General features: G+C 65.5%; 121 protein-coding genes, 1 tRNA gene and 1 pseudogene (1 of these 123 cut by a window edge). 84 read left to right on the top strand and 39 right to left on the bottom strand.

Going from position 1 to position 108,712, the window contains the following annotated elements:
- Positions 1-119 carry the beginning of a dienelactone hydrolase family protein gene (locus tag AC1RRP_RS16845; RefSeq protein WP_493038200.1) on the bottom strand. The gene continues 535 nt to the left of window position 1, outside the view, so the window shows 119 of its 654 coding nt (coding positions 1-119); it begins with the start codon at positions 117-119; its stop codon lies off the left edge, out of view.
- A 164-nt stretch (positions 120-283) separates the two neighbouring features.
- On the opposite strand from AC1RRP_RS16845, the gene AC1RRP_RS16840 reads away from it, so the two are divergent.
- Positions 284-2,260, top strand: a complete 1,977-nt coding sequence (locus AC1RRP_RS16840) for a methyl-accepting chemotaxis protein (RefSeq protein WP_493038198.1) — start codon at positions 284-286, stop codon at positions 2,258-2,260.
- Between the two features lie 39 nt (positions 2,261-2,299).
- Here the strand turns inward: AC1RRP_RS16840 and AC1RRP_RS16835 are convergent, their stop codons facing one another.
- From AC1RRP_RS16835 to AC1RRP_RS16820, 4 genes are all read right to left on the bottom strand, one after another.
- Complete coding sequence (locus tag AC1RRP_RS16835; protein WP_493038196.1) at positions 2,300-3,271, bottom strand: Bug family tripartite tricarboxylate transporter substrate binding protein; 972 nt, start codon at positions 3,269-3,271, stop codon at positions 2,300-2,302.
- A gap of 65 nt (positions 3,272-3,336) precedes the next feature.
- Positions 3,337-4,062: an LrgB family protein gene (locus AC1RRP_RS16830; RefSeq protein ID WP_493038194.1), complete on the bottom strand. Its 726-nt coding sequence runs from the start codon at positions 4,060-4,062 to the stop codon at positions 3,337-3,339.
- Between the two features lie 4 nt (positions 4,063-4,066).
- Positions 4,067-4,420, bottom strand: a complete 354-nt coding sequence (locus tag AC1RRP_RS16825; RefSeq protein WP_493038192.1) for a CidA/LrgA family protein — start codon at positions 4,418-4,420, stop codon at positions 4,067-4,069.
- A 13-nt stretch (positions 4,421-4,433) separates the two neighbouring features.
- On the bottom strand, positions 4,434-5,936 hold the full coding sequence (locus AC1RRP_RS16820; RefSeq protein WP_493038190.1) for an FAD-linked oxidase C-terminal domain-containing protein: 1,503 nt from the start codon (positions 5,934-5,936) through the stop codon (positions 4,434-4,436).
- Between the two features lie 65 nt (positions 5,937-6,001).
- Between AC1RRP_RS16820 and asd the strand changes: the two genes are divergently transcribed.
- The 4 genes from asd (at position 6,002) to AC1RRP_RS16800 (ending at position 9,606) form a co-directional block, all read left to right on the top strand.
- Positions 6,002-6,850, top strand: coding sequence for an archaetidylserine decarboxylase (gene asd, locus AC1RRP_RS16815; RefSeq protein ID WP_493038189.1), 849 nt, complete (start codon positions 6,002-6,004; stop codon positions 6,848-6,850).
- Between the two features lie 16 nt (positions 6,851-6,866).
- Positions 6,867-8,021: an aminotransferase class V-fold PLP-dependent enzyme gene (locus AC1RRP_RS16810; RefSeq protein ID WP_493038187.1), complete on the top strand. Its 1,155-nt coding sequence runs from the start codon at positions 6,867-6,869 to the stop codon at positions 8,019-8,021.
- A gap of 277 nt (positions 8,022-8,298) precedes the next feature.
- Positions 8,299-8,961: a hypothetical protein gene (locus AC1RRP_RS16805; protein ID WP_493038185.1), complete on the top strand. Its 663-nt coding sequence runs from the start codon at positions 8,299-8,301 to the stop codon at positions 8,959-8,961.
- A gap of 3 nt (positions 8,962-8,964) precedes the next feature.
- Positions 8,965-9,606: a hypothetical protein gene (locus AC1RRP_RS16800; RefSeq protein WP_493038183.1), complete on the top strand. Its 642-nt coding sequence runs from the start codon at positions 8,965-8,967 to the stop codon at positions 9,604-9,606.
- 535 nt (positions 9,607-10,141) lie between these two features.
- Here the strand turns inward: AC1RRP_RS16800 and purU are convergent.
- A complete protein-coding gene (purU, locus tag AC1RRP_RS16795) occupies positions 10,142-10,990 on the bottom strand; it encodes a formyltetrahydrofolate deformylase (RefSeq protein ID WP_493038181.1) in 849 nt (282 codons plus the stop codon).
- Positions 10,991-11,094: 104 nt separating this feature from the next.
- On the bottom strand, positions 11,095-11,421 hold the full coding sequence (gene cutA, locus AC1RRP_RS16790; protein ID WP_493038179.1) for a divalent-cation tolerance protein CutA: 327 nt from the start codon (positions 11,419-11,421) through the stop codon (positions 11,095-11,097).
- 48 nt (positions 11,422-11,469) lie between these two features.
- Between cutA and AC1RRP_RS16785 the strand changes: the two genes are divergently transcribed.
- Positions 11,470-12,519 carry an AbrB family transcriptional regulator gene (locus AC1RRP_RS16785; RefSeq protein ID WP_493038177.1) on the top strand — a complete coding sequence of 350 codons (1,050 nt, stop codon included), beginning with the start codon at positions 11,470-11,472 and terminating at the stop codon, positions 12,517-12,519.
- On the opposite strand, the gene AC1RRP_RS16780 is transcribed toward AC1RRP_RS16785, so the two are convergent.
- From AC1RRP_RS16780 to AC1RRP_RS16765, 4 genes are all read right to left on the bottom strand, one after another.
- Positions 12,516-13,670, bottom strand: coding sequence for an ABC transporter substrate-binding protein (locus AC1RRP_RS16780; protein WP_493038175.1), 1,155 nt, complete (start codon positions 13,668-13,670; stop codon positions 12,516-12,518). The genes AC1RRP_RS16785 and AC1RRP_RS16780 overlap by 4 nt on opposite strands.
- Before the next feature lie 135 nt (positions 13,671-13,805).
- Positions 13,806-14,096: a BTH_I0359 family protein gene (locus AC1RRP_RS16775; protein ID WP_493038173.1), complete on the bottom strand. Its 291-nt coding sequence runs from the start codon at positions 14,094-14,096 to the stop codon at positions 13,806-13,808.
- 64 nt (positions 14,097-14,160) lie between these two features.
- On the bottom strand, positions 14,161-15,183 hold the full coding sequence (locus AC1RRP_RS16770; protein WP_493038171.1) for a DUF3108 domain-containing protein: 1,023 nt from the start codon (positions 15,181-15,183) through the stop codon (positions 14,161-14,163).
- A gap of 2 nt (positions 15,184-15,185) precedes the next feature.
- The gene (locus tag AC1RRP_RS16765) at positions 15,186-15,965 is read right to left on the bottom strand and encodes an IclR family transcriptional regulator (protein ID WP_493038169.1); all 780 of its coding nucleotides are present in this window, start codon (positions 15,963-15,965) and stop codon (positions 15,186-15,188) included.
- Between the two features lie 63 nt (positions 15,966-16,028).
- Here AC1RRP_RS16765 and AC1RRP_RS16760 point away from each other — a divergent pair, with 63 nt between their 5' ends.
- Complete coding sequence (locus AC1RRP_RS16760; protein WP_493038167.1) at positions 16,029-17,039, top strand: fumarylacetoacetate hydrolase family protein; 1,011 nt, start codon at positions 16,029-16,031, stop codon at positions 17,037-17,039.
- A gap of 62 nt (positions 17,040-17,101) precedes the next feature.
- Here AC1RRP_RS16760 and AC1RRP_RS16755 read toward each other — a convergent pair whose 3' ends face one another.
- On the bottom strand, positions 17,102-17,539 hold the full coding sequence (locus AC1RRP_RS16755) for a hypothetical protein (protein ID WP_493038165.1): 438 nt from the start codon (positions 17,537-17,539) through the stop codon (positions 17,102-17,104).
- Positions 17,540-17,587: 48 nt separating this feature from the next.
- A complete protein-coding gene (locus AC1RRP_RS16750) occupies positions 17,588-17,959 on the bottom strand; it encodes a TraR/DksA family transcriptional regulator (RefSeq protein ID WP_493038163.1) in 372 nt (123 codons plus the stop codon).
- A gap of 107 nt (positions 17,960-18,066) precedes the next feature.
- Between AC1RRP_RS16750 and AC1RRP_RS16745 the strand changes: the two genes are divergently transcribed.
- From AC1RRP_RS16745 to AC1RRP_RS16730, 4 genes are all read left to right on the top strand, one after another.
- Positions 18,067-18,432 (top strand): DUF2946 family protein, encoded by a 366-nt coding sequence (locus tag AC1RRP_RS16745; protein ID WP_493038162.1) that lies wholly within the window; start codon positions 18,067-18,069, stop codon positions 18,430-18,432.
- A 77-nt stretch (positions 18,433-18,509) separates the two neighbouring features.
- Positions 18,510-20,807, top strand: a complete 2,298-nt coding sequence (locus AC1RRP_RS16740) for a TonB-dependent receptor (RefSeq protein WP_493038160.1) — start codon at positions 18,510-18,512, stop codon at positions 20,805-20,807.
- An 11-nt stretch (positions 20,808-20,818) separates the two neighbouring features.
- The gene (locus tag AC1RRP_RS16735; RefSeq protein WP_493038158.1) at positions 20,819-21,361 is read left to right on the top strand and encodes a YcnI family copper-binding membrane protein; all 543 of its coding nucleotides are present in this window, start codon (positions 20,819-20,821) and stop codon (positions 21,359-21,361) included.
- A 40-nt stretch (positions 21,362-21,401) separates the two neighbouring features.
- Positions 21,402-21,875: a copper chaperone PCu(A)C gene (locus AC1RRP_RS16730; RefSeq protein WP_493038156.1), complete on the top strand. Its 474-nt coding sequence runs from the start codon at positions 21,402-21,404 to the stop codon at positions 21,873-21,875.
- A 93-nt stretch (positions 21,876-21,968) separates the two neighbouring features.
- Here the strand turns inward: AC1RRP_RS16730 and AC1RRP_RS16725 are convergent, their stop codons facing one another.
- Entirely contained in the window at positions 21,969-22,637 is a 669-nt protein-coding gene (locus AC1RRP_RS16725; RefSeq protein ID WP_493038155.1) for a FadR/GntR family transcriptional regulator, read from the bottom strand.
- 178 nt (positions 22,638-22,815) lie between these two features.
- Here AC1RRP_RS16725 and AC1RRP_RS16720 point away from each other — a divergent pair, with 178 nt between their 5' ends.
- The 5 genes from AC1RRP_RS16720 to AC1RRP_RS16700 all read left to right on the top strand — a co-directional run bounded on the left by AC1RRP_RS16720 (position 22,816) and on the right by AC1RRP_RS16700 (position 29,245).
- Complete coding sequence (locus AC1RRP_RS16720; RefSeq protein ID WP_493038153.1) at positions 22,816-23,697, top strand: fumarylacetoacetate hydrolase family protein; 882 nt, start codon at positions 22,816-22,818, stop codon at positions 23,695-23,697.
- 46 nt (positions 23,698-23,743) lie between these two features.
- Positions 23,744-24,721 (top strand): tripartite tricarboxylate transporter substrate binding protein, encoded by a 978-nt coding sequence (locus AC1RRP_RS16715; RefSeq protein ID WP_493038151.1) that lies wholly within the window; start codon positions 23,744-23,746, stop codon positions 24,719-24,721.
- An 80-nt stretch (positions 24,722-24,801) separates the two neighbouring features.
- Positions 24,802-27,399 (top strand): EAL domain-containing protein, encoded by a 2,598-nt coding sequence (locus AC1RRP_RS16710; protein ID WP_493038149.1) that lies wholly within the window; start codon positions 24,802-24,804, stop codon positions 27,397-27,399.
- A 33-nt stretch (positions 27,400-27,432) separates the two neighbouring features.
- Positions 27,433-27,990, top strand: a complete 558-nt coding sequence (locus AC1RRP_RS16705; RefSeq protein WP_493038147.1) for a PhaM family polyhydroxyalkanoate granule multifunctional regulatory protein — start codon at positions 27,433-27,435, stop codon at positions 27,988-27,990.
- A 7-nt stretch (positions 27,991-27,997) separates the two neighbouring features.
- Positions 27,998-29,245: an FIST signal transduction protein gene (locus AC1RRP_RS16700; RefSeq protein WP_493038145.1), complete on the top strand. Its 1,248-nt coding sequence runs from the start codon at positions 27,998-28,000 to the stop codon at positions 29,243-29,245.
- Between the two features lie 277 nt (positions 29,246-29,522).
- On the opposite strand, the gene AC1RRP_RS16695 is transcribed toward AC1RRP_RS16700, so the two are convergent.
- The 3 genes from AC1RRP_RS16695 to AC1RRP_RS16685 all read right to left on the bottom strand — a co-directional run bounded on the left by AC1RRP_RS16695 (position 29,523) and on the right by AC1RRP_RS16685 (position 32,091).
- Positions 29,523-29,957 (bottom strand): hypothetical protein, encoded by a 435-nt coding sequence (locus tag AC1RRP_RS16695; protein ID WP_493038143.1) that lies wholly within the window; start codon positions 29,955-29,957, stop codon positions 29,523-29,525.
- Positions 29,958-29,973: 16 nt separating this feature from the next.
- A complete protein-coding gene (locus AC1RRP_RS16690) occupies positions 29,974-31,248 on the bottom strand; it encodes an NAD(P)/FAD-dependent oxidoreductase (protein ID WP_493038141.1) in 1,275 nt (424 codons plus the stop codon).
- 111 nt (positions 31,249-31,359) lie between these two features.
- Positions 31,360-32,091: a helix-turn-helix domain-containing protein gene (locus AC1RRP_RS16685; RefSeq protein WP_493038139.1), complete on the bottom strand. Its 732-nt coding sequence runs from the start codon at positions 32,089-32,091 to the stop codon at positions 31,360-31,362.
- 129 nt (positions 32,092-32,220) lie between these two features.
- On the opposite strand from AC1RRP_RS16685, the gene AC1RRP_RS16680 reads away from it, so the two are divergent.
- The 3 genes from AC1RRP_RS16680 to AC1RRP_RS16670 are packed head-to-tail and all read left to right on the top strand — an operon-like array spanning position 32,221 to position 35,239.
- Positions 32,221-32,985, top strand: a complete 765-nt coding sequence (locus AC1RRP_RS16680) for a hypothetical protein (protein ID WP_493038136.1) — start codon at positions 32,221-32,223, stop codon at positions 32,983-32,985.
- A gap of 13 nt (positions 32,986-32,998) precedes the next feature.
- The gene (locus AC1RRP_RS16675; protein WP_493038134.1) at positions 32,999-34,930 is read left to right on the top strand and encodes an MFS transporter; all 1,932 of its coding nucleotides are present in this window, start codon (positions 32,999-33,001) and stop codon (positions 34,928-34,930) included.
- A gap of 12 nt (positions 34,931-34,942) precedes the next feature.
- Positions 34,943-35,239: a hypothetical protein gene (locus tag AC1RRP_RS16670; protein ID WP_493038132.1), complete on the top strand. Its 297-nt coding sequence runs from the start codon at positions 34,943-34,945 to the stop codon at positions 35,237-35,239.
- Between the two features lie 247 nt (positions 35,240-35,486).
- On the opposite strand, the gene AC1RRP_RS16665 is transcribed toward AC1RRP_RS16670, so the two are convergent.
- Entirely contained in the window at positions 35,487-36,329 is an 843-nt protein-coding gene (locus AC1RRP_RS16665) for a TIR domain-containing protein (protein WP_493038130.1), read from the bottom strand.
- Between the two features lie 64 nt (positions 36,330-36,393).
- On the opposite strand from AC1RRP_RS16665, the gene AC1RRP_RS16660 reads away from it, so the two are divergent.
- Entirely contained in the window at positions 36,394-36,936 is a 543-nt protein-coding gene (locus AC1RRP_RS16660; RefSeq protein WP_493038128.1) for a flavin reductase family protein, read from the top strand.
- Positions 36,937-36,952: 16 nt separating this feature from the next.
- Here AC1RRP_RS16660 and AC1RRP_RS16655 read toward each other — a convergent pair whose 3' ends face one another.
- From AC1RRP_RS16655 to phnF, 4 genes are all read right to left on the bottom strand, one after another.
- Positions 36,953-37,759 (bottom strand): cytochrome P460 family protein, encoded by an 807-nt coding sequence (locus AC1RRP_RS16655; RefSeq protein WP_493038126.1) that lies wholly within the window; start codon positions 37,757-37,759, stop codon positions 36,953-36,955.
- 322 nt (positions 37,760-38,081) lie between these two features.
- Positions 38,082-38,645, bottom strand: a complete 564-nt coding sequence (phnN, locus tag AC1RRP_RS16650) for a phosphonate metabolism protein/1,5-bisphosphokinase (PRPP-forming) PhnN (RefSeq protein WP_493038124.1) — start codon at positions 38,643-38,645, stop codon at positions 38,082-38,084.
- Positions 38,642-39,361, bottom strand: a complete 720-nt coding sequence (locus tag AC1RRP_RS16645) for a DUF1045 domain-containing protein (RefSeq protein ID WP_493038122.1) — start codon at positions 39,359-39,361, stop codon at positions 38,642-38,644. The genes phnN and AC1RRP_RS16645 overlap by 4 nt, the downstream gene beginning before the upstream one ends.
- Complete coding sequence (gene phnF, locus AC1RRP_RS16640; protein WP_493038120.1) at positions 39,351-40,112, bottom strand: phosphonate metabolism transcriptional regulator PhnF; 762 nt, start codon at positions 40,110-40,112, stop codon at positions 39,351-39,353. The genes AC1RRP_RS16645 and phnF overlap by 11 nt, the downstream gene beginning before the upstream one ends.
- A 74-nt stretch (positions 40,113-40,186) precedes the next feature.
- Here phnF and phnG point away from each other — a divergent pair, with 74 nt between their 5' ends.
- The 16 genes from phnG (at position 40,187) to AC1RRP_RS16560 (ending at position 53,023) form a co-directional block, all read left to right on the top strand.
- Complete coding sequence (phnG, locus tag AC1RRP_RS16635; protein WP_493038118.1) at positions 40,187-40,699, top strand: phosphonate C-P lyase system protein PhnG; 513 nt, start codon at positions 40,187-40,189, stop codon at positions 40,697-40,699.
- Positions 40,696-41,316 carry a phosphonate C-P lyase system protein PhnH gene (gene phnH, locus AC1RRP_RS16630; RefSeq protein WP_493038116.1) on the top strand — a complete coding sequence of 207 codons (621 nt, stop codon included), beginning with the start codon at positions 40,696-40,698 and terminating at the stop codon, positions 41,314-41,316. The genes phnG and phnH overlap by 4 nt, the downstream gene beginning before the upstream one ends.
- Position 41,317: 1 nt before the next feature.
- On the top strand, positions 41,318-42,442 hold the full coding sequence (locus AC1RRP_RS16625) for a carbon-phosphorus lyase complex subunit (protein WP_493038114.1): 1,125 nt from the start codon (positions 41,318-41,320) through the stop codon (positions 42,440-42,442).
- On the top strand, positions 42,439-43,314 hold the full coding sequence (locus AC1RRP_RS16620; protein ID WP_493038112.1) for an alpha-D-ribose 1-methylphosphonate 5-phosphate C-P-lyase PhnJ: 876 nt from the start codon (positions 42,439-42,441) through the stop codon (positions 43,312-43,314). Before AC1RRP_RS16625 ends, AC1RRP_RS16620 begins: the two co-directional genes overlap by 4 nt.
- On the top strand, positions 43,311-43,760 hold the full coding sequence (locus AC1RRP_RS16615) for a GNAT family N-acetyltransferase (protein ID WP_493038110.1): 450 nt from the start codon (positions 43,311-43,313) through the stop codon (positions 43,758-43,760). Before AC1RRP_RS16620 ends, AC1RRP_RS16615 begins: the two co-directional genes overlap by 4 nt.
- A 141-nt stretch (positions 43,761-43,901) precedes the next feature.
- The gene (phnK, locus tag AC1RRP_RS16610; protein ID WP_493038108.1) at positions 43,902-44,684 is read left to right on the top strand and encodes a phosphonate C-P lyase system protein PhnK; all 783 of its coding nucleotides are present in this window, start codon (positions 43,902-43,904) and stop codon (positions 44,682-44,684) included.
- Positions 44,681-45,397, top strand: coding sequence for a phosphonate C-P lyase system protein PhnL (gene phnL, locus AC1RRP_RS16605; protein WP_493038106.1), 717 nt, complete (start codon positions 44,681-44,683; stop codon positions 45,395-45,397). The genes phnK and phnL overlap by 4 nt, the downstream gene beginning before the upstream one ends.
- Complete coding sequence (locus tag AC1RRP_RS16600; protein ID WP_493038104.1) at positions 45,394-46,551, top strand: alpha-D-ribose 1-methylphosphonate 5-triphosphate diphosphatase; 1,158 nt, start codon at positions 45,394-45,396, stop codon at positions 46,549-46,551. The genes phnL and AC1RRP_RS16600 overlap by 4 nt, the downstream gene beginning before the upstream one ends.
- 106 nt (positions 46,552-46,657) lie before the next feature.
- Complete coding sequence (gene phnC, locus AC1RRP_RS16595; RefSeq protein WP_493038102.1) at positions 46,658-47,512, top strand: phosphonate ABC transporter ATP-binding protein; 855 nt, start codon at positions 46,658-46,660, stop codon at positions 47,510-47,512.
- A gap of 31 nt (positions 47,513-47,543) precedes the next feature.
- Complete coding sequence (gene phnD, locus AC1RRP_RS16590) at positions 47,544-48,500, top strand: phosphonate ABC transporter substrate-binding protein (RefSeq protein ID WP_493038100.1); 957 nt, start codon at positions 47,544-47,546, stop codon at positions 48,498-48,500.
- Complete coding sequence (gene phnE / locus AC1RRP_RS16585) at positions 48,497-49,288, top strand: phosphonate ABC transporter, permease protein PhnE (RefSeq protein WP_493038098.1); 792 nt, start codon at positions 48,497-48,499, stop codon at positions 49,286-49,288. Before phnD ends, phnE begins: the two co-directional genes overlap by 4 nt.
- Before the next feature lie 12 nt (positions 49,289-49,300).
- Positions 49,301-49,861: a phosphonate degradation HD-domain oxygenase gene (locus AC1RRP_RS16580; RefSeq protein ID WP_493038096.1), complete on the top strand. Its 561-nt coding sequence runs from the start codon at positions 49,301-49,303 to the stop codon at positions 49,859-49,861.
- 196 nt (positions 49,862-50,057) lie between these two features.
- A complete protein-coding gene (locus AC1RRP_RS16575) occupies positions 50,058-50,519 on the top strand; it encodes a YiaA/YiaB family inner membrane protein (protein WP_493038094.1) in 462 nt (153 codons plus the stop codon).
- Between the two features lie 26 nt (positions 50,520-50,545).
- Positions 50,546-51,001: a hypothetical protein gene (locus AC1RRP_RS16570; protein WP_493038092.1), complete on the top strand. Its 456-nt coding sequence runs from the start codon at positions 50,546-50,548 to the stop codon at positions 50,999-51,001.
- A 62-nt stretch (positions 51,002-51,063) separates the two neighbouring features.
- Positions 51,064-51,864, top strand: a complete 801-nt coding sequence (locus AC1RRP_RS16565; protein ID WP_493038305.1) for a DUF2145 domain-containing protein — start codon at positions 51,064-51,066, stop codon at positions 51,862-51,864.
- A gap of 118 nt (positions 51,865-51,982) precedes the next feature.
- A complete protein-coding gene (locus tag AC1RRP_RS16560; RefSeq protein WP_493038090.1) occupies positions 51,983-53,023 on the top strand; it encodes an HD-GYP domain-containing protein in 1,041 nt (346 codons plus the stop codon).
- 10 nt (positions 53,024-53,033) lie between these two features.
- Here the strand turns inward: AC1RRP_RS16560 and AC1RRP_RS16555 are convergent, their stop codons facing one another.
- Positions 53,034-55,490, bottom strand: coding sequence for a hybrid sensor histidine kinase/response regulator (locus tag AC1RRP_RS16555; RefSeq protein ID WP_493038088.1), 2,457 nt, complete (start codon positions 55,488-55,490; stop codon positions 53,034-53,036).
- 2 nt (positions 55,491-55,492) lie between these two features.
- Complete coding sequence (locus AC1RRP_RS16550; RefSeq protein ID WP_493038086.1) at positions 55,493-56,335, bottom strand: phosphate/phosphite/phosphonate ABC transporter substrate-binding protein; 843 nt, start codon at positions 56,333-56,335, stop codon at positions 55,493-55,495.
- A gap of 145 nt (positions 56,336-56,480) precedes the next feature.
- Here AC1RRP_RS16550 and AC1RRP_RS16545 point away from each other — a divergent pair, with 145 nt between their 5' ends.
- Positions 56,481-58,202: a cation:proton antiporter domain-containing protein gene (locus AC1RRP_RS16545; protein ID WP_493038303.1), complete on the top strand. Its 1,722-nt coding sequence runs from the start codon at positions 56,481-56,483 to the stop codon at positions 58,200-58,202.
- Between the two features lie 60 nt (positions 58,203-58,262).
- A complete protein-coding gene (locus AC1RRP_RS16540) occupies positions 58,263-60,128 on the top strand; it encodes a hypothetical protein (RefSeq protein ID WP_493038084.1) in 1,866 nt (621 codons plus the stop codon).
- Between the two features lie 3 nt (positions 60,129-60,131).
- Here the strand turns inward: AC1RRP_RS16540 and AC1RRP_RS16535 are convergent, their stop codons facing one another.
- From AC1RRP_RS16535 to AC1RRP_RS16520, 4 genes are read right to left on the bottom strand one after another with little or no spacing between them, the layout of a single operon-like run.
- On the bottom strand, positions 60,132-60,326 hold the full coding sequence (locus AC1RRP_RS16535; protein ID WP_493038082.1) for a zf-HC2 domain-containing protein: 195 nt from the start codon (positions 60,324-60,326) through the stop codon (positions 60,132-60,134).
- Complete coding sequence (locus AC1RRP_RS16530; protein WP_493038080.1) at positions 60,320-60,934, bottom strand: sigma-70 family RNA polymerase sigma factor; 615 nt, start codon at positions 60,932-60,934, stop codon at positions 60,320-60,322. Before AC1RRP_RS16530 ends, AC1RRP_RS16535 begins: the two co-directional genes overlap by 7 nt.
- 33 nt (positions 60,935-60,967) lie before the next feature.
- Entirely contained in the window at positions 60,968-62,149 is a 1,182-nt protein-coding gene (tgt, locus tag AC1RRP_RS16525) for a tRNA guanosine(34) transglycosylase Tgt (RefSeq protein WP_493038078.1), read from the bottom strand.
- Positions 62,150-62,188: 39 nt separating this feature from the next.
- Positions 62,189-62,908: a class II aldolase/adducin family protein gene (locus AC1RRP_RS16520; RefSeq protein WP_493038076.1), complete on the bottom strand. Its 720-nt coding sequence runs from the start codon at positions 62,906-62,908 to the stop codon at positions 62,189-62,191.
- A 101-nt stretch (positions 62,909-63,009) separates the two neighbouring features.
- Between AC1RRP_RS16520 and AC1RRP_RS16515 the strand changes: the two genes are divergently transcribed.
- The 3 genes from AC1RRP_RS16515 to fghA all read left to right on the top strand — a co-directional run bounded on the left by AC1RRP_RS16515 (position 63,010) and on the right by fghA (position 66,104).
- Complete coding sequence (locus tag AC1RRP_RS16515; protein WP_493038074.1) at positions 63,010-63,978, top strand: Bug family tripartite tricarboxylate transporter substrate binding protein; 969 nt, start codon at positions 63,010-63,012, stop codon at positions 63,976-63,978.
- Positions 63,979-64,146: 168 nt separating this feature from the next.
- Complete coding sequence (locus AC1RRP_RS16510) at positions 64,147-65,256, top strand: S-(hydroxymethyl)glutathione dehydrogenase/class III alcohol dehydrogenase (RefSeq protein ID WP_493038072.1); 1,110 nt, start codon at positions 64,147-64,149, stop codon at positions 65,254-65,256.
- Between the two features lie 20 nt (positions 65,257-65,276).
- A complete protein-coding gene (fghA, locus tag AC1RRP_RS16505) occupies positions 65,277-66,104 on the top strand; it encodes an S-formylglutathione hydrolase (RefSeq protein WP_493038070.1) in 828 nt (275 codons plus the stop codon).
- Between the two features lie 83 nt (positions 66,105-66,187).
- Here fghA and AC1RRP_RS16500 read toward each other — a convergent pair whose 3' ends face one another.
- The 5 genes and pseudogenes from AC1RRP_RS16500 to queA all read right to left on the bottom strand — a co-directional run bounded on the left by AC1RRP_RS16500 (position 66,188) and on the right by queA (position 69,965).
- Positions 66,188-67,123 carry a hypothetical protein gene (locus tag AC1RRP_RS16500; RefSeq protein ID WP_493038068.1) on the bottom strand — a complete coding sequence of 312 codons (936 nt, stop codon included), beginning with the start codon at positions 67,121-67,123 and terminating at the stop codon, positions 66,188-66,190.
- Positions 67,071-67,781 carry a hypothetical protein gene (locus tag AC1RRP_RS16495; protein ID WP_493038066.1) on the bottom strand — a complete coding sequence of 237 codons (711 nt, stop codon included), beginning with the start codon at positions 67,779-67,781 and terminating at the stop codon, positions 67,071-67,073. Before AC1RRP_RS16495 ends, AC1RRP_RS16500 begins: the two co-directional genes overlap by 53 nt.
- A gap of 263 nt (positions 67,782-68,044) precedes the next feature.
- Positions 68,045-68,257 (bottom strand): annotated as a pseudogene (locus AC1RRP_RS16490) (S-adenosylmethionine:tRNA ribosyltransferase-isomerase); the annotation flags it as partial.
- Positions 68,258-68,327: 70 nt separating this feature from the next.
- Entirely contained in the window at positions 68,328-68,822 is a 495-nt protein-coding gene (locus AC1RRP_RS16485) for a hypothetical protein (RefSeq protein ID WP_493038064.1), read from the bottom strand.
- Between the two features lie 93 nt (positions 68,823-68,915).
- Complete coding sequence (queA, locus tag AC1RRP_RS16480) at positions 68,916-69,965, bottom strand: tRNA preQ1(34) S-adenosylmethionine ribosyltransferase-isomerase QueA (protein WP_493038062.1); 1,050 nt, start codon at positions 69,963-69,965, stop codon at positions 68,916-68,918.
- Positions 69,966-70,079: 114 nt separating this feature from the next.
- Between queA and recG the strand changes: the two genes are divergently transcribed.
- Complete coding sequence (recG, locus tag AC1RRP_RS16475) at positions 70,080-72,284, top strand: ATP-dependent DNA helicase RecG (RefSeq protein WP_493038060.1); 2,205 nt, start codon at positions 70,080-70,082, stop codon at positions 72,282-72,284.
- Between the two features lie 356 nt (positions 72,285-72,640).
- A complete protein-coding gene (locus AC1RRP_RS16470) occupies positions 72,641-73,852 on the top strand; it encodes an SPOR domain-containing protein (protein ID WP_493038058.1) in 1,212 nt (403 codons plus the stop codon).
- 16 nt (positions 73,853-73,868) lie between these two features.
- Here AC1RRP_RS16470 and AC1RRP_RS16465 read toward each other — a convergent pair whose 3' ends face one another.
- Positions 73,869-74,990 carry an NADH:flavin oxidoreductase/NADH oxidase gene (locus AC1RRP_RS16465; RefSeq protein WP_493038056.1) on the bottom strand — a complete coding sequence of 374 codons (1,122 nt, stop codon included), beginning with the start codon at positions 74,988-74,990 and terminating at the stop codon, positions 73,869-73,871.
- A gap of 112 nt (positions 74,991-75,102) precedes the next feature.
- On the opposite strand from AC1RRP_RS16465, the gene AC1RRP_RS16460 reads away from it, so the two are divergent.
- The 6 genes from AC1RRP_RS16460 (at position 75,103) to ubiA (ending at position 79,579) form a co-directional block, all read left to right on the top strand.
- Complete coding sequence (locus AC1RRP_RS16460; protein ID WP_493038054.1) at positions 75,103-75,759, top strand: Crp/Fnr family transcriptional regulator; 657 nt, start codon at positions 75,103-75,105, stop codon at positions 75,757-75,759.
- 96 nt (positions 75,760-75,855) lie between these two features.
- Positions 75,856-76,047: a YgaP family membrane protein gene (locus AC1RRP_RS16455; RefSeq protein ID WP_493038052.1), complete on the top strand. Its 192-nt coding sequence runs from the start codon at positions 75,856-75,858 to the stop codon at positions 76,045-76,047.
- A 188-nt stretch (positions 76,048-76,235) separates the two neighbouring features.
- Positions 76,236-76,799, top strand: a complete 564-nt coding sequence (locus AC1RRP_RS16450) for a hypothetical protein (RefSeq protein ID WP_493038050.1) — start codon at positions 76,236-76,238, stop codon at positions 76,797-76,799.
- Positions 76,800-76,841: 42 nt separating this feature from the next.
- Positions 76,842-77,801, top strand: a complete 960-nt coding sequence (locus tag AC1RRP_RS16445) for a LysR substrate-binding domain-containing protein (RefSeq protein WP_493038048.1) — start codon at positions 76,842-76,844, stop codon at positions 77,799-77,801.
- A 21-nt stretch (positions 77,802-77,822) separates the two neighbouring features.
- Positions 77,823-78,719 (top strand): Dyp-type peroxidase, encoded by an 897-nt coding sequence (locus AC1RRP_RS16440; RefSeq protein ID WP_493038046.1) that lies wholly within the window; start codon positions 77,823-77,825, stop codon positions 78,717-78,719.
- A complete protein-coding gene (gene ubiA / locus AC1RRP_RS16435; RefSeq protein WP_493038044.1) occupies positions 78,719-79,579 on the top strand; it encodes a 4-hydroxybenzoate octaprenyltransferase in 861 nt (286 codons plus the stop codon). Before AC1RRP_RS16440 ends, ubiA begins: the two co-directional genes overlap by 1 nt.
- A 6-nt stretch (positions 79,580-79,585) precedes the next feature.
- On the opposite strand, the gene proC is transcribed toward ubiA, so the two are convergent.
- From proC to AC1RRP_RS16420, 3 genes are all read right to left on the bottom strand, one after another.
- Entirely contained in the window at positions 79,586-80,401 is an 816-nt protein-coding gene (gene proC / locus AC1RRP_RS16430) for a pyrroline-5-carboxylate reductase (RefSeq protein ID WP_493038042.1), read from the bottom strand.
- Between the two features lie 91 nt (positions 80,402-80,492).
- The gene (gene glpK, locus AC1RRP_RS16425; protein WP_493038040.1) at positions 80,493-81,986 is read right to left on the bottom strand and encodes a glycerol kinase GlpK; all 1,494 of its coding nucleotides are present in this window, start codon (positions 81,984-81,986) and stop codon (positions 80,493-80,495) included.
- Between the two features lie 38 nt (positions 81,987-82,024).
- A complete protein-coding gene (locus tag AC1RRP_RS16420) occupies positions 82,025-82,789 on the bottom strand; it encodes a DeoR/GlpR family DNA-binding transcription regulator (protein WP_493038038.1) in 765 nt (254 codons plus the stop codon).
- Positions 82,790-82,983: 194 nt separating this feature from the next.
- On the opposite strand from AC1RRP_RS16420, the gene AC1RRP_RS16415 reads away from it, so the two are divergent.
- The 27 genes from AC1RRP_RS16415 (at position 82,984) to AC1RRP_RS16285 (ending at position 100,977) form a co-directional block, all read left to right on the top strand.
- Positions 82,984-84,057, top strand: a complete 1,074-nt coding sequence (locus AC1RRP_RS16415) for an ABC transporter ATP-binding protein (protein ID WP_493038036.1) — start codon at positions 82,984-82,986, stop codon at positions 84,055-84,057.
- Positions 84,057-85,100 carry an ABC transporter ATP-binding protein gene (locus AC1RRP_RS16410; protein ID WP_493038034.1) on the top strand — a complete coding sequence of 348 codons (1,044 nt, stop codon included), beginning with the start codon at positions 84,057-84,059 and terminating at the stop codon, positions 85,098-85,100. The genes AC1RRP_RS16415 and AC1RRP_RS16410 overlap by 1 nt, the downstream gene beginning before the upstream one ends.
- Positions 85,097-85,978, top strand: coding sequence for a carbohydrate ABC transporter permease (locus AC1RRP_RS16405; protein WP_493038032.1), 882 nt, complete (start codon positions 85,097-85,099; stop codon positions 85,976-85,978). Before AC1RRP_RS16410 ends, AC1RRP_RS16405 begins: the two co-directional genes overlap by 4 nt.
- 75 nt (positions 85,979-86,053) lie before the next feature.
- The gene (locus tag AC1RRP_RS16400; protein ID WP_493038030.1) at positions 86,054-86,866 is read left to right on the top strand and encodes a carbohydrate ABC transporter permease; all 813 of its coding nucleotides are present in this window, start codon (positions 86,054-86,056) and stop codon (positions 86,864-86,866) included.
- A complete protein-coding gene (locus AC1RRP_RS16395) occupies positions 86,866-87,174 on the top strand; it encodes a DUF2160 domain-containing protein (protein ID WP_493038028.1) in 309 nt (102 codons plus the stop codon). The genes AC1RRP_RS16400 and AC1RRP_RS16395 overlap by 1 nt, the downstream gene beginning before the upstream one ends.
- Before the next feature lie 120 nt (positions 87,175-87,294).
- The gene (locus tag AC1RRP_RS16390; protein ID WP_493038026.1) at positions 87,295-89,028 is read left to right on the top strand and encodes an ABC transporter substrate-binding protein; all 1,734 of its coding nucleotides are present in this window, start codon (positions 87,295-87,297) and stop codon (positions 89,026-89,028) included.
- A gap of 83 nt (positions 89,029-89,111) precedes the next feature.
- Positions 89,112-90,695, top strand: a complete 1,584-nt coding sequence (locus AC1RRP_RS16385; protein WP_493038024.1) for a glycerol-3-phosphate dehydrogenase/oxidase — start codon at positions 89,112-89,114, stop codon at positions 90,693-90,695.
- 164 nt (positions 90,696-90,859) lie between these two features.
- Positions 90,860-91,228: a 50S ribosomal protein L14 gene (gene rplN / locus AC1RRP_RS16380; protein WP_174253436.1), complete on the top strand. Its 369-nt coding sequence runs from the start codon at positions 90,860-90,862 to the stop codon at positions 91,226-91,228.
- A 10-nt stretch (positions 91,229-91,238) separates the two neighbouring features.
- The gene (rplX, locus tag AC1RRP_RS16375) at positions 91,239-91,559 is read left to right on the top strand and encodes a 50S ribosomal protein L24 (RefSeq protein WP_493038021.1); all 321 of its coding nucleotides are present in this window, start codon (positions 91,239-91,241) and stop codon (positions 91,557-91,559) included.
- Between the two features lie 2 nt (positions 91,560-91,561).
- Positions 91,562-92,101, top strand: coding sequence for a 50S ribosomal protein L5 (gene rplE, locus AC1RRP_RS16370; protein ID WP_057674012.1), 540 nt, complete (start codon positions 91,562-91,564; stop codon positions 92,099-92,101).
- An 8-nt stretch (positions 92,102-92,109) separates the two neighbouring features.
- Positions 92,110-92,415, top strand: a complete 306-nt coding sequence (gene rpsN / locus AC1RRP_RS16365) for a 30S ribosomal protein S14 (RefSeq protein ID WP_322273726.1) — start codon at positions 92,110-92,112, stop codon at positions 92,413-92,415.
- 14 nt (positions 92,416-92,429) lie between these two features.
- Positions 92,430-92,825 carry a 30S ribosomal protein S8 gene (gene rpsH / locus AC1RRP_RS16360; RefSeq protein ID WP_057674010.1) on the top strand — a complete coding sequence of 132 codons (396 nt, stop codon included), beginning with the start codon at positions 92,430-92,432 and terminating at the stop codon, positions 92,823-92,825.
- A 20-nt stretch (positions 92,826-92,845) separates the two neighbouring features.
- On the top strand, positions 92,846-93,379 hold the full coding sequence (rplF, locus tag AC1RRP_RS16355) for a 50S ribosomal protein L6 (protein ID WP_322273724.1): 534 nt from the start codon (positions 92,846-92,848) through the stop codon (positions 93,377-93,379).
- An 11-nt stretch (positions 93,380-93,390) separates the two neighbouring features.
- Positions 93,391-93,756, top strand: coding sequence for a 50S ribosomal protein L18 (gene rplR, locus AC1RRP_RS16350; protein ID WP_493038018.1), 366 nt, complete (start codon positions 93,391-93,393; stop codon positions 93,754-93,756).
- 17 nt (positions 93,757-93,773) lie between these two features.
- Positions 93,774-94,301, top strand: coding sequence for a 30S ribosomal protein S5 (rpsE, locus tag AC1RRP_RS16345; RefSeq protein ID WP_057674007.1), 528 nt, complete (start codon positions 93,774-93,776; stop codon positions 94,299-94,301).
- 15 nt (positions 94,302-94,316) lie between these two features.
- Entirely contained in the window at positions 94,317-94,499 is a 183-nt protein-coding gene (rpmD, locus tag AC1RRP_RS16340) for a 50S ribosomal protein L30 (RefSeq protein WP_322273723.1), read from the top strand.
- Positions 94,500-94,509: 10 nt separating this feature from the next.
- Positions 94,510-94,941 (top strand): 50S ribosomal protein L15, encoded by a 432-nt coding sequence (rplO, locus tag AC1RRP_RS16335; protein WP_057677136.1) that lies wholly within the window; start codon positions 94,510-94,512, stop codon positions 94,939-94,941.
- Between the two features lie 24 nt (positions 94,942-94,965).
- The gene (gene secY / locus AC1RRP_RS16330) at positions 94,966-96,285 is read left to right on the top strand and encodes a preprotein translocase subunit SecY (protein ID WP_057674005.1); all 1,320 of its coding nucleotides are present in this window, start codon (positions 94,966-94,968) and stop codon (positions 96,283-96,285) included.
- Between the two features lie 5 nt (positions 96,286-96,290).
- A complete protein-coding gene (gene infA / locus AC1RRP_RS16325; protein ID WP_006297869.1) occupies positions 96,291-96,509 on the top strand; it encodes a translation initiation factor IF-1 in 219 nt (72 codons plus the stop codon).
- Between the two features lie 55 nt (positions 96,510-96,564).
- Positions 96,565-96,678, top strand: a complete 114-nt coding sequence (gene rpmJ / locus AC1RRP_RS16320) for a 50S ribosomal protein L36 (RefSeq protein ID WP_011481465.1) — start codon at positions 96,565-96,567, stop codon at positions 96,676-96,678.
- A gap of 24 nt (positions 96,679-96,702) precedes the next feature.
- Positions 96,703-97,068, top strand: coding sequence for a 30S ribosomal protein S13 (gene rpsM / locus AC1RRP_RS16315; RefSeq protein ID WP_057674004.1), 366 nt, complete (start codon positions 96,703-96,705; stop codon positions 97,066-97,068).
- Positions 97,069-97,088: 20 nt separating this feature from the next.
- Complete coding sequence (gene rpsK / locus AC1RRP_RS16310; RefSeq protein ID WP_057674003.1) at positions 97,089-97,493, top strand: 30S ribosomal protein S11; 405 nt, start codon at positions 97,089-97,091, stop codon at positions 97,491-97,493.
- A 94-nt stretch (positions 97,494-97,587) separates the two neighbouring features.
- Positions 97,588-98,211: a 30S ribosomal protein S4 gene (gene rpsD / locus AC1RRP_RS16305; RefSeq protein WP_174253426.1), complete on the top strand. Its 624-nt coding sequence runs from the start codon at positions 97,588-97,590 to the stop codon at positions 98,209-98,211.
- A 128-nt stretch (positions 98,212-98,339) separates the two neighbouring features.
- A complete protein-coding gene (locus AC1RRP_RS16300) occupies positions 98,340-99,329 on the top strand; it encodes a DNA-directed RNA polymerase subunit alpha (protein ID WP_493038011.1) in 990 nt (329 codons plus the stop codon).
- A gap of 112 nt (positions 99,330-99,441) precedes the next feature.
- The gene (rplQ, locus tag AC1RRP_RS16295) at positions 99,442-99,831 is read left to right on the top strand and encodes a 50S ribosomal protein L17 (protein ID WP_493038009.1); all 390 of its coding nucleotides are present in this window, start codon (positions 99,442-99,444) and stop codon (positions 99,829-99,831) included.
- Positions 99,832-99,849: 18 nt separating this feature from the next.
- A tRNA-Met gene (locus AC1RRP_RS16290) sits at positions 99,850-99,926 on the top strand.
- A 310-nt stretch (positions 99,927-100,236) separates the two neighbouring features.
- Complete coding sequence (locus AC1RRP_RS16285) at positions 100,237-100,977, top strand: MBL fold metallo-hydrolase (protein WP_322273707.1); 741 nt, start codon at positions 100,237-100,239, stop codon at positions 100,975-100,977.
- Between the two features lie 241 nt (positions 100,978-101,218).
- On the opposite strand, the gene AC1RRP_RS16280 is transcribed toward AC1RRP_RS16285, so the two are convergent.
- Positions 101,219-101,425 carry a helix-turn-helix domain-containing protein gene (locus AC1RRP_RS16280; protein WP_493038007.1) on the bottom strand — a complete coding sequence of 69 codons (207 nt, stop codon included), beginning with the start codon at positions 101,423-101,425 and terminating at the stop codon, positions 101,219-101,221.
- Between the two features lie 153 nt (positions 101,426-101,578).
- Here AC1RRP_RS16280 and AC1RRP_RS16275 point away from each other — a divergent pair, with 153 nt between their 5' ends.
- From AC1RRP_RS16275 to AC1RRP_RS16240, 8 genes are all read left to right on the top strand, one after another.
- Complete coding sequence (locus AC1RRP_RS16275) at positions 101,579-101,827, top strand: hypothetical protein (RefSeq protein WP_322273703.1); 249 nt, start codon at positions 101,579-101,581, stop codon at positions 101,825-101,827.
- Positions 101,820-103,292 (top strand): Arm DNA-binding domain-containing protein, encoded by a 1,473-nt coding sequence (locus AC1RRP_RS16270; protein ID WP_322273701.1) that lies wholly within the window; start codon positions 101,820-101,822, stop codon positions 103,290-103,292. The genes AC1RRP_RS16275 and AC1RRP_RS16270 overlap by 8 nt, the downstream gene beginning before the upstream one ends.
- A 115-nt stretch (positions 103,293-103,407) precedes the next feature.
- Positions 103,408-104,082: a hypothetical protein gene (locus tag AC1RRP_RS16265; protein ID WP_493038004.1), complete on the top strand. Its 675-nt coding sequence runs from the start codon at positions 103,408-103,410 to the stop codon at positions 104,080-104,082.
- A 17-nt stretch (positions 104,083-104,099) separates the two neighbouring features.
- Positions 104,100-104,402, top strand: coding sequence for a hypothetical protein (locus AC1RRP_RS16260; protein WP_493038002.1), 303 nt, complete (start codon positions 104,100-104,102; stop codon positions 104,400-104,402).
- A gap of 298 nt (positions 104,403-104,700) precedes the next feature.
- A complete protein-coding gene (locus tag AC1RRP_RS16255; protein WP_322273696.1) occupies positions 104,701-105,114 on the top strand; it encodes a hypothetical protein in 414 nt (137 codons plus the stop codon).
- A 70-nt stretch (positions 105,115-105,184) separates the two neighbouring features.
- On the top strand, positions 105,185-105,565 hold the full coding sequence (locus AC1RRP_RS16250; RefSeq protein WP_322273695.1) for a hypothetical protein: 381 nt from the start codon (positions 105,185-105,187) through the stop codon (positions 105,563-105,565).
- A gap of 57 nt (positions 105,566-105,622) precedes the next feature.
- On the top strand, positions 105,623-106,042 hold the full coding sequence (locus AC1RRP_RS16245; RefSeq protein WP_322273694.1) for a hypothetical protein: 420 nt from the start codon (positions 105,623-105,625) through the stop codon (positions 106,040-106,042).
- A 1-nt stretch (position 106,043) separates the two neighbouring features.
- The gene (locus AC1RRP_RS16240) at positions 106,044-106,457 is read left to right on the top strand and encodes an MbcA/ParS/Xre antitoxin family protein (RefSeq protein WP_322273692.1); all 414 of its coding nucleotides are present in this window, start codon (positions 106,044-106,046) and stop codon (positions 106,455-106,457) included.
- Positions 106,458-107,030: 573 nt separating this feature from the next.
- On the opposite strand, the gene AC1RRP_RS16235 is transcribed toward AC1RRP_RS16240, so the two are convergent.
- The gene (locus AC1RRP_RS16235) at positions 107,031-108,395 is read right to left on the bottom strand and encodes a sensor histidine kinase (protein WP_322273691.1); all 1,365 of its coding nucleotides are present in this window, start codon (positions 108,393-108,395) and stop codon (positions 107,031-107,033) included.
- Between the last annotated feature and the right edge of the window lie 317 nt (positions 108,396-108,712).

The following is a 108,712-nucleotide window of genomic DNA, read 5'->3' as shown; positions in this document are numbered from 1 at the left end:
CTGCCGTGCGCGAACAGCACCAGACCGCGCGCACCGGCCGGCAGTTCCAGCAGGCCCTCGATGTGCACGTCGTCGGCCGGAATGCGTAGCAATTCCTGCATGTCGATGCTCCGATCCATGAACGGTACTGCGCCGCGGGGGGCGCGTCAACCGTGGCGGGGTGGGCGCGCGGCCCTCTTCCGGTGCAACTTGCTGCAAATAGGGCCCTTTTCCACTTTGCGCGGGACGCTTCCTTATGCAGAATGGCACCTAGGGTCTTGTCGCCCGGATACCGGTGAGCCGCATGAGCACTCCGAAATTGACAGGCTGGCGTGATCTGAGCCTGGCCACCAAACTTCCCCTCAGCCTGTTTGCGGTGATGGGGGTGGTCTTTCTGGCCTTTGTCCTGGGCATCGGTTACGCGCTGATGAATTCGGTCGAGCAACGCGCCAGCGAGGACGTGGCGATCAAGACGCAGCTCATCGTCGACCTGATGGACGCTTCCGACAAGGACTTGCGGGTGCGCGCAGCGGCGCTGGCCAAGGCCTTGCAGGTCCGCCTGGCCGGGCGTTTCGAACTCGACCCCGCGATCACCGAAGTCAACGGCAAGCCGGCGCCGACACTCAAGCTCGATGGCAAGGTGCTGAACATGGACTTCAGCGTGGCCGACCAGTTCACCCAGGCCACCGGCGCGGTGGCCACCGTGTTCGCCAAGACCGGTGATGATTTCATCCGGGTCACCACTTCGCTCAAGACCGACAAGGGCGCACGCGCCATCGGCACCCTGCTGGACCGCGCCCACCCCGGCTACAAGGCCACGCTGGAAGGCAAGACCTACAACGGCCCTGCCGTGCTCTTCGGCAAGCCCTACATCACCCAGTACGACCCGATCGTGGACGCGCAGGGCAAGGTCGTCGGCCTGTCCTTCATCGGGCTCGATTACAGCGACTACCTGACCCAGCTCAAGAACACCATCCGCGGCATGAAGATCGGCGAGTCCGGCTACTTCTACGTGATGGATGCGCGCCCGGGTGCGAACTACGGCAACCTGCTGGTGCACCCGGTGGCCGAAGGCAAGAATCTGCTCGATGCCAAGGATGCGGACGGCCGCGAGTTCCTCAAGGAGATCCTGGAGCGCAAGAACGGTGTGATCCACTACCCCTGGGTCAACAAGGAGCGCGGGGAGGCCCGTGCGCGTGACAAAGTGGCGGCCTTCTCTCACTTCCCCGGCTGGCAGTGGGTCGTCGTGGGCGGCACCTATGTCGACGAATTCACGGGCGACGTGCGCCGCCTGCGCAACCTGTTCGGACTGATGGGTGGGGCGGGGGTGCTGCTGATGGCCGGCATCGTGTACCTGCTGATCCGGCGCATGGTGATCACGCCGCTGGCGCAGGTGGGGCAGGCCGCGCAGGCACTTGCCGAGGGTGACCTGACGGTGCAGATGCAGGTGGGGCGGCACGACGAGGTGGGCCGTCTCATGGCGCAGATGAACCTGATCGGCGCCGGCCTGGCCAAGGTGGTGTCACGCGTGCGCCAGGGCAGCGAATCGGTTTCCACCGCCAGCGCCCAGATCGCCCAGGGCAACCAGGACCTGTCGGCACGCACCGAAAGCCAGGCCAGTTCGCTGGAGGAAACGGCGGCGTCCATGGAGCAGCTCGGCTCCACGGTACGCCAGAACGCCGACAACGCCCGGCAGGCCAACCAGCTGGCACAAAGCGCCAGCACCGTGGCGGTCAAGGGCGGCGAAGTCGTGGCCGAGGTGGTGGGCACCATGAAGGGCATCAACGACAGCGCGCGCAAGATCCACGACATCATCAGCGTGATCGACGGCATCGCCTTCCAGACCAATATCCTGGCGCTCAATGCCGCGGTGGAAGCGGCGCGGGCCGGCGAGCAGGGCCGCGGGTTTGCGGTGGTGGCGTCTGAGGTGCGTTCGCTGGCCGGGCGCAGTGCCGAAGCCGCCAAGGAAATCAAGAACCTGATCACCGACAGCGTGCAGCGGGTGGAGCAGGGCAGTGCCCAGGTCGACCAGGCCGGCGCCACCATGAACGAGGTGGTGGCGGCCATCCGGCGCGTGACCGACATCATGGCCGAGATCAGTGCGGCCAGCGGCGAGCAGAGCGCCGGCGTCTCTCAGGTCGGCGAGGCGGTGACGAACATGGACCAGGCCACGCAGCAGAACGCCGCGCTGGTGGAAGAGATGGCCGCCGCGGCCGGCAGCCTGCGCGCCCAGGCGCAGGACCTGGTGCAGACCGTGGCGATTTTCAGGCTGAACGCCTGAGTACGGGGCGAGGGCCGGCCCGTGCGGGCCGGCGTCACGTTACTGCGCCTGGAAGCCGCTGGCCTTGATGATGCGCGCCCAGCTCTCGCTGTAGGCGCGCTCGCGCTGGCCCAGCTGCTCGCCGCTCATGTGGCCCACCGTCAGGCCCATGGCGGTGAGGCGCTCATGCACCTCGGGCAGGGCGATGACCTTGGCCAGTGCGGCCGAGTAGCGCTCCAGGGTGGCCTTGGGCGTGCCCTTGGGCGCGAAGATGCCGTAGTAGGGCAGGTCCTCGAAGCCGCTCAGCCCCAGTTCGGCGAAGGTCGGCACCTCGGGCAGGATGGCCTGGCGTTTGCTGCCGATCACGGCCACCATGCGGATCTTGCCGGCCTTGTGGTTCTCGATGAAGTCCGGCACCGAGCCCACGCCGGCGGCGATCTGGTTGCCCAGCATGTCGCCCATCATGGGCGCGCTGCCACGGTAGGGTGCGGCCTGCAGGTCCAGGCCGTTCTTCTGGCCCATCACCTTGACCAGGAACTCGGGCACCGAGGCCGGGGCCGGCACACCCACCGTGCCCTTGCCCTTGCCGTTCTCACGCACCCAGGCCAGGTACTCCTTATAGCTTTTCGCCGGCGTGCCGCTCGACAGGGCCAGGCCGTTGACGAAGGTGGCGAAGCCGGCCACCGGCACGAAGTCCTGCGCCGGGTCGAAACCCGGGTTCTTCATCGTGAGCGGGATCACGGTGATGCTGTGGTCGTGCGACAGGAAGAGCACCGAGCCGTCGGCTGGCGCAGCCTTGAGCGCCTGGGCGGCGAGCTGGCCGCCGGCGCCGGCCTTGTTCTCGACGATGACGTTGGCGCCCAGCGGGTCCTTGAGCTTCTCGGCCAGCACGCGCGCGATGGCGTCGGTGCCGCCGCCGGGCGGGAAGCCCACCATGATCTTGATGGTGGCGGGTTCGGCCAGGGCCTGGCCGGCGAAGAGCAGGGCCGCCGCGGTCAGGCCCAGGGCGCGGCGCTTGAGGTTCAGGAACATGGTGTCACTCCAACGTTGAGAAAAAGAATCGGCCAAATTTTGCACCAGCGCGTCCCCGGCCTGGCTTACAACCAGCGGAACACCAGCGGGATCAGCAGCGAGGCCAGCACCACCTGCAGGCCCATGGCCAGGCCTGCGTAGGCGCCGGCGTCGGCGTTGACCTGCAGCGCGCGCGCCGCGCCCAGGCCGTGCGAGGTGGTGCCGAGTGCAAAACCGCGTGCCATCCAGCCGGGCTGGGTGGTGGAGATGCGCAGCAGATCGAACAGGTACTTGCCGCTCAGGGCGCCGATGATGCCGGTCAGCACGGCAAACACCGCCGCCAGCGCAGGGATGCCGCCGATCTTTTCGGCCACGCCCATGGCCACGGGCGCCGTGACCGATTTGGTCGTCATGGACAGCACCACGTCGGTGGGCAGGCCGAAGGCCAGGCCCAGCACCCAGGCCGAGCCGGCCGCAGCCGCACCGCCGATGAGGGCCGCCAGCAGCAGCGGCGCCCAGCGCGCGCGCAACTCCACGCGGCGCTGCCACAGCGGCCAGGCCAGCGCGACCACGGCGGGGCCCAGCAGGAAGTGGATGAACTGCGCGCCCGAGAAGTAGGTGGGGTAGGGGATGCCGGTGAGCAGCAGGACACCGGCGATCACCAGCACCGTCCACAGCACCGGGTTGGCCCAGGGTGCCTGCTGGCGTGCGGTGTAGAAGGCATGCGCCAGCACGTAGACCGCGATGGTGGCCGTCAGGCCGAACAGCGGCGTGCTGGAAAGGTAGACCCAGAGCTGGACGAAGTTCTGCATGGGCCTACTTCTGCTGCGCCTGCTGTTTCATCAGCGCGCGCAGCGCCAGCGCCGTGACGGCCAGGCCGATCCAGGTGGACAGCACGATGACGGCGAGCATGCGCCCGCCGTATTCGCCGATCAGGCCCAGGTGGGTCATCACGCCCACACCCACCGGCACGAAGAGCAGCGAGAGATGGGCCAGCAGGAAGTCGGCACAGGCCGCCACCGGGGTGCGCACGGCTTCGAAGTACAGGGCGGCGAGCAGCAGCACCAGGCCCACGACCGGGCCGGGAAAGGGCAGGCGCAGCGCGTGCGCGAGCAGTTCCCCCGCGGATTGCAGCACCAGCAGCCAGGCGAATCCGCGCAGGGCGTTCATCGAGCGGTCGGGCTTAGAAGCGCGGCAGGTCCGGGTGGCTGATCTTGCCGCCGCGCACCAGCATCTTGCCGTATTCGGCGCAGCGGTTGTGCGTGGGGATGACCTTGCCGGGGTTGAGCAGGCTGCCCGGATCGAAGGCGCGCTTCAGGCTCAGCATCTGCTCGTTCTCCTCGCGGCTGAACTGCACGCACATGGAGTTGAGCTTTTCCACGCCCACGCCGTGCTCGCCGGTCACCGTGCCGCCCATGGCCACGCTGGTCTCCAGGATGTCGGCGCCGAAGAGTTCGCAGCGGTGCAGCTGGTCCGGGTCATTGGCATCGAAGAGGATCAGCGGGTGCAGGTTGCCGTCGCCGGCGTGGAAGACGTTGAGGCAGCGCAGGGCGTACTTCTTTTCCATCTCCTGGATGGCCAGCAGGATGTCGGCCAGGCGCTTGCGCGGGATGGTCGAGTCCATGCACATATAGTCCGGTGCCAGGCGGCCGCTGGCCGGGAAGGCGTTCTTGCGCCCGCTCCAGTAGCGCAGGCGTTCGGCCTCGTCGCGGCTGACCGCAATCGCCGTGGCGCCCGCGCGGCGCAGCACTTCGCTCATGCGGCCGATCTCTTCCTCCACCTCTTCGGGCGTGCCGTCGCTCTCGCACAGCAGGATGGCGGCGGCGTTCAGGTCATAACCCGCGTGCACGAAATCTTCCACCGCGGCCGTCATGGGCTGGTCCATCATCTCCAGCCCGGCCGGGATGATGCCGGCGGCAATCACCGCCGCCACCGCGTCGCCGGCCTTGCGCACGTCGTCGAAGCTGGCCATGATGCAGCGCGCCAGCTGCGGCTTGGGCACCAGCTTGACGGTCACCTCCACCGTCACGGCCAACATGCCCTCGGAGCCGATGAAGACGCTCAGCAGGTCATAACCCGGCACGTCCAGCGCCTCCGAGCCGAACTCGACCGGCTCGCCTGCCACCGTGTAGCCACGCACTTTCAGCACGTTGTGCACCGTCAGCCCGTATTTGAGGCAGTGCACGCCACCCGAGTTCTCGGCCACGTTGCCGCCGATGGTGCAGGCGATCTGGCTGGACGGATCGGGCGCGTAATAGAGCTTGTAGGGCGCGGCGGCCTCGCTGATGGCCAGGTTGCGCACGCCGGCCTGGACCACGGCCGTGCGGCTCACCGGGTCGATCTTCAGGATCTGGTTGAACTTGGCCAGCGAGAGCGTCACGCCCATGGCGTTGGGCATGGCGCCACCCGAGAGGCCGGTGCCGGCGCCGCGCGCCACCACGGGCACGCCCAGGGCGTGGCAGGCCTTGAGCACACCCTGCACCTGGGCCTCGGTCTCGGGCAGGGCCACGACCAGGGGGCGCTGGCGGTAGGCCGTGAGGCCGTCGCATTCGTAAGGGGTGGTGTCCTCGGCTTGCCAGAGCAGGGCGTGGGCCGGCAGCACAGAGCCCAGGGCCTGCACGACCTGCGACTGGCGCTGGGCACGCTGCAGGGCGTCGATCTGCGGGGGGGAGGCGGGAGCGTTCATGCCGGTCATTCTAGACCCCGCTCCCTATAATTTGGACCTTTCAACCATCTGTCCAAGGCAGTACCGTGTCCGATCGTCTTGCCGTGCTGCCGCAGTACCTGCTGCCCAAAAAAGCCATCACCTCGTTTGCGGGCCTGGTCGCCGGCTCCGCCATGGGGGGCGTGACCACGGCCATCATCCGCCGCTTCATCCGCCGCTACGACGTGAACATGGCCGAGGCCGCCAACCCCGATCCGGCCAGCTACCCCACGTTCAACGCCTTCTTCACGCGCGCCCTGAAAGACGGCGCCCGCCCGCTGGCGGCGGCCGACTGGGTCTGCCCCGTGGACGGCGCCATCAGCCAGTTCGGCGCCATCGAGCGCGACCAGATCTTTCAGGCCAAGGGCCACCGCTACAGCACGCAGGCCCTGGTGGGCGGCGACGCGGCACTGGCGGCCCGGTTCGAGAACGGCCACTTCGCCACCCTGTACCTGAGCCCGCGCGACTATCACCGCATCCACATGCCCTGCGAGGGCACGCTCACGCGCATGGTCTACGTGCCGGGCGAGCTGTTCTCGGTCAACCCGACCACGGCGCGCGGTGTGCCGGGCCTGTTCGCCCGCAACGAGCGGGTGGTCTGCATCTTCGACACGGCCCACGGCCCCCTGGCCCTGGTGCTGGTGGGCGCCACCATCGTGGGCAGCATGGCCACGGTCTGGCATGGCCAGGTCAACCCGCCGCGCCGGCCCCGGGTGACCGAATGGCACTATGACGGTCAGGGGATTGCCCTGGCCAAGGGGGCCGAGATGGGCCGTTTCTTGCTGGGCTCCACCGTCGTGATGCTCTGGCCGGAAGGCCCCACGCAATTCAACCCGGACTGGGCGCCCGCCCGCCCGATCCGGCTTGGTGAGAAAATGGCCAATTCAGTGTCCTGAAACAACGGAGTTATATATGCCAGGTCTTCTGCCCAACGTGGATCCCGATGGACTGCTCGAGTTCTCGGTGGTCTACACCGACCGTGCCCTCAACCACATGTCCAAGCGCTTCCAGGGCGTGATGAAGGACATCTCCGGCATCCTCAAGGAAGTCTACAAAGCCAAGTCTTCCGTGCTGGTGCCCGGCAGCGGTACCTTCGGCATGGAAGCCGTGGCGCGCCAGTTCGCCACCGGCAAGAAGGCCCTGGTCATCCGCAACGGCTGGTTCAGCTACCGCTGGACCCAGATCTTCGACATGGGCGGCATCCCGGCCAGTTCCACCGTGCTCAAGGCCCGCCGCGTGGGCACCGGTTCCCAGGCCGCCTGGATTCCCTGCCCGGTCGAGGAAGTGGTCGCCACCATCAAGGCCCAGAAGCCCGACGTGGTGTTCGCCCCGCACGTGGAAACCGCCGCCGGCATGATGCTGCCTGACGACTACCTGCGCAAGGTCACCGACGCCGTCCATGAAGTGGGCGGCCTCTTTGTGCTGGACTGCATCGCCTCCGGCTGCATGTGGGTCGACATGCAGGCCACCGGCGTGGACATCCTGGTCAGCGCCCCGCAAAAGGGCTGGAGCGGCTCGCCCGCCTGCGCCATGGTCATGCTCAGCGAGCGCGCCCGTGCGGCCATCGACGGCACCACCAGCACCAGCTTCGCGGCCGACCTCAAGAAGTGGCTGCAGATCATGGAAGCCTATGAAAACGGCGGCCACATGTACCACACCACCATGCCCACCGACGCCCTGGGGCGCCTGGACGAGGTGATGCGTGAGACCAAGGCCTACGGTTTCGAGAAGGTCAAGCAGGAACAGATCAATCTGGGCAACAAGGTGCGTGCCCTGCTCGAAACCCGCGGTTTCGTCAGCGTGGCCGCCGAAGGCTTCAAGGCCCCGGGTGTGGTCGTGAGCTACACCACCGACGCCGAAATCCAGAATGGCAAGAAATTCCTGGCCCTGGGCCTGCAGACGGCCGGTGGCGTGCCCCTGCAGTGCGACGAGCCGGCCGACTTCAGCACCTTCCGCGTCGGCCTCTTTGGCCTGGACAAGCTGCACAACCCGGACCGCAGCGTGGCGCAACTCGCCGGCGCGCTGGACAAGCTGGGGTTCAAGGAAAAGGCGACGGCCGCGGCCTGACGTTTTCCGCTTCAGTCAAAAAGCCCCGGGTCGTAAGGCCCGGGGCTTTTTATTTGTATTGGGAATGCGCAGAAGGACTCGCGAACGGGTGTCAATTAGAAACAGGAGTTTAAGTGTTGCTCCGAAAGACCATGGCCGTGATCACTGGGCTAGCTTGAGCTATTTCCCCCTTAAGCATCGATCGTTGCACAAGCTGACCTTGGGACAGTAAGATTGCTCAAGCACGAACAACAGGGATACCCCGATGGCTTGCTCTAGAGGCGCTGCATCGCCTGATATGCATACGCAACGCCGACTCTTCGCTGCATCGGCTGGATACTGTCAAAACCCAGGATGTGCCAACCATCTGTTTGTTGACGCGGCGGGCGAGGCCATCCACATCGCTGAGATGGCTCATGTGTTTGCGGCAAATGATGGTGGACCTCGAGGTAACCCAGATCTCAGCAAGGACGAGCGCGGGGCTTTTGAGAATCTTGTCTTGCTCTGCGCGAACTGCCATACGCTGGTAGACAAGGCTCCGGGCGCCTTTTCGGACAAGGTGATTCTGGGATGGAAGCGTGAGCACGCGAATAGATTGCAAGGGCTCTTTGGTGCTGTGAAATTCGATGACCGCGTTGCTGCTCGGTGCGCTGTGAGACCTCTCCTGGCAGAGAATCATGCGATCTTCAACCAATACGGCCCGCATGTCGAAGCTGCTCGCAATCCGGAGAGTGGAGCCGCTGAGCAGTGGAAGCGAAAAATGCTGACGCGCATTCTTCCCAATAGCAGGCGAATACTCGCGATCCTCGATGCCAATCGTCATCTGCTGGGTAATGATGAGAAGGCGACACTGGAAAAGTTTCGGCAACACATTGATGACTTGGAAGCCTTTCATATCGAAAATATTAAAGAGGATGCCTCTCGTTTTCCTAATGAGCTAGCCAAGATTTTGGAGTGCTGAAAAATGAATGATGGCGTGACGAATTGGGTGGCCGAAAAACTGAAGGAAAACGAGAGGCTTGAGATCGTTGGACGCACGCCCGAGGGCTTCCTGATTGTTGGCTCTAAGGATGCCCCCAATTTCCCCGTTGCTGTTCTGGGGGTAAAGGGTGTGATTGGCCAGGCGGATGTTGAGCCTCTTTTTGCTGGTGCGACTAAGCCGCAGTTTGTGGTTAACGTTCCTTCTAAGACATTGTGGAGTGGGGTCGCTATTGACCGAATTCATGCAGCCTCCGCTGCGTTTGGAACGCTGGGTGATGTGTCGAGGGCTGTGGCCACAGGGAATGTGGGTTCATTTCGGGATAAAGATATGGGCTTTTTCATCAAGGCGATGAAGCAGCACACCAACGTGTCTAGTGTTTCGTATGTCTACGACAAGGTTTTTAAAGTTGATCGCAAAGTTGGCGAAAGCCTCACTGTCGCGGTTATCGATTCCTACAACATGAGCGCCGAGGATGTACGTAATGCCAAGAGTCTATTTGGTCATTTTGATGTAGTCGTCAAGTCATCGAGCCACGGCTCAATTACTGATCAGGCTGAAGCGGCCGCTAAAACGATGGGGGCGCAGGCGTTGACATTCAAGGGGCTTATGGGGTGGTTAGCTTAGTGACTCGTCAGAGCGTAGTCGCTAGCCTCCGCGAGCTTGCAGTCTCACTCGGGCCGAAGGCTGTTGGAACTGAGTGGCATCTTTTTGGTTCGGTCGACCGTGATGAGCCGCACGCGACGGATATTGACTTGATGATTCTTTGCATAAGTGACGATCAATCTGACGCGCTGCGACGGGCTATTGATCCTGATGCGTTAGCGTTACCGCTACATTTGGCTCTGATGACTTTTGACGAGGCGGCGCAGGTCGACGCGGTTCGTGCGCAGCGCAGTCGGGCCATCTTCCCATGAACGTGATGCTATCTAACAACTGAGCGCTAGAGTCGATAAACATCCAATGCCAAACAGCCGTGCGGACTGTTTATGTGGTGATGCTAGTGAGAGTGAGACAGCGAGGATGCCTCGTCGAGAGGCATGGCAGCGGTCTATGCAGCGCTCGAGATGATGAAGTATATCTGCGGTCAAGATTCAATGCCCCAAAAATAAAAGCCCCGAGTCTCACGACTCGTGGCTTTTGCTTGTGAGGTCAGGCTGGCTTACTTGAAGATCACCGTCTTGTGCCCGTTGAGCAGCACGCGGTGTTCGCTGTGCCACTTCACGGCGCGGGCCAGCACCTGGCTCTCGGTGTCGCGGCCGATGGCGGTCAGGTCTTCCACCGTCTTGCTGTGGTCCACGCGGGCCACGTCCTGTTCGATGATGGGGCCTTCGTCGAGGTCGGCTGTCACGTAGTGGGCGGTGGCGCCAATGAGTTTCACGCCGCGGTCGTGCGCCTGGTAATAGGGCTTGGCGCCCTTGAAGCTGGGCAGGAAGCTGTGGTGGATGTTGATGGCCTTGCCCGAGAGCTTGCGGCACAGGTCGTCGCTCAGCACCTGCATGTAGCGCGCCAGCACCACCAGCTCGGCGCCCTCGGCCTGCACCACCTCGAACTGCTTGGCCTCGGCCTGCGCCTTGGTGGCGGCCGTCACCGGGATGTGGTGGAAGGGCACGTTGTAGCTGGCGGCCAGCTGGTAGAACTCGCGGTGGTTGGAGACGATGGCGCGGATGTCGATGGGCAGCAGACCGATCTTCCAGCGGAACAGCAGGTCGTTCAGGCAATGGCCTTCCTTGCTGACGAAGATGACGGCGCGCATGGCCGTGGCCGCCGCGTGCAGGCTCCACTGCATGCTGAAGGGCTCGGCGAAGAGCTTGAGCTGGACCTGCAGGTCCTCGTAGCTCACCTGGCCGCAGGAGAACTGCACACGCATGAAGAACAGGCCGGTGGCGGGGTCGTTGTACTGGGCGGCTTCTTCGATGTTGCCGCCGCGCTCGAGCAGGAAACCGGAGACGGCGTGGACGAGGCCCAGGCGGTCCGGGCAGGAGAAGGTGAGGATGTAGGTCTGGCTCATAAAACCCTGGTGGCAGGTGTGTGGATTGATACCTGCGGCCCGCTTTTGACGGGCGCAGGGATCAATTGTCTCAATTTTCCGGACCGGCCCCGGGCCCCGGGGTCTCAGCCGGTGTGCTGGTCCACCCAGGCCAGGTAAGCGGCGCTGCCCGCGGTGATGGGCAGCTGGATGATCTCGGGCGTCTCGTAGGGATGGCGCTCCCGGATCCAGGCTTCCAGCGCGGGGTAAAGCGCGCTGCGGGTCTTGACGCTCAGCAGCCACTCGGCCTCGTCGTGCGCGCGTTCCTGCCAGACGTAGAAACTGCGGATGGCCTGCACCTGCACGCAGGCGCCCAGGCGGGCCTGCACGATGGCGCGGGCCAGCTCGGCCGCCTGGGCTTCGCTGGACAGCGCGGTCTGCACCACGCAGTGTGAGGATGCTTCGGTACGCATGGGGGCTCCTTGGCTTGCGGCGATACTACGCCGATCCCCTTTGTCCGTATGCGCTCCATTTCCCCCGCACGTATTGCGGCCACGCTGTTGCTGGCCTTGCTCGCCGCCCTGTTCTGCGTCTGGCTCAAGATCCCCTTGCCCTGGATGATCGGCCCGCTGCTGGCCACGGCCACGGCCTCGATGCTGCGCGCGCGCACCGAAAGCTGGGCGCCGCTGCGCAATGCCGGGCAGTGCACCATCGGCATCGCACTGGGCCTGTATTTCACGCCCCAGGTCACGGCCCTGGTGGCCAGCCTGTGGTGGGCGATTGCGCTGGGCATTGTGTGGGCGCTCGTGCTGGGCTGGCTGTTCGGCCTGTGGCTGCAGCACATGAACGCGCATCGTTTGCCGGGCCTGAACCGGGCCACCACCTGGTTTGCCGGCGCCATCGGCGGCGCGCCCGAGATGACGCTGCTGGCCGAGCGCGCCCAGGGGCGCACCGAGCTGGTGGCGGCGGCCCACAGCCTGCGCTTGCTGATCGTGACGCTGGCGATTCCCTTCGCCATGCAGTTCAGCGGCATGCAGGGGCTGGACCTGGCGGCGAGTCCCAGGGTGGTGGACTGGGGCGGCCTGCTGCTGCTCTTCGCGCTGGCCGGCGCCGGGGCCTGGGTCCTGGAGCGGCTGGACCGCGCCAACCCGTGGTTCCTGGGGGCCTTGCTGACCGCCATGGGCCTGACCATGTTCGACGTCCAGCTTTCGGCCTTGCCCAGCTGGCTGAGCAACGTGGCGCAGCTGGTCATCGGGGTCAGCCTGGGGGTGCGCTTCACGCCGGCCTTTGTGCACACGGCGCCGCGCTGGCTGGCGTCCGTGGCCGCGGGCACGCTGGGGCTGCTGGTGCTGTGCGCCGGGCTGGCGGCCGCAATGGCCTGGCTGACGGGCCTGCACCCGGCCACCATGGTGCTGGCCACGGCCCCCGGCGGCATTGCGGAGATGTCCATCACGGCCAAGGTGCTGCAGCTCGGCGCACCGGTGGTCACGGCCTTCCAGGTCTGCCGCCTGATCGCGGTCCTGCTGCTGATCGAGCCGCTGTACCGCCGCAGCCTGCGCCGCCGCGCCTAGTGCCGGAAGCGGTTGTCGCGGGTGTACATGACCAGGTCCACCAGCTTGAGACCCGTGTGGTCGCCGGGCTGGTAGCTGTTACGCAGGCCGTTGAGGTCGAAGGAGCCGGCCTTGTAGATGCCCTGGATGAAACTTTCGCGTGTGGGCTGCGGGCCGGCCCCGCGCAGGGCGGCTACCAAGGCCTTGGCCGTCATATAACCCTCCAGGCTGCCGTAGGAAAAGTCCACGCCGGGTTTGTGGCGCTTGAAGGCATCCTGGTATTCGCGGGTGAGGTCGGTCTTGCGCTCCCAGGGGCTGGGCAGCACCTGCGCGAACAGCATGCCGTGCGCCAGCTCGCCCAGATGGCGGGCCATCTGGGTGGAGCCGGAGTTGACGGCCATGAAGGGCGTGGCGCTGCCCTTGGCGCGTGTCTGGCGGATCAGTTTCTCGTAGAGACCAGCGCTGCCGTGGTTGACGACGCCCTGAAGATTGGCCGCCGCGATGCGGCCGGCCAGGGTCGCGAGCTGCGCGTCAGTGACATCGGACTTGAAGGGCAGGTCCAGCGCGAGCTCCAGGCCCAGTTCCTGGCACAGGCGTTTGAAATTCTCCAGGTGCTGCAGGCCGACTTCGGAATCCGCGCGGAAGAAGGCCACACGCTTGCCGCCGGTGGCGCGGATGTACTCCAGCAGCACGCGGAACTCGTCGCGGTGTTCGGCGCGCACCGGAAACACCAGCGGCTGGTGCGGCCGGCGCAGGGTGGGCGAGCCTGCCATGGGGCCGAACAGGGGCACTTTCAGTTCGTTGGCCACCGTCATCACCGCGTTCGAGGGGCCGCCTTCGATGGGGCCGAACAGGATGAAGACCTTGTCTTCCTCGATCAGCTTGCGGGCATTGGCCTCGGCCTGGCTGGCCTTGTTGTCGTCGTCCAGGGTCGTGAGCACGATCTGGCGGCCGTTGACCCCGCCCTTGGCATTGACGTCCTGCAGGTAGCTGTGGATGCCGTCCATCACCGCCATGCCGTACTCGTTCTTGCCGCCTTGCTGGGTGATGCTCTGGCCGATCAGGATCTGTTTCGGGGTGACACCCTGGGCCAGCACCGTGCCGGCGGCGGCCAGCATCAGCAGGGGCCAGGACATCCAGTGGCGCAGGGGGGAAACCGTTGGGGGCGTCATGGGCAAACCTTGAGAGGTGCAAAACCCGAGGTTAATGGGGAAAACCGGATTCTGTCTGTGCGCTATGTCACGGGCCGGCGGTTGCGGCGAGGTTTTATGCCGCAGCGGTGGACTAAGTCACACCGGGCCGGCCGCTCAGTGCAGGTGCAAGGGGATGGTGGCCAGCTCGGCGTACTGGGCCAGTGTGTCTTCCACCTCTTCCTGGGTGGGGGCCGTGCGCTGCCATTCGGTCAGGCGCTGCTGAAACAACTCGGCCCAGGAACCGTCCAGGTAGAGCTCCTTGCCCGCACGCTTGTCCACGATCTCGAAGCCGTGGCGCAGCAGGGCTGGCGCGGGGGCTGCGCCCTCGGGTGTCGTTGGCGTCGGCTCCACCGTGGCCAGCATGTGGGTCACGATGTAGTCGTCGGAGTCGTAAAGTGTGTGCATGGTGTCTCAGCAGGCCAAAGGTGCCTGCCGGGTACTTGGCGCTGCCGGGACCGATTTCAAGGGCTCAGGGCGCCTCGCTGCTGCGCCACTGCTGGTCGATGAAGTCGCCGTTGTCCTGCGACAGGCGGATGCGCACCGGCAGCCAGCCCAGCGCCGGCGCCAGCCAGATCTCGGCACGCGGTTCGTCGGCGCGCGCCGGCGCCCGCGAGAGCTTGAGGGCGCGCATTTCGCCGCCGGGCAGGCTGAGCGTTTCCTCGTCCTCGACCACGACACTCCAGCTTTCCGGGCCGTAGACCCCCACGGCCGGCAGCGTGATGGTCGTGCCGCGCGGGTAGCGCAGTGGTGTCGTGCTGATCAGGCTGCCCAGTTGGACGAAGACGCTGAGCTGGTCCTGGGCGTCTTGCGGCAGGGCCACGGCCGGCGCGCCCTCGCTGAAGCGGATCTGGCCTTGCGCGTGGTCGAACTCCGCCACGCGGTCCTGGCGCACCCGGTCGACGAAGCGCAGCGGCTGCAGGCCGCCGGGGATGATGCGGCCCCGGCTGTGCTGCACCCGCGAGCCCAGCAGGAAGGCGCCCACTTCCATGCGCGCCTCGTAGTTCTGGCCGTCATGCGCCCACAGCAGTTCCCCGCTGGCCTGGTAGGACAGGTTGCTGAGCTCGCCGCGGAGTGTGTACTTCAGGCGCAGCGAGCCCGGGATGAAGGCCTGCACTGGCGCGGGAGGCGGCGTTTGCGGTGCAGACGCGGCAGCCAGGGGCGCGGGGGCTGCGGCCTCTTGCGCGGGCGATGGCCCGGCAGGGGGCGGCAGCGCTTCAGGTGCATCCGGCGCAGTCGCCGCTTGTTCCGGCAAGGCCACGGGGCGCGGCCGGCGGGGGGCTGTGGTCCGGGGCCGCCGCGCCGGGGCCGCCGGCGTGGCCGCGACCGGCTCGGGTGGGGCGGTGTAGATGATCGGGCGCAGGATGGTCGTCGGTGCCACAGGCGCGGGTCGTGGGTTCACGAGCAGCAGCACCAGCAGGTGGAGGAGCAGTGCCAGCAGGCCCGGCAGCAGCAGCCGGCGTCGACGGGCCGCGGTGTCGTCGGCGCTCGCCATGCTCAGCGGGTATGGCCCAGCTCGTGTGAGAGCTGGTGCGCAGCCTGGCCCAGGGCCGTGGCGACCGCGCCGTTCCAGGCCGTGTCGACCGTGGCCACCGAGCCCATGGCCACGATGCCCAGCACCATGTGGCCGTCGAAGTCGAACACCGGTGCGCAAAAGCCCGCGATGCCCGGCAGCAGCGTGTCCACCACGCGGGCCATGCCATGCGTGCGCACGTCCCTGAGCACGGCGCCGAGCTCGGCCTGGTTGCGTGGCAGGTCGGTGCGGCCCAGCTGCCGGCTGCGTGCCAGCTCGGCGCGCAGCAGCGGTGCGATGGCTTCGCGCGAGACGTGGGCTGCAAAACAGCGCCCGGTGGCCGAGGACAGAAGGGGCATCACATCGCCCAGGCGCAGGTTCACCGTGACGGATTGCGGTGATTCTTCCCAGTGCACGATGGTCGGGCCATGGTTGCCCCAGACGGCGAGCGCCAGCGTGTGGCCGATGTGCTGCATCAACGCGGGCATCCGTTCACGTGCCAGCTTCACGGCGTCCAGCCGCGTGATGGCGGCCAGGCCCATGCGCAATGCGGCCGGGCCCAGGTCGTAGCGCGCGCTGGCCGCGTCCTGGCTGACCAGGCCCAGGCGCTGGAAGCTCACCAGGTAACGGTGCGCCTTGGCCGCGCTCATGCCGGCGGCGGCGGCCAGGTCGCGCAGCATCAGCGGGCCTGGCGCACGCGCCAGCGCGTCGACCAGGGCAAAGCCTACCTCGACCGACTGGATGCCTGCGCGCGCCTTGTCCATGATGTAATTGGAGGGGAACCTGTTCCGACAGGCCTTAACGATACGTCATCCGAGAAACCATCGATGAAGCTTGCCACCTACAAGGACGGTTCGCGCGACGGCCAGCTGGTCGTCGTCTCGCGCGACCTGAGCACGGCGCATTATGCGACCGGCATCGCCCACCACCTGCAGCAGGTGCTGGACGACTGGAACTTTCTTTCCCCGCAGCTGCAGGACCTGTACGTCACGCTCAACCAGGGCAAGGCGCGCCACGCCTTCCCCTTTGATCCGGCCTTGTGCATGGCCCCGCTGCCGCGTGCCTACCAGTGGGCCGACGGTTCGGCCTACATCAACCACGTGGAGCTGGTGCGCCTGGCGCGCGGCTCGGAAGTGCCGGCCAACTACTACACCGAGCCGCTGATGTACCAGGGCGGCAGCGACGACTTCCTGGGCCCGCGCGATGACGTGGTCTGTGTCAGCGAAGACCACGGCATCGACTTCGAGGCCGAGGTCGCCGTGGTCACCGCCGACGTGCCCATGGGCGCCGGGCCGGAACAGGCGCTCGACGGCATCCGCCTGCTGATGATCGCCAACGACGTCAGCCTGCGCCACCTGATTCCCGACGAGCTGGCCAAGAACTTCGGCTTCCTGCAGAGCAAGCCGGCCACCGCCTTCGGCCCGGTGGCCGTCACGCTCGATGAGCTGGGCGACGCCTGGCAGCAGGGCAAGCTGCACCTGACCCTGCAAAGCGCCTGGAACGGCCGCACGGTCGGCATGTGCGAAGCCGGCGAGGAGATGACCTTCCACTTCGGCCAGCTCCTCGCCCACCTGGCCAAGACGCGCAATGTGCGCGCCGGCAGCATCATCGGCTCGGGCACGGTGAGCAACCGTGCCACCGAGGTCAACGGCAAGAAGGAGTGGAGCAAGGGCTACAGCTGCATCGCCGAGAAACGCGCCATTGAGACCATCCTCGATGGCAAGCCTTCCACCGACTACATGAAGTTCGGCGACACCATCCGCATCGAGATGAAGGGCAAGGACGGCCAGTCCGTCTTCGGCGCCATCGAGCAGAAGATCGTGCCATTGGCGAAATAGGCCGCGGCGGGGCACGAAAAGAAAAGGGCGCCATCGGCGCCCTTTTCTTTGACGGCAGGCTCTCAGGCCTGGCCGTTCATCTTGTCGTGCTTCAGGAAGTACTGCTTGGCCATGGCCACCAGTTGGCCGTCGCTGGGGTGGTCGCTGGTGACGACGCCGACGATGGCCTTGTCGATGGCCTTGTCGTGGCGCGCGCAGTGTGCCTTGAACTCGTCCTTGGCCTGGGCCGGGCCGGTCACCAGGATCTCGTGCACGCCCTTGAGGGCTTCAGCGATCGAGTGGTAATAGGTCTCGTCGCCGCTGCTATGGCCACCAGCGGGGCTGTGGTGGCCGCTGGCGCTGTCACCGCGGCCCGAGCCCTGGTGCGAGCCGGTGTGGCCGCCGGTGGCCTTGTGATGGCTGCGCGATTTGATCTTCTGCGCAGCAATGTGCTCGCGGTCGAACAGGATGACGTGGGCTTCGGAACGGTCAAGCCAGACGATGGCGTGGAAGGTTGGCATGGTGGGTGCTTTCTCGTTGTCGTGAATATGGAAGGGGAAGGGCGCGCTTCAGGCGTGCCGGCGGTGTTCGAGCTGGTCCTGGCAGCTGATGCAGCGCGGCGTCTCGGGGGCCGCGTGCAGGCGTGCGGCCGGAATGTCGGTGCCGCAGTCGGTGCACACGCCATAGGTTCCGGCCTCGATGCGCTTGAGCGCAGCGTCCACGGCATCAAGCTCGGCGCTCTCGCGGGCGTCGAGCGTGAACTCCAGGTCGCGCTCGGTTTCCTGCTGGGCGCGGGAGTCTTCCTTCTGCCCGCCGAAATGATCGGCCGAAGCCTGGGCGCGGCCGACGTTGCCGCCGCGCAGGCTGGCCAGCTGGGCCAGCAAGGTGGTGCGCTGCTGCAGCAATTGCTGCTTGAAGGGCGCGGTGATCTGGGTGCTCATGCGGTATCTCCTGGTCGGTCTGGTTTCATCATGCGCTCCTGCTCTGCGCCGGTCTTTGACACAGGTCAAGACCGGTGCCGGCTGCGGCCCGGGCACGGTCGGCCATAATGCAAGGCATGCAGACCCTGCGCCAAGCCCGCCTCCTTGCCCGCCTCGTGCTGGTGTGGTTTGCGCTGGCGCTGGGGGCCGCCATCGCTTCTCCCCTCGTGAAGCCGCAGGCCATCGAGCTGGTCTGTGCCAGCGGCGGGGCCATGAAGCTCATCGTCAAGAGCGATGACGGCAGCCAGGCCCCTTCCAGCCACACGCTGGACTGCCCCCTGTGCGCCACCGTCGGCGCCCCACCGCCGCTGGCCCAGCCCGCGGCTGCGCTGCCCGACGTGCTGGCGCACGTACTGCTCCCCATCGCTGCGGCGCACATCGCCGGGCGCACGGCCGCGCCCCTGCCCGCCCGCGGGCCTCCCACCTTCTCCTGATCCATCGCTGCGCAGCCCTGGTCCTCCGCTCTGGCGGAAGGCCTGGCTGCATGTCCTGATGTTTGCGGAGAGTGTTCATGCGGAAGAACCGCCTGGCCATGGCCCTGGCCCTGGCTTTCCCTTTTGCCTTTCAGGCTTCGGCCCAGAGTCTCGCGGCGCAGGCTGAGGCCGACACGCCGGTGAAGTCGCTCGGCGTCGTCACCATCCAGGGTGGCCAGCCCACCTCGCTGCCCACGCAGATCCCCGCCACCATTGAGGGCGTGACGCGCGCGCAGATCGCGGAGACCGTCAACGCCAACGACAGCGAAGACGCGCTCAAGTACTTCCCCAGCCTGCTGGTGCGCAAGCGTTATGTGGGTGACTACAACCACGCCGTGCTCTCCAGCCGCGCCTCGGGCACGGGCAACAGCGCGCGCTCGGCGGTGTACGCCGACGGCATCCTGCTCTCCAACTACCTGGGCAACGGCGCCACCTACGCGCCGCGCTGGGGCATGGTGAGCCCCGAGGAGATCGAGCGCGTCGACGTCATGTACGGCCCCTACTCCGCGGCCTACCCCGGCAACGCCGTGGGCGCGGTGGTGGACTACGTGACGCGCATGCCCGGCCATTTCGAGGGCTCGGCCAGCCTGGGTGTCTGGAACCAGAACTTCAAGCTCTACAACAGCAGCGCCAGTCATGGCGGCAGCCAGGGCAGCGCCTCGCTGGGCAGCCGCAGCGGTGACTGGTCCTGGTGGGTCCATCTGAACCACACCGACAGCACCGGCCAGCCCCTGGTGTTCGCCACCAAGCTGCTGACGGCCACGGGCGGCGCCGGTACCACGCCGGTGAGCGGCGCGGTGCGCGCGCCCAACACCCTGGGCGTGGACAACTACGTCCTGGGCACCAACACCCAGTACCACACCGTGCAGGACCAGGCCCGGATCAAGCTGGCCTACGACCTCTCGCCCACGCTGCGCGCCAGCTACACCCTGGGCAGCTGGGCCAACACCGCCGAGGGCACGCCGCAGACTTATCTGCGCGACGCGGCGGGCCAGGCGGTGTACTACGGCGATGTGCAGATCAACGGCCAGAACTACAACGTCAACAACGCCTTCAACGCTTCGCGCGAAAGCCTGGCCCATGTGATGCACGGCCTCTCGCTCAAGAGCAACACCAGGGGCGAGTGGGACGGGGAGCTGGCCGCCAGCGTCTACGATTACGGCCGCGACCAGCTGCGCGCGGCCACGCTCTCGGCCACGTCCACCCTCAGCGGTGGCGCCGGCACGATCACCGACCAGCAAGGCACGGGCTGGTCCACCGTGGTGGCGCGCGGCACCTGGCGGCCCCAGGGTCGGTTGGGCGCGCACATCGTGGACTTCGGCGCCCAGCAGGACCACTACCAGCTGCGCATCCTCAAGTCCAATATCGCCGGCAACTGGCTCACCGATGCCGCAGGCTCGCTCAACAGCGATGTGGGCGGCAAGACCCAGACCCAGGCCCTCTACGGCCAGGACAGCTGGGCCTTCGCGCCGCGCTGGAAGACCGTGCTGGGTGCGCGTGTGGAGAACTGGAGCGCGTCGGGTGGTTACACCCGCCTGAGCGGCTCCACGCCGGTGGACTACGCCAGCCGCAACGAGACCCATGTCTCGCCCAAGGCCGCACTGGCGTATCAGTGGTCGGCCGACAAGGTGCTCAAGGCCGCCACGGGCCGTGCCGTGCGCATGCCCACCGTGCAGGAGCTCTACGGCGCCACCTCCAACGCCAACCTCGCCTTCGTGAACGACCCCAACCTGGCGCCAGAGAAGTCCTGGACCACCGAGCTCACGCTGGAGCAGGACCTGGGCCGCGGCCTGCTGCGCCTGACCGTGTTCAACGAGGACACGCGTGATGCGCTCTACGCGCAGCTCATTCCCGGCAGCAGTACCACCAGCCGCGTGCAGAACATCGACGCCGTGAACACCAAGGGGGTGGAGCTGGCCTACAACGGCAGCGGTGTATTGCTCAAGGGGCTGGAGCTTTCGGGCAGCCTGATCTACGCGGACTCGCGCATCGTCAGCAACCCGGCCTACCCGGAGAGCGTGGGCAAATACCAGCCGCGCGTGCCGGTCTGGCGCGCCACCGCGCTGGCCAGCTACCGCTTCGATGAAAAGCAGAGCGGCTCTCTGGGCGTGCGCTACAGCGGGCCACAGTATTCGACGCTGAACAACGCCGACATCAACGGCTATGCCTACACGGGCGCCAGCAGCTATCTGGTGACCGACCTGCGCTGGCGTTACCGCATCAACCCCGAGACCGTGGCTTCGCTGGGCATCGACAACCTCAGCGACGAAAGCTACTGGAACTTCCACCCCTATCCGCAGCGCACCTACGTGGCGGATCTCAAAGTCAATTTCTGAAGCGAGCCCATATGAAGAACCTTCCCCATCTCCTTTGCGCTGCAAGCCTGCTGGTCGCCGCCACCGGGGCCTCGGCCCACGTGGTGCTGGACGAACCCGCTGCGCCGGCCGGCAGCAGCTACCGCGCAACTTTCCGCGTGGGCCACGGCTGTAGCGGCAGCCCCACCACGGCCATCCGCGTGGTCCTGCCCGCCGGCGTGCGCGGCGCCAAACCCATGCCCAAGGCGGGCTGGACCCTGGCCGTGCGGCGCGAGGTGCTGGCCCAGCCCTACGACAGCCATGGCAAGACCGTGCGTGAGGACGTGGTCGAGATCAGCTGGACCGCCAGCGCGCCCGAGCACGCGTTGCCCGATGCCTGGTACGACGAGTTCGTGCTGCGGACCACGCTGCCGGCGCAGGCCGGCCCCCTGTGGTTCCGCGTGGTGCAGACCTGCACGGGCGGCCAGCTCGACTGGACCGACATCCCGGCCCACGGCAAGTCCACCCGCGGCCTGAAGGCACCCGCCGTCCTGCTCGATGTCCTGCCCTCGGGCACGACCGGGCACAGGCACTGAGTTTTCTTTCCCCGTATAGTTTTTCAACAGGAGTACCACCATGTTTCATAAAACCATCCATACCCTGATCGCCGCGCTGGCCCTGGCTGCCGGTGGTGCCCACGCGCAGACCGTCGAAGTCCGCGAGGCCTGGGTCCGCAGCACCGTGCCGAACCAGAAATCCAGCGGCGCCTTCATGAAGCTCACGGCCAAGGAGGGCACGCGCCTGGTCGGCGTGGACTCGGCCCTGGCCGGCATCGCCGAGGTGCACGAGATGAAGATGGAGGGCGACGTGATGAAGATGCGCGCCGTGTCTGCGCTGGAGCTGCCGGCCGGCAAGACCGTGGAGCTCAAGCCCGGCGGTTACCACGTCATGCTGATGGACCTCAAGACCCCGTTGAAGAGCAACAGCACCCTGCCCCTGACCCTGCTCTTCAAGGATGCCAAGGGGGTGGAGAGCAAGGTCGAGGTGCAGGTGCCGGTGCGGGGCATGGCGCCGGGTGCTGCCGACCACGGCACCGGTATGAAGCACTGACAAGACGGGAAACTCGTGCAGCAATCGTAGCGAACAGCTCGAACACCGCCCAACGATGCGATTCGGGTTGCGCAGTAGATTGATGCGCGAGTTTCAGCGGCCCAGCAGGTTGCGCTGCACGTGCTGCAGGTGGCTGCGCGTGCACTCCAGCGCGCGTTCCAGGTCGCGCTCGCGCAGCGCGGCGACCAGCTCGCGGTGTTCCTGCTGGTAGGCCGCGCGCCGTTCGGGCGTGACGCTCTTGCGCTTGAGCATGCCCCATTCGCCCTGGGCGCGGGCCTGGTTCATGAGCTTGAAGACCTGGCCCACGAAACTGTTGTGCGCTGCGTCGGCGATCACCTCGTGCAGCAGGCCGTCCCAGTGCTCGAAGTCTTCCAGCGAGCGGGCCTGCTCGGCGCGTTCGCAGCACTGGGCCATGCGTGTGAAATCGGCCGGCGTGGCATTGCGGATCACCATCTCCACGATGGCCGGCTCCAGTGCCATGCGCACTTCCATCAGCTCGGCCGGGCTCACGGCCGCAACAGCCGGGGCCACGAGCGCCGGCAGCTGGGTGGCGATGCGTTCGCTCACATAGGTGCCGCTGCCCACCGTCTGCGTGATCAGGCCGAGCTCCTTGAGCTGTCCCAGCACACGCCGCACGGCCGAGCGGCCCAGACCATATTCGGCGCACAACGCGCGTTCGGTCGGGATGCGGTGGCCGGCGCGCCAGATGCCGGATTTCAGCTTGTCGAGCAGGGTTTCGCGGAGCAGGGCAGACGGGTCCATGGTGCGGGGGCGGGCGGTGGAGCCGTGATCTTAACAAGCAAACAACCAAGTCAGACCAATACGAGCACCGCCTACGTGTTTTCCACTGGACTCAGAGTGGAATCCGGTCTTTATAATTTTCATCCAAGATAAACCAATCGCAACCAATCACCGGTTGCCCTTTGCTGCAGGAGTTCGCATGAAGATCGCACGTGTGCAAAAAGACGGCCAGATCCACCTGGCCCTGGTTGATGAAGCCAAAAAGGAAGTCGCCCTGGTCGGCGGCCCGCTGGCCCAGCATCCCAACCCGGTGCTCAACGTCATCCAGCTCGGTGTCAGCGCCGCCCAGCTGCAGGCCGCCGTGATGGCGCGTGTGCCCATGGCCCAGGTGAAATTCATGGCGCCGCTGTCGGCCTTCCTGCGCAACCCCTTCGCCGTGGGCAAGAACTACCACGAGCATGCGATGGAGTTCGACAAGAGCGGCTTCAACGCCACCAGCGGCGGCGCTTCGGCCATTCCCGCCTTCCCGCAGATCTTTACCAAGGCCACGCACACGCTCAACGGCCCGACCGACCCCATCCAGTTCAACCCCAAGCACACCCAGTCGGTGGACTACGAAGGCGAGATCGGCGTCGTCATCGGCACCACCTGCCGCAACGTCAGCAAGGCCGATGCCATGAAGCAGGTCTGGGGCTTCATCGCCACCAACGACGTCACCGCGCGTGACCTGCAGAAGAACCACGCCCAGTGGTTCCTGGGCAAGTCGCTCGACGGCTTCTGCCCCATCGGCCCCTGGATCACCACCACCGACGAAGCCCCCACCGACATGACCATGCAGACCTGGGTCAACGGCGAGCAGCGCCAGAATGCCCACATCTCGCAGCTGATCTTCGACGTGCCCACGCTGATCGAGCAGATGAGCGCGGCCATGACCCTGCTGCCGGGCGACATCATCCTCACCGGCACCTCGGTGGGTGTGGGCATCGGCTTCAAGCCGCCCAAGTTCCTCAAGCATGGCGACGTCGTGCGCGTGGCCATCAGCGGCCTGGGCGAGCTCAATAATCCCGTCCAGGAAATCTGAACCCAGGTTCCGACCGAGACTTTCGTTCCACAACGAGGAGACCCCCATGACCCAACGCCGTGAATTCCTGCAACTGGGCGCAGCCGCGCTGGCCACTGCCGGCCTGCCCGCCTTCGCACAGGACGCCTACCCCAGCAAACCCGTCACCATGCTCGTGCCCTTCCCGCCGGGCGGCGTGGCCGACACCGTGGGCCGCCCCGTGGCCGAGGCCATGGGCCGTGCGCTGGGCCAGACCATGATCGTCGAGAACAAGGGCGGCGCCGGCGGCGGCATCGGCATGGCGCAAGTGGCCAAGTCGCGCGCCGACGGCTACAGCGTGCTCATGTCGCTCTCCTCCGTGGTCGTGCTGCCCGAAGCCGACAAGGTGCTCAAGCGCAATCCGCTCTACACCCTGGACCAGCTCAAGCCCGTGGCCCGTTTCACGGCCGACCCCACCGCCCTCGTGGTGCGCGCCGACAGCCCCTGGAAGACCTACAAGGACTTCATCGCCCATGTGAAGGCCCGGCCCGGCCAGACCACCTTCGGTTCCTCGGGCAACTACGGCACCATGCATGTGCCCATGGAGCAGCTCAAGGTTGCCACCGGCACCTTCATGCTGCACGTGCCCTACACCGGCGCCGGCCCCGCCGTCATGGCCCTGCTGGCCGGCCAGATCGATGCGCTGTCCACCGGCCCGTCCAGCGTGATGCAACACGTGCGCGCCGGCAAGCTGCGTGTGCTGGCGCACTGGGGCGAAGGCCGCCTGGCCGCCCTGCCCGAGGTGCCGAGCTTCAAGGAACTCGGTGTGCCGATCAGCTACTCGCAGTGGTCCGGCCTGTTCGTGCCGACCGGCACGCCCGAGGCCGTGGTGACCCGGCTGCGCCAGGCCGCCAAGGCGGCTTCCGAAGATGCGCGCGCCAAGCAGTCGCTGCTGGCCGCAGGCACCTCCTTCATGTACCAGGACGCGCCCGAGTTCGAGCGCTTCGTGCAGACGGATGCCAAGGCCATGGCAGCGCTGGTGCAGCGCATCGGCCGCGTCGAGTAAGGCGGCCGGCCGCGCGCCTGCGGCCCCGGGGTGAAAGGGCCTAAGATGGTCCCTGAATCCGGGGCTGTCGGGAGGCGGTTTTGTCGTACATCCATCCTCGCTGGGGCGCGTGGCTGCTGGTCCTGCTGTCGGGCCTGCAGTCCGCGGCGGCCTGGGCGCAGCCGCGCACGGTGCGCGTCGGCGTCTATGCCAACGAGCCCAAGATCTATTTGAACGCGGCGGGCCGCGCCACGGGCATCTTCGCGGACCTGCTGGGCGAAATCGCCAAGGGTGAGGGCTGGACCCTGGCGTTCGTGCCTTGCGAATGGCAGGCCTGCCTGGATGCGCTGGAGGCCGACCGCATCGACCTGATGCCCGATGTGGCCTACAGCGCCCAGCGCGACCAGCGCTTCGACTTCCACCAGGTTCCGGTCATGCACAGCTGGTCGCAGATCTACCGGCATCCTGCCGTGACGATCAACTCCATCCTGGACCTCGATGGCAAACGCGTGGCCCTGCTCGAAGGCTCCATCCAGACCGCGCTGTTCAAGGAACTGGTGACGGGCTTCGGCGTGAAGCCGGTGCTCATGCCGGTGCCCTCGCTGGACGAGGCCTTTCGCCTGGTGGCCGCCGGCAAGGCCGATGCGGCCATCGCCAACCACTTCTTCGGCAACCGCCTCAGCCCGCGCTACCGGCTGGTCGAAACGTCCATCGTGTTCCAGCCCTCGCGCCTGTTCTTTGCCGCCGGGCAGGACCGCAACCCCGAGCTGCTGGCGACCATCGACCGTTACCTGCGCGACTGGCAGAACGATCCGCGCTCGATGTATTTCGCCATCATCCGGCAATGGGGCGGCCAGGTTCCCGAGCCTGCCGTGCCGCGCGCCTTCTGGTGGGGGCTGGCCGCGGTCGGCGGCCTGTTGCTGCTGGTCATGTTGATGGCGGTGCTGCTGCGCGGCCAGGTGGTTGCCCGCACCCGCACCCTGCAGGCCGCCAATGAGGAGGTGGGCCGCTTCAAGGCCATCTTCGACCAGTCCACCTTCGCCGCCTGGATCGCCGGGCTGGACGGCCAGCTGGTCTACGTCAACGCGCGCTGCGCCGCCTTGCAGGGGCGCAAGCCGCAGGAGCTGATCGGCCAGCGTTACCTCAGCCTCTACGCCCCCGCGGGGCAGGAGACGGCCGAAGACTACTGGCGCAGCGTGCGCGAAGGCGACGCCGGCGCGCCGCGCGAACTGGTGCAGCTGGCCGGCGACGGCCGCGAGCTGCCCATGCTCAGCAGCGGTCTGCTGCTGCGTGATGCCCAGGGCCGCCCCGAGCTGCTGGCCTGCACCGCGGTGGACATCAGCGACCGCAAGCAGGCCGAGGAAAAGATCCACCAGCTCGCCTTCTACGACGCCCTCACCGGCCTGCCCAACCGGCGCCTGCTGATGGACCATCTGGCGCATGCGCTGGCCGCCAGCGCGCGACACGGCGGCAGCGGGGCCCTGCTGTTCATCGACCTCGACCACTTCAAGACCATCAACGACACCCTGGGCCATGCCATCGGCGACCAGCTGCTGCGCGAAGTGGCGGCGCGCATCAGCTACTGCGTGCGGGTGGGCGACACCGTGGCGCGCCTGGGCGGCGACGAGTTCATCGTGCTGATTGAAGACCTGGGCGAGGTGGCCGAAGTCGCCGCCGGCCAGGCCGAGGCCGTAGGCCGCAAGATCATGGCCGCGCTCAGCCAGCCCTATCGCCTGGGCAACCGCCTGCAGCACAGCACCCCCAGCATCGGTGTGGCCCTGTTCACGAACGGCCAGGTCCAGGGCGACGAACTCCTCAAGCAGGCCGACCTGGCCATGTACCAGGCCAAGGCGGCGGGCCGCAACAGCCTGCGTTTCTTCGACCCGCGCATGCAGACCGTGGTGGCGGCGCGTGCTTCGCTGCAGAGCGACCTGCGCGAGGCCATGCACTCGGGGCAGCTGGCCTTGCACATCCAGCCGCAGGTGGATACGGCGGGCCGGGTGGTGGGCGCCGAGGCGCTGCTGCGCTGGACGCATCCGGTGCGCGGCGACGTCTCGCCGGCAGAATTCATTCCCGTGGCCGAAGAGAGCGGCTTGATGCAGGAGCTGGGCCTGTGGGTGCTGCAGCGTGCCTGCGAACTGCTGGTGGCCTGGGCCGACCAGCCGGCACTGCGCAGGCTCAGTCTGGCGGTCAACGTCAGCGTGCAGCAGTTTCGCCACCCGGATTTCGTCTCGCAGGTGCTCGAAACCCTGCTGCGCACCGGGGCCGTCGCGGCGCGGCTCAAGCTGGAGATCACCGAGAGCCTGCTGATGGACGATGTGGAGGACGTGATCGTCAAGATGGAGGCCCTGCGCGCGCACGGCGTGAGCTTCTCGCTCGACGATTTTGGCACCGGGTATTCGTCGCTGAGCTACCTCAAGCGCCTGCCGCTGGACCAGCTCAAGATCGACGCCTCCTTCGTGCGCGACCTGCTCAGCGACCCCAATGATGCGGCCATCGTGCGCACCATCATGGCCCTGGCGCGCAGCCTGGGCCTGCAGGTGGTGGCCGAGGGCGTGGAGACCGAGGCGCAGCGCCAGTCCCTGGCCGCCGAAGGCTGCCCGGCCTACCAGGGCTACTACTTCAGCCGGCCGGTGCCAGCCGCGGTCTTCGAGGGCCTCGCCGCGCAGGCCCTGCCCTTGTCGACGCCCTTGGAGTAAGCTGGCAACAGTGCGTATCAGAGGAGTGCCACCATGAGCAACAAGGCAGACCCCGCCGGCTTCGGCCCCTTCGTCCCGGGCTTCGACTTCCTGCAGAAACTGGCCCAGGGCGGCAACGCCTCCATGGCCAGCTGGGTGGCGCCCACCCTGGACGCCGAGGCGCTGGACAAACGGATCACCGAACTCAAGGCCGTGCAGTTCTGGCTGGACCAGAACGCCGCCGCGCTCAAGGCCACCCTCCAGGCGCTGGAAGTGCAGAAGATGACCCTGGCCACGCTCAAGAGCATGAACGTGTCCATGCCCGGCGCTGGCATGACCTGGCCCGTGCCGGGTGCGGCTGCGGCGGCCCGGCCCGCTGCCGCACAGGCGCCCAAGGCCGCGCCCGCCGCCAAGGCAGCTACCGCCGCGCCCGCCACAGCGCCGATGGCCGACCCCATGCAGTACTGGGGCGCACTGACCCAGCAGTTCCAGCAGATCGCCAGCCAGGCCATGAAAGAGGCGGCCGAGCGCAGTGCAGCGGCAGCCGCGCCCAAGCCCGCGACCAAGGCCGCCGCGAGAAAAGCCGCCCCGCGCAAACCCAAGCCTGTCTGAGATGCCGATGAAGAACTTTCCCCTGGCCCACGCCACCCACCCGCAATGGCGCATGGCCGCTGCGCTGGTGCTGGCGCAGCTGCGTGCGCAGCTGGCCCTGCCCGGTGCCGCGCAAAGCCCCACGCTGGCCCTGCTCTACATCACCGACCACTACGCCGCCGAGGCCGAGGCCATCCTTGCCCACCTGAGCGGCGAGCTGCCCGAGGTCACCGACTGGGCCGGCACCGTGGGCGTGGGCATAGCCGCGACCAACGTCGAATACTTCGACGAGCCGGCCCTGGCCGTGATGCTGTGTGATCTGCCCAGCGACCAGTACCGCGTCTTTTCCGGCGTGGCGCCCCTGGGCCTGGGCTTCCAGGCGCACACCGCGCTGGTGCACGCCGACGGCCACACGCCCGAACTCTCCGAACTCATCGACGAAATGGCCGCGCGCACCGACAGCGGCTATCTCTTCGGCGGCCTGGCCGCCAGCCGCGGCGAGAGCGTGCAGTTCGCGCTGGGCGGTGACGGTTTCATCCGCGGCCAGGGCCGCTCCACCGGCGTCTTCCACGGCGGCCTGAGCGGCGTGGCCTTTGGCGAGGGCGTGCAGCTGGTCTCGCGCGTGACCCAGGGCTGCTGTCCGGTGGCCGGCAGCCACACCATCACCGAAGCCGAGCGCAACGTGGTCTACCAGCTCGATGGCGAGCCCGCGCTGCAGGTGCTGCTGCGCGAACTCGATGTCACGCTGGACGAACCCGAGCAGGCCATCAACACCGTGCGCGCCACGCTGGCCGGCCTGGTGCATGCGCAGGATGTGGCGGCCGATGGCCGCGCCATCAGCCGTACCGGCAACTTCGGCAGCGACGTGCGCGTGCGCCACATCGTCGGCCTGGACCCGCAGCGCGGCGGTGTGGCCCTGGCCGAGCTGGTGGACGAGGGCATGCAGCTGGCCTTCTGCCAGCGCAATGTACAGGCCGCGCGTGCCGACCTCATGCGCATCTGCGCCGAGATCCGTGAGGAGCTGGAGCCGGAGGAACTGCCGTTGACGGCCGGTGGCCTGGACGCCGAGCCGCCGGCGCCGAAGCGCATGGTGGGCGCCGTCTACGTCAGCTGTTCGGGCCGCGGCGGGCCGCACTTCGGCGGCCCCAGCGCCGAGCTGCAGATCGTGCGTCACGCGCTGGGCGACGTGCCGCTGATCGGTTTCTTCGCCGGCGGCGAGATCGCGCGCCATCACGTCTACGGCTACACCGGCGTGCTCACGGTCTTCACGGCGTAGGGCCTGTTCACACGCATTTCTCAAGTGCGAACGGGGTGAAAACAGCGCCAATCTAGGCGCACGACGACACCCATGCTGCCCGCCTGGGCTAGGAGTGCAACAACGAGTGGCGCTGTTTTCACCCCATTCCCTTCGGGTTGTGGCCAAAAAAGCCATGCGGGGTGTTGCGCGGACTTGCCGGGGATGACCCCGGCGGCGTCCACGCGCCTACCGCATGACTTTTTTGATCCACAACGCATCTTGAGAAATGCGTGTGAACAGGCCCTGGGCGGGCGCCTCATTCCTGCGGCCGGGTCTGCAGCAGGTCCTTGCGGCACAGCGGCCCGTCCACGGGGTTTTCCAGGCTGTGCGCAATCGCCGTTACCAGCGCGTGCGCCTCCTCGGCGCTGAAATGTTCCATCAGCGGGCGTGCCACCGCCGGCGGCAGGCGCACCGCGGCCGTGCTGCCGTCGGCACGTGTGATGCTCAGGCTGGCCACCTGGTGGCTGCCCCAGTCGGGCCGCGCCTCGGCGCGTTGCATCTGCTCCTGCATCAGCGTCTCGTAGTCGGCCTCCAGGGTATCCAGCAACGCGTCATCGGGGTCGGCGGTCAGCTCGACCACCCAGCCTTCCATCGTGTCCTTGCGCGTGCTGCATGTCAGCGCACGTGCCGCCAAGCCCTGCACGAAACGATCGCGCAGCTCGGCATCGAAGAACACGTAGCCGGTGGCCATGGCGGACGCGGGGCGCCTATTTGTCCTTGAGCTTCATGATGCCCAGGGCGTTCATCACCATCTTCTCGAACAGCGGCTCCGAGGTGCCGGCCTTCATCTTGCGCATGAAGTATTTTTCGAAGGCGATCTTGGCCAGGTGCACCCACTTGCCCTGGGAGAACCAGTTCACGTTGCGCGGCGGGATCTGCGGCAGCGCCACGAAGCAGGCGCCGGTGTCGCCGAAGTCGGCCAGGCACACGGCGTTCCAGGTGGCCTTGGTGGAGGGCGCCTTGCCGTCGAGTTCGTCGCGGATGTTGTGCGCCGTGGCCGTGACCATGGACTCGATCATGTAACCCGTCTTGGGCGCGCCCGTGGGCACCGGTGTGGCCTCCACGGGCGGAATCGCCACGCACACACCCACGGCGTAGATGTTCCTGAACTTGGGGTTGCGCTGCTGCGGGTCGATCAGGATGAAACCGCGCGGGTTGGTCAGCCCCTCGATGCCGGCCACCGCGTCGATGCCCTTGAAGGCCGGCAACATCATGGAGAACTTGAAGTCCAGCACGTGCTCCTTCTTGGGCGTGCCGTCCTCGTTGTGTTCCGTGACGTACATCTTGCCGGCTTCGACCTTGGTGGTCTTGGCATTGCAGATCCACTTGATGTGGCGGTCGCGCATGACCGATTCGAGCAGGCCCTTGGAATCGCCCACACCGCCCAGGCCCAGGTGGCCGATATAGGGCTCCGCGGTGACGAAAGTCATGGGCACCTTGTCGCGGATCTTGCGGCGGCGCAGGTCGGTGTCCATGATCATGGCGTACTCGTAGGCCGGGCCGTAGCACGAGGCGCCTTGCACCGCGCCCACCACCACCTGGCCCGGGTTCTTGACGAAGGCCTGCCAGTTCTTTTCGGCTTCCACCGCGTGGTCCACGTGGCAGATCGACTGGGTGTGGCCCTGGGGGCCCAGGCCTTCCACTTCCTCGAAGGCCAGCCGGGGGCCGGTGGCGATCACCAGATAGTCGTAGTCCACCGTGCGGCCGTCGTCCAGCTCGATCTGGTTCTTCTCGGGGTGCAGGCGCTTGGCCCCGACGCCGATGAAGTCGATCTTCTTCTTGGCCAGCACCGGCGCGATGTCCATCTCGATGTCGTCGCGCTTGCGCCAGTCCACCGCCACCCAGGGGTTGGACGGGACGAAGTGGAACTTCGGGTTGTTGGAAATGACGGTGATCCTGTCTTCCGCGCGCGCCAGCGCACGCATCTCATACGCCATCGGCATGCCGCCGATGCCTGCGCCGAGTATCACGATATGGGCCATGGTCTTGTCTCCTGGTGTGTGCCGCGCCCGCCATCGGGCGCGGCTGTTCAGGAGTTATAGCCCCGGGGGTATGTTCCGGGTTGATCCATATCAAGCCGGACGCAAGGAAAGTCAGCGCCGCAGTGCAGCAAAGGCCTCGAACTCCCAGCTGCGCATGGCCAGCAGCAAGGTGTAGCCCTCGCGGTCCTTCTCGGGCAGTTTCTGGTCGCTCTGGTGCTGGGTGGCGAAATCCTGCGCCACGCGCTGCAGGCGCTCCATGAAAGACGGCGCCAGGCTGCGCGCGATGCTGCCGTGCACCAGCAGCAGGCCTTCGCCGTGGCCGTCGAAGCCGCCGCTGTAATAGTCCAGCAGCGCGTGCTCGCGGAAGTAGTCCATCACCGGGCCATGCGGGCGCCAGCGGAAGGTCTTGGCCAGCTTGAGGCGGTAGCGGTTGAGCGGGCGCAGCTCGATGATGCCGATGCGGTCCAGCTGGGCCAGGTACTTCACGCACTCGGCTTCCGTCAGGCGGTAGGCCGCCACCATCTGCTCCAGCGTCCACTGGCTCAGCACGCAGATGGCCACCAGCAACAGCTTCTTGTCGGCCACCACGGCCTTCTCCTGTTGCTGCGTGAGTTCGGCCAGCAGGGGCTGGGCGTCGGCCACGCGGCGCGCGAGTTCGGCGAAGTCCAGCTTGAGCGCGCGGCAGATCGCGTCGATGCGCGAGAGCGGCATGTCCCCCTTGGCCAGCATGCGCTTGACGCTGCTCTCGGCCATGCCCAGCTTCTTCGCCAGGCCGGCATAGGTCAGGTGGGCGGCCTTGAGTTCTTTCTTCAGGGCCAGGACGAGGTCGGCGGTGGTGCTCATGGTGTCTCCGGTGTCGGGTATCGATTATCGATACCCTGAGTTCATTCGGAAGAGCAAAAGGCAGGAATCTGCGCCCGCTGCGGCCGGTGCGCCACACACTGCGGCCCATCCCGTCAACCGGAGCCCCCCATGCCACTGACCCTCTCGCGCACCGAAACCGTCCTGTCCCTGGCCGTCCTGGCGCTGGCCCTGCTGGCCGCCCTGGCGCCACCGCTGGCCCAGCACGCGCACTACCACCACTTCGCCGACCAGCGCGCCTGGCTCGGCATCCCCTGCGCGCTGGACGTGCTGAGCAACCTGCCGTTTGCGCTGTTCGGCGCGCTGGGCCTGCAGGTGCTGGGCCGTGTGCCGGCCGTCGCGCTGGCGCGCCCGCAGCGCCAGCTGGCGGCCCTGTTCTTCGCCGGCCTGCTGCTCACCGCCCTGTGTTCAGCGTGGTACCACTGGCAGCCCGATGACGCGGGCCTGGTGGTGGACCGCCTGGGCATGACGGTGGCCTTCGCCGGCCTGCTGGGCCTGGGCGTGGCCAGCCAGCTGCGTGCCCGGGCCGGTTGGGGCCTGGCGCTGGCCGTGCTGGGCCTGGGCGGCTGGAGCGTGGCCCTCTGGGCGGCGAACGGCAACCTCCTGCCCTGGGCCCTGCTGCAAGGCGGGGGCATGGCGCTGCTGCTGGTGCTGGCCGTGGTGCCGGCCCTGCCTGGGGCGCTGGCGGTGCGCTGGGGCGTGCTCATCGGCCTCTATGCCCTGGCCAAGGGGCTGGAGCTGGCCGACCACGTGATCTTCGACGCCACGGGCCAGCTTGTGTCGGGCCACAGCCTCAAGCATCTGGTGGCCGCATTCGCCGCCTGGCCTGTCATACGCGCATTGCACGCCCTCGGGCAGAATGCCACTCAACGATAACGGAGGAGACATCTTGGAACACAAGAACGACCACGCCGCAGCCCATGGCGAACACCCCAACCAGTTCGCCCTGCTGCGCCAGCGCCGCTTCGCGCCCTTCTTCTGGACGCAGTTCAGCGGTGCGGCCAACGACAACCTCTTCAAGTTCGCCTTCACCGTCATGGTGACCTACCAGTTGCAGGTGAGCTGGCTGCCGCCCGCCATGGCGGGCCTGGTGATCGGCGCGCTTTTCATCCTGCCCTTCCTGCTGTTCAGTGCGACCAGCGGGCAGCTGACCGACAAGTTCGAGAAGACGGCCATGATCCGCTTCGTCAAGAACCTGGAAATCGCCATCATGCTGGTGGCGGGCTGGGGCTTCATCATGGCCAATGTGCCGGCCCTGCTGCTGTGCACCTTCATGATGGGCCTGCACTCCACGCTCTTCGGCCCGGTCAAGTTCGCCTACCTGCCGCAGGTGCTCAGCGAGCGCGAGCTCACGGGCGGCAACGGCATGGTGGAGATGGGCACCTTCGTGGCCATCCTGCTGGGCAATGTGGTGGGCGGCCTCATCGTGGCCATCCCCGAGGTGGGTCACCAGAACGTGGCCTTCGCCTGTGTCGCCCTGGCCGTGGTGGGGCGGGCCGCAGCGGCGCGCATCCCCGCGGCGCCGGCCACCGACCCCGGGCTCAGGATCAACTGGAACCCGGTGTCCGAGACCTGGCGCAACCTCAAGCTCGCGCACGGCAACATCGTGGTCTTCCGCTCCTTGCTGGGCATCAGCTGGATGTGGTTCTTCGGCGCCGTCTTCCTGAGCCAGTTCCCCAGCTTCGCCAAGGAGGTGCTGCACGGCGACGCGCACGTGGCCTCACTGCTGCTGGTGGTGTTCTCCATCGGCATCGGCATCGGCTCGCTCATGTGCGAGATGCTGAGCCGCCGCCATGTGGAGATCGGCCTGGTGCCCCTGGGCGCCATCGGCATGACGGTCTTCGCCATCGATCTCTACTTCGCCTCGCGCAGCCTGCCGCCTTCCGAGGTGATGGGCCTGGGCGCCTTCCTGGCCCAGAGCGCCCACTGGCGCGTCATGGCCGACCTGCTGCTGCTCAGCCTCTTTGCGGGCCTGTACAGCGTGCCCATGTACGCGCTGATCCAGTTGCGCAGCCCGGCCACGCACCGCGCGCGCATCATCGCGGCCAACAACATCCTCAACGCGCTCTTCATGATCGCCAGCTCGCTGATCACCGGCGCCCTGCTGGCCATGGACGTGAGCATCCCGCAGATCTTCTTCCTGGTGGGCCTGGCCAACGCCGTGGTGGCGCTCTACATCTTTCTGCTGGTGCCCGAGTACCTGCTGCGTTTCGTGGCCTGGGTCATGAGTCACTTCGTCTACCGCTTCAAGGTCACGGGCGACGAGCACATCCCCACCACCGGCCCCGCCATCCTGGCCTGCAACCACGTGAGCTTCGTGGACGCGGTGCTGCTCATGGCCGCCAGCCCGCGCCCCATCCGTTTCATCATGGACCACCGCATCTTCAAGATCCCGGTGCTGGGCTGGCTCTTCAAGCTGGCCAAGGCCATCCCCATCGCCCCGCGTGCCGAAGACCCCGCAGCTTACGAAGCCGCCTTCATCGCCGCCGCCCAGGTGCTGAAAGAGGGCGACCTGCTCGCCATCTTCCCCGAAGGCGGTATCACGCACGACGGCACCCTGCAGGAGTTCAAGGGCGGCCTCATGAAGATCCTGGAGATGCAGCCCGCTCCCGTGGTGCCCATGGCACTGACCAATCTCTGGGGCTCCTACTTCAGCCGCGCCGAGCTGGTGGGCGGCAAACCCACGGCCATGGCCAAGCCGTTCCGGCGGGGGCTCTTTAATACGGTGGGGTTGAATGTGGGGCCGGCAATGCCCGCGGACCAGGTGCAGCTGGACGCGCTGCGTGAGCAGGTGGCGGTCTTGATGGCGCCAGCGCAATAGGCCCAGCGCCTCATGAGGGCCTTCTTTTCCGGCCTGTACCTGTTGCTGGTGGGGCTGGTGCTCGGATGTGCGGTCTACGCGTGGAGCCTGCGCTGCGAAGGCTTCGGCTGCACGGGCGTCGGCATCGTCTGGGGCCTTTGGGCCGGGCTGTGCGGTCTGGCCGCCGTCCTGGGCCCCATCCTTCGATTCTTCCTCGTGCAGCAGCCAACGCAGCGTCGGATTGTGGGCTGGGCCTGGGGTTTGCAATCTGTCTTGGGGCTGGCCCTGCTGGCGTACTGGTTCCTAAAGGTGGTCGTCCAGGTCATCTGAGCAGCACGAGGTCAGGTCTTGTATCCCAACGGTCGCATCGTGAGTTCCAAGCGCAGTAGCTCTTCCCATAGTCCCTATGCTCACCAATTTTTGGAGTGCCCGCTCCAGTTGCGCCGAACAGGTGGAAGGCTGCCCGCGGCCATAACAAGCTGTTTGGACGAGTATCTTTGATACGGTGGGGCTGAATGAGGCGGTGGTAGAGCGCGAGTTGCAGAAATGGGTCAGCGAACTCTCGGTGTAACGAGAGTCACAGCTGTCCTGGGGCGACGGCGCGGTTCATGTCGATTTTGAATCCCGAAGCCGCCAATTCTCGCGCCAACCGCATTTTCCACCCCTCGCCTTGTTCCATGGGTTCATATACAAGGCCAAACACATCGGACGGCATTTCCACGTCACCTTTGATGAGCACCAGAGTTTTGGCGCGCCCGAGCTTTGCCGAGAAATAGCCAAGCTCAAGCACGACATTCTGTCGAGGGCGATGTCGCTTCTCCTCTTCTTTTCCTGCTGGATACCCAAAATCGTCGGGGGTCATCAAAATGACTGCAAATCCGGCACGGTCTGCAAACTCTTCAAACTTCTCGATGACTGTCATGCCCCGATTGATTTGCTCTTGAAGAATGACAGGTTTAACGCCTAGTTGCTCAAGGAAACGTGCGACAGAATGTTTTGCTCCTTCGTCATGGCCATGGACTAGAAACACCGAATTTGATTTGGGAAGAGCAGCGGCTGTCATGTCCTTCTCGAAGCGCTTTGCCGATACGATTCCCTCCGTCCCAACATCTGACTTCCATCGCCCTAGCAGGCTGCCGGGCGAGTCCATTGAGCAGAGAAGATTCACAGTGCCCAATTGAAAAGTGGTGGTTGATTGGCGACCAGGTGTCAATCTGGCCGACAACGAGCCATCGTGAGAGACCGTTCCTTCGAGAAAATACTCGTACTGTCCAAGACTGGGTTCACTAAGCTTCGCCGTCCCAGTGACTCGGTGACCCTCTTGGCGCGCATCAAGCGTGAGCCCGCCCTGATTTGTCCCGGAGATTGATCCGGTCCAATACCCGGTGTAGTCGGCATTGCCTTTGATTTCGGTGTTCATGGCCATTCCCCCTTGTTTCTGCGCAAGATGCTACAACTACATAACAACCCTTCAAAGGCTGTTTGTGAAAAAACTTCCCCTCAACCAAGCCTTCACCCTGCTGGAGCCCGGCCCCGTGGTGCTCGTCACCACCCATGACGGCAAACAATCCAACATCATGACCATCTCCTGGACCATGGTGGTCGACTTCACGCCGGTGTTTGCCATCACCACCGGGCCGTGGAACCATTCCTTTGCCGCCTTGCGCAAGACGAAAGAATGCGTGATCGCCATCCCCGCGGTGGACCTGCTCGACAAGGTGGTGGGTGTGGGCACCTGTTCCGGCACCGACACGGACAAGTTCGCCAAGTTCAAGCTCACGCCGCTCCAAGCCAGCCAAGTCAAGGCGCCGCTGATCGCAGAGTGCCTGGCCAACATCGAGTGCCGGGTGATCGACTACAAGCGCAAGCACGGCGTCGTGTTCCTGCAAGGCGTGGCCGCCTGGGTGGAGACCACGCGCAAGGAACGCCGCATGCTGCACGCCGTGGGCGACGGCACCTTCATCGCCGACGGCCGCAAGCTGGACCGTCGCCAGGCCATGCGCGCCAAGCTGCCCGCCGGCGTCTAGCGGCCGCTGCCGGGCTTCACTTCGCTTTCACCGCCGCCGTCAGTTCCTTGATGGTGAACATGTAGCTGCTCTGGTCCAGCGGTTTGTGGCAGGCCAGGCACTCGGCCTGGTTCACGCCGGGGCGGTGCTGCCTGGCCACGGTGTACACGCTGTAGTTCCACTCGGCGTTGCGCAGCATGTCGGGGATGTCTTTGCCCCAACCGGCTTCGCGGGCCATGGCGGTGTAGAACATCAGCTTGTCGGCCACATAGAAGCCGTCGGGTCCGGTGATGGGCTTCTTGTCGGTGTCGAGCTTGGCGGCGTGCACCTCGACCATCAGAGAGGCCCCGTTAGGCACGTCGCGGCCTTCCCGGGCCGCAGCCACGGCCGCGGGGTTGGCGTAGTAATAACGCACCTGCCTGGTCGCCGGGAAGTTGATGGTGTGGTACTTGAGGTAACCGTTGGGATAGCCCTCGGGGAAGCTCATGTTGGTCTTGGCCAGGTTGGGCAGCAGGGCTGATTTGCCGGTGCTGGTGGCGCCGCTCTGCGATGCGAAGAAGGCCGCCACGTCGGCGATGTCATCGGCGCTGAGCTGGCTGGCGATGGCGTTCATCACCGGGGCCTTGCGCGAGCCGTCTTTCAGCGCCTTGAGCTGGTTTTCCAGGTAGACCGTCTTCTGCCCCGCCAGGTTGGGAATGGCATCGCTCACGCTCACGCCGGTGGCGCCGTGGCAGGCGGCGCAGACCATGTCCACCTTGGCCTTGCCGGCCGCCGCGTCGGCGGCCAGGGCCAGGCCGGGCAGGCCCAGGGTGAGAAGCAGGGACGTCAGCAGGGTGGGGCGCATGGCAAGTCTCCTCAGTGTTGTGTTTGTTCCAGACATTCTGCGCGGGCCTTGCGCAGGTTCAGGGGCCTGGCCCGGACCACCCGGGCGCGGACGTGGGTATTCCGGGGCCCTCCTCGACCAAGGGGCGTGATGCGTTGTTTCCCAGGGCAGGGTCTAGTACTGCGCCCCAGACGTATCGAAACATGAAAGCGCGCCTTCGCGCGCAGGGCCGCGTTGCAAATCCTCGCCATAGCGAAGGCTATGGCTGTGGTTTGCGCCTGGCCCTGCGCACGAATCCATCGCTTTCATCATGTTCCTCTACCTCTGGGTTGCAGTACTTGGGCTACCCTGGCCAGCCTTCCAGCCGTGACAGCGCCTGCAGCAGTTGCGCGCCTGCGGCATCCAGCGTGCCGTCGTTGCGCACCTCGATCAGCCGCTGCGCCCCGCCCGGGCGGTAGGCGCCGGCGCGCTGCACGCGTTGTGCCACCGTGTCGGCACTCTCGCGGCCGCGCGCCAGCAGGCGCTGCTGCAGCACCTCGGCGCTGGCCGTGATGTGCAGCACCGTCAGCTCGGGGTAGTGCAGCTGCGCCTCGGGCAGGTAGGCGCGCGAGCCGTTGAGCAGCACCCAGCGGCCCGCTTGCAACGGTGCCAGCTCCTGGTGCCGCACGCCGTAGAGCAGCTCGTGGGCCGCCCAGTGCAGGCCGAAGGCCTGCGCAGCGCGCAGGCGTTCGAAGCTCGCGGCGTCCACGCTTTCGTGCGCCTCGCCGCCGGCCTGGGCCGGGCGGCTGATGGTGCGGCGGGCCCAGTGCAGCGGCAGCGTGGGGGGCAGCCGTGCGCGCAGCCAGGCCAGCAGGCTGTCCTTGCCGGCGCCCGAGGGGCCCATGACGTAGAGCAGGCGCTGGCTCATGCGCCGGCTTCCGGGCCGAGGGGCACGTGTTCCAGCAGCACGAAGTCGGCGCCTGGGCTGGGTTCGGCCAGCAGGGCCACGGCGTCGAAACGACTGGCCGGCAGGGGGGCGAACCATGCCTGCGCGGCGGCCTGTAGCGTGTCGACCACGGCCGGCGCTACACCGCGCAGCGGACCGGTGAGCGAGCAGTGGAAACGGTAGCGCTCCAGCACATAGGGGTAGCCCCAGCGCAGCAGCAGCGCATCCTCTTCTGGTGTCAGGCCGGCGGCGCGGCGGCGCTGCAGTTCCGCGGGCGGCAGCGGCGCGGCCAGCGGCTGCAACTGCGTCACGCAGGCCCGCTGCACGGCGTTGATGGCCGGCTCGGCGCCGCCGGGCACCATGGCCAGGAAATCGTCCAGCCGCGCCACCTGCAAGGCGGGCAGATCAAAGGGCTGCAGCTGTCGGCATAGGTTCCGCACGGCATCGCGCAGCTGCGCGGGGCTCACGCCCTCGGCCAGCGTAAACGGCGCCTTGAGCGTGCCGTGCCAGCCATAACGGCGCGGCGCGGCCGTCAGGCGCAGGAACTCCGCGGCCGGCAGGCCCGGGATGTCGGGTGGCGTCAGCGTTTGCTGGCGCGCCGCGCAGCGGCCCAGCCAGCGGCTGCCGGCCTGCCACTCGGGGCTGTCCGGGCGCGGGGCGTAGTAGATGGCGTAGCGGTAGGCCGGCTCAGTGCTCATCGTGGCTCACCGTCAGCTTGACGCGGTCGCCGGCGAACCAGGCGGTGGCGTACTCGATCGGCACGCCATGCGGGTCCACGTTCACGCTCTCCACCTGCAGCACGGGGCGGCTCTGGGCCTGCTTGAGGATGGCGGCGACTTCGGTGTCGGGCATTTGGGCGGTGATGCGGCTTTCGCGGCGCGTGTAGTCGGCCACGCCGTGCGCCGCAAAGGCGGCGGTGATGGAGCCGGTCTCGCGCACCACGGCTTCCAGGTTGGCAAAACGCGGCAGGGGGAAGAGGCGCTCGCTGACCTGCAGCGGCTGCTGCTCGGCCTCACCCAGCACGCGCAGCCACAGCAGCGTGCTGCGGGCCGGCAGCTGCAGCGCGCGCGCCTGGGCTGCCGTGGCGCGCACGGTGCGCGCGGCCAGCACCTGCAGGTCGCCGCGCAGGCCGGCCTGTGCCAGGTTCTGGTGGTGGCGGGTGCGTTTGCCCAGCGCCAGGTCCACCGCGAAGTCTTCCACATAGGTGCCGCTGCCCTGGCTGATGCGTACCAGGCCCTGGCTGCACAGGCTGGACAGCGAGCGGCGGATGGTGTGGCGGTTCACGCCGTACTGCTCGGCCAGCGCGTGTTCGGAGGGCAGGCGCTGACCCGGGGCGTAGACCCCGCGGCCGATGGCCTCGGCCAGTTCGGTGGCGATGCGGATCCAGAAACTCTCGCGCCCGGCCGGCGCGGTCTGGAGGGGGCTGGGGAAGGTCGTGGTGGCTGTCATGAAACCTACATCAAGGATCTTTAAGCTGGCGGCAGGCAATCAAATTGTCTAGACAACTTCAGGATAGCAGAGTGATGTTTCACGCATTTGACAACCCGGGCCCGGCCCGGCCCCTGGTCCGCGCGGACTGGATGGCGCTGCTGGCGCGCGCGCCGCAGGCGCTGCTGGAGTCCGTGCTGGGCCCGCAGGCCGGCGCCGCGCCGCGCTGGCTGCGCGCGCCCGAGACCGGGCTGATGATGGTGCAGGGCCGTGCCGGCGGCACGGGGGAGCGCTTCAACCTGGGTGAGGTCACTGTCACGCGCTGCGCCCTGCGCCTGGAGGGCGACGCCGCACCGGCGCCCGTGGGCGTGGCCTATGTGCTGGGGCGCTCGCATCGCCAGGCGCAGCTGGCCGCGCTGGCCGACGCGCTGCTGCAGGACCCGGCGCAGCAGGCCGTGCTCGAGGCCCGGCTGTTGACGCCGGTGCGCCAGCACCTGGCCCGCTTGCGCGCCGAGCGGGCCGAGCGCGTCCAGAGCACCAAGGTCGATTTCTTCACCGTGGCGCGCGAAAGCGGCGCCGGTGCCGCCGACGAGGAGGAGGGCGCATGAACCCCCAGGACCTCTCCACCCTTGGTGCAGGTTTTTCCCACGAGGCTTTCGGGAGTCAGCAGGTCTTCCGCGCGGCGCTGCAGGCGCTGTCGCATCCGGGCCGGCTGGTGGATGTGGTGCACGACGCCGAAGTACCGCGTGTCGGCCATGCCGCCTCGGCCGTGCTGCTGCTGGCCCTGCTGGATGCCGACTGCAGCCTGTGGCTGTCGCCGGCGCTGCGCGACAGCGATGCCGCGGCCTGGCTGCGTTTTCACACCGGCTGCCAGCTGGTCGCAGCGCCGGCCCGGGCGCAGTTCGCCTGGGTCGCCGAGGGTGATGACCTGCCGGCGCTGGAGGCTTTTGCCGGCGGCAGCGAGAACTACCCCGACCAGTCGACCACCTGCGTGATCGACGTGGCGTCTCTGGCCGCTGGGGCCGCGGATGACTGGCGCCTGAGCGGTCCCGGCATCCAGGGCGAGAGCACCCTGCAGGCGCTGGGACTGCCGCGGGACTTCGTGGCGCAGTGGGCGGCCAACCACGCGGCCTTTCCGCGCGGTGTGGACCTGTTCCTGGCCACACCGCAGCAGATCGTTGGCCTGCCGCGCAGCACGCGCATCGAACACACCGTGGAGGCCTGATATGTACGTGGCCGTCAAGGGCGGGGAAACCGCCATCCTCAACAGCTACCGCCTGCTGGCCGAGCAGCGCCGCGGTGACCGCGCCCTGCCCGAGCTGTCGGTGGCGCAGATCCGCCAGCAGCTCAAGCTCTCGGTGGATCGTGTCATGACCGAAGGCTCGGTCTACGACCCCGAGCTGGCCGCGCTGGCCATCAAGCAGGCGGCTGGCGACCTGGTGGAGGCCATCTTCCTGCTGCGCGCCTACCGCGCCACGCTGCCGCGCCTGGGCAGCACCCTGCCGCTGGACACCGCGCGCATGGCGCTGGAGCGCCGCATCTCGGCCACCTTCAAGGACCTGCCCGGCGGCCAGGTGCTGGGGCCGACCTACGACTACACCCAGCGCCTGCTCGACTTCACCCTGCTGGCCAACAGCCCGGACAGCCCGCGCAGCGACAGCGCCGCGGCGGTCGCCGAGGAGGGCGCCGAGGAGGGCGCCGAGGAGGGCGCCGTGCCGCGCGTGGTGGACCTGCTGAACCAGGAGGGCCTGATCGAAACCCGCCCCGTGCCGCCGGGCGACCCGGCACCCATGGACCTCACGCGTGCGCCGCTGCGTTTCCCGGCCGACCGGGCCACCCGCCTGCAGAACCTGGCGCGCGGCGACGAAGGTTTCCTGCTGGCCATGGCCTATTCGACCCAGCGCGGTTACTCGCACAGCCACCCTTTCGTGGGGGAGATCCGGCTCGGGCAGGTGGCGCTGGAGATCGAGCCGGAGGAGCTGGGTTTTGCCATCTCCATCGGCGACCTGGAGATCACCGAGTGCGAGATGGTCAACCAGTTCGCCGGCAGCAAGACCGAGCCGCCGCAGTTCACGCGCGGCTATGGCCTGGCCTTCGGCCACAGCGAGCGCAAGGCCATGGCCATGAGCCTGGTGGACCGCGCCCTGCGCGCCGAGGAGCTGGGCGAACCGGTCGAGTCGCCAGCGCAGATGCAGGAGTTCGTGCTCTCGCACAGCGACAGCCTGGAGGCCTCGGGTTTCGTGCAGCACCTCAAGCTGCCGCATTACGTGGACTTCCAGTCCGAGCTCGAACTGGTGCGCCGCCTGCGCGCCGCCGCCCCGCAGCCGGGCGCCGAAGGAGACCCCGCATGAACGCGCCGCAAGTCAATTTCGCCTACCTCGACGAGCGCACCAAGCGCATGATCCGCCGCGCCATCCTCAAGGCGGTGGCCATCCCGGGTTACCAGGTGCCCTTCGGTTCGCGCGAGATGCCGCTGCCCTACGGCTGGGGCACCGGCGGCATCCAGGTCACGGCGGCCGTCATCGGCCCGCAGGACGTGCTCAAGGTCATCGACCAGGGTTCGGACGACACCGTCAACGCGGTCAACATCCGGCGCTTTTTCGAGCGCACCACCGGCGTGGCCACCACCACCCGCACCACCGAGGCGAGCCTGATCCAGACCCGCCACCGCATTCCCGAGACGCCGCTGCGCGAAGGCCAGCTCATGGTCTACCAGGTGCCGGTGCCCGAACCGATGCAGCGGCTGGAGCCGCGCGAGACCGAGACGCGCACCCTGCACGGTCTGGCCGAGTACGGCCTGATGCACGTGAAGCTGTACGAGGACATCGCGCGCTACGGACACATCGCCACCACCTACGACTACCCGGTGCTGGTGAACGGGCGTTACATCATGGCGCCCTCGCCGATCCCCAAGTTCGACAACCCCAAGATGCACATGAGTCCGGCGCTGCAGCTCTTCGGCGCCGGGCGCGAGAAGCGCATCTATGCCGTGCCGCCCTACACCGCGGTGGAGAGCCTGGGCTTCGAGGACCATCCCTTCGAGGTGCAGCGCTGGGACGCGGCCTGCGCCCTGTGCGGCGCCACCGACAGCTTTCTGGACGAGGTCATCACCGACGACGCGGGCAGCCGTCTGCACGTGTGCTCGGACTCGGACTACTGCCAGTCGCGCCAGCCGGCCGTTCCCGCCGTGACGCATGAAGTCACCCCCAAGGAGCTGGCATGAGCATCGTCATGCGCCAGGCGCAGGCCGACGACCTGCCGGCCGTGCTGGACCTGTATGCCCAGCCGGGCCTGGATGACGGCCGCGTGCTGGGCGAGGAGCAGGCCCGCGCGGTGTTTGCCGAATTCGCCCGCTATCCCAGCTACCGCCTCTTCGTCGCCTGCGACGAAGGTGACGGCAGCGTGGTCGGCAGCTATGCCTTGCTGGTCATGCACAACCTGGCGCACCGCGGCACGCCCTCGGCCATCGCCGAGGACGTGGTGGTGGCGCCGGACCGCCAGGGCCGGGGCATCGGCCGGCAGATGATGGCCCACGCCGTGGCGCAGGCGCGGGAAGCCGGCTGCTACAAGCTGGCGCTGTCGTCCAACCGCAAGCGCCAGGCGGCGCATGCCTTCTATGAATCGCTCGGCTTCACCCAACACGGCCTGAGCTTCGTGATCGAAATATGAAACACCCCCGTTGCTTGCCCACTTCGTGTGGCCGCCTCCCCCCTCAAGGGGGCAACGCCAGTGGCCCGGCAAAGCCGGTTCCACGGCGTTCCCCGCTTAGACCGTCTCATACGGTGCAACGTGCGCGCTGGAGCCACTGAAATGACAAGGACAAATCTTCCACTGCTGCAGGTGCGCGGCATTGGCAAACGCTACGGCGAGCGCGTGGCCCTGCACGACGCCTCCTTCGACCTCTGGCCCGGCGAGGTGCTGGCCGTGGTGGGCGAATCCGGCTCGGGCAAGTCCACCCTGCTCAACGCCGTGGCCGCGCGCAGCCAGCCCGATGCCGGCAGCGTGCTGTTCCAGTCCCGTGACGGCGCCGTGCAGGACGTGTTTGCCATGAGCGAGGCACAGCGCCGGCTGCTGGCGCGCACCGACTGGGGCTTCGTGCACCAGAACGCCGCCGACGGCCTGCGCATGGACGTCTCGGCCGGCGCCAACGTGGGCGAGCGCCTGATGGGCCTGGGCGAGCGCCACTACGGCCGCCTGCGCGCCACCGCGCAGGAATGGCTGCAGCGCGTGGAGATCGACCCGGCGCGCATCGACGAGGCGCCGCGCGCCTACTCCGGCGGCATGCGCCAGCGCCTGCAGATCGCGCGCAACCTGGTCACGCAGCCGCGCCTGGTGTTCATGGACGAGCCGACCTCGGGGCTGGACGTCTCCGTGCAGGCGCGCCTGCTGGACATGCTGCGCCAGCTGACGCGCCAGATGCAGCTGGCCGTGATCATCGTCACGCACGATCTGGCGGTGGCCCGCCTGCTGGCGCACCGCATGATGGTCATGCAGCGCGGCCGTGTGGTCGAGTCCGGCCTGACCGACCAGCTGCTGGACGACCCGCAACACCCCTACACCCAGCTTCTCGTCTCTTCGGTACTGCCGCCATGAACGCACCCCTGCTCCAGATGAAAGGGGTGGCCAAGCGCTTCACCCTGCACCACCAGAACGGCGTTGAGCTGCCCGTGCTCGATCAGGTCGACCTCAGCGTCGCCCCGGGCGAATGCATCGTGCTCGACGGCCCCTCGGGCATGGGCAAGAGCACGCTGCTCAAGCTGATCTATGCCAACTACCGCGCCAGCGCCGGCCGCATCACGGTGCAGGCACCCGGCGGCGCAGCGGTGGAGATCACCGAGGCCACGCCACGCGCGCTGGTGGAGCTGCGCCGCCACACCATCGGCTACGTCAGCCAGTTCCTGCGCGTGATCCCGCGCGTGGGCGCGCTGGATGTGGTGGCCGAGCCGCTGGCCGAGGACGCTGGCGACGACGCGGTGGCCCTGGCCGCCGCGCGCGAGCAGGCAAGACTGTGGCTGACGCGCCTGCGCATACCCGAGCGCCTGTGGCACCTGCCGCCGGCCACCTTCTCGGGCGGTGAGCAGCAGCGCATCAACATTGCCCGCAACATGATCAAGCCGCGGCCGCTGCTGCTGCTGGACGAACCCACGGCCTCGCTCGACGCCGCCAACACCGCCACCGTGATCGAGCTGATCCACGAGGCGGTGGCCCGCGGCGCCGCGCTGGTGGGCATCTTTCACGACGCCGGCGTCGGGGCGCAGGTCGCCACGCGTCGCGTCAACGTCGCCGAATTCCGGAGAAGCGCATGAACAGCCAGATCGTCTTCAAGAATGCCCGCCTGGTGCTGCCCGGCGAAGTGGTGCACGGCACCCTCGCCGTGGCCGACGGCCGCCTGGCCGATTTCGACAGCGGCGGCAGCGCGGACCCGGCCGCCATCGACCTGGAGGGCGACTACCTGCTGCCCGGTCTGGTGGAGATGCACACCGATAATTTCGAACGCCACCTGATGCCGCGCCCCAAGGTGCACTGGGCCGAGCTGCCCGCGCTGCTCGCGCACGACGCCGAAGTGGCCGCCGCGGGCATCACCACCGTGTTCGATGCGCTGGGCGTGGGCGAGGCCGACACCGACAGCCTGCGCGGCAGCGCCTGGGACCGGGTGCTGGCGACGATCGACACCGCCACCGCGCAGGAGCTGCTGCGCGCCGACCACCACCTGCACGTGCGCTGCGAGCTGCCGGCGCCCAACACCATCGACCTGTTCAGGCCGTTCCAGCAGCACCCGCGCCTGTCGCTGATCTCGCTGATGGACCACACCCCGGGCCAGCGCCAGTGGGAGGACATCGAGCAGGCGCGCATCTACTACACCGGCAAGAAGGGCTGGAGTGGCGAGAAGTTCGAGCGCCAGGTGGCGCATGCCGCCCTGCTGCAGGCCCAGTACGCCGAGCCGCACCGTGCCTACTTCGTCGACTACTGCCGCGCGCATGGCACCGCCCTGGCCAGCCATGACGACACCACCGAGGCGCATGTGCGCCAGGCCCATGGCGAAGGCGCCAGCATGTCGGAGTTTCCGACCACGGTGGCGGCGGCGCGCACCGCGCATGAGCTCGGCCTGCTGACCGTGATGGGCGGGCCCAACGTGGTGCGCGGCGGCTCGCACTCGGGCAATGTGGCGGCGGCCGAGCTGGCGCGCCACGGCCTGCTCGACATCCTGTCCTCCGACTACGTGCCGGGCAGCCTGCTCAGCGGCGTGATGCGCCTGGTGGACGAGGAGCTGATGACCCTGCCGCAGGCGGTGGCCACCGTCACGCGCAACCCGGCGCGCGCCACGGGCCTGCACGACCGCGGCGAGATCGCCACCGGCCAGCGCGCCGATCTGGTGCAGATGCGCCTGGTTGAATTGCCCGGCGGCGTGCGCCAGGCCGTGGTGCGCGCGGTCTGGCGTGTCGGCCGGCGGGTGATCTGAGAGGCCTGGGCGCGGGTCGGCCCGACATGTCCGTGCCCTGCAACTGTCAAACCCCTGTCACACGTCGCTTCCAAACTGGGATGTATAGACGACTTTGGAATACGCCATGAACACCGCACTCCATATCCGACAGCTCAACAAGCACTTTCCCAATGGCCGGCACGCCTTGCGCGACATCAACCTGAGCGTGCAGCACGGCGAGATGGTGGCGCTCATCGGCGCCTCGGGCTCCGGCAAGTCCACCCTGCTGCGCCACGTGGCCGGCCTGGTGGCCGCCGATGGCGGCAGCGAATCCCTGATCGAGATCGACGGGCACTGCGTGCAGCAGGGCGGCCGCATCCACCGCGACATCCGCAAGGTCCGCGCCCAGGTGGGTTTTGTGTTCCAGCAGTTCAACCTGGTGGACCGCCTGCCGGTGCTGGTGAACGTGCTGGTCGGCCTGCTGCACCGCATCCCCTGCTGGCGCAGCTGGCTGCGCCTGTTCAGCCAGCAGGAGCGCAGCCAGGCGATCGAGGCGCTGGCGCGCGTCGGCATCGCCGATTGCCACGCGCAACGCGCCTCCACCCTGTCCGGCGGCCAGCAGCAGCGTGCCGCCATCGCACGCACCCTGGTGCAGGGCGCCCGGGTGGTGCTGGCCGACGAGCCGATCGCCTCGCTCGACCCTGAATCGTCGCGCAAGGTCATGGAGATCCTGGCGCGCATCAACCGCGAGGATCGCTGCACCGTGATCGTCTCGCTGCACCAGGTCGACATGGCGCGCAAGTACTGCCCCCGCGTGGTGGCGCTGCACCAGGGCCAGGTGGTGTTCGACGGCCCCTCCTCGGCCCTGACCCCGGCCCTGCTGCGCGATCTGTACGGCGTGCAGGCCGACGAAATCCTCACGGGCGCGCCGCCCGTCCATGACACGCCCCTCGCCGCGCCGGCCATGCCCTGGGTACCGCCCCTGGCGCAGGTCGCATGAGTTCCCCCAACCCCACCCTGGAGTCACCACCATGATCAGAAAGATTTTTGCCCGCAGCGCGGCTGCCCTCGCGCTGGGCCTGGCCGGCACGGGCGTGCTGGCGCAAGACATCAACTTCGGCATCATCTCGACCGAATCGACGCAGAACCTCAAGGCCGACTGGCAGCCGCTGATCGACGACATGAGCCGCCAGACCGGCCTGAAGGTCACGGCCTTCTACGCCCCTGACTATGCCGGCATCATCGAAGGCATGCGTTTCAACAAGGTGCACCTGGGCTGGTTCGGCAACAAGTCGGCCATGGAGGCGGTGGATCGCGCCAGCGGCGAAGTGTTCGCGCAGATGGTCAATGCCGACGGCACGCAAGGCTACTACTCGCACCTCATCGTGCACCGCGACAGCCCGATCAACAGCCTGGACGACGTGCTCAAGGGCGGCAAATCCCTGAGCTTCAGCAACGGCGACCCCAACTCGACCTCGGGTTTCCTGGTGCCGGGCTTCTACGTCTTTGCGCAAAACAAGATCGACCCCAAGACCCACTTCCGGATCACGCGTAACGCCAACCACGAGACCAATGCCCTGGCCGTGGCCAACAAGCAGGTCGACGTGGCCACCAACAACAGTGAGAACCTGGAGAAGATCCAGATCCGCTACCCCGAGAAATTCAAGGACATCAAGATCGTCTGGACTTCGCCGCTGATCCCGCTCGACCCCCTGGTGATGCGCAAGGACCTGCCCGAGGCCACCAAGGCGAAGCTGAAGCAGTTTTTCTACAACTACGGCAAGACCGATGAGCGCGAGAAGCAGATCATCATGAAGATCTCCAAGCTGGCAGGCTTCAAGGAATCCAGCAACGCCCAGCTGATCCCGATCCGCCAGCTGGACCTGTTCGGCCAGCGTAACAAGGTCGAGGTGGATGCCAACCTCGGTGATGCCGAGAAGAAGAGCCGCCTGGCTGACATCGACAAGAAGCTGGCTGCCCTGAAATGAACGTCAGCACGTCCTTGCCGGTGCCTCCGCAGCTCAAGCGCAGCCTGAGCTGGCACCTGTCCTGGGTCGTGCTGCTGGCCGTGCTGGCGGCTTCCTGGCGCGGCGCCGACATGCGCCCGCTCGACCTGTTGCGTGACTCCGGCAACATGGCCACCTATGCGGCCGACTTCTTTCCGCCGAATTTCTCGCAATGGCAGCTGTACGTGCAGGAGATGGTCGTCACCCTGCAGATCGCCCTCTGGGGGACGGCGCTGGCCGTGGTGACGGCGGTGCCCATGGCGCTGCTGGCCTCGGCCAACATCGTGCCGTGGTGGGTCTACCAGCCCATGCGCCGCCTGATGGATGGCTGTCGCGCCATCAACGAGATGGTGTTCGCGATGCTGTTTGTGGTGGCTGTCGGTCTGGGGCCGTTTGCGGGGGTGCTGGCGCTGTGGATCCACACCACGGGCGTACTGGCCAAGCTGTTCTCTGAGGCGGTGGAGGCCATCGACCCGCAACCGGTCGAGGGCATCCGCTCCACCGGCGCCAGCGCCCTGCACGAAATCGTCTACGGCGTCATCCCGCAGGTCATGCCCCTGTGGATCTCGTTCACGCTCTACCGCTTCGAATCGAACGTGCGCTCGGCCTCCGTGGTCGGCATGGTCGGCGCCGGCGGCATCGGTGTGGTGCTGTGGGAGATCATCCGCGGCTTCCAGTACGCCGAGACCTGTGCCGTCATGCTGATCATCATCGTCACCGTCAGCGCGATCGACCTGGTGTCGGCGCGCATCCGAAAACTTCTGGTCTGAACCGGGTTCATCATGGCACTCGATACCACCGACATCCGTCATCTCTACACCACCCGCGGCCAGTCGCAGTACGGCCGCGAGGCGATCAACCAGCTGGAGCATGCGCTGCAGTGCGCCCACCTGGCCGAGCAGGCCGGGGAGACGCCGCAGACCGTCGTCGCCTGCCTGCTGCACGACCTGGGCCATCTGCTGGCCGCTCAGCGCGATGGCCTGGCCGACCACGGCCAGGACAGGGACGACCTGCACCAGTTCATCGCCTTGCCCTTCCTGCGGGACCTGCTGCCAGATGCCGTGCTGGAGCCGATCCGCCTGCACGTCGACGCCAAGCGTTACCTGTGCACGGTAGAGCCGGCTTACCGGGACACGCTGTCGCCGGCTTCCGTCCACAGCCTGGCGCTGCAGGGCGGCCCCTACAGCGAGCAGGAGGCGCAGGCCTTCATGCAACAGCCCTTTGCGGCCGAGGCCGTGCGCCTGCGTCGTTACGACGACCTGGCCAAGGTGCCGCAGAAGATCACGCCGGCGCTGGATCACTATCTGGATATCCTCGACGCGGTGTGCCACGCCCGGCACTGAGGAGATGAGGCACCCGCCGGGCGATGGCCCAGCCTGGCCGCCGCCCGCCGCCCGCCGCCCGCCGTCCAGTGGGCAGTCCGGTATCGATTAAAGATACCTGAAGGCTGAGAATCATCCACCCGTACTGATTTCAGCCCCTTTCTGGCGCCCGCACTGCGCACACTGCCTGCATGTTCAACCACCCCAAGGGGTCTACATGCAAGTGCTCATCCACCGCGATTCCAAAGCCTGGGGCCTCCAGGTCTGGGTTTCCTTCCTGCTCGCCGTCTTCCTCTGCGGCGTGGGCCTGGCCTGGTTGCCGGGCAAGGACCTGGACCGCGCCTTCATGGTCATGGGTTATTTCTTCTGCCTCTCGGCCGCCTTCGTGCTGGCCAAGTTCGTGCGTGATAACGAGAAGGCCGAAGCCGAGGGCAAGCCGGCCGACTCGCCCATGTTCAAGTTCGTGGTCTGGATCGGTTTCTTCCTGGCCATGGCGCTCACGGGCTGGGGTCTGCTGCGCATGGAGATCAGCGAGACCTACAAGGCCTTTCTGGGCGTGAGCTGGCTCTACCTGATCACCACCACCTTCACGCTGGCCAAGACCCTGCGTGACCGCCACGAAGCCGACCTGGCCGAAGCCCGCCTGGACGGTCGCCGCAGCGCGATGCGCGGCGAATGAATGACACCGCGAAACCAGGAGTCATCATGAAACAACGTTTGCTATCTCTGACTTTGGCCATGACCATGGCCCTGGGCAGTGCGGCCAGCCTGCCGGCCCGCGCCCACACCGAGGCCTCGGCGCTCAGCACGCTCTCGGCCCTGCCTGTTGCCTCGGTGGTCGTGGTGGGCAGCGCGGCCGCCGCTGCGGTGGTGATGGTGCCGGTGGCGCTGTCCGTCACCGGCGCGGTGCTCATCGTCAAGACCGTGGAGTCCACGGCGCGGGGCACGGTCTATGTGCTGGAGCGCGCCTCCGACGGCGCGGTGGCCAGCATCGAGATCGTGGGCAAGGGCCTGGGCGCCTCGGTGGTGGGCGTGGGCACGGTGCTGGCCGTCAGTGTCATCGGCGCCGGTGTGGTGCTCTCGCTGGCGGGCGAGGCCATTGCCTTCATCCCCAATGCGCTGGGTCGGGCCCTGCTGCACAACGAGCGGGTGATCCTGTGAGCCGCCGGGCCGTTCCCAAGGCGAATGCCGCAGCGCCCCGAGGCGCGAAGGTCTTCTTGTTTCTGGCCGCCCGCACATGGTTGGCCGGGCTGTTGACGGCCCTGCTGCTGGTCGCTGCCCCGGCCCACGCCGGCCGCAGCTGCGAGAACCGTTCCCTGCAGGCCATCACCGTGGAGCGCGGCCTGACGCTGGCCGAGCGCACGCTGCAGGCGCTCGACGCCAGCGGCGCGCAGGTGGTGCTGCTGGCGCGTGCCGGGCAGGACCTGAGCAAGTACGGCCTGCGCTGGTCGCACCTGGGGTTTGCCTACAAGCAGCCCGATGGCAACGGCGGCCAGGTGTGGCGCGTGCTGCACAAGCTCAACCACTGCGGCACGCAGGAGGCGGCGATCTACCGCCAGGGCCTGGGCGAGTTCTTCCTGGACGACCTCTGGCGCCTGGAAGCCGCCTGGGTGGTGCCCGTGCCGGAAGTGCAGGCGAAGCTGCACGCCCTGTTGTTGCACGAGCAGCGTGCCATCGCGCTGCACCACCGGCCCTACAACATCGTGAGCTATCCCTGGAGCCAGAAGTACCAGCAGAGCAACCAGTGGGCCATCGAGACGCTGGCCGCGGCCATGGAGCCCACGGTGTACTCACGTGAGCGTGCGCAGGCCTGGCTGCAGTTCAAGGGCTACCAGCCCACGACGCTCAAGATCGGCGCACTGACGCGGCTGGGCGGACGCCTGGGCGCGGCCAACGTGGCCTTCGACGACCACCCGAGCGAGAAGCGCTACAGCGATCGCATCGAGACAGTGACGGTGGATTCGGTCTTCGTCTGGCTGCAGCGCGCCCAGCTGGGCGGCTCGCCGGTGGTGCTGCGCTACTGAGCGGCCTGGGGAGCGGGGGGCATTCCGTCACGCTGGCCATCTGTGACAGCCGCCGCGCCCACCGGCTGCGACTGGCCTAAGATAGGGGCAGTAGTATCGATGCCCGAACGGACCCGCCATGCAGATAGTGATCATCGACGATGTGGAAGCCAATCTGCTCCTGCTCAAGCATTTCATCAGCCAGCTGGGCGAGTCGCACGAGGTGGAGGCCTTCACCGATCCGCTGCAGGCACTGGCGCATTGCCAGGGCACCGAGCCCGACCTGGTGATCGTGGACTACATGATGCCGGCGCTGAATGGCATCGACTTCATCCAGCGTTTTCGCGCCGTGCCCGGGCGCGCCGATGTCCCCGTGCTGATGGTGACGGCCAATGACGAGCTGACGGTGCGTTACAGCGCGCTCGAAGCCGGTGCCAACGATTTCCTGACCAAGCCGCTGGACAGGATCGAGTTCAGGGCGCGCATGCGCAACATGCTGGCCCTGCGCGCCAGCCAGAAGCGGCTGGAGGACCGGGCCAGCTGGCTGGCCGAGGAAGTGCTCAAGGCGACCGACGAGATCGTGCGGCGCGAGCGCGAGACCATCCTGCGCCTCTCTCGCGCGGCTGAATTTCGCGACCCGGAGACCGGCGACCACATCCAGCGCATGGCGCACTACTCCTGGATGATCGCCGTGCGCCTGGGCCTGCCGCTGGAGCAGCAGCAGCTGATCCTGGAGGCCGCGCCCATGCACGACGTGGGCAAGGTGGGCATCCCGGACCACATCCTGCTCAAGCCCGGCAAGCTCGACGACGCCGAGTTCGCCATCATGAAGCAGCACCCGGTGATCGGCCACCAGATCCTGTCGGACAGCAACTCGCCGCTGCTGCAGATGGCGGCCACCATCGCGCTGAGCCACCATGAAAAATACGACGGGAGCGGCTATCCGCTGAAGCAGAAGGCGGACGCCATTCCGCTGGTGGGGCGCATCGTGGCCGTGGCCGACGTGTTCGACGCGCTGACCTCGGCCCGCCCCTACAAGGCGGCGTGGGAGATGGACCGCGCCGTGGAGTTCATGCGCGCGCAGCGCGGCCTGCATTTCGACCCGCAGTGCGTGGACGTGTTCCTGGACCGGCTGGACGAGGTGCAGGCCGTGCGCCGGCGCTTCGCCGCCGAGCACTGAGCCACCTTGCTCAGGCCGGCTGGCTCAGGAACCGGGTCAGCGCCAGGTCCAGCGCCTTCAGTTCGGCTTCCAGCTGCGCTACCAGGGCCGCGGCTTGGTCCACGCTGCCCTTGGCGCCCAGCAGCTCGATCTGGCGGCTCAGGGTGTCGACCGGTGCCGCGCCGAAGTGCCCCACGATCCCGCGCAAGGTGTGGGCGCTGCGCTGGAGCAGCGGCGCATCGGCTTGCGCCACGGCCGTGTGCAGGTTCTGAACCTGGACGGGCCAGTTGCTGCGGAAGGAGTCACCAATGATGCGGACCACCATGGCGTCGGCGCTGGCGAGGGCCGCGGCGTAATCAAACGCCCGGCTCGCGGCCGGCTTCGCCACCGCGGCAACCCGGGGTGAGGGCGCCGCTGGCGGCGCGGCGCTCAAGGCGCCCGGCACGGTGGCGGGGCTGTAGCCGGCGTCCTGCCAGCGTAGCGCGGCCCTCAACTCATCGAGCTTGATCGGCTTGGCCAGGTACTCGTCCATGCCGGCGGCCAGGCAGCGCTCCCGGTCGCCGGTCATGGCGTTGGCCGTCATGGCCACGATGCGCACATGCTCGCGCGTGTTGCGCTCGTGGGCGCGGATGCGGCGGGTTGCCTCCAGGCCGTCCATGACCGGCATCTGCATGTCCATCAGGATCAGGTCATAAGGGGCGTCGGACTGGGTCGTCATGCGCACGGCCTCGGCGCCGTCGGGGGCGACATCCACGTCGTGGCCCTCGCGCTCCAGCAGGCTGAGGGCGAGCTTCTGGTTGATCTCGTTGTCCTCCACCAGCAGGACCCGCAGGCTGTTGACCGCGTCCGACGCGTCTTCTGCACCGGAGAGGGACATGATGTCGCTGTTCGATTCGCTATGGTCGATGTCGAAGGCGGCCGTGAAGAAAAAGGTGCTGCCCTGGCCCGGGGCGCTGCGCACGCCAATTTCGCCACCCATGACGCGGACCAGCTTGGCGCAGATGGCCAGGCCCAGGCCGGTGCCGCCGAAGTGGCGCGTGATGGAGGCATCGGCCTGGGTGAAGGGGTCGAAGATCACCTTCTGCTTGTCGGGTTCGATACCGACACCCTGGTCGTGCACCTCGAAGCGCAGGACCGCCTGCCCCCGTTGATCGGGCTGGCGCAGCACGCGCACCTGCACCACGCCCTGCTTGCTGAACTTGATGGCGTTGCCGATCAGGTTGATGAGGACCTGGCGCAGGCGGCCCGGGTCGCCGATGAGGTGGGGCGGCACCGTCGGCTGCGGCTCGTAGGCCAGGCGCAGGCCCTTGAGGCGGGCCTGGGTGTCCAGGCTGTTGAGCGTGCCGCGCACCAGCGAGTGGGGGCGGAAGGGGCGCAGGTCCAGCGTCAGCTGGCCAGCCTCGATCTTGGAGAAATCCAGGATGTCGTTGATGATGGCCAGCAGGCTGTCGGCCGACTTCTTGACCAGGTTGAGGTATTCGCGCTGCGGCGCGCTGAGCTCGGTCTCCAGCGTCAGCGTCGTCATGCCGATGATGCCGTTCATGGGGGTGCGGATCTCGTGGCTCATCACGGCCAGGAATTCGCTCTTGGCGCGGCTGGCCGCCTCGGCCGCCTGCATGGCGTCCTGCAGCGCCTGGCGGCTGCCCTCGCGCTCCTGGATGACTTGCAGCACCACCCGCGACAGCGCGGCGATGTCCATGCTCTGGGATTCGGGGGACGGCGCGTCGGGCAGCAGGTTGGAGAGCACGCGGCGCAGCGCCGCCAGGGCCTGCTCGCGCTGCCGGAGTTCCAGGCGCAGGCTGCCCGAGGCGCGGTGCAGGGCCTCGAACGTGGCGCGGAATTCCTCGGGCACGGCCAGCACCATCTCGCCGGCCAGTTTCTCGAATTGCGGGTCGCTGGCGGAGAGCACCGTGTCCATGCGCTGGAAGGAGGAGATCCAGCGGCGCAGCGAGTACCAGATCAGGAGCAGGCCGCCCAGCAGGCTCGCGATGGACAGGCCGAGCGCGGCCAGCAGCAGGTTCCAGAGGTGGAGTGCCACCACGTCCACCGCAAATTCCAGCCGCAGCACGCCGTAGTCATGCCCGCCCACCGAGATGGTGCGGTTGATGTCGTACAGCTGCGAGCCCACCTGCGCGCGCAGCCAGCCTGGCACATAGCCTTCCGGGCCCGAGTTGTTCAGGCTTTTCACGACACCGCCACGCAGGTCGATGAAGGCGGCCGAGGAGAACTGCGACTGGATGATGCCGCGGTCCAGGGTGCGCTGGATGGTGTCGTAGTCGCCGATGACCGCGCTGTCGGTGATGGTCTGCGCGGTCGCCTCCACCAGCATGGTGGCGGACTGCTGGACGCCTTCGATCTCTTGTGTGAACTGGTAGTGCAGGAACAGCCAGGTGCCCGCGCCGACAAACAGCAGCATGGTGACCGCATAGAGCGCGAAGACCCGCTTGACCAGCGAGTTGGGCAGCAGGTTGATCAGCGGCGTGGGCATGCTCAGCGCAGCGAGGGCGGTGCCGTCTGGTAGAACTTGCGATAGGACTCGTAGTCGGCCGCGCCGGCAGGGATGAAGTAGGCGTCGATCGGCAGCCCCACCTTCTGCGAGGTCTGGTGCAGGATGTCGAGACCCTTGGGGTCCTTGTGCATGTTCAGGAAAGCCCGGGCCACGGCCTGCGCGTCCTGCTCCGGCACCTTGCCCGAGACCATGAGCGCGAGGTCGTGGAAGGGATCGGAGGACCACAGCACGCGGAACTTGCGGTTCTCGCGCTTGGCGTAACCCTCGATCAGCTGGGAGTTGCCGCCCACCGCCTTGACCTTGCCGGCGAAGAGCTGCGCCAGCGCGCCGTTCTGGTTGCCGCCGAACACCACCTTGATGTCGATGCCGCGGTTGAGCAGTTGCGCATACGGCACCTTGTAGGCGATGAAAGCCTCGGGGCCGGGGAAGGCGACTTCCTCGCCCTTGAGCTGGGCCAGCTCGGTGATGGGCGAATCGGCGGGCACGACGATCTGGCCCTGGATGGCGGGCATCTGACGGCGGCCGAAGACCTTCCAGCCCAGCTGCTCGCGTTCGGGGCTGAAGAGGTGGTTGGAGAAGACGAACTCGACTTCCTGCGTGAGCACATAGGCCGTGGTGTCGGCCGAGGTGCGGCCGATCTTCAGGCTCAGCTTGACCCCGCTTTTCTCGGAGACGTACTGGATGATCGGGTTCCAGTAAGCCGCCGTCAGGTTGATGTCGAACTGGTTGACCGGTGAGTAGCGGTAGCCGCCATTGGCAGGCTGGCCCCAGGCCGGGGTGAGCATCAGCAGGACGGCGGCAAGCGCCAGCAGGTGTTTTTTCATGGTCGACGGTGTTCTGTGCAGGCGGCGAGGGCGGAGCCGGCGCGCCGGGTCCAGCTTACCCCAGCCAGCGGACGTGCGCCAGAGTGCGGCGGCCTTGTATCCCTTCAGGACGCTACGATTTCACGATTCCTTCATGATAGCCACCATGCCCCATGACGTCAGCCTCATCGCCACCATCGCCACCGGCTTTGGCCTGGCGATGATCCTGGGCCTGCTGGCTGTCCAGCTCAAAATGCCGCCGCTGGTGGGCTACCTGTTGGCCGGCGTGGTGATCAGCCCGGCCACGCCGGGCTTCGTGGGCGATGTCGGCCTGGCCGGCCAGCTGGCCGAGATCGGCGTGATGCTGCTGATGTTCGGCGTCGGTCTTCATTTTTCCCTGCGTGAATTGCTGGCGGTGCGGCGCATCGCCGTGCCGGGCGCCATCGTGCAGATCGGCGTGGCCGTGGCGCTGGGCATGGGCGCCAGCATGGCCTGGGGCTGGCACTGGGGCGGGGCCCTGATCTTCGGCCTGTGCCTGTCGGTGGCCAGCACTGTGGTGCTGCTGCGCGCGCTGGAGGCCAAGGGCCTGCTGGACAGCATCAACGGCCGCATCGCCGTGGGCTGGCTGGTGGTGGAAGACCTGGTCATGGTGCTGGTGCTCGTGCTGGTGCCGGCCCTGGCCGGTGTCATGGGTGAGGCCGGTACCGGCAAGGCGGCCGACGCCGGCGAACTCTGGACCACCATGGGCCTGACCCTGGCCAAGGTGGCGGCCTTCATCGCCGTGATGCTGGTGGTGGGGCGGCGTGTGTTTCCCAAGCTGCTGTGGTGGGTGGCGCGCACCGGTTCGCGCGAGCTGTTCACCCTGTGCGTGGTGGCCGCGGCCATCGGCGTGGCCTTCGGCGCGGCCCTGCTGTTCGACGTGTCCTTCGCGCTGGGTGCCTTTTTCGCCGGCATGATGATGCGCGAATCCGAGTACAGCCACCGCGCGGCCGACGAATCGCTGCCGCTGCGTGACGCCTTTGCCGTGCTGTTTTTTGTCTCGGTCGGCATGCTGTTCGATCCGGCCGTGCTCTGGCAGCAGCCGCTCAAGGTGCTGGCGGTGGTGGCCATCATCATGGTGGGCAAGACGCTGGCCGCCATCGGCCTGGTGCTGCTGTTCCGCTACCCCTTCAACACCGCGCTGACCATCGGCGCCAGCCTGGCGCAGATCGGCGAGTTCTCCTTCATCCTGGCCGGCATGGGCGTGGCGCTGAAGCTGATGCCGGCCGAGGGGCAGAGCCTGGTGCTGGCCGGGGCGCTGATCTCGATCGCCGCCAACTCGGCTCTCTTCGCCGCCATCGGGCCCCTGCAGGCCTGGCTGCGCCAGCGTTCCGAGCTGGTGCGCCGTTTCGAGCAGCGCGACGACCCGCTGGCCGAGCTGCCCATGTCCACCGACCCGAAGCAGCTCACGGGGCAGGTGGTGCTGGTGGGCTACGGCAGCGTGGGCCGGCGCATGGCAGCCGAGCTGCGCGAGCAGGAGATTCCTTTTGTCGTGGCCGAGCAGAACCGCGAACTGGTGGAGGCACTGCGCAAGGAGGGCATCCCGGCCGTCAGCGGTGACGCCGCCGAGCCCGAGGTGCTGATCCAGGCGCACATCGCACGCGCCGCCATGCTGGTCATCACGCCGCCCGACTCCATGCGCGCGCGTCGCATGGTGGAGACGGCGCGCGCGCTCAACCCGCCGATTGAAATCCTGCTGCGCACCCTCAGCGAAGACGAAGCCCGGCTCTTGCGCCAGGAGGGCCTGGGCACGGTCTTCCTGGGCAAGGAAGAACTCTCGCGCAGCATGAGCACCCAGGTGCTGGACCGCATGCGCCCGCACCACGGCCATGTGACCCTGCGCTCCTGAGCTACGGGCCGGCAGGGCTGGGGTTAAGATGAAATGCAAATCCCTGAGGAGGACCGTTCCATGACCACAGCCCTGACGCACTGGCGTTTTTTCCGCGCCGGCGGTTTCGACCAGGTCCGCCTGGACACCGCGGCCGAACTGCTCAACATCGGCCAGCTGGACCAGAAACTCTGGGTGGCGCTGTCCTGCCCCGTCAAGGGCATCGAGTTCGACGCCCGCACCCTGTCATTTGTCGACGGTGATGGTGACGGCCAGGTCCGCGCGCCCGAGCTGATCGCCGCCGTGGCCTGGGCTGCTGCCCGGTTGAAAGACAGCAATGTGCTGGCGCAGAAACTCCCGGGTGTGCCGCTGGCGGCCATCCGCGACGACGACGAGGAGGGCGCCGCCATCGCCACCGCCGCGCGCGAGCTGCTCGCCGACATAGCCGGCACGGACGGTCTGGTGACGGTCGCCGCCGCCAATGCCGCGCAGACCCGCCACGCACAACGCGCGCTGGCCGCCTGGGAAGCGGCCGGCCAGGCCGCCCGCCCGCTGGGCGACGCCACCGCCGCAGCCCACGCGGCCCTGGTGGCCGTGGCCGAGAAGGTGGAAGACTGGTTCGTGCGCTGCCGCCTGGCGGCCTTCGATGCGCGTGCCGGTGCGGCCCTCAACGCGGCGGATGCAACGCTGGCCGCGCTCGGGGGCGCGACCTTGAAGACCGATACCGAAAGCATTGCCGCGCTGCCGCTGGCCCATGTGCAGGCCGGTGTCGCGCTGCCGCTGGGCAGCGGGCTCAACCCGGCCTGGGCGGAACGCATGGCCACCCTGCGGCTAGCCGCCGTCCAGCCGCTGCTGGGTGAGCGCGCGCTGTTGACCGAGGCCGACTGGACGGCGCTCAAGGACAAGCTCGCCCCCTATGCCGCCTGGCTGGCCGCCAAGCCCGATGCGGCCGTCGAGGCCGACGCCGTGCGTCAGCTGGAGCGGCTGGCGCACTACGTGCGCGACCTGCTGGCCCTGGCCAACAACTTCGTGGCCTTCCGTGATTTCTACACACGCCAGGGCAAGGCCACCTTCCAGGTCGGCACGCTCTACCTGGACGGCCGCTCGGCCGAGCTCTGCGTGGCCGTCAACGACGCGGGTCGCCACGCCGCGCTGGCCACGCTCTCGCGCATGTGCCTGGTGTATTGCGACTGCACCCGCGGCGCCGAGAAGCTCAGCATCGCCGCGGCCTTCACCGCGGGTGACTCGGACCAGCTCATGGTGAGCCGCAACGGCGTCTTCTACGACCGCCTGGGCCGCGACTGGGACGCCACCATCGCCAAGATCATCGACCACCCGATCAGCCTGCGCCAGGCCTTCTGGTCGCCCTACAAGCGGCTGGCGCGTTTTGTCGGCGAGCAGCTGCAGAAGATCGCCGCCAGCAAGGCCAAGGCCTCGGACGAGAAGCTGAGCGCCGCCGTGGTGGACGGCAGCAAAAAGGTGGCTGCTGCCCCCGCCGCACCGGCCACGCCCCCGCCGCCTTTCGACGTGGGCAAGTTCGCCGGTATCTTTGCCGCCATCGGCCTGGCTGTGGGCGCCATCGGCACGGCCCTGGCCTCGGTGCTGGTGGGCCTGCTGGCGCTCAAGTGGTGGCAGGTGCCGTTTGCGCTGGCCGGGCTCATGCTGGCCATCTCGGGCCCCGCGGTCATCCTGGCCTGGTTCAAGCTGCGCAGCCGCAACCTGGGCCCCATCCTGGACGCCAACGGCTGGGCCATCAATGCGCGCGCCAAGATCAACATCCCCTTCGGCACCTCGCTCACGCAGGTGGCACAGCTGCCGCCCAATGCCGAGCGCGCGCTGACCGATCCCTATGCCGAGAAGAAGCGGCCCTGGGCCCTGTACTTCGGCATCGTGGCCGTCGTCCTGCTGGCAGCCTTTGCGTGGGTGCTAAGGGATCAGTGGCGTTGAAGCCTAGTCCTTGCGGACCGGCTCGCTGCCGCCCTTGAGTTCGCGGGTGGCGGCGCGCAGGAAGTCCAGCTGCTTGCCGTAGTTGCGGCAACCCACGCACATGTAGAGGTGCAGGCGCAGCGGCAGGCGCTCGCCCAGGGCGAGCTTGCGGTCCTGGGCTTCGGACATGAGGTGGCTGGCCTGTTTGCAGTTCAGCAAGTCTTTTCTCCTTCGGTGAACCAGCCGCGTTCCAGGCACAGGCGCAATGCATTGCGCGCGCGGTGCAGGATGACGTTGCAGTTGCTCACCGTGATGCCCAGCTCCTGGCAGACCTCGGGCGTTTCGAAATCGAGGAACTCGCGCATCATGAAGACGCGCGCGGTGTTCTCGGGCAGGTGGTTGAGGCAGACCTCGAACACGCCCCAGAAGTGCTGCTGGCGCAGCGCCGCTTCGGGGCTGCCCCAGTCGCGCGGGCGCGAGGCGGGTGTCCAGTGCGCGTTGTCCTTGAACAGGGTTTCAAAGGTCTGGTCCAGACTTTCCTCGCCGTCCGAGAAGGACGAGATGTTGCTGCTGCGGCTCTGCTGGCGGATCACATCCACGATCTTGTTCTTGAGGATGCCGAAGACCCAGGTCTTGGCCTCGGAGCGGCCGGCGAACTGCCGGGCGTTGGCCAGCGCGGCCAGCAGGGCTTCCTGCACCGCGTCTTCGGCGGCCGCCGCGTCACGCAGCTGCAGGCGGGCGAAGCGCAGCATGTCCGGGCGGATGGCGGCCAGGTGCTCGTTGGCGACGGGCTCGCGCGTTTGCGGGGGGGTGTCCGTGGGCTCCATGGGTCGCGCGCCGGGCCGGTTTTCTTACAGGGCTCAGACGCCGCGCGCGCGCTCGACGTGGAACTGCGACACGAAGGCGCCAAACGTGCCCGCGTCCAGCGCGGCGCGCACCTCGCGCATCAGGTTCAGGTAGTAGTGCAGGTTGTGCACCGTGGCCAGCATGGGGCCCAGCATCTCGCCGCAGCGGTCCAGGTGGTGCAGGTAGGCGCGGCTGAAGCCTTCGCGCCCGCCCTGCTGGTAGGGCACGCCCGATTTGCCGGCGCAGGCGTAGCAGCTGCAGGTCTCGTCCAGCGGGCGCTCGTCGCTCTTGTGGCGCGCGTTGCGGATCTTCAGGTCGCCAAAGCGCGTGAACAGGTGGCCGTTGCGCGCATTGCGCGTGGGCATCACGCAGTCGAACATGTCGATGCCGTGCTGCACGCCGTAGACCAGGTCTTCCGGTGTGCCCACGCCCATGAGGTAATGCGGCTTGTGCGCCGGCAGCCGTGGGCCGACGTGGCGGATCAGGCGCTGCATGTCTTCCTTGGGCTCACCCACGCTGACACCACCCACCGCGATGCCGGGGAAATCCAGTTCTTCCAGCCCGGCCAGTGATTCGTCGCGCAGGGCCTCGTACATGCCGCCCTGCACGATGCCGAACAGCGCGTTGGGGTTCTCCAGCCGCTCGAACTCGGTCTTGCAGCGCCTGGCCCAGCGCATGCTGAGCTCCATGGAAACCCGCGCCTCGCGCTCGGTGGTCAGCTGGCCCTTGGTCTTGGGCTCCAGCGAGACATAGGGCGTGCATTCGTCGAACTGCATGACGATGTCGCTGTTGAGCACGGTCTGGATCTGCATCGAGACCTCGGGCGTGAGGAAGAGCTTGTCGCCGTTGACCGGCGAGGAGAAGCGCACGCCTTCCTCGGAGATCTTGCGCATCTCGCCCAGGCTCCAGACCTGGAAGCCACCCGAGTCGGTGAGGATGGGCTTGCCCCAGTTCTCGAAGCGGTGCAGGCCGCCAAAGGTCTTCACCACGTCCAGGCCCGGGCGCATCCACAGGTGAAAAGTGTTGCCCAGGATGATCTGTGCGCCCATGTCTTCCAGGCTCTGGGGCATCACACCCTTGACCGTGCCGTAGGTGCCCACGGGCATGAAGATGGGGGTTTCGACCACACCGTGGTTGAGCGTGAGGCGGCCGCGGCGCGCGTGGCCGTCGGTCTTGAGCAGTTCGAATTTGAGCATGGTGAGGGGCGAATTTTAGGCTCTGCCCTCACCCGGCGCTCAGAAGCGGTTTTGCTGCGCCTTCTTCTTCCAGACTTCCCAGGGCCGGCCCAGGTGCTCGTCGTTCATGTCCGACGTGGCCTGGGCCTCTTCCGGCGTCAGGTAGTTGATCTCGCCCAGGCGCATGGCCTCGCTCTGCAGGCGGGCGTTGCTCTCCGTGTAGATGGCGCGGAACACCACCTGCTGGATGGAGAAGCCCACCACCACATTGCCGTGCCCGCGCAGCAGCGCAACGGCCGACTGGCCCAGGTCCCTGGCCAGGGCCTGGCCCAGCGCCTGGTTGCGGATCAGCAGGTCGCTGCTCTCGCCGGCCGTGTGCCGGATCTCGAACACCGGCACCTGCGCGCCCAGAAAACCGCTCATGTGGCAGATGGGCCGCAGGCGCGCGCCCGTCACGCCAAAGGGGATGACGGCCGGCGAGTGGCTGTGGATGACGGCCATCACGTCGGGGCGGCAACGGTAGATCTCGCTGTGGATGAAACGCTCCACATAGGTCTTGCGCCCGCGTTCGTCGTGTACGTTGCCGTCCAGGTCGCAGGCCACGATGTCGTCGGCCGTCACCAGACCCGGGGCCATGCTGCGCGCGATCAGGAAACGGTCGGGCTGCTTGTCATGGCGCACGCTGATGTGGCCGAAGCCGTCGAGCACGCCTTCGTTGACGAGGATGTGGTTGGCGATGACGAGGTCGTCGATCAGCGCGGGGTTGGCGGTGGGGTTCATGTCGGGTCTCCTGGGCAGTCAGTGTTTTCCTGACTTGCGCTGGTTAATGGTAAGTATGATTATCGTCATAAGATCGATTTCAACAACATGAGGAGACTGCCGTGAACTTTCTGCATCGCATGTCCGCCGGCCTGGCGCTGGGGGCGGTTGTGCTCTCGCACGCCATGGCGCAGGGCTTCCCGCAGCGCCCCATCCAGGTCATCGTGCCGGTGTCGGCCGGTGGCGGCACCGACGTCATGGCCCGCACCGTGGGCCAGAAGGTCGGCGAGCTGCTGGGCCAGCCCGTGGTGGTCGAGAACAAGACCGGCGCCGGCGGCAATATCGGCACCGAGTTCGTGGCCAAGGCCAGGGCCGACGGCTACACCCTGCTGTTCTCGCCCAATACCATCGCCACCAACGTGGCGGTCTACCGCAAGCTGCCCTACGACCTGCTCAAGGATTTCCAGACCGTGGCCCTGGTCGGCCAGACCGACGTGGCGCTGGTGGTCAACAGCAAGGTGGCGGTCAACAGCGTCAAGGACTTCGTGGAGCTGGCGCGCAGCAAACCTGGTGCGCTCAACTACGGTTCGGCGGGCACGGGCAGCTCGCAGCACCTCACGGCCGAATACTTCAACCAGCTCGCCGGCACCAGCTCCAACCACATTCCCTACAAGGGCCAGTCGCAGGCCATGAACGACCTGGTGGGCGGCCAACTGGACTACATGTTCAGCCCGCTGCAGAACGCGCTGCCCTTCATCAAGCAGGGCCGCATCCGCGTGCTGGCCGTGGCCGCCAAGCAGCGCCACCGCGAGCTGCCCCAGACCCCTACGCTGATCGAGTCCGGTTATCCCGGCGCCGAGGTGTCCAACTGGTTCGCCCTCTATGCGCCCGCCGCCACACCGCCGGCCGTGGTCAAGCGCCTGCATGCGGCCTACACCCAGGTGCTCAAGCAGCCCGAGATGAAGGCCAAGCTCGAAGGCATGGGTTTCGACTTCGTGTTCCTCAACCCCGACCAGGCCACCGACTTCATGCGGTCCGAGCTCGTGCGCTGGTCGCGCGTGACGGCACACGCTGGCATCAAGGCCGAATAAGCCTGCCTCTGCAGCGGCGTGAGCCGCGAGCTGTGAAGCCCGGTCCGCCGGGCTTCTGTTTGTCTAGGGTTTGCAGGTGCTGCAGGGTTATCGCCCGTGGCCGGGGTGCGGCCCCGCCATCTGGCCGACAATCGCTGCTCTGTTTTCCCGTTCCAGAAAGATGCCCCCATGAAATCACGCGCCGCCGTCGCCTTTGCTGCTGGGCAGCCCCTGCAGATCGTCGAGATCGACGTGGCGCCGCCGAAAAAGGGCGAGGTGCTGCTCAGGATCACGCACACCGGCGTCTGCCACACCGACGCGTTCACCCTGAGCGGTGAGGACCCCGAGGGCCTGTTCCCCGTGGTGCTGGGCCACGAAGGCGCGGGGGTGGTGGTGGACGTGGGCGAGGGCGTGACGAGCGTGAAGCCGGGCGACCACGTCATTCCGCTCTACACCGCCGAATGCGGCGAGTGCCTGTTCTGCAAGAGCGGCAAGACCAACCTTTGCGTGGCCGTGCGCGCCACCCAGGGCAAGGGCGTCATGCCCGACGGCACCACGCGCTTCAGCTACCAGGGCCAGCCCATCTACCACTACATGGGCTGCTCCACCTTCAGCGAATACACCGTGGTGGCCGAAGTCTCGCTGGCCAGGATCAACCCCGCGGCGAACCATGAACAGGTGTGCCTGCTGGGTTGCGGTGTCACCACCGGCCTGGGCGCCGTGAAAAACACCGCCAAGGTGCAGCCCGGCGACACCGTGGCCGTCTTTGGCCTGGGCGGCATCGGCCTGGCCGTGATCCAGGGCGCCAGGCAGGCGAAAGCCGGCCGCATCATCGCCATCGACACCAACCCTGGCAAGTTCGACCTGGCCCGCACCTTCGGCGCGACCGATTGCGTGAACCCCAAGGACCATGACAAACCCATCCAGCAGGTCATCGTGGAGATGACGACCTGGGGTGTGGACCATTCCTTCGAGTGCATCGGCAACGTCAACGTCATGCGCGCCGCGCTGGAATGCGCGCACCGCGGCTGGGGCCAGAGCGTCATCATCGGCGTGGCCGGTGCGGGGCAGGAAATTTCCACGCGCCCCTTCCAGCTCGTCACCGGACGGCGCTGGCTGGGCACGGCCTTCGGCGGCGTCAAGGGCCGCAGCCAGCTGCCGGGCATGGTGGAAGACGCCATGAAAGGCGACATCCAGCTCGCGCCCTTTGTCACGCACACACGTGAACTGAAAGACATCAACGAAGCCTTCGACCTCATGCACGAAGGCAAGTCCATCCGCACCGTCATCCATTACTGAAGCACGAGGAGAACAAGAGAATGAACCGCGTCGAGCGCCACGCCAGCTTTGGCGGCCGCCAGGAAGTCTGGAAACACACGTCCACCACCCTGGGCTGTGAGATGAAATTCGGCGTCTACCTGCCGCCGGCTGCCGTGGAAGGGCAGCGCTGCCCGGTGCTGTATTACCTGGCCGGCTTGACCTGCAACGAGCAGACCTTCATCACCAAGGCCGGCGCGCAGGAACACGCGGCACGTCACGGTTTCATTCTCGTCGCCCCCGACACCAGCCCGCGCGGCCCCGGCGTGCCCAATGAAGACAGCTACGACCTCGGCGAGGGCGCCGGTTTCTATCTCAACGCCACGCAAGCCCCCTGGGCCCGGCACTACCGCATGGCGGACTATGTGGCGCAGGAGCTGCCTGCCCTCATCGAGCAGAACTTCCCCGCCACCGACGCGCGCGGCATCTTCGGCCACAGCATGGGCGGTCACGGCGCGCTCGTCACCGCGCTGCGCAACCCGGGTCGTTACCGCAGCGTCTCGGCCTTCGCCCCCGTGGTCGCCCCCAGCCAGGTGCCCTGGGGCCAGAAGGCCTTCACGGCCTACCTGGGTGCAGACACGTCAGCGTGGAAGGCGTGGGACGCGGTGGAACTGGTGGCCACGGCCCCCGAGCGCCTGCCCATCCTGGTGGACCAGGGCGAGACCGATGAGTTCCTGCGCAAACAGCTGCGGCCTGAACTGCTGGAAGCCGCGTGTGCAGCGGCGGGCCACCCGCTGACGCTGCGTCGGCATGCGGGCTACGACCACAGCTATTACTTCATCGCGAGTTTCATGGCGGACCACTTTGCGTTTCATGCGCGGGGGATGTAGGCATGTACTATGCGGACGGCGATTGCTTGCGCCCTATGCAGGCTACTGGAATCCGCAAATTGATACCTAAGGTTCGGTGAACCTTACCGCCATGAATTGATGATCTTGTCGGCCGGAGCGGCGCCTCTACCCGTGGCCGGTAAAGCCTTGAGGGTCTTCACGTCATCAGCGAGTCGTTGTTGGGAAGATGATCTGGGCGCGTGGGTCAACGCCTCATCAGCCTGAATCAAGTTGAGTCTGTAAGTGGCCAGATCGGTGGTGGGTTGAATCTTGTATTTGCTTTGTTGAGAAGGTGAGAGAGTCTGGGACATTTGTGACTCCAATAAAGCGCTCTTGCTTAAGACTTGCCATTGGGCAAGTGCGTCAGTCAATTCCCGCTCTTCCATAGATAGATTGGACTTCTGCAGATTGGGTGCGCTAGCCGCGCTGGTGGCCAGCTGATGAAGTTGAAGGAGTTCTAGTCGACCAGTGCTTGTCTTTGCTGTGGCTGCAACCTTTGTCGCGACACTGGAGTCTTTGGTTATGGCCGTGACCCAAATTTTTGATGTCGCACTTCCAGTTGATACCCCTCCGCCACTCGCAGCAAAGTATTTTGTGGATAGAAGTTCGTTCAGAGCAAAACGAGCATCTTCGTAGACCATTGTTAACTTTTTTGGTTTGATTACGCACTTGGTCACTTCGATATCTTTTGCTGATGGAGCGGCCCATCCGGCAAGGGCGTCTTGGTCGCTTGGTGGCCGAACGCGGACCACCATGGGAATAGCGTCATCATGCTTGCATGGCACAACGCAGGTTACTTGACCCTCGGCGTTTGACTTGTCTGGGCATCGCGCGCCGTCAATGGGTAAAGTGCCTCGTAGGAGGTCAAATGTGCCCACCCCATGAAATGGTCGTGGCGTACCTTCACCAAGTACGTGCTTTTCAACCGCTATCTGAAAAGTAACGGCCTTGGTCTGCGCAGCCGCATCAGCGATGAACGCGATCGCTAGCGCGGAGTGTGCGACGAGGTGGAGGTTCATTTTGGACTCCTTGGGGCTTGCGTCTTAGTAGACCGATTAGCAAAGTTGCCGCGACAAAACCAATCGAAAAAATTAGCAACTGAAGCTCTCGGGGTTGACGTGCAACGAAGTTGGCAGCTGCAGCGCGTTCCACTCGACAAGTAACATGATCTTCCTTTAGTGGGCGAACGTAGGTGTTTACATCCTCTGGTCCTAGGCCATTCGATGTGAGAACGCGAAGCTGATAGAGGTAATTCGTGCTCATTGGGTTTATGCGTATGGTCAGTCGCTCTGCGGCAACTGGCTGCTCTTCGCAGAGCGCGCCTGGACAACGCTGGTTTGCTTGTGGGTGTACTAGCAGATTTGTCTCACTGCCAGCGGAACCTTGTTCTACGTGATTTAACAGACTAACTCTCTCAACTAGACCAGTCTTGGCAACGATAGTGATCGGTAATGACTTTGGCATTTCGCCAAATGTGTGGATGCGAACCAAAACTGTGCCATTGCTTTCGGTACGTGAATCTAGTACGACCACGCATTGACTGAGCCAGCGGTCCAGAATCCCTTTAATGGTTGTTTCGCTAAACGCCAGTAACGGGGCAAGCACGAGAGTCGCTGCGATGGCAACGGCCGGGCCAATATTAGTTTTGAGCATGATTAATAACGAACGCAGCGCCATTTCACACTCCGGGAGGTAGGTGGCCTAGATTGTTCGGCGGGGCTTAACTTGAACGACACCACAATGACTCCCGTTTGATTCGAAAGAGTTTTTGTTATCAATGGGTGGCATTCAAGGCCCTAGCTGTTCGCCGAGTCGCTCGCATCGTAGCTGCGATAGTGCAACCTGTATATCCCCAAAATGAGGGATATCGGGGCGGGTTGGCGGATCATGTGCGGCCGGCGGCGACTGGTGACCAATTGATGCCCAAAACCAACGTTGGTTTATTGCGTTCGCGTCAGCACCATTTCATCTTCATAACTGAAGAAGCGATACCGCTGCGCTATCGCATGCCGGTACAGCCCCCCATGGTGTGTTCGTAGCCTACAAAGGCGCTCAAGAGCATCATGAGGGTGGACTTCGGGAGGTGATTTGCTGACCAGCTGGCCGGCCACCTTGGACTCAAAGCCCGAGGTGATGAAGAGCTCGGCATCACCACATGCCGGGAAGATGCCCGGCTGCCGGCTGCCGGCTGCCGGGGCCGGGGCCGGGGCATATCCCCGCCGCCTACCTCGGCCTGGCGTTGTGCACGGCGAACCAGCTGCTGATGAGGGCGCCGATCATCACCACGATGGGGCCGGCGGTATCGGCCAATGCCTGGGCGCTGCGCACGACCCAGTGCTCTGTGGGCGTGGGGGACAAGGGAAGGTAGCCGCCCGCCGGCGCCATGCGATCCGTGGGGTCGGCCATGCCGGCTCCAGCCGGTGCGGCCAGGGCCGCCAGCACGGTGATCGCGAGCCCGGTCAGTCCCAGCCACAGGCCTTGCCGCAGTCGTGCGACGAGCACCGTGCCCAGGTGCATGGCCAGCAGCACTCCGATGGTGATGGCGGGCGCCAGCGCAAGGCGGGTCAGGTAGCTGGTCAGCAGCACATAGACCAAGCCCACGCTCCCTGAGAGCGCGACCAGCGCGTATTCGGTGGCCGCCCGGATGCGCTTGGTTTGCGGCGGCGGCGGCGGGGTGAACTCCGGGAGCTGGGAGGGGCGGAAGTCGGGGGTCAACATGTCTGATTGTTTATGCGAGCTGACGCCTGGATTCTACGGGCGCTTGCTGCAGGCCGTTCCTCGCCGCAAGTGGCGCAGCCGTAACAGTTGTGACTAGGGCAACCGCTCCAGCAGCATCGCATCGCCATAGCTGAAGAAGCGGTAGCGCTCGCTGATCGCATGCCGGTACAGCGCCATGATGTGTTCGTAGCCGGCAAAGGCGCTCACCAGCATCATGAGGGTGGACTTCGGCAAATGGAAATTGGTCACCAGCAGGTCGGCCACCTGGAACTTAAAGCCCGGGGTGATAAAGATCTCGGTGTCGCCGCTGGCCTGCCCCGTTTTCGCCCAAGATTCGAGCGTGCGGATGGTGGTGGTGCCCACGGCGACGATGCGGCCGCGGTTCGCTTTCGCCTCCGCGATGGCTTGCTGCGTGTCGGCGGGCACCTCGTACCACTCGCGGTGCATGCGGTGGTCGGCCAGGTTCTCGGTTTTCACGGGTGAAAAGGTACCGGCGCCCACGTGCAGGGTGACGCTGGCGCGTTTCACGCCACGCGCCTCCAGTGCCGCCAGCACGCCTTCGTCGAAGTGCAGGGCCGCGGTGGGCGCAGCGGCGGCGCCGGGTTTGGCGGCGAAGACGGTCTGGTAACGCGCCACGTCGTCCGCGCTGTCGCCGTGTTCGATATAGGGTGGCAGGGGCACGTGGCCATGCTGTTCCATCAGCGCGTGCGGCTCGTCACTGAAGCGCAGGCGGAACAGTTGCCCCTCCTCATCGGGCCAGCGGCCCAGCAGTTCAGCGGTGTAGCCGCCCGTCATCTGCAGCACCGTGCCCACGGCCGGCCTTTTGCTGACCTTCATGTGGGCCACCACCTCGTGGCCGGACAGCACGCGTTCGATCAGCAGCTCCAGCTTGCCGCCTGTGGGTTTCTCGCCGAAGAGACGCGCCTTCACCACCTTGGTGTCGTTGAAGACCAGCAGGTCACCGGGTTGCAGCAGGCCGGGCAGTTCACGAAAGATGCGGTCCACCGGGGTGGCGGCGCGGCCGTCGAGCAGGCGCGAGGCGCTGCGTTCAGCCGCGGGGTGCTGGGCGATGAGTTCGGCCGGGAGCTCGAAGTCGAAATCGCTGAGGGTGTGGGTGCGCGGAGCGCCAGAGACGTTAGACATGTGTTTGATGGCTGCTATGCATCGCGGTCGCGATGCATTTCATGAAACACCCTACGGGTATCGCCGCAAGGCGGGGACACCCGTGCCAAGTGAAAGAGAAGGCAGAATTGTCCCATGCCGACCAAGTCCACCGCCCCCGCCAGGAATAAAGCCGTGCCCGCGGCAGGCGAGGGGCCGGTGAAAGCGACGCTGGCCAAGAGCCTGCCGCAGAAGGCGCTGGAAAAGCTCAACCTCAAGCGCGACATCGACCTGGCCCTGCACCTGCCCCTGCGCTACGAGGACGAGACGCGCATCACCAAGCTGGCCGACGCGCGCGAGGGCGACACGGCGCAGATCGAGGCCGAGGTCACCGCCTGCGAGGTGGCCTACCGCCCGCGCCGCCAGCTGCTGGTGACGGTGAACGACGGCAGCGACACCTGCGTGCTGCGGTTCTTCAATTTCTACCCCTCGCAGCAGAAGGCCCTGGCCGTGGGCACGAAGATCCGCGCGCGCGGCGAGCTGCGCGGCGGCTTCCTGGGCTGGACCATGATGCACCCGCACACGCGGGCCGCCAGTGGCGATCTGCCCACGGCGCTCACACCTGTCTACCCCACGGTGGCCGGCCTGCCCCAACCTTATCTGCGCAAGGCGGTGCTGGGCGGCCTGGCGCGCGCCGAGTTGTCCGACACCTTCCCGCCCGAGCTGGCGGCCGGGCTCAAGTTCAAGCCGCTGTGGGACCTGCGCCAGGCCCTGACCTTTTTGCACCACCCCACGCCCGATGTCTCGCTGGCCCAGCTGGAGGATCACACCCACCCCGCCTGGTTGCGCCTGAAGGCCGAGGAGCTGCTGGCCCAGCAGCTGTCGCAACTGCAGTCGCGTCGCGAGCGCGAGCACCTGCGCGCACCCGAATTGCGCACGAACGGCCCCGGTTCGCTGCACGAGCGCCTGCTGGCCGCGTTGCCGTTCCAACTGACCGCAGCGCAGCGTCGGGTGTGCACGGAGATTGCGCAGGACCTGGCGCTGCATAAACCGATGCATCGCCTGCTGCAGGGCGACGTGGGTTCCGGCAAGACGGTGGTGGCCGCGCTGGCCGCCACGATCTGCATGGACGCGGGCTGGCAGTGCGCGCTGATGGCGCCCACCGAGATCCTGGCCGACCAGCATTTCCGCAAGCTGGTGGGCTGGCTGGAGCCCTTGGGCGTGCGCGTGGCCTGGCTCACGGGCAGCCAGAAGAAAAAAGAGCGTACCGAGATGCTGGGCCTGATCGAGCGCGGCGAGGCGGGCCTGGTGGTGGGCACACACGCGGTGATCCAGGAGCAGGTGCAGTTCAGGAACCTGGCGCTGGCCATCATCGACGAGCAGCACCGTTTCGGCGTGGCACAGAGGTTGTCCTTGCGAAGCAAGGCCAACCCTGCGCCCGGCGCCGATGTGCTCGCCCCCACCCCGGCCCTCCCCCGCGCGGGGGAGGGAGTGTCTGCGATCGAGCCGCATCTGTTAATGATGACGGCGACGCCAATACCGCGCACCCTGGCCATGAGTTATTACGCGGACCTCGATGTGTCCACCATCGACGAGTTGCCGCCAGGGCGCAGCCCCATCGTGACCAAGGTGGTGTCCGAGCAGCGGCGCGACGAGGTGATCCAGCGCATCCGTGGCCAGCTGGAGCAGGGGCGGCAGGTCTACTGGGTCTGCCCGCTGATCGAGGAAAGCGAGATGCTGGACCTCACCAACGCCACCGAGACGCACGCGGAATTGAGCGCCGCCTTGCCCGGCGTGCTGGTGGGCCTGCTGCATTCGCGCATGCCGGTGGCCGAGAAGAAGGCCGTGATGTCGCTCTTCACGGGCGGGCAGATGGGCGTGCTGGTGAGCACCACGGTGATCGAAGTGGGGGTGGACGTGCCCAATGCCACGTTGATGGTGATCGAGCATGCCGAACGCTTTGGCCTGTCACAGCTGCACCAGCTGCGCGGGCGGGTGGGGCGCGGGGCGGCGGCCTCGGCCTGCGTGCTGCTGTATTCCACCGGCGATGCGCCGCGCCAGGGCGGAAATGAGAGGCCGCACTTGAGTGCGGCAGCGCGCGAGCGCCTGAAGGCCATGGCCGAGACCAGCGACGGCTTCGAGATCGCCCGACGCGACCTGGACATCCGCGGGCCGGGCGAGTTCCTGGGGGCGCGCCAGTCGGGTGCGGCCCTGCTGCGTTTTGCCGACCTGGCGGAAGACAGCCACCTGCTGGCCTGGGCCCGCGAGGTGGCGCCCGTGATGCTGGACCGCCACCCGGACCTGGCCGAGCGCCACGTGATGCGCTGGCTGGGGAGCCGAACCGATTTCCTGAAGGCGTAGGGCCTGTTCACACTGATTTCTCAAGTGCGAACGGGGTGCAAACGGCGCCAATCTAGGCGCGCGACGACGCCCAGGCTGGCCGCCTGCGCTAGGAGTGCAACAACGAGTGGCGCCGTTTGAACCCCGTTCCCTTCGGGTTGTGGCTAAAAAAGCCATGCGGGGTGTTGCGCGGACTTGCCCGGGGGGTGACCCCGGCTGCGTCCACGCGCCTACCGCAAGACTTTTTTGATCCACAACGCATCTTGAGAAATCAGTGTGAACAGGCCCTGATTGCAAATTTGTAGCATCCATGGTACGCCAGACGTGGCATGGCGGCCAATGTGAATTAGACTTCGGGCATACCTGGAACATCAGCGATGGCCAAGGAACCCACCCACAAGCTCCCCTCTGGCGACACCGCCTACCTCTACCGCGCCACCATCGGTCCGCGCGGACAGGATTACTACCTGCGCCACTTCGCCCGTTTCGACGGCGAGGGCAAGGCGGGCAGCAGCTGGAACTGGGCGGCCTACTGGACCACCTTCAACTGGCTGGTGTACCGCCGGATGTGGGGCTGGGCCCTGGCCTATGTGGCGGCCCTGTTCGGCACGGCACTGCTGATCTTCGGCGTGGGCAAGTTGCTGTTCAGCTACTCCGACACCAGCGCCCTGCTGCTTTTCCTGCTGCTTCTGACCGTGGCCTTCGTGGTGCCGGGCCTGTATGCCAACGCCTGGTTCTACACATCTTGCAACGAGAAGATATCGACAGCGCTGCGCACCTCGCCCGAGGTGAGGGACGCCGCCACCGTGCTGTCGCGCCAGGCGCCGGACAACCGTCGCCTGATGCTGCTGGGCGTGGGCAATGCGGTGGTGCTGGCGCTGGTGCTCGCGGTCTACAACGGTTTCCAGGGCGTCGAGAGTTCGCTGCCCCAGTTGGCGACGCACGAGGAGCGCGCCCTGGCGGGCGGCCCCTCCGGCCAGGTGCGTGCGCTGGCCGCGGCCCCCGCGCCTGTCACCAGCGAGCCGCAGGCGACGACAGCAGCTCCCCAGCCCGCCACGGCGGCCAGCGCACCGGCTGCGGCACCGGTGCCAGCCACCGCGGTGGTGCCAGCTGTGCCCGAGGCGCCACGGGTGGCCCAGGCCGCGAGTGCGCCCCCAACAGCTTCGACGGCCCGGCCCGCAACGACTGGCAAGCCGGCCATGGTCAACGCCGCAGACCGCAGCGTGGCAGCGGCTCCGGCCCGGCCGACGGAGCCTGCCGTGGCGCCTGTGGCAACTGCCCCCGCCGCGGTAGCTGTCCCGGCTCCGGTGGCCGCTCCTCGCCCGGCCCGTGCCGCCAGTGCGCCGCAACAGCGTTATGTGTGGGTGATCCAGGTGGGCGCCTACGCCCAGGAGACCAACGCGCAGAAAGCGCTGGCCCAGGTGCAAGGCCTGGGGCTGGAGGCGGGTGCTGAATCGTTCGAAAGCCCCAAGGGCAAGTTGATGCGTGTGCGTGTCGGCCCCTTCATGCGCCAGGCCGAGGCCGACCAGGCCGCGCTGCGCATCAAGACGCTGGACTTGCCGGTACTGGTCATACGCCAGCGGCCTTGAACGACCGCTGCGCGCCTTAGCGCATCCCGATCCGCACGTTCCCGAAGATGCCCTGCGCCTCGCGCGGCAGGCAGCGCCAGTAAGGCTCGCTGGCCTGCACCTGGCCGCCCAGGGCCACGGCAGCCTCCCAGGGCCAGCGCGGTTTGTAGAGCAGGGCGCGGGCGATGGCGATCAGGTCGGCGTCGCCGGCCTGCAGAATCTCTTCAGCCTGTTTCGGATCGGTGATCAGGCCCACGGCGGTGGTCGGCAGGCCGCAGGCTTTTCTGACCTCGCGCGCATAAGGCACCTGGTAACCGGGGCCCAGGGTGATCTTCTGCTGCGGCGAGACGCCGGCGGTGGAGACGTGCATGAAGTTGCAGCCCAGGGCCTTGAGCCGGCGCGAGAACTCGGCCGTCTGCTGCACGTCCCAGCCGCCTTCGACCCAATCCGTGGCCGAGACGCGCACACCCAGCGGGCCGTCGAACACGGCGCGCACGGCAGCGAACACTTCCAGCGGGTAACGCATGCGGTTCTCCAGGGAGCCGCCATAGGCGTCTGTGCGCTGGTTGGACAGGGGCGAGAGGAACTGGTGCAGCAGGTAACCATGCGCGGCATGCAGTTCGATGGCATCGATGCCGATGCGCGCGGCCCGCTGAGCCGCCGCCACGAAGGCTTCGCGCACCTCCACAAGTTGGGCCGCCGTCATGGCCGCGGGCGGCGGCTCGTCGGGCAGCTGCGGCAGGGCCGAGGGCGCCAGCGGCAGCCAGCCGCCCCGGGCCGGGCTCAGCAGCCCGCCGCCATGCCAGGGCGCGGCGCTGGAGCCCTTGCGCCCGGCGTGGGCGAGCTGGATGCAGACCGGCACGGGTGGTGCCAGCTTGCGCGCGCGTTGCAGCGTGTCCCCCAGGGCCTGTTCCGTGTGCTCGTTCCACAGGCCCAGGCAATGGGGGGTGATGCGGCCGTCGGGCGTGACGCCCGTGGCCTCGATGGTGAGGAGGCCGGCACCGCTGTTGAGCAGGCTGGCCCAGTGTGCGAGATGCCAGTCGGTCGCGGCGCCGTCGAAGGCCGAGTACTGGCACATGGGCGCGATGACGATGCGGTTGGGCAGGGGGAGGGGGCCGCGCGGGGCGGGTAGATCAAAAGGGGAGAAGAGCAGGCTCACGGCAGAGGGGGTGGGTAGTGGGTGGAAGATTTTGGCATGATGACCGCATTGGCAGGTCGGCGCATATGGCGCTACCGAAAGACCCATGGCGGGAACCCACAAGGTGTGATGCATGCAGGACCTGAATGAAGCCGTGACGCTCTATCCCGCGCTGGGTGACGTCACGCCCACGCTGACCTCGCTCGGTGCTTCGGTGCTGGAGGTGCCGGCCGGGGTCATGCTGTTCGACGAGCGAGCGCCGTGCCAGGGTTTTCCTCTGGTACTGTCGGGTGAGGTGAAGGTCTCGCGCAGCTCGGGCGAAGGGCGTTTCCTGGAGTTGTACCGCGTGGTGCCCGGCGAGCTTTGCCTGGTGTCCAGCGCCTGTCTGTTCCGCGGTTTGCCGCTGTCGGCGCAGGGTGTGACGACGCGGCCCACACGCCTGCTGCTGATTCCCCCCGAGACCTTCCGGCGCTGGCTGGAGACGCCACGTTTTCGCGATGCGGTGCTGGGGCTGTTCGCGGAGCGCATGGCGGACCTGACCGGCCTGATCGAGGCGATCGCGTTTCACAAGCTGGACCAGCGCCTGGCCCGCGCGCTGCTGGGGCGTGGCCAGGATCTGGCCCTGACGCACCAGGCACTGGCCGACGAGCTGGGTACGGTGCGTGAGATGGTCACCCGCCTGCTGCGCCGTTTCGAGCGCGAGGGCTGGGTGCTGCTGGCGCGTGAACATATCCATATCCTCAACAGCGCCGCCCTGCGTGCGCTGGCCGCCTCCGCGGCCTCGTCCTGACAGTGCGCGCGCGGGCCCTGTGTGACGCAGGTTACAGACGCCGGGACGGCTTTGGCGTCCAATGAACCATCGTTTCACCATCACAAAGGAACCCTCATGAAAACGAACGAAGGAAACATCGACCGCATGCTGCGCGTTGTTGCCGGCCTGGTGCTGATCGGCCTGGCGGCCACCGGCACGGTGGGGGTCTGGGGCTGGATCGGCGTGGTGCCGCTGGCGACTGGGGCCCTGGGCTGGTGCCCCCTGTATACGCTGCTGGGCATCAGCACCTGCCCGCTCAAGCGATAACACGGGCTCGCGGCCCCGCCGCTGGCGGGCGGGCTGCTTGATACACGTCAAGGGGGCTGAGGCCCTCTTGACGTTTGGGGGTGGGCTCCGTCTGGCGCAGGCGGTGCGGACATGGAACAATGACCTCAACGATGAAATTCCATCCCTGCCTTCTGCTGCTTTGTATGGGCTTCGCGCCTGCCGTTCTGATGGCGGCTCCTCCGGAGCCGGCTCCAGCTGGTGCGCCGGTGTCGCGGCCCGTGTTGCCGGTACGAGATCTGGTGGTGGAGTTGCGCCAGATCGAAGAAGGTGGCGCCGGTTATGTGGTGGGCACGCGCCCGCAGGCGCCGCTGATGGCGCCGCAGCAACTCCAGGTGCGCAACGGCAGCCAGGCGCGACTGAGCTGGGGCCAGACCATTCCCATGCAGTGGGTGCAGTCCGTCAACGCGGCCGGGCCCATGACGGGGGCAGGCGTGAAGCAGGGCCTGACCTGGCTGCAGGCCGGGCAGACCTTCGTCGTGCGGCCGCGCTGGCCGGGCGGCCAGCAGGCGGCCAGCGTGGACATCGAGGTGCAGACGGCCAGTGTCGAGAACCGGCCCGGTGCCGACCTGCCGACGCAGCAGCGCGGCGAGGTGGTCACCACGGTGCAGGCCCCGCTGGGGCAATGGGTGACCATCGCGCGCAGCGGCAGCAGCACGCCGCCCGGCACCTACCGCAGCGATGCGGCCACGCAGCGCCCGCGCCTGCTGCAGCTGCGGGTGACAAGCCCTTGAGAAGTGCTATCGCAACTCGCCACAGGATGTCACAATTCAATCATGACGCTCACCGAACTTAAATACATCGTCGCCGTGGCCCGCGAGAAGCATTTCGGTCGCGCGGCCGAGGCGTGTTTCGTCTCGCAGCCCACGCTGTCGGTGGCGGTGAAGAAGATCGAGGAGGAGCTGGAGGTCAAGCTCTTCGAGCGCAGCGCCAACGAGGTGACGGTCACGCCGCTGGGCGAGGAGATCGTGCGCCAGGCACAGGCCGTGCTGGAGCAGGCCGCCAGCATCAAGGAGATCGCCAAGCGCGGCAAGGATCCGTTGTCGGGCCCGCTCAAGCTGGGCGTGATCTACACCATCGGCCCCTACCTGCTGCCTGACCTGGTGCGCCAGATGATCACGCACACGCCGCAGATGCCGCTGATGCTGCAGGAGAACTTCACGGTCAAGCTGCTGGAGATGCTGCGCACCGGCGAGATCGACTGTGCCATCCTGGCCGAACCCTTCCCGGATGCCGGCCTGGCGGTGGCGCCGCTGTACGACGAACCGTTTTACGCCGCCGTGCCCGCCAATCACGCGTTGGCCAGGAATGACAGCATCAGCAACGACGAGCTCAAGGCCGAGACCATGCTGCTGCTGGGCACGGGCCACTGCTTTCGCGACCACGTGCTGGAGGTCTGCCCCGAGTTCGCGCGTTTCTCCAGCAACGCCGAGGGCATACGCAAGAGCTTCGAAGGCTCTTCGCTGGAGACCATCAAGCACATGGTGGCCGCGGGCATGGGCGTGACCCTGGTGCCGCGCCTGAGCATCCCCAAGTCGGCGCTGCTGCCCAAGGGCAAGACCAAAGGCAACGGCCAGGAGGACGGCTTCATCAAGTACCTGCCCTTCGGCGGCGAGGCGCCGACGCGCCGTGTGGTGCTGGTGTGGCGGCGCAGCTTCACGCGCTACGAGGCCATCGCCTCGCTGCGCAACGCCATCTATGCCTGCGAGCTGCCGGGCGTCAAGCGTCTTTCGTAATTTCCCCCGAGATCGATGGTCATGCGCAGTGCACAAGCTGGCATCCTGCAGCCGGTCCCATCCCAGGGCCGTTATCTGTTTTTTTCGCTGGCGCATGCCGTTGCGCTGCGCCCGGCCTTGCACCGGCTGGCCGGTACGGCGGACGGCGAGCGCGTGGTGGCCATGCTCGGTGCCGCCACGGTGACAGCGCTGGGCGTCACCGTGCCGGGGCTGCGCGAAATGCCCGACCTGTCGGGCCCCGACGCCGAAGTGCCCGCCACGCCCACGGCCCTGTGCTGCTGGTTGCGCGGCGACGATCGTGGTGATCTGGTCCGGTTGACGCACGTGCTCGAGCATTTCGCCGCACCGGCATTCCATCTGGACCGTGTCATCGATGCGTTCCGGCATGGCAAGGGCCCCAACGGCCATGGCCGCGACCTCACCGGCTACGAAGACGGCACCGAAAACCCCGAGGGCGCCAAAGCCGAGGCGGCCGCCCTGGTGAGCGCAGCCGGCGTGGGGCTGGATGGCGGCAGCATGGCCGTGGTGCAGCAATGGGTGCACGACTTCGATGCCTTCGAGCGACTGGGCCAGCCCGGCCAGGACCTGGCTGTCGGGCGGCGGCACAGTGACAACGAGGAGCTGGACGATGCCCCGGCTTCGGCCCACGTGAAGCGCACGGCGCAGGAAAGCTTCGAGCCCGAGGCCTTCGTGCTGCGTCGCTCCATGCCCTGGGCGCAGTCGCGCCAGGCCGGCCTGATGTTCGTGGCCTTCGGGCGCAGCTTCGATGCTTTCGAGGCCCAGATGCGGCGCATGGCGGGCGTGGAGGATGGCATCGTCGATGCGCTGTTCCGCTTTTCCAAACCCGTCAACGGGGCCTACTTCTGGTGTCCGCCGGTGCACGAGGGCCGGCTGGATCTGCGACAGCTCGGCCTCTGATGTTCGCGCGCAAGTTCTCGCTGTATCTGGATCTGATCCGCTGGGGCCGCCCGGCGGGCTGGTTGCTGCTGCTTTGGCCGTCCCTGAGTGCGCTGTGGGTGGCCGCGGGCGGTTTTCCCGGCTGGCATCTCGTGACGGTGTTCGTGCTCGGCACCATCCTCATGCGCAGCGCGGGCTGCTGCCTCAACGACGTGGCCGACCGCGACTTCGACAAGCATGTGAAACGCACCGCGCAGCGGCCGGTGACGGCCGGCGAGCTCTCGGTGCGCGAGGCGCTGTGGCTGGGCGCCGTGCTGGCCTTGCTGGCCTTCGGCCTGGTGCTGACCACCAATCCGGTGGCGGTAGCCTGGTCTTTTGCCGCGCTGGCCGTGGCCATCATCTACCCGTATGCAAAACGCTTTTTCGCCATGCCGCAGGCCGTGCTGGGCGTGGCCTTCAGCTTCGGCATTCCCATGGCCTTTGCGGCGGTGCGCGGCGAGGTGCCGGCCCTGGCCTGGGGACTGCTGATCGGCAACCTGTTCTGGGTGCTGGCCTACGACACCGAGTACGCCATGGTCGACCGCGACGACGACCTGCGCATCGGCATGAAGACCTCGGCCATCACGCTGGGGCGCTGGGATGTGGTGGCCGTGACATCCTTCTACGTCGTGCAGCTGCTGATCTGGACCGCGCTGCTGGTCGAGCGCCTCGCGCCCTGGGCCTGGTTTCTGGCCCTGGTGGTCGCCACCGCCCAGGTGGTCTGGCACCACCGCCTGATCCGTGATCGCACGCGCGAAGGTTGTTTCAAGGCCTTCCGCCTGAACCACTGGCTGGGTTTCACGCTGTTTGCCGGCATCCTGGCCGGCTACGCGCTGCGCTGAATCCAATCAGTCTTTGCCGAACTCGACGCCGAGTTCGCGCGCCCGCCGCTCGGCCGCGTGCAACGCTTTCCCGAACAGCGCCTTCAGCTGGCTCTCGTCCATGCACGTGAGGGCTGCATAGGTGGTGCCGCCCTTGGACGTGACGCGCTGGCGCAGCACCTCGGGCGGCTCGCTCGACGCCTTGGCCAGCGCGCTGGCGCCGCGGAAGGTTTCCACGGCCAGCTTGTAGGCCTGCTCGGCGGGGAGCCCCATCTCGGTGCCGGCGCTGGTCATGGCTTCCAGGAAATAGAACACATAGGCCGGACCGGAGCCCGAAAGTGCGGTGACGGCGTCGAGCTGCGCCTCGCGCTCCACCCACAGCGATTCGCCCATGGTGGCGGTCACGCTCTCGATCAGCGCGCGGTCCTGTGCGGTAACGCCGCCGCGCGCATACAGGCCGGTCATGCCCAGGCCGATGAGGGCCGGCGTGTTGGGCATGCTGCGCACGATGCGCTCGCTGCCCAGCCAGCGCGCGATGCTGTCGCTGGGGATGCCGGCGGCCACGCTCAGGTGCAAGGCGCCGGCCACATGCGCGCGCACCGGTTGGGTGGCTTCCCGGAAGGTCTGCGGCTTGGTGGCCCAGACCACCAGCGTCACACCCTTGAGAAACTCACCGGCCTGTTCGCGCGCCGCGATGCCGAACTTGTCCTTCAAGACCAGCCGGGCCTCGGCAAACGGTTCCACCACCTCGATGGAGGCGGCCGGGCGACCCTGCTTGATCAGGCCGCCGATGATGGCGCTGGCCATATTGCCGCCGCCGATGAATGCAATGCGATCGTTCATGGGTTCTCGGGGCGGCCGCCGGGCCGCCAGGTGCACAGGGGAAGATTCCTCGGGCATTGTCGCAGCTTGCGCAGCGCCGCCGCCCGCAGGTTCAGTGGGCGACGGTCTGGCGCACCGCGTGCTCCCAACGCTCCATCAACTCCTGCGCGCGTGCGCGTGGCAGGGTGGGCACGAAGGTGCGGTCCACGCGCCACTGGCGCGAGAGCTCTTCCAGGTTGTCGTACAGGCCGCTGCTCAGGCCCGCCAGGTAGGCCGCGCCCAGGGCCGTGGTCTCGACCACGGCGGGACGCAGCACCGGGATGCCCAGCAGGTCGGCCTGGAACTGCATGAGGAAGTCGTTGACGCAGGCGCCGCCGTCCACACGCAGTTCGCTGACCGGCACGCCGCCGTTCTCCACCGCGTCGCGGCTCATGGCCTGCAGCAGGGCGGCGCTCTGGAAGGCGATGCTTTCGAGTGCGGCGCGCGCGATGTGGGCGATGGTGGTGCCGCGCGTGAGGCCGACGATGGCGCCGCGCGCATCGGGCTGCCAGTAGGGCGCGCCCAAGCCCGTGAAGGCGGGCACGAACATCACGCCGCCGGCATCGGGCACGCTCTGCGCCAGGTTCTGCACCTCGCCGCTGCTGTGGATGGCGTGCAGGCCATCGCGCAGCCACTGCACCACGGCGCCGCCGATGAAGACGCTGCCTTCGAGCGCGAACTCGGGCTTGGCACGTGGCTGCGCTGCGCTGGTGGTGATCAGGCCGTTGTGGCTGGTGTGAAAGCGCGTGCCCGTGTGCATGAGCAAGAAGCAGCCCGTGCCGTAGGTGTTCTTGGCCTGGCCGGCGGTGAAGCAGGCCTGGCCGAACAGGGCGCTCTGCTGGTCACCGGCGACGCCACCGATGGGAATGGACGCGCCCAGCAGCGCGGGCACGGTGCGGCCGAAGTCCGCGCTGGAGGGTCGCACCTCGGGCATGAGCCGGGGCGGGATGTTCAGCGCGGCGAGCAGCTCGGCGTCCCAGCGGTTCTCGTGCACATTAAAGAGCATGGTGCGCGAGGCGTTGCTGACGTCTGTCACGTGCACCTGGCCTTCGGTGAGCTGCCAGATGAGCCAGGCATCGACGGTGCCGAAGGCCAGCTCGCCGCGCTCGGCCTGTTGGCGCGCCTCGGGCACGTGGTCCAGGATCCATTGCAGCTTGGTGCCCGAGAAGTAGGCGTCCACGCGCAGGCCGGTCTTGGCGATGATCGTGTCTTCCAGGCCGCGGGCACGCAGTTCGGCGCAGCTGGGTTCGGCGCGCCGGTCCTGCCAGACGATGGCGTTGTAGATGGGCCGGCCCGTGCGCCGGTTCCACACCACGGTGGTCTCGCGCTGGTTGGTGATGCCTATGGCCCTGATCTGCCGTGCATCGAGCCCGGCCTTGCCCAGCACCTCGCGCGCGGTTTCCAGCTGGGTCTGCCAAATCTCCATCGGATCGTGCTCCACCCAGCCGGGCTGCGGATAAATCTGGCGGAACTCGCGCTGCGCCATGGCCGCGATGCTGCCGTCGCGGCGAAAGACGATGCTGCGCGAGCTGGAAGTGCCCTGGTCCAGGGCCAGCAGGTAATCCACGGCGGTATCTCCTTGTCGTTGTTCGGTGGGCGCTCTTTTCAGTCGGCGATCACGCATTCCACACCGGCCTGAGCCATGAGGGGCGTGAACAGCTCGGGTGGCGCAGCGTCGGTGAAGACGCGGTCGATATCGCTGAGCGGGGCCAGCTGCACCATGGCGGGACGGTGGAACTTGCTGTGGTCTGCCGCCAGCCAGACCTCGCGCGAGTGGTCGATGATGGTGCGGGCGACCTTCACCTCGCGGTAATCGTAGTCGCGCAGCGTGCCATCGGCCTCGATGCCGCTGATGCCGATCAGGCCGATGTCCACCTTGAACTGTTTGATGAACTCCACGGTCGCCTCGCCCACGATGCCGCGGTCTAGCGCGCGCACCACGCCGCCGGCAATGATGACTTCGCAGTCCGGGTTGTCGATCAGGATGGAGGCCACGTGCAGGTTGTTGGTGATGACGCGCAGGCCCCGGTGCCGCACCAGTTCGCGCGCCACGGCCTCGATGGTCGTACCGATGTTCATGATCAGCGAGCAGCCGTTGGGCACGCGCTGCGCGATGGCGCGCGCGATGCGCGCCTTGCCTTCGGCCTGCAGGGCCTGGCGCTGGCGGTAGGCGATGTTCTCTGTGGTGGAGCTGGGCAGCCGCACGCCGCCATGGAAGCGGGCCAGCAGGCCCGCCTCGGCCAGGCGCTGCACATCGCGCCGCACTGTCTGCAAGGTGACCTGGAATTGTTCGGCCAGGGCCTCGATGGAGGCGGAGCCGTGGGTGCGCACTTCTTCAAGCAGGCGGGTCTGGCGTGGGTTCGGGGTCATCTTCCGTCGGGCTTCTTGTTCTGATGGGAGTAGACCATAAACAAACAAATGCGCGGCCTGATTAGGGAAAATACCGAAAGAAAACGAACATAAAAACAATAGATTCGAAAGAATACACGCATGAACCACGCCATGTACCCTTCTTTCCAGGCCCTAAGCGGTCTTGTTGCACGGCACTGCGCCTGGGGGCAACCATGCATCTGAGTCTGGATCGCGTGGGCCAGGTGGTTGGGGCCAGCACCCATCTCTACCCTCTGGATCTCGACCTGCAGCCCGGCGCCGTGACCGTGCTGCTGGGCGCCACCCAGGCGGGTAAGACCAGCTTGATGCGCGTGATGGCGGGCCTGGACCGGCCGACCCAGGGCGCCGTGCGCGTGGACGGGCTGGACGTCACGGGTGTGCCGGTGCGCGAACGCAATGTGGCCATGGTCTACCAGCAGTTCATCAACTACCCGTCGATGACGGTTTACGACAACATCGCCTCGCCACTCAAGTTGCGGCGCGAGGACGGCATCGAGGCCCGCGTGCGCGAGCTGGCGGCCAAGCTGCACATCGAGCCCTATCTGAAGCGCTTGCCGGCCGAGCTGTCCGGCGGCCAGCAGCAACGCGTGGCCCTGGCCCGCGCCCTGGCCAAGGCTGCTCCCCTGATGCTGCTGGACGAGCCGCTGGTGAACCTGGACTACAAACTGCGCGAGGAACTGCGGGACGAGCTGAGCCAGCTTTTCGCCGCAGGTGACTCGACCGTCGTTTACGCCACCACCGAACCTACCGAAGCACTGCTGCTGGGGGGCTACACCGCGGTGCTCGACGCCGGCGAGCTGCTGCAGTACGGGCCGACGGCCGAGGTGTTCCACCGGCCCAAGTCCATACGCGTCGCCCGGGCCTTCAGCGACCCGCCGATGAACCTGATCGAAGGGGTCGCTGCGAGCATCGGCGTCACCCTGCCCGCGAACGTGCAGCTCTCGGTGCCGCTGCCGCAGGCGCACACCCAGGCGCTGACGATCGGTGTGCGTGCCAGCGCCTTGCGTGTGGCCCAACGCCCGGGCGATGTGGCTTTGCCCGGCAAGGTGGAACTGGCCGAGATCTCGGGCTCCGACACCTTCGTGCACGTCGAAACCGGCGTGGGCGAACTCGTCGCGCAACTTACCGGCGTGCACTTCTTCGAGCTGGGGGCATCCATCACGCTGTATCTGAACCCGGCACATGTGCATGTTTTCGATTCGGCCGGCGCTTTGCTGGTAGCGCCATCGAAAGAGGGGGTGGCCTGATGTCACGTATCGACCTCGACCTGGCGCACGCGTACCGCCCGAATCCGCAGAAGGATGAGGACTACGCGCTGCTGCCCCTGAAGATGAGTTTCCGCGATGGCGGCGCCTACGCCTTGCTCGGCCCCTCGGGTTGCGGCAAGACCACTTTGCTCAACATCGTGTCGGGTCTCGTCACGCCTTCGCAAGGCACGGTGAAGTTCGACGGCGAAGACGTTACCCGCAAGTCGCCGCAGCAGCGCAACATCGCCCAGGTGTTCCAGTTTCCCGTGATCTACGACACGATGACGGTGGCCGAGAACCTGGCTTTCCCGCTGAAGAACCGCGGCATTGCACCCGAGAAGATCAAACAGCGTGTCGGCACCATCGCCGAAATGCTGGAGATGAGCGGCCAGCTGGACGTGCGCGCCGCTGGCCTGGCCGCCGACGCCAAGCAGAAGATCAGCCTGGGTCGCGGCCTCGTGCGCGAGGATGTGAGCGCCGTGCTGTTCGACGAGCCGCTGACCGTGATCGACCCGCACCTGAAATGGCAGCTGCGGCGCAAGCTCAAACAGATCCACCACGAACTGAAGCTCACGCTGATCTATGTGACGCATGACCAGGTGGAAGCCCTGACCTTCGCCGAAGAGGTGGTGGTGATGACGCGTGGCCGCGCAGTGCAGGTCGGCTCGGCCGACCAGCTGTTCGAGCGACCGCAGCACACCTTCGTCGGGCACTTCATCGGCTCGCCCGGCATGAACTTCCTGCCGGCAGGCATCGTTCCCGGTGCGCCCGCGGGTGCCACGCTGCTGGGTGTGCGACCCGAGTACGTAACGCTGGCAGCGGCCCACAGTACCGGTGCCGTGGCCGCTACCGTGACGCAGCGGCAGGACGTGGGCACCTACTGGCTGTTGACGGCCAGAGCGGGCGATAGCGTGATCCGTGCCCGCGTGAGCCCTGATCTCACGCCGCCGGCCGTCGGCGTGACCACCTGGCTGGGCCTGATGGGCACGCACACCTGCTTCTACAAGAACGAAGAGCTGATCGAAGGAGTAGCTGCAGCATGAAGCCGATCAATCAGAAAGCGTGGTTCCTGATCCTGCCGGTGGTGCTGTGCGTGGCCTTCTCGGCTGTCCTGCCGCTGATGACGGTGGTGAACTACTCGGTGCAAGACATCATCTCGCCCGAGCGCCGGGTGTTCGTCGGTACCGAATGGTTCAAGGCCGTGATGCGCGACGATGACTTGCAGGGCGCGCTGCTGCGCCAGATTGGCTTCTCGCTCTCGGTGCTGTTGGTGGAGATTCCGCTGGGCATCGCGCTGGCGCTGTCCATGCCGGCCCAGGGCTGGAAGTCATCGGCGGTGCTGGTGCTGGTGGCCATCTCGCTGCTGATCCCCTGGAACGTGGTGGGCACCATCTGGCAGATCTATGGCCGCACCGACATCGGCCTGCTGGGCGCAGCGCTCGCAGGGCTGGGCGTCGACTACAGCTACACCGGCAATGCCACCGACGCCTGGCTCACGGTGCTGGTGATGGATGTGTGGCACTGGACGCCGCTGGTCGCGCTGCTGTGCTTTGCCGGCCTGCGCGCCATCCCCGATGCCTACTACCAGGCGGCGCGTATTGATGGCGCCAGCAAGTTCGCGGTGTTCCGCTACATCCAGCTCCCCAAGCTGCGCGGCGTGCTGATGATCGCCGTGCTGCTGCGCTTCATGGACAGCTTCATGATCTATACCGAGCCCTTCGTGCTCACCGGCGGCGGGCCGGGCAATGCCACTACCTTCCTGAGCCAATACCTGACGCAGAAGGCGGTCGGCCAGTTCGACCTCGGCCCGGCTGCGGCTTTCTCGTTGATCTATTTTCTGATCATCCTGCTGTTGTGCTTCATCCTCTACAACTGGATGCAGCGCGTGGGCACGCAATCTAAAACGGAGGCTGGTCAATGAGCCCCCACGTTCACTTCGTTCACTGCCCCCCGAGGGGGCCGGCAGCTCCCTTCGGGCGGCCGTGCGGGAGCCGCCATGGATGAACGCCGTTTCCGCAAGCGCACGATCTTCCTGATCGCCTACCTGCTGTTCGCCATCCTGCCGGTGTACTGGATGGTCAACATGTCGTTCAAGACGAACACGGAGATCCTCTCTACCTTCAGCCTGTTCCCGCAGAACTTCACCTGGGAGCACTACCGGACCATCTTCACCGACGAGAGCTGGTACTCGGGCTACATCAACTCGCTGATCTACGTGGCCATCAACACGGTGATCTCGCTCGTGGTGGCGTTGCCCGCGGCCTATGCCTTCAGCCGCTACAGCTTCCTCGGCGACAAGCACGTCTTCTTCTGGCTGCTGACCAACCGCATGACGCCGCCCGCGGTGTTCCTGCTGCCCTTCTTCCAGCTCTACACCACGCTGGGGCTGATGGACACGCACATCGCGGTGGCGCTCGCCCACCTGCTGTTCAACGTGCCGCTGGCGGTCTGGATCCTGGAAGGTTTCATGAGCGGCATCCCGCGCGAGATTGACGAAACCGCCTACATCGACGGCTATTCCTTCCCGCGCTTCTTTCTCACCATCTTCATCCCGCTCATCAAGGCCGGGGTGGGCGTGGCGGCCTTTTTCTGCTTCATGTTCAGCTGGGTGGAACTGCTGATGGCGCGCACGCTGACCAGCGTGAACGCCAAGCCCATCGTCGCGACGATGACGCGCACGGTCAGCGCCTCCGGCATGGATTGGGGGGTGCTTGCTGCTGCCGGTGTGCTGACCATCGTGCCGGGCGCCATCGTGATCTGGTTCGTGCGGCACTACATCGCCAAGGGCTTTGCCATGGGGAGAGTCTGATGTTCGAGTGGATGGCCTGGACGCTGCCGGTCGCGGTGTTCTTCTGTTGCATCGTGCTGATGCTGATCGGCATGACGGTGTGGGAGCTCAAGTCTCCCACTACGCCGCGTCGCGGCTGGCTGCCGATCGAGACCACACGCGGTGACCGCCTCTTCATCGGCCTGCTGTGCGCGGCCTACCTGAATCTCGCTTTCGTGGGCGTGAGCGAGCGGCTGATGCTCTGGCTCGCGTTGGAGCAGGAGCCCTCCGTATGGATTTCGTTCGGCGCTTCCATGTTGCTGCTGGCGCTGATCATCAGGAAAGGGTGAGGACGCCACCGACGCGCCTCACCGCTCAGACCGCGTCAGCACCAAGACGCAAGGGAATACGGCCGCAAGCTCCCCAGGCCGGATTCCCGGTTCAGGGGAGCCGATATTGAGGAGATCCCGATGAAAGTCAGATACGGTTTGATAGCGTTCGCGGCGGCGGCGCTGGTGGCAGGCCAGGCGGCCTGGGCCGGTGAACCGGAAGCGAAGAAGTGGATAGACAGCGAGTTCCAGCCGTCCACGCTGAACAAGGACCAGCAGATGGCCGAGATGAAATGGTTCATCGAGGCGGCCAAGAAGCTGCAAGCCAAGGGGGTGAGGGAGATCTCGGTGGTGTCGGAGACGATCACCACGCACGAATACGAGTCCAAGACTCTGGCCAAGGCCTTCGAGGAGATCACCGGCATCAAGGTCAAGCACGACCTGATCCAGGAAGGCGACGTGGTCGAGAAACTGCAGACCTCCATGCAGTCCGGCAAGTCGATCTACGACGGCTGGATCAGCGACTCCGACCTGATCGGTACCCACTACCGCTACGGCAAGATCATGAACCTGACCGACTATATGGCCGGCAAGGGCAAGGAGTGGACCAACCCGGGGCTGGACATCAAGGACTTCATCGGCACCAGCTTCACGACGGCGCCCGACAAGAAGCTCTACCAGCTGCCCGACCAGCAGTTCGCCAACCTGTACTGGTTCCGCGCCGACCTGTTCGCGCGCCAGGACCTGAAGGCCAAGTTCAAGGCCAAGTTCGGGTATGACCTGGGCGTGCCGCTGAACTGGAGCGCCTACGAGGACATCGCCGAGTTTTTCTCCAACGACGTGAAGACCATCGATGGCAAGCCGATCTACGGCCACATGGACTACGGCAAGAAGGACCCGTCGCTGGGCTGGCGCTTCACCGACGCCTGGCTGTCCATGGCCGGCACCGCCGACATCGGCATCCCCAATGGCCGCCCGGTCGATGAATGGGGCATCCGCGCCTCGGCCGACGGCTGCAACCCGCAGGGGGCCAGTGTTTCGCGCGGCGGCGCCACCAACTCGCCGGCCGCCGTCTACGCGTTGACCAAGTACGTGGACTGGATGAAGAAGTACGCACCGAAAGAAGCCACTGGCATGACCTTCGGTGAAGCCGGCCCGGTGCCCGCCCAGGGCCAGATCGCGCAGCAGATCTTCTGGTACACGGCTTTCACCGCCGACATGACCAAGCCCGGCCTGCCGGTGGTCAATGCCGACGGCACGCCCAAGTGGCGCATGGCCCCCGGCCCCAACGGACCGTACTGGAAGCAGGGCATGCAGAATGGCTACCAGGACGTGGGCTCGTGGACCTTCTTCGAAGCGCATGACGCGAACAAGACGGCTGCCGCCTGGCTGTATGCCCAGTTCGTGACGGCCAAGACCACGTCGCTCAAGAAGACCCTCGTGGGCCTGACGCCGATCCGCGAATCCGACATCCAGAGCAAGGCCATGACCGACCTCGCCCCCAAGCTCGGTGGCCTGGTCGAGTTCTACCGCAGCCCCGCGCGCGTGGCCTGGACGCCGACCGGCACCAACGTGCCCGACTACCCCAAGCTGGCCCAGCTCTGGTGGAAGAACGTTGCCGTGGCCGTGACGGGCGAGAAGACCCCGCAGGCCGCGATGGACAACCTGGCCGAAGAGATGGACCAGGTGATGGCCCGTCTGGAGCGTGCCGGCATGGCGCGCTGTGCGCCCAAGCTCAACAAAAAGGAAGACCCGAACAAGTGGCTCTCCGACAAGAGCGCACCTTGGAAGAAGCTGGCCAATGAGAAGCCCAAGGGCGAGACCATTGCCTACGATACCCTGCTGAATGCCTGGAAGGCAGGACGGGTGCGGTAAAACCGGGAAGTCCGGGGCGACCGGTCGCGGCGCGAAACTTGCGTGCGCCCGGTCGTCCCTCCCTCAAGATTTTTCGCTGATCCATGAATCGTCCACAACTGATGGCCCGCCTGACCGAGCCCCGTACCTGGGACCTGGCTGTCGTGGGCGGCGGCGCCACCGGCCTGGGCGTGGCGCTGGATGCCGCGGCGCGGGGCCTGTCGGTCGTGCTGCTGGAATCACACGACTTTGCCAGTGGCACTTCCTCGCGTTCGACCAAACTGTTGCACGGTGGCGTGCGTTACCTGGCCCAGGGCAATATCGCGCTGGTGCGCGAAGCCTTGCACGAGCGCGGCACTGTGCTGCGCAACGCGCCGCACCTGGCCTCCCGGCTGTCGTTTGTCATGCCTTCCTATGCCTGGTGGCAGACACCTTTTTATGGCATCGGCCTCAAGCTCTATGACTTGCTGGCCGGGCGCGCCGGTCTGGGGGCGACGAGCTTCATGGGCCGCACCCGCACCCTGGCGGCCTTGCCCAATCTGCAGCCCGCGGGCCTGTGCGGCGGCGTCCAGTACTGGGACGGCCAGTTTGACGATGCCCGCCTGGCCCTGGCCCTCGCGCGCACGGCGGCCCGCGAGGGCGCGCTGGTGCTGAATTACTGCGCGGTGAAGCAATTGACACACGAAGGGGGCCGCGTGACGGGCCTGCACTGTGAGGACCATTTCAGCGGGCAGGCCTATGCGGTGCGCGCGCGTTGCGTGGTCAACGCCACCGGGGTCTGGGTGGACGCGCTGCGCCAAATCGACGGCGCGGCCCAAGGCCGCAGCGTCGGCCCGGTGGTGGCGCCCAGCCAGGGCGTGCACGTGGTGGTGGATCGGGATTTCCTCCCGGGTGAACATGCACTGCTGGTTCCGAAGACGGCCGACGGCCGTGTGCTGTTTGCCGTACCCTGGCTGGGCAAGCTGTTGCTGGGCACCACCGACACACCGCGCAGCGATCTGCCGCGTGAACCACGGCCTTTGCGCGCCGAGCTCGATTTCATCCTGGGCGAGGCGGCGCGTTACCTGGCGCGCGCGCCGACCCGTGCCGATGTCAGGAGCATCTGGGTCGGCCTGCGACCCCTGGTCCGGCCGGCGGGCGACGAGGATGCCGACACCGGCAGCCTGAGCCGCGAACACACGGTACTGGTCAGCGCTACGGGCCTGGTTACGGTGACCGGCGGCAAATGGACCACCTACCGCGCCATGGCCGAGGATGTGCTGGCGCGGTGTTTCCAGGCCGGGCTGCTGCCTGAAAAGCCGGCCGGGGTGAGTGAGCAACTCAAATTGGTCGGGGCGGAGCAGGTGGGGAGCACCCCAAGTCCGGCCATCTCTGCCGAGGCAGGCCCTCATATATATGGCAGCGAACAAGCCCTGCTCCAGACCCTGCCGGGGGCTGGGCAGGCACTTGCGCCGGGCCTGGACGAGGCCATGGTGCGCTTTGCGGCGAGATATGAGTATGCGCTAACTGTTCAGGATGTCCTTGCCCGACGTTCAAGGCTGCTTTTTCTGGACGCCGCCCTGGCTGCATCACTGGCGCCGCGGGTGGCGGCCATCCTGGCCGAGGAGACGGGGCGAGACCCCGCCTTGGCCGATTTCCAGAGCCTGGCCCGGAGCTATTTGAGCTGGCCGTCGGAACAAGGCGCTTGACGCCCCGCCAATTGTTTGGCACAATTGCGGGCTTCGCTTGAAAAAGCTGAAGTTTCTGCCCAGCGAAAGCGGTGTGAGTGGTTCATGCCGGGGACGACGGGCCCAAGACTGATCGGTTGTGTGCTGCGTGGCAGTGCCTCTCGGTGCAAGTTGGGAATATTGAAATGATCCAGACTGAATCTCGGTTAGAAGTCGCCGACAACACCGGCGCGAAGTCCGTTTTGTGCATCAAGGTGCTCGGCGGTTCCAAGCGTCGTTACGCCAGCGTTGGCGACGTCATCAAGGTGAGCATCAAGGAAGCCGCTCCGCGTGGCCGCGTCAAAAAAGGCGAGGTTTACAGCGCTGTGGTGGTCCGCACCGCCAAGGGCATCCGCCGTGGCGATGGCTCCCTGGTCAAGTTCGACGGCAATGCCGCCGTGCTGCTCAACAACAAGCTGGAGCCCATCGGCACCCGCATCTTCGGCCCGGTCACGCGCGAACTGCGTACCGAGAAGTTCATGAAGATCGTGTCCCTGGCTCCTGAAGTTCTCTAAGGACACGGCCATGAACAAGATTCGCAAAGGCGACGAAGTCATCGTCCTCACCGGGCGCGACAAAGGCAAGCGCGGCAAGATCGCGCTGCGCAAGGACGACACGCATGTGTTGGTCGAGGGCGTGAACACGGTGAAGAAGCACACCAAGCCCAACCCCATGAAGGGTACGACCGGCGGCATCGTGGAGAAGTCCATGCCCATCCACCAGTCCAATGTGGCCATTTTCAATGCGGCGACCGGCAAGGCCGACCGCGTCGGCATCAAGCTGCTGGCTGACGGCAAACGCGTTCGCGTTTACAAGTCCAGCGGCGAAGAAATCAAGGTGGCATAAACATGGCACGTCTGCAACAACACTATCGCGAGAAGGTGGTCCCTGAGTTGACCGCCAAGTTCGGCTACAAGTCGCCCATGCAGGTGCCGCGCCTGACCAAGATCACCCTGAACATGGGTGTGAGCGAGGCCGTCGCCGACAAGAAGGTCATGGACAACGCCGTGGGCGACCTGACCAAGATCGCCGGCCAGAAGCCGGTCGTGACCAAGGCCAAGAAGGCCATCGCCGGCTTCAAGATCCGCGAAGGCCAGGCCATCGGTTGCATGGTGACCCTGCGTGGCGTCCAGATGTATGAGTTCCTGGACCGTTTCGTCACCGTGGCCCTGCCCCGTGTGCGTGACTTCCGTGGTATCTCGGGTCGTGCCTTCGATGGTCGCGGCAACTACAACATCGGCGTCAAAGAGCAGATCATTTTCCCCGAAATCGAATACGACAAGGTGGATGCCCTGCGTGGTCTGAACATCAGCATCACGACGACGGCGCGGACGGACGAAGAGTGCAAGGCACTGCTCGCCGGCTTCAAATTCCCCTTCAAGAACTGAGGTGACCTGTGGCTAAAGTAGCTTTGATCGAGCGCGAGCTCAAGCGAGACAAACTGGTCGCCAAGTACGCGAAGAAACACGCGGAACTCAAGGCCATCGCCAGCGACCTCAAGCGTAGCGACGAAGAGCGTGCTGCCGCCCGTCTGGGCCTGCAGAAGCTCCCGCGCAACGCCAACCCGACGCGCCAGCGCAACCGTTGTGCCATCACCGGTCGTCCGCGTGGCACCTTCCGCCAGTTCGGTCTGGCTCGCGCCAAGATCCGTGAGTTGGCTTTTGCCGGTGACATCCCCGGTGTCACCAAGGCCAGCTGGTAAGCAGGAGATTAAAGATGAGCATGAGTGATCCCATCGCCGACCTGCTGACGCGTATCCGTAACGCGCAGATGGTGGCCAAGACCTCGGTGTCGGTGCCTTCTTCCAAAGTGAAGATCGCCATAGCCCAGGTGCTGAAGGACGAGGGCTACATTGACGGCTTCCAGGTGAAGTCCGAAGGTGGCAAGTCTGAACTTGAAATTGCCCTGAAGTACTACGCCGGTCGCCCGGTGATCGAGCGCATCGAGCGCGTGAGCCGTCCCGGCCTGCGCGTGTACAAGGGCCGTGACGCCATCCCCCAGGTCCAGAACGGCCTGGGCGTGGCCATCGTGACCACCCCCAAGGGTGTCATGACCGATCGTAAGGCGCGCGCTACCGGTGTCGGCGGCGAAGTGCTTTGCTACGTGGCCTAAGGCATTGAGGAGAAACTGAAATGTCGCGCGTAGGAAAAATGCCCGTAGCCATCCCGACCGGGGTGGATGTCTCGATCAAGGCTGATCAGATCAGCGTCAAGGGTGCCGGTGGCACGCTGTCGCTGACCCAGTCGGCCCTGGTCAAGGTGAGCAACGAGGGTGGCAAGCTGAGCTTCGCCCCCGCAAACGAATCCCGTGAAGCCAATGCCATGAGCGGCACCATGCGTCAGCTGGTGAACAACATGGTCAACGGCGTGAGCAAGGGCTTCGAAAAGAAGCTGACGCTGATCGGCGTGGGCTACAAGGCCCAGGCCTCCGGCGCCAAGCTGAACCTGGCGGTGGGTTACTCCCATCCGGTCAACATCGAGATGCCCGCGGGCATCACGGTGGCCACCCCCGCCCCCACGGAAATCGTGATCAAGGGTGCAGATCGTCAGCGTGTCGGCCAGATCGCCGCTGAGATTCGCGCCGTCCGTCCTCCCGAGCCTTACAAGGGCAAGGGCATCCGTTACGCGGATGAGAAGGTCACGATCAAAGAGACCAAGAAGAAATAAGGAGCTGCACCATGATGACCAAGAAAGAGCAGCGTCTTCGCCGTGCCCGTCAGACCCGCATCCGCATTGCAACGCAAGGCGTGGCGCGTCTGACCGTGACCCGCACCAATTTGCACATCTACGCCAGCGTGATCTCCGGCGACGGCGCCAAGGTGCTGGCCAGTGCCTCCACGGCCGAAGCCGACGTGCGCAAGTCGCTCGGCGCCTCGGGCAAGGGTGGCAATGCCAACGCCGCCCAGTTGATCGGCAAGCGTATCGCCGAGAAGGCCAAGGCGGCCGGCGTCGAGACGGTGGCGTTCGACCGCTCAGGTTTTGCGTACCACGGCCGCGTCAAGGCGCTGGCCGATGCGGCACGTGAAGCTGGCTTGCAGTTCTAAGCAGATCGGAATTAAAGATGGCTAAAGTTCAAGCAAAGATGCAGGGCAAAGGGGCCGAGGGTCCTGAGGACGGCCTGCGCGAGAAGATGATCGCGGTCAACCGCGTGACCAAGGTGGTCAAGGGTGGCCGTATCCTGGGTTTCGCAGCACTGACCGTGGTCGGTGATGGCGACGGCCGCGTCGGCATGGGCAAGGGCAAATCCAAGGAAGTGCCGGCTGCCGTGCAGAAGGCCATGGAAGAGGCCCGCCGCAACATGCTGAAGGTGTCGCTCAAGAACGGCACCCTGCACCACCAGGTGATGGGTCGTCACGGTGCCGCCAACGTCATGATGGCGCCGGCACCCAAGGGTACCGGCATCATCGCCGGCGGCCCGATGCGCGCCATTTTCGAAGTGATGGGCATCACCGACATCGTGGCCAAGAGCCACGGTTCGACCAATCCCTACAACATGGTTCGCGCCACGCTGGACGCTCTGAGCAACTGCAGCACCCCTGCGGGTGTGGCGGCCAAGCGCGGCAAGACCGTTGAAGAACTCTTCGCTTAATCGGGAGTTACAGACATGGCTAAGCAACAAACCGTCAAGGTCCAGCTGGTTCGCAGCCCGATCGGCTGCAAGGAATCTCACCGCGCCACCGTGCGTGGCCTGGGCCTGCGCAAGCTGAACAGCGTCAGCGAACTGCAGGACACCCCTGCCGTGCGCGGCATGATCAACAAGATCGACTACCTGGTCAAGGTTCTCTAAGAGGCTGATGATGGAACTCAATAGCATCAAGCCCGCAGCGGGCGCCAAGCACGCCAAGCGTCGCGTCGGTCGCGGCATCGGCTCCGGCCTGGGCAAGACTGCCGGTCGCGGCCACAAGGGTCAGAAATCCCGTTCGGGCGGTTACCACAAGGTCGGCTTCGAAGGCGGTCAGATGCCCATGCATCGCCGTCTGCCCAAGCGCGGTTTCAAGTCGCATCTGCTCAAGTACAACGCCGAGATCACTCTCAGCGCGCTGGAGCAGCTGGGCGCCGACACTGTCGACATCCTCACGCTCAAGCAGGCCGGTCTGGTCGGCGAGCTGGCCAAGGTGATCAAGGTCATCAAGTCCGGCGAGATCAAGAAGGCTGTCAAGCTCAATGGCATCGGCGCTACCGCCGGCGCCAAGGCTGCCATCGAGGCAGCCGGCGGCAGCGTGGCCTGAAAACTGGATCGAGAGTAGAACCAAGTGGCAACGAACGCGGCTCAGATTGCAAAAACCGGCAAGTACGGCGACCTGCGTCGCCGGCTGGTCTTTTTGCTGCTCGCACTGGTGGTGTACCGCATCGGTGCGCACATTCCGGTGCCGGGCATCAATCCGGACCAGCTCAAGGCCCTGTTCGACGGCCAGCAGGGCGGCATCCTGAACCTGTTCAACATGTTCTCGGGTGGCGCGCTGTCGCGTTTCACGGTGTTCGCGCTGGGCATCATGCCGTACATCTCGGCATCGATCATCATGCAGCTGCTGACGTACGTGCTGCCCGCCTTCGAGCAGATCAAGAAGGAAGGCGAAGCCGGCCGTCGCAAGATCACGCAGTACACGCGTTATGCGACGCTGGGCCTCGCGATCTTCCAGTCGCTCGGCATTGCCGTGGCGCTCGAGAGCTCGCCCGGTCTGGTGATGGCCCCCGGTTTCGGTTTCCGCATGACGGCGGTCGTCACCCTGACGGCCGGTACCATGTTCCTGATGTGGCTGGGTGAGCAGATCACCGAGCGTGGCCTGGGCAATGGCATCTCGATCCTGATCTTCGGCGGTATCGCCGCAGGTCTGCCGGGCGCCATCGGTGGTTTGCTGGAGCTGGTACGTACCGGCGCCATGAGCATCATCGCTGCCCTGATCATCGTGACGCTGGTGGTCCTGGTGACCTACTTCGTGGTGTTTGTCGAGCGCGGCCAGCGCAAGATTCTGGTGAACTATGCACGTCGCCAGGTCGGCAACAAGGTGTATGGCGGCCAGTCTTCGCACCTGCCGCTCAAGCTGAACATGGCCGGTGTGATTCCGCCCATCTTTGCGTCGTCGATCATCCTGCTGCCGGCTACCGTGGTGAGCTGGTTCAGCAGCGGCGATTCGATGCTGTGGCTCAAGGACATCGCCAGCAGCCTGACGCCGGGACAGCCCATCTATGTGATGCTGTACGCCTCGGCCATCGTGTTCTTCTGTTTCTTCTACACGGCGCTGGTGTTCAACAGCCGTGAGACGGCCGACAACCTGAAAAAGGGTGGCGCCTTCATTCCGGGCATCCGCCCGGGTGACCAGACCGCGAAGTACATCGACCGCATCCTGTTGCGTCTGACGATGGCCGGTGCTATCTACATCACGTTCGTCTGTCTGCTGCCCGAGTTTCTGATTCTGAAGTACAACGTGCCGTTCTATTTCGGTGGCACCTCGCTGCTGATCATCGTGGTGGTGACCATGGATTTCATGGCCCAGGTGCAGAACTACATGATGTCGCAGCAATATGAATCGCTGCTGAAGAAAGCCAATTTCAAGGCTACGCCAGGTGTCTGAAAGAGATGGCGAAAGACGATGTGATTCAGATGCAGGGCGAGGTGGTGGAGAACCTGCCGAACGCGACCTTCCGCGTGAAGCTGGAAAACGGCCACATCGTTCTGGGACATATTTCCGGCAAGATGCGGATGCATTACATCCGTATCCTGCCGGGTGACAAAGTGACTGTCGAGTTGACGCCTTACGACTTGACGCGGGCACGGATCGTATTCAGGGCCAAATGAATTTGCAGGTTCCGGATAGTCTGGAATCAGGCGTTAGAAGTTTTAGGAGAGTGAAATGAGAGTTTCGGCTTCGGTCAAAAAAATTTGCCGCAACTGCAAAATCATCCGCCGCAAGGGTGTGGTGCGCGTGATCTGCACGGATCCCCGCCACAAGCAGCGTCAAGGCTGATTGCAAGAGTTATAGAGGACGAAAATGGCACGTATCGCTGGCATCAACATTCCGCCGCATAAGCATGCAGAAATTGGCTTGACCGCCATCTTCGGCATCGGTCGCACAAGCGCTCGCAAGATCTGCGATGCCTGCGGCATTGCATATTCCAAGAAGATCAAGGATCTGACCGACTCTGATCTGGAAAAAATCCGCGACCAGATCGCCGGTATCACCATCGAGGGTGACCTGCGTCGCGAGACCACGATGAACATCAAGCGTTTGATGGACATCGGCTGCTACCGCGGCTTCCGTCATCGCCGTGGCCTGCCCATGCGCGGTCAGCGTACGCGTACCAATGCCCGTACCCGCAAGGGTCCGCGCAAGGGCGCCGCAGCACTGAAGAAATAAACTGGCATTGAAAGATCACCATGGCTAAAGCTCCCGCCAATAATGCCGCGCAGCGTGTGCGCAAGAAGGTTCGCAAGAACGTGGCTGACGGTGTCGCCCACGTGCACGCCTCCTTCAACAACACCATCATCACGATCACCGATCGCCAGGGCAATGCCCTGTCCTGGGCCTCGTCTGGTGGCCAGGGCTTCAAGGGTTCGCGCAAGTCCACACCGTTCGCTGCCCAAGTGGCGTCCGAAGTGGCTGGTCGCGCTGCCATGGAGCAGGGCATCAAGAACCTCGATGTCGAGATCAAGGGTCCCGGCCCGGGTCGCGAGTCTTCGGTGCGCGCTCTGGCCGCACTGGGCATCCGCATCAACCTGATCTCCGACGTGACGCCGGTGCCGCACAACGGCTGCCGCCCGCAGAAGCGTCGCCGCATCTAAGCGGTACGCAGTTTTTTAACAAGCCCACCGCCACCGGCATTGCGCTGGTGGCTCCCGCAGGCAACTGCGGAAGTTGACATAGAAGGAAGTTCAAGTGGCACGCAATCTCGGCCCCAAGGCCAAACTCTCCCGCCGCGAAGGCACCGACCTGTTCCTCAAGAGCGCCCGTCGCTCGATTGCGGACAAGGCCAAGTTCGACTCCAAGCCCGGCCAGCACGGCCGCACCTCGGGCGCCCGCACCTCCGACTTCGGTCTGCAGCTGCGTGAAAAGCAGAAGGTCAAGCGCATGTACGGCGTGCTGGAGCGTCAGTTCCGCCGCTACTTCGAGGAAGCCGATCGCCGCAAGGGCAACACCGGTGCCAACCTGCTGTTCCTGCTGGAATGCCGCCTGGACAACGTGGTGTACCGCATGGGCTTCGGTTCGACCCGTGCCGAGGCACGTCAGATGGTTTCGCACAAGGCGATCACCGTGAACGGCAACTCCGTGAACATCCCGTCGTACTCGGTCAAGGCCGGCGACGTGATCGCCGTGCGCGAGAAGTCGAAGAAGCAGAACCGCGTGGTGGAAGCACTGCAATTGGCACAACAGGTCGGCATGCCGGCCTGGGTTGAGGTGAACCTCGACAAGGCCGAAGGCACCTTCAAGAAAGTGCCCGATCGCGACGAATTCGGGTCCGACATCAACGAATCGCTGATCGTCGAGTTGTACTCGAGGTAAACAAGGTACAACGGGGTCGCGCTGCGACCTCGGCCTTGGAGTTTTCGTACCTGACCGGAGGCATTCCGGTCAGGCGCTTCACCAGCCTTACCGGTGTAACGAGCCGGGGGTATTGACAGGAAGTCTGCATGCAAACCAGTCTGCTGAAACCCAAAGCAATCAACGTCGAACAACTCGGCCTGAACCGCGCCAAAGTGGCGCTGGAGCCGTTTGAGCGTGGCTATGGCCATACCCTGGGCAACGCGCTGCGCCGCGTCCTGCTGTCGTCGATGCCGGGTTACGCTGCCACGGAAGTGACCATTGCCGGCGTGCTGCACGAGTACTCGTCGATCGACGGCGTGCAGGAGGATGTGGTCAACATTCTGCTGAACCTCAAGGGTGTGGTGTTCAAGCTGCACAACCGCGACGAAGTCACGCTGAGCCTGCGCAAGGACGGCGAGGGCGTCGTCACCGCCGCCGACATCCAGACCCCGCACGACGTCGAGATCATCAACCCCGACCACGTGATTGCCACGCTGTCGGCGGGTGGCAAGCTCGACATGCAGATCAAGGTCGAGAAGGGCCGTGGTTATGTGCCGGGCACCATGCGCCGTTACGGCGACGAGCCGACCAAGTCGATCGGCCGCATCGTGCTGGATGCCTCGTTCTCCCCGGTCAAGCGCGTGAGCTACACCGTCGAGAGCGCCCGCGTCGAGCAGCGTACCGACCTGGACAAGCTGGTCGTCGAGATCGAGACCAACGGCGCCATCACCGCTGAAGACGCCGTGCGCGCCTCGGCCAAGATCCTGGTGGAACAGCTGGCCGTGTTCGCCCAGCTTGAGGGCAGCGAACTCGCCGCCTTCGACGCACCGGCACCGCGCAGCGGCAGCCAGTTCGACCCGATCCTGCTGCGTCCGGTCGACGAACTCGAACTGACCGTGCGTTCGGCCAACTGCCTGAAGGCCGAGAACATCTATTACATCGGCGACCTGATCCAGCGCTCGGAGAACGAACTGCTCAAGACCCCTAACCTGGGTCGCAAGTCGCTCAACGAGATCAAGGAAGTGCTCGCTTCCCGTGGTCTGACCCTGGGCATGAAGCTCGAGAACTGGCCGCCGGCCGCGCTCGAAAAGCGTTGATTTAGAATCATGACCCGCCCAAGCGGGTCGGACAAGAACCAGCCCCTCAGGGCTGGGTGCACCGGGCAGTACCTGATACGGCTGCCTGTTTATATAAAGAAAGGAAAGCACCATGCGTCACGGACACGGTCTCCGTAAACTCAACCGCACCAGCGAGCACCGCCTCGCTATGCTGCGCAACATGATGAACTCGCTCATCGAGCACGAGGTCATCAAGACCACGGTCCCCAAGGCCAAGGAACTGCGTCGTGTGGTCGAGCCCATGATCACCCTGGCCAAGGAAGCCACGCTGGCCAACCGCCGCCTGGCCTTTGACCGCCTGCGTGACCGCGACAGCGTCACCAAGCTGTTCAACGACCTCGGCCCGCGTTTCAAGACGCGTCCGGGCGGCTACACCCGCATTCTCAAGATGGGTTTCCGCGTCGGCGACAACGCGCCCATGGCCCTGGTGGAACTGGTGGACCGCTCTGCTGAATCTTCTGAGACAGCGAAGGCAGATTAAGCTATAATGCTAGATTACCGCGCGATGGAGCAGCCTGGTAGCTCGTTGGGCTCATAACCCAAAGGTCGTAGGTTCAAATCCTACTCGCGCAACCAACAAGTAAGCGGTCTCCGCTGACAGCAAACGCCCACTTTATGTGGGCGTTTTGCTTTTGTGTCGAGGTTTGTGACGAGGTCTGTGTCGTCACAAAATTCGAAACCTCAGTCCGTGACCATTGGGTGAATGACGAGGCTCACGGCATCTCATCCCAAGGTTAATTTTTCGGTTTCACAGAATCATCCAATGGGCAAGTGCGTCCGTCCCTGATCGGCCACAACCGGCCGTAGCCCCCCTAGAATAGGACCGTGTTTCACGGTACTTGGATTGCAGGTGTTACGGTCTACATTGCGTTTGAGAGCTTGACATATGCAGTTAACATTCATCGGCAGCGGGGATGCATTCGGCAGTGGCGGCCGTCTGAATACATGCTTCCACGTCACCGGCGATAGCGTCAATTTCTTGATTGACTGTGGCGCATCATCCTTGATCGGCCTGAAGGCCAAGCAGGTTGCGCTTCGTGAAATTCAAGCCATCTTTGTCACGCACTTTCATGCGGATCATTTCGGTGGCATTCCGTTTTTCATAATCGACGCGCAGCTTTTTTCCAAGCGAACGGAACCCCTCACCATAGTGGGTCCTCCTGGCTTGCGGAGTTGGTACGAACGCTTCATGGAGACCTCGTTTCCAGGGTCGTCGCGCACGCAACACAAATTCACGCTGTCGCTTGTCGAAATGGAGGCCGGCCAACAAGCCATGACGTTTGCCGGCGTCACGGTCAAACCGTTTCAGGCATGCCACGGGAACCCTGGTGGCCCGTTCTTTTCGTATCGATTGGAAGCGGAAGGCTGCGTGATCGCATACACCGGCGACACGGAGTGGACAGATCATCTGATACAGGCCGCAGCGGATGCCGATCTCTTCGTCGCCGAAGCCTATTTCTTCGACAAGAAAATCAAATTTCACCTCGATCTGAAAACCCTTCTTGAAAAGCTACCTCTCATTCACCCCAAGCGTCTAATACTCACGCATATGAGCGATGACATGCTTGGCCGGCTTGAACACCTGGAACACGAAACGGCATATGACGGCAAGGTCGTTGAGTTCTGAGGTCAATCGCTCCTGCGGATGTCCCTGTGGCTCGCCGCTTCGCCAAAACGAAATTCCGGACGGCAGGTCGCACGTTCAAGTAATACTGGGATGGCCATTTTCATAATGGATGGCGGTTTTTTCAGAGATCAACAGGCGGCTTAGGGCACTAAACAGCCCGGTAGTAACGGATCGGAGGCAGCTTTTTTCGACGTTGAAACGATCCACTGCTACTTGCGAGGCGCACAGATTGATCAGCGGCCTAGCTCACGTCCTCTGGCAAGTGTTCCATCAAATCCTCAACCTTGCATTCAAAGTACAGGCATAACCGATCAACGGTTTCGGTCCCCGTGCCGTATCCCTTCTGATTAAGGATTTTTGACAGCGTCATTCGGTTCAGGCCGGTGGCTGTCGCAATCTCATTGATCGTGACGCGTCGCCCTTCAGCGAACTGCTTCTTCTCAATCATTTCGCCGAGTTTGAATCGAATCATGGTGATAAAAAACGTCGAAAGATAAATAAATTTATCAAAATACTTGCAAAATGAGCTTTTATGTGTATTATTGATAGCAAGTGATAAATATTGTTATCGCTTGCAACCTGAATTGTAAAGGAGCTAGCAATGATAGGGCAGACTTATCTCACTACCGACGAACTGTCTTCAAGGATCAAGTATGACGTCAGAACGATTCGCGAACGTCTCAAAGACAGCGTCTTGATTGAAGGCGTGCACTATCTGCGCCCGTTCGGCGGGCGCAAGATATTGTTCGTATGGGAAGCGATTGAGCGTGACATGAAAGTCGCCTCGATTCAGCAGCCCATCGGTATGGGGGCCATCCCGATGGCGAATGGAGCCGTCCTCCATGGCTAAAGTCACTGTCCGAAAGGAAACAGGGAAGTTGGTTATCGACTTCACCTATCGCGGGGTACGCTGCCGTGAACAAACAGCCCTGCCTGATTCACAACAAAACCGAAAGCGTGTGCAAGGGGTGATCGAAAAAATCACAAAGGCCCAAAAGGACGGCACGTTTAAGTACAGGGACTTTTTCCCTGAGAGTGCGCTTGCCTCACGGTTTGATCCAGGGATTGCGCAAGCAACACCAGCGCCGAGCATTGCTGAATCAATCAATGAAATCAGTACGCCTCTATTCAGCACCTTCGCCAACCAATGGGTCGACGAACACAGCATCGAATGGCGCCGCAGTCATATCAAGTCGCTGGTCTCGACCCTCAACAGCCGCCTGATCCCGCATTTCGGGAACAAGGCGGTCGGCAGTATCACCAAGTCTGACATCCTGGTCTTCCGCGCCACACTCGCCAAAGTTAAAGGTCGCGGAGACAAGGAGGGGCTCTCACCCAAGCGGATCAACGAAATCATTGGCCTGCTGCGCCAGATCCTGAACGAAGCCGCCGACCGATTTGAGTTTACGTCACCGGCGCTCAACATCAAAACCCTGCGCTTGCGTAAAACCGACGTCGACCCGTTCAGCCTGGTCGATGTCCAGCGCATCCTGGCTACGGTCCGGCCGGACTACAAGGACTACTTCGTCACCCGCTTCTTCACCGGCATGCGCACCGGCGAGGTCCATGGGCTCAAATGGAAGTATGTCGACTTCGACCTGCGCATCATCCGCGTGCGCGAAACCTTCGTACTCGGTGAGGACGAATACACCAAGACCGACGGCAGCCAGCGCGACATCCAGATGAGCCAGCCGGTGTTCGACGCGCTTAAAAAGCAGTTCGAGGTCACCGGCAGCGTGTCCGAATACGTGTTCTGCAATCTGATGGGGCAACCCCTGGACAACAAGAACTTTTCTGACAGGGTCTGGTATCCGCTGCTGCGCCATCTCGAGCTCAAGGAACGGCGTCCTTATCAGATGCGCCATACTGCGGCCACGCTGTGGCTGGCATCAGGTGAAGCACCCGAATGGATTGCCCGCCAGCTGGGTCACACCAGCACCGAGATGCTGTTCCGGGTCTACAGCCGCTATGTGCCCAACCTGACCCGCCAGGATGGTTCTGCCATGGAGCGCCTGTTGGCCAGCCGTTTGTCGACGGGAACGATTCAGCAACAGCAAAGCGCATCCGCGTTGCAACAGATCGTTCAGTCTGGAACCCATGGAAGGACGAGTCAGCCCCTGGGTACCGTCCAGCCCACCCAAGCAAAGCCGAGGCTGCGCAGCATCCAGGGTGGCCGCTCTACAGGCAAAGGTCCGACGCAAACCAATGCGTCGACCGATTACTTCGGCGATGCGGAGCCACAACCGCCGCCCTGGGCACAACTGGCTCAGTCTGCCCGGTGGTCAAGCATCCCCGCTGCGCAGCACCTGAGCTAGATCCCATTCCGCAAAGCATTTCACGCCCGGTCTTCTGAAACGCAGAAGCCGGGCCGGGGAGAGCTTTGCCCAAAAACCGTAGCCCCTATTCATCCCTTCACCAATCAGGATTCCTATGAAAAAACTCAGCCCCCGCGTCCAAGCCTTCCTCGCGCAGCAAGGCATCGACCTGCAACACCTCAAAGCGAAACCCGGCGCGAACCCCAAACCCCAGTCCAGTGCGATCACCCCCAAGCCAGAACAAGAAGACATCCATCCCCATTTGAAGCCGGCCGTGGATCCGCAGCAGATCGTGCAGGACACCCTCAAGGCCGTGCGCCATACCGAGCTGCGAGAATTCTTGGAGGCCGTCTTCACTGAGACCGAAGTCCACCAGATCCTCACCACCCGGCACAACGCCCAGGGCTACTACCAGCGCTATGCCATCCAGTACCTGCGGGCAGCGGCAGCGGCCGCCTCCTTCTGGTCGGCCCAGGGCTGGCCGCACCGAGAAGTCATGTATGTGGCCACCCTGATGCAAGGCATCAGGCAACTGCTGGCGCCGTGCATCGTCGGCGGCGCCAGCGTGGACGACGTGATGTTCACCATCGTGCGCACAGCCATGTACCAGCTCGACGACCATGCACCCCAGCAGGCCAGTCTGCTGCGCCTGTGCCTGGGCTGGGGCAATGCCGACGAGATCGATGGCTGCTACATCCCGCAGCTGCAGCAAATCGTCCAGCAGGCGTTGGAGCGTGCCGGACAACGTGAGCACACGCTCACGACGCTGACCAAGCCGCCGCTGTCCTGAGTCCTGGAGGAGCCAGCATGCACAAACCTTTTGCGTTTCACTTCGGCAGTGCCAGCACGCCGCTCGATGCGGTGACCGATATCCATTACCGCGAACGAGCGGCCGCGCAGTTGCCGATCCCGTACAAGCCCGTCAAGGTGTTTCACACCCATGGCCTGCAGGTCGTGGGGGTGCCCGACGAGCTGCTCCGGATCCTGGGCGCTCCCACCATCCGCAAGGCCAACCAGAGCCCGCTGGTGGTGTCGGCCCATTTCGAGACCGAGGCCTGCTTCTACCTGCTGCGCATCCACAGCCGCATCCACATGGCCTTGCCGCGGTAGCTGCGAATTTGAAATCAAAACGTTTCACGCCGGCTCTTGACGAAACCGAATTCTGTGAGAACTTGGATCAAGACCTCTTGAGAAATTGATGCCATGACCACCCTGACCCGAGCCCAGGCTCCGCACGTCCACCCGCCGTAGCGGCGAATCATTGCCGACCCTGCGCCACTGGCGCAACCGGGCATGCCGGCGCGGGCGTCAATACCTACCAGCCAGTTCCTCAAAACCCGCTCCCAGCGGGTCAGGGGAGAGCTTTGCCCGAAGAAACCGAAATCCATCCATTCAAAGGAAAAGAACCATGAGCAAGAAATCCACAGCAGCGACTGCCAAAAAGAGCAGCACCAAAACATCCAGCCCGAAGGCGGCACAGGGCATCAGCCCTGAATTCATTCAAACCGCAGTAGCCATGCGCATGACCCGCAGACCGTCCGACTGGGCGCCAACGCCGGAGCAGAACCCGTCAGGCCAGCCCGCGGTTGTGCATGACTTCGCGGGCCATGTGTTGTTCCTGCTGCCATCGTCTCTCAAGGAAACCCTGGGCGAGGCGGTGTTCAACGCCTGTGTGGCAGACCTGGAAGACCACGAGATGACGGCCATTCACCGGGAGAAGGACACCGTCACCTACATCGGCATGAAATGCATCGCACAGATGTACGCCCCCCCCAAAACGCCGGCGGCCGAGAAAAAAGGCCGTGGCAAGCGGGCGGCCTGACAAGAGCCGGTCCAAACCGCCGCGCCGCAGGGCGCGGCTTTTCATCAAACCAGCAACCGAAATTCAAACCATGGAAACTTCATCCAACAAGCAAACCAGGCCATCGACCATTAGCGAGCGCATCCAGCGCGTCGTGCTCATCATCATGGTGCTGTGCATGGGGCTGTCCCTGCTGATCGTGGCCGTGGGCGGTACGGCCTTCTATCTCTTGGACCGGCATCAGGTCAAGATCGTCAAGTCCACCGAAGCGGCCGGCCAGGTGATGGCCGTCACCCTGAGCGACGGGCTGTTCACCCGTGCCCTGGTGGAAACCAGCATCGGCTTTTATGCCCTGATCGATGGCGCGAGCCTGATCAAGGGCCAGCCGCTCACGCTGGAAATCCGGGGCAACGCGGATCGCTATCTGTGTGATCCGGCCCACCGTTGCACCAGGCTGATAAATACATGGTGAGTGCCCACTCGCTTGCAAACAACTACCCGTCAAACCGAAACACAAGGAAGCTTCAACATGAACAATGACAAAACCAAAGCAGACCCCAGCGATGACGAAGCGCACAGCGATGCGCAGATGCCACCGACGCAAGCGCAGCAGAGCGCCGGCAGCACCGATGCCGGTTGGGGAATGCTCCTGTTCTTCGGTGTGGTGTTTCTCATCATGCTGTCACTGATCTTCTGGCCCTGGACTTACCGGGCCATCAACAGCATCGGCGTGCCGGCACAACGCCAATACATCGGCACGGTGCAGAAGATCACCTATGTCGGCGGATTCGGTGCCAATACCCAGATCGATACCGAAAGCCGGACCCTGCTGCTGAACGGCGTGGCGAACCTACAGAAGGGCGAACGGCTGGAGGAACGCCTGAACCTGATGGACAGTGATGTGTGCAAGGTGGGCACGGATCAGTGTTGGCATCTGATGGGGAGCTGACATGAGCAACCCCAACTCATACGAGGGAGCCGATCCTCCGGCTCTCGATGCTCTGCAAAGGGGCGTGTTGGCCAAGGTGGTGATGAAGTTGCTCGATCTCTGGATGCTGGGTTGCGAGGACCAGGCGGCGCTGTTGGGCATTGCACCTGGCAACAGGGATGTCCTGGATCGCCATCGCCAAGGCGAGCCAATCGGTGCCAGTAGCGAACAGTTCGAGCGCGCGCTGCTTCTACTGGAGATTCATGACAGTCTGCAGATACTTCTGGCCAGCAATGGGAAGTTGGCTGGCCGCTGGATGACCTCCGGGAACAGGGCTTTTGACAATCGCACGCCGCTGGAGGTGATCAAAGCGCAGGGAACGGAAGGTCTGTCGATGGTGCGCTCTTACCTGGAGCGAGCGCGGGGCGCCTCCTAATCGTCAATTGGAGGAATACATGTGGGAGCCGGATCCGTGCGTATTCCGATCCCACCGACCATCTGTGCCGGTTATTGCTGGCTAATTCAAGAACGTCTGCTCCATAGACTGGAAGCGAAAGTGCACCAGCGACGAATGACTGGCAACTCAGTGCCCGTAGTTGCCAGTCGCTAACCATTACTCGTCGCGCCCAAACTGGTTTTTGGACGATGGATGAGGGATACTGGGCAATGCACACAGTCTAGTAGACAAATCACCATCACCAGAGTTGCGTACGGCACCCATGCTGGTGGAGGGATTCCATGAAACAGTCGGTTGCGTTGCGTTGCGTTATCACTATAGGTGCCGGCCTACAGCGCTGTGTCTTTCATCTCAAAGCTCGTAGGTCAATTGCGGAATCTCGCATTTTCATTGCGGCAAGTTGGATATGGGGGGTGAGGGAGCCGCCCAGTGAAATCAACGAAGAACCAGAAAATCAATAGCCCCCATGTTGAACGTTTGCTTGACTACCCAAAAGTGCGCCCAATAATCCAACCCCCAGATTTCTCCATTGCCCCAAGAGCGACAACGTGGTTAGACCCAGCCCGGTCGTTTTACGGCTTCAGTTGCGCCAGGGGCCGCCGCCCCAGTCTGGGGAAGTTCCAGCACAAACTCAGCCCCACCGTCCGGATGGTTGCTTACGATCAGGGTACCGTCGTGCTGTTCCACGATACCGTAGCTGATCGACAGGCCCAGACCCGTACCCTTGCCCACAGGTTTGGTGGTGAAAAAGGGGTCAAATATGCGAGACAGATGTTCTGGCGCGATACCTGGCCCGTTGTCACGCAGGTGCAGCTGCACACGGGCATTTATCAATGCAGTGTCGATCCAGACCACAGGGGGGGATCTGCCCACGCTGTTGGCTGCGTCCAATGCATTTTGCAGCAAGTTCATCAGCACTTGTTGCAGCTGGCCTGCGCTGCCCGTCACGATGCACGGAACCCCGGGCTGCCAGTGCACTTCGAAACTGGGGGGTGCACCTTTGCGTACCCAATGGATGGCGCGCTCGATCACTTTGTTCAGGTCGACCGGGGCACGCACCTCGGGGTCCATGGCGGAGAAACGCTTGAGGCCATTGACAATGTCCGCCGTGCGCTGCGCGCCTTCGAGCGTGCCTTCGATCAGCGATGGCAGGTCGCCCAGAAGGTGATCAATGCGCAACTTGTTGCGCATTTCCTCCAGCTGTTCTGCCGCTTCGCCAGCATGCACGACCTTCAAGTACCGGCGCAGTCGGTCACAGTATTTGGTAAGCGCGTGCACATTGCCCAGCACAAAACTGATGGGATTATTGAGCTCGTGCGCAACTCCCGCTACCAGTCTGCCCAAAGAGACCATTTTTTCGGAGTGAATCAGTTGTTGTTGTGCACGTTTGAGAGCTTCATGCGTAGCGCGCAGTTCGTGATAAGCCCGTTTGATTTCTGCTGTGGGCCGGGCCACAAATACAGTGCCCAGGCGTCGGCCGCTGGCGGCGATGCGAGGCGTGCAGTTCGCATCTACCGACACGCTCTGGCGCTGTGTGTCAAGCAAGTTTAGTTCCAGCCCTTCACCTCGGCGCGGTGGGTTGGTGTTGTCCAGCACGGCGCGCACCCGCTCCTCACTTTGCGCATCGGCCAGCAGCTCATACACCGAGGTGCCGCGCAAAACGGCGTCACTGCGACCCACCAGCTCACACAGGGCGGTATTGGTCTCCTCAATCACACCCAACTCATTGCATACCAGCAGCACATCCGACATGGCCGAGAGCACGCTGAAGATGAATTGCTGTGATTGCTCTAGCTCGGTGTTTTTTTTCTCCAGTTCGACCTCATCATGGATCAGCTGAGAGTACACCTCGTCCATTTTTTGGATCACATCCAACCAGGTGGCCTCATCCACGCCTTCCATGGGGCCGTTCGGCATCAGTCCTTCCAGGCCTTTGGCCCGGATCGGTGAAGCGTTGGCAGATGGCGGTAGCGGAACCATGGTGTACGGCAGGCTTCCAAGGGAGGTCTGGATATCAGTCGAAGCTGTATTTCACCATAAACCGAAAACTGCGTGGCTCGCCAGGATGGTAATGCAGATCAGTCACTGGGGCTGCTTCTCCAGGCAACCGCGAGGCGTAGATGTATTCCATGTCGGGAAAGCGTTGGTTGGTAAGGTTTGGGCTGCTGCCGGTTCCGTGGACACCCACCTAAGCTTCTGAAGCTTTCTCGAAGTCTATCGGACTGACGTAACCG

This window comes from Hylemonella sp. GW821-FHT12C09, assembly GCF_058807395.1.
The sequence above is the reverse complement of the archived record's forward strand: the minus strand, read 5'-3'. Positions and strand labels throughout refer to the sequence as shown.

Coding starts and splice junctions, on each gene's coding strand:
- AC1RRP_RS16840 (WP_493038198.1), top strand. CDS start 284: ATGAGCACTCCGAAATTGACAGGCTGGCGTGATCTGAGCCTGGCCACC.
- AC1RRP_RS16835 (WP_493038196.1), bottom strand. CDS start 3,271: ATGTTCCTGAACCTCAAGCGCCGCGCCCTGGGCCTGACCGCGGCGGCC.
- AC1RRP_RS16830 (WP_493038194.1), bottom strand. CDS start 4,062: ATGCAGAACTTCGTCCAGCTCTGGGTCTACCTTTCCAGCACGCCGCTG.
- AC1RRP_RS16825 (WP_493038192.1), bottom strand. CDS start 4,420: ATGAACGCCCTGCGCGGATTCGCCTGGCTGCTGGTGCTGCAATCCGCG.
- AC1RRP_RS16820 (WP_493038190.1), bottom strand. CDS start 5,936: ATGAACGCTCCCGCCTCCCCCCCGCAGATCGACGCCCTGCAGCGTGCC.
- AC1RRP_RS16810 (WP_493038187.1), top strand. CDS start 6,867: ATGCCAGGTCTTCTGCCCAACGTGGATCCCGATGGACTGCTCGAGTTC.
- AC1RRP_RS16805 (WP_493038185.1), top strand. CDS start 8,299: ATGCATACGCAACGCCGACTCTTCGCTGCATCGGCTGGATACTGTCAA.
- AC1RRP_RS16800 (WP_493038183.1), top strand. CDS start 8,965: ATGAATGATGGCGTGACGAATTGGGTGGCCGAAAAACTGAAGGAAAAC.
- purU (WP_493038181.1), bottom strand. CDS start 10,990: ATGAGCCAGACCTACATCCTCACCTTCTCCTGCCCGGACCGCCTGGGC.
- cutA (WP_493038179.1), bottom strand. CDS start 11,421: ATGCGTACCGAAGCATCCTCACACTGCGTGGTGCAGACCGCGCTGTCC.
- AC1RRP_RS16785 (WP_493038177.1), top strand. CDS start 11,470: ATGCGCTCCATTTCCCCCGCACGTATTGCGGCCACGCTGTTGCTGGCC.
- AC1RRP_RS16780 (WP_493038175.1), bottom strand. CDS start 13,670: ATGACGCCCCCAACGGTTTCCCCCCTGCGCCACTGGATGTCCTGGCCC.
- AC1RRP_RS16775 (WP_493038173.1), bottom strand. CDS start 14,096: ATGCACACACTTTACGACTCCGACGACTACATCGTGACCCACATGCTG.
- AC1RRP_RS16770 (WP_493038171.1), bottom strand. CDS start 15,183: ATGGCGAGCGCCGACGACACCGCGGCCCGTCGACGCCGGCTGCTGCTG.
- AC1RRP_RS16765 (WP_493038169.1), bottom strand. CDS start 15,965: ATGGACAAGGCGCGCGCAGGCATCCAGTCGGTCGAGGTAGGCTTTGCC.
- AC1RRP_RS16760 (WP_493038167.1), top strand. CDS start 16,029: ATGAAGCTTGCCACCTACAAGGACGGTTCGCGCGACGGCCAGCTGGTC.
- AC1RRP_RS16755 (WP_493038165.1), bottom strand. CDS start 17,539: ATGCCAACCTTCCACGCCATCGTCTGGCTTGACCGTTCCGAAGCCCAC.
- AC1RRP_RS16750 (WP_493038163.1), bottom strand. CDS start 17,959: ATGAGCACCCAGATCACCGCGCCCTTCAAGCAGCAATTGCTGCAGCAG.
- AC1RRP_RS16745 (WP_493038162.1), top strand. CDS start 18,067: ATGCAAGGCATGCAGACCCTGCGCCAAGCCCGCCTCCTTGCCCGCCTC.
- AC1RRP_RS16740 (WP_493038160.1), top strand. CDS start 18,510: ATGCGGAAGAACCGCCTGGCCATGGCCCTGGCCCTGGCTTTCCCTTTT.
- AC1RRP_RS16735 (WP_493038158.1), top strand. CDS start 20,819: ATGAAGAACCTTCCCCATCTCCTTTGCGCTGCAAGCCTGCTGGTCGCC.
- AC1RRP_RS16730 (WP_493038156.1), top strand. CDS start 21,402: ATGTTTCATAAAACCATCCATACCCTGATCGCCGCGCTGGCCCTGGCT.
- AC1RRP_RS16725 (WP_493038155.1), bottom strand. CDS start 22,637: ATGGACCCGTCTGCCCTGCTCCGCGAAACCCTGCTCGACAAGCTGAAA.
- AC1RRP_RS16720 (WP_493038153.1), top strand. CDS start 22,816: ATGAAGATCGCACGTGTGCAAAAAGACGGCCAGATCCACCTGGCCCTG.
- AC1RRP_RS16715 (WP_493038151.1), top strand. CDS start 23,744: ATGACCCAACGCCGTGAATTCCTGCAACTGGGCGCAGCCGCGCTGGCC.
- AC1RRP_RS16705 (WP_493038147.1), top strand. CDS start 27,433: ATGAGCAACAAGGCAGACCCCGCCGGCTTCGGCCCCTTCGTCCCGGGC.
- AC1RRP_RS16700 (WP_493038145.1), top strand. CDS start 27,998: ATGAAGAACTTTCCCCTGGCCCACGCCACCCACCCGCAATGGCGCATG.
- AC1RRP_RS16695 (WP_493038143.1), bottom strand. CDS start 29,957: ATGGCCACCGGCTACGTGTTCTTCGATGCCGAGCTGCGCGATCGTTTC.
- AC1RRP_RS16690 (WP_493038141.1), bottom strand. CDS start 31,248: ATGGCCCATATCGTGATACTCGGCGCAGGCATCGGCGGCATGCCGATG.
- AC1RRP_RS16685 (WP_493038139.1), bottom strand. CDS start 32,091: ATGAGCACCACCGCCGACCTCGTCCTGGCCCTGAAGAAAGAACTCAAG.
- AC1RRP_RS16680 (WP_493038136.1), top strand. CDS start 32,221: ATGCCACTGACCCTCTCGCGCACCGAAACCGTCCTGTCCCTGGCCGTC.
- AC1RRP_RS16670 (WP_493038132.1), top strand. CDS start 34,943: ATGAGGGCCTTCTTTTCCGGCCTGTACCTGTTGCTGGTGGGGCTGGTG.
- AC1RRP_RS16665 (WP_493038130.1), bottom strand. CDS start 36,329: ATGAACACCGAAATCAAAGGCAATGCCGACTACACCGGGTATTGGACC.
- AC1RRP_RS16655 (WP_493038126.1), bottom strand. CDS start 37,759: ATGCGCCCCACCCTGCTGACGTCCCTGCTTCTCACCCTGGGCCTGCCC.
- phnN (WP_493038124.1), bottom strand. CDS start 38,645: ATGAGCCAGCGCCTGCTCTACGTCATGGGCCCCTCGGGCGCCGGCAAG.
- AC1RRP_RS16645 (WP_493038122.1), bottom strand. CDS start 39,361: ATGAGCACTGAGCCGGCCTACCGCTACGCCATCTACTACGCCCCGCGC.
- phnF (WP_493038120.1), bottom strand. CDS start 40,112: ATGACAGCCACCACGACCTTCCCCAGCCCCCTCCAGACCGCGCCGGCC.
- phnG (WP_493038118.1), top strand. CDS start 40,187: ATGTTTCACGCATTTGACAACCCGGGCCCGGCCCGGCCCCTGGTCCGC.
- phnH (WP_493038116.1), top strand. CDS start 40,696: ATGAACCCCCAGGACCTCTCCACCCTTGGTGCAGGTTTTTCCCACGAG.
- AC1RRP_RS16625 (WP_493038114.1), top strand. CDS start 41,318: ATGTACGTGGCCGTCAAGGGCGGGGAAACCGCCATCCTCAACAGCTAC.
- AC1RRP_RS16620 (WP_493038112.1), top strand. CDS start 42,439: ATGAACGCGCCGCAAGTCAATTTCGCCTACCTCGACGAGCGCACCAAG.
- AC1RRP_RS16615 (WP_493038110.1), top strand. CDS start 43,311: ATGAGCATCGTCATGCGCCAGGCGCAGGCCGACGACCTGCCGGCCGTG.
- phnK (WP_493038108.1), top strand. CDS start 43,902: ATGACAAGGACAAATCTTCCACTGCTGCAGGTGCGCGGCATTGGCAAA.
- phnL (WP_493038106.1), top strand. CDS start 44,681: ATGAACGCACCCCTGCTCCAGATGAAAGGGGTGGCCAAGCGCTTCACC.
- AC1RRP_RS16600 (WP_493038104.1), top strand. CDS start 45,394: ATGAACAGCCAGATCGTCTTCAAGAATGCCCGCCTGGTGCTGCCCGGC.
- phnC (WP_493038102.1), top strand. CDS start 46,658: ATGAACACCGCACTCCATATCCGACAGCTCAACAAGCACTTTCCCAAT.
- phnD (WP_493038100.1), top strand. CDS start 47,544: ATGATCAGAAAGATTTTTGCCCGCAGCGCGGCTGCCCTCGCGCTGGGC.
- phnE (WP_493038098.1), top strand. CDS start 48,497: ATGAACGTCAGCACGTCCTTGCCGGTGCCTCCGCAGCTCAAGCGCAGC.
- AC1RRP_RS16580 (WP_493038096.1), top strand. CDS start 49,301: ATGGCACTCGATACCACCGACATCCGTCATCTCTACACCACCCGCGGC.
- AC1RRP_RS16575 (WP_493038094.1), top strand. CDS start 50,058: ATGCAAGTGCTCATCCACCGCGATTCCAAAGCCTGGGGCCTCCAGGTC.
- AC1RRP_RS16570 (WP_493038092.1), top strand. CDS start 50,546: ATGAAACAACGTTTGCTATCTCTGACTTTGGCCATGACCATGGCCCTG.
- AC1RRP_RS16560 (WP_493038090.1), top strand. CDS start 51,983: ATGCAGATAGTGATCATCGACGATGTGGAAGCCAATCTGCTCCTGCTC.
- AC1RRP_RS16555 (WP_493038088.1), bottom strand. CDS start 55,490: ATGCCCACGCCGCTGATCAACCTGCTGCCCAACTCGCTGGTCAAGCGG.
- AC1RRP_RS16550 (WP_493038086.1), bottom strand. CDS start 56,335: ATGAAAAAACACCTGCTGGCGCTTGCCGCCGTCCTGCTGATGCTCACC.
- AC1RRP_RS16545 (WP_493038303.1), top strand. CDS start 56,481: ATGCCCCATGACGTCAGCCTCATCGCCACCATCGCCACCGGCTTTGGC.
- AC1RRP_RS16540 (WP_493038084.1), top strand. CDS start 58,263: ATGACCACAGCCCTGACGCACTGGCGTTTTTTCCGCGCCGGCGGTTTC.
- AC1RRP_RS16530 (WP_493038080.1), bottom strand. CDS start 60,934: ATGGAGCCCACGGACACCCCCCCGCAAACGCGCGAGCCCGTCGCCAAC.
- tgt (WP_493038078.1), bottom strand. CDS start 62,149: ATGCTCAAATTCGAACTGCTCAAGACCGACGGCCACGCGCGCCGCGGC.
- AC1RRP_RS16520 (WP_493038076.1), bottom strand. CDS start 62,908: ATGAACCCCACCGCCAACCCCGCGCTGATCGACGACCTCGTCATCGCC.
- AC1RRP_RS16510 (WP_493038072.1), top strand. CDS start 64,147: ATGAAATCACGCGCCGCCGTCGCCTTTGCTGCTGGGCAGCCCCTGCAG.
- fghA (WP_493038070.1), top strand. CDS start 65,277: ATGAACCGCGTCGAGCGCCACGCCAGCTTTGGCGGCCGCCAGGAAGTC.
- AC1RRP_RS16500 (WP_493038068.1), bottom strand. CDS start 67,123: ATGAACCTCCACCTCGTCGCACACTCCGCGCTAGCGATCGCGTTCATC.
- AC1RRP_RS16495 (WP_493038066.1), bottom strand. CDS start 67,781: ATGGCGCTGCGTTCGTTATTAATCATGCTCAAAACTAATATTGGCCCG.
- AC1RRP_RS16485 (WP_493038064.1), bottom strand. CDS start 68,822: ATGTTGACCCCCGACTTCCGCCCCTCCCAGCTCCCGGAGTTCACCCCG.
- queA (WP_493038062.1), bottom strand. CDS start 69,965: ATGTCTAACGTCTCTGGCGCTCCGCGCACCCACACCCTCAGCGATTTC.
- recG (WP_493038060.1), top strand. CDS start 70,080: ATGCCGACCAAGTCCACCGCCCCCGCCAGGAATAAAGCCGTGCCCGCG.
- AC1RRP_RS16470 (WP_493038058.1), top strand. CDS start 72,641: ATGGCCAAGGAACCCACCCACAAGCTCCCCTCTGGCGACACCGCCTAC.
- AC1RRP_RS16460 (WP_493038054.1), top strand. CDS start 75,103: ATGCAGGACCTGAATGAAGCCGTGACGCTCTATCCCGCGCTGGGTGAC.
- AC1RRP_RS16455 (WP_493038052.1), top strand. CDS start 75,856: ATGAAAACGAACGAAGGAAACATCGACCGCATGCTGCGCGTTGTTGCC.
- AC1RRP_RS16450 (WP_493038050.1), top strand. CDS start 76,236: ATGGCGGCTCCTCCGGAGCCGGCTCCAGCTGGTGCGCCGGTGTCGCGG.
- AC1RRP_RS16445 (WP_493038048.1), top strand. CDS start 76,842: ATGACGCTCACCGAACTTAAATACATCGTCGCCGTGGCCCGCGAGAAG.
- AC1RRP_RS16440 (WP_493038046.1), top strand. CDS start 77,823: ATGCGCAGTGCACAAGCTGGCATCCTGCAGCCGGTCCCATCCCAGGGC.
- ubiA (WP_493038044.1), top strand. CDS start 78,719: ATGTTCGCGCGCAAGTTCTCGCTGTATCTGGATCTGATCCGCTGGGGC.
- proC (WP_493038042.1), bottom strand. CDS start 80,401: ATGAACGATCGCATTGCATTCATCGGCGGCGGCAATATGGCCAGCGCC.
- AC1RRP_RS16420 (WP_493038038.1), bottom strand. CDS start 82,789: ATGACCCCGAACCCACGCCAGACCCGCCTGCTTGAAGAAGTGCGCACC.
- AC1RRP_RS16415 (WP_493038036.1), top strand. CDS start 82,984: ATGCATCTGAGTCTGGATCGCGTGGGCCAGGTGGTTGGGGCCAGCACC.
- AC1RRP_RS16410 (WP_493038034.1), top strand. CDS start 84,057: ATGTCACGTATCGACCTCGACCTGGCGCACGCGTACCGCCCGAATCCG.
- AC1RRP_RS16405 (WP_493038032.1), top strand. CDS start 85,097: ATGAAGCCGATCAATCAGAAAGCGTGGTTCCTGATCCTGCCGGTGGTG.
- AC1RRP_RS16400 (WP_493038030.1), top strand. CDS start 86,054: ATGGATGAACGCCGTTTCCGCAAGCGCACGATCTTCCTGATCGCCTAC.
- AC1RRP_RS16395 (WP_493038028.1), top strand. CDS start 86,866: ATGTTCGAGTGGATGGCCTGGACGCTGCCGGTCGCGGTGTTCTTCTGT.
- AC1RRP_RS16390 (WP_493038026.1), top strand. CDS start 87,295: ATGAAAGTCAGATACGGTTTGATAGCGTTCGCGGCGGCGGCGCTGGTG.
- AC1RRP_RS16385 (WP_493038024.1), top strand. CDS start 89,112: ATGAATCGTCCACAACTGATGGCCCGCCTGACCGAGCCCCGTACCTGG.
- rplN (WP_174253436.1), top strand. CDS start 90,860: ATGATCCAGACTGAATCTCGGTTAGAAGTCGCCGACAACACCGGCGCG.
- rplX (WP_493038021.1), top strand. CDS start 91,239: ATGAACAAGATTCGCAAAGGCGACGAAGTCATCGTCCTCACCGGGCGC.
- rplE (WP_057674012.1), top strand. CDS start 91,562: ATGGCACGTCTGCAACAACACTATCGCGAGAAGGTGGTCCCTGAGTTG.
- rpsH (WP_057674010.1), top strand. CDS start 92,430: ATGAGCATGAGTGATCCCATCGCCGACCTGCTGACGCGTATCCGTAAC.
- rplF (WP_322273724.1), top strand. CDS start 92,846: ATGTCGCGCGTAGGAAAAATGCCCGTAGCCATCCCGACCGGGGTGGAT.
- rplR (WP_493038018.1), top strand. CDS start 93,391: ATGATGACCAAGAAAGAGCAGCGTCTTCGCCGTGCCCGTCAGACCCGC.
- rpsE (WP_057674007.1), top strand. CDS start 93,774: ATGGCTAAAGTTCAAGCAAAGATGCAGGGCAAAGGGGCCGAGGGTCCT.
- rpmD (WP_322273723.1), top strand. CDS start 94,317: ATGGCTAAGCAACAAACCGTCAAGGTCCAGCTGGTTCGCAGCCCGATC.
- rplO (WP_057677136.1), top strand. CDS start 94,510: ATGGAACTCAATAGCATCAAGCCCGCAGCGGGCGCCAAGCACGCCAAG.
- infA (WP_006297869.1), top strand. CDS start 96,291: ATGGCGAAAGACGATGTGATTCAGATGCAGGGCGAGGTGGTGGAGAAC.
- rpmJ (WP_011481465.1), top strand. CDS start 96,565: ATGAGAGTTTCGGCTTCGGTCAAAAAAATTTGCCGCAACTGCAAAATC.
- rpsM (WP_057674004.1), top strand. CDS start 96,703: ATGGCACGTATCGCTGGCATCAACATTCCGCCGCATAAGCATGCAGAA.
- rpsK (WP_057674003.1), top strand. CDS start 97,089: ATGGCTAAAGCTCCCGCCAATAATGCCGCGCAGCGTGTGCGCAAGAAG.
- AC1RRP_RS16300 (WP_493038011.1), top strand. CDS start 98,340: ATGCAAACCAGTCTGCTGAAACCCAAAGCAATCAACGTCGAACAACTC.
- rplQ (WP_493038009.1), top strand. CDS start 99,442: ATGCGTCACGGACACGGTCTCCGTAAACTCAACCGCACCAGCGAGCAC.
- AC1RRP_RS16285 (WP_322273707.1), top strand. CDS start 100,237: ATGCAGTTAACATTCATCGGCAGCGGGGATGCATTCGGCAGTGGCGGC.
- AC1RRP_RS16280 (WP_493038007.1), bottom strand. CDS start 101,425: ATGATTGAGAAGAAGCAGTTCGCTGAAGGGCGACGCGTCACGATCAAT.
- AC1RRP_RS16275 (WP_322273703.1), top strand. CDS start 101,579: ATGATAGGGCAGACTTATCTCACTACCGACGAACTGTCTTCAAGGATC.
- AC1RRP_RS16270 (WP_322273701.1), top strand. CDS start 101,820: ATGGCTAAAGTCACTGTCCGAAAGGAAACAGGGAAGTTGGTTATCGAC.
- AC1RRP_RS16265 (WP_493038004.1), top strand. CDS start 103,408: ATGAAAAAACTCAGCCCCCGCGTCCAAGCCTTCCTCGCGCAGCAAGGC.
- AC1RRP_RS16260 (WP_493038002.1), top strand. CDS start 104,100: ATGCACAAACCTTTTGCGTTTCACTTCGGCAGTGCCAGCACGCCGCTC.
- AC1RRP_RS16255 (WP_322273696.1), top strand. CDS start 104,701: ATGAGCAAGAAATCCACAGCAGCGACTGCCAAAAAGAGCAGCACCAAA.
- AC1RRP_RS16250 (WP_322273695.1), top strand. CDS start 105,185: ATGGAAACTTCATCCAACAAGCAAACCAGGCCATCGACCATTAGCGAG.
- AC1RRP_RS16245 (WP_322273694.1), top strand. CDS start 105,623: ATGAACAATGACAAAACCAAAGCAGACCCCAGCGATGACGAAGCGCAC.
- AC1RRP_RS16240 (WP_322273692.1), top strand. CDS start 106,044: ATGAGCAACCCCAACTCATACGAGGGAGCCGATCCTCCGGCTCTCGAT.
- AC1RRP_RS16235 (WP_322273691.1), bottom strand. CDS start 108,395: ATGCCGAACGGCCCCATGGAAGGCGTGGATGAGGCCACCTGGTTGGAT.